Genomic DNA, 89,556 nt, shown 5'->3' with positions numbered 1-89,556 from the left:
CAGCAAGAGTAGTACAAAAAGTTGGTCAAGAAGAGAACCCAGCAAACTTTTTATTAATGCATGCAATGGGACCAAATGTTGCAGGAGTAATAGGTTCAGCAGTTGCAGCAGGAGTATTATTAAATATATTTGGATAAAATATAATTATTTAAATTAAAGGAGATATAAATTATGATAGGTATTTGTGGAAATGAAAAAAGTTCTGATGTTTTAGTTACTGTGGATTTAGACTGTAAGGGAATTCAAGTTGAGATAGAATCTAAATTAAAAAAAATGTTTGGAAAATTAATGGATAAATCTGTAAGAGAGGTTTTAGAAGAAGAAAATATAAAGAATGCGAAGATAAAAGTTCAAGATTTTGGAGCTCTAGATTTTGTAATAAAAGCTAGAACTAGAACTGCTTTGCATAGAGCACAAGAATTAAAAGGAGATGATAAGTAATGGGTAAGATTACAAAACAACCAAAGAGATCAAGAAGAACTATGTTATTTTCTCCAGCAAACAATCCTAAAATGTTAACAATGGCTCATCTTTATGGTTCAGATTGTGTAATTTTTGATTTAGAAGATGCAATTAAATATTCAGAAAAAGATGCAGCTAGAGATTTATTCGCAGAGGCTCTAAAAACTATAGATTATGGAGAAACTGAAATATTTGCTAGGATAAACCCACTATATACAGAATTTGGAGAAAAAGATGTACGAGTTTTAGTTCCTGCAGGTCTTAGAAATATGAGACTTGCTATGACAGATACTCCAGAACAAATAAAAGAATTAGATATTTTGTTAACCGAAGTAGAAAAAGAACATGGAATAAAAGTAGGATCATGTAAAATTCAAGCTTCATTAGAAACCCCAACAGCAATAAAAAACGCTTATGAAATAGCAAAAGCTTCAGATAGAGTGGTTACAATGTCATTTGGAGCAGAAGACTTTACAAGAACATTAGGAGCAGAAAGAACTAAAGAAGGAAAAGAGATATTTGTAGCAAGAAGTATGGTAGTTATGGCAGCAGCTATGGCAGGAATAGATGCTATAGATACTGTTTGGGCACATCTTGCAGATATAGAAGGATTTAAAGAGGAAGTCAAGAGTTCTATAAATATGGGGTTTTCGGGTAAATCTTGTATACATCCATCTCAAATAAAAATAATTCATAATATTTTTACACCAACAGAAGAAGAAATAGCCAAATCTTTAGTAATTGTTAAAGCTGCGGAAGAAGCAGATATAGAAAATGGTGGCGTAATTCAAGTGAATGGGAAAATGATAGATATACCAGTTATTTCAAAAGCTCAGAAAGTTGTAAGACTTGCAAAAGCATCAGGAGTTATTAAATAAGGGAGATGAATAAAGTGGAAATTATAAAAAATAAAGTAAATAGAGAATTACCTAAATATATAGAAGGATATGGGGAAGTTAAACCTTACAAAGGACCTTTTTCAGTGCAACCTCAAGGAAAAAAATATGCTGTAAATAAAGGATTTTATAAGCCAGGAACTCAAAAATTAGTTAACAATTTAAAAGAAGCAATAGAAAACTGTAATCTTAAAGATGGAATGACAATTTCTTTTCATCATCATTTAAGAAATGGTGATTATGTTTTAAATATGGTTTTGGATGAAATAAATAAATTAGGAATAAAGAATATAAATTTAGTGGCATCATCTTTAACCAAGGCTCATGAACCAATAATAAAGCATATAAAATCAGGAGTTATCACAGGAATAAATACTTCTGGTTTAAGAGGAACAATAGCAAAAGAGATCTCAAAAAATAATATTTTAGGAAAACCTGTTATATTTAGGACTCATGGTGGAAGAGCAAGAGCAATTGAAGCTGGAGAAATTAAAATAGATATTGCTTTTGTCGCAGCTCCAACATGTGATAATTTAGGAAATATGAATGGTTATGAAGGAAAATCAGCATTTGGATCTATGGGTTATCCAATGGTAGATGTGAAATTTGCAGATAAAGTTGTAGCAATAACAGATAATTTGGTACCTTTTCCGTTAAAAAATATATCAATATCAATGACGGATATTGATTATATAGTTGAAGTTGAAGAGATTGGAAATCCAGAACAAATAGCTACAGGAGCAACTAGAATAACAAAAAATCCACAAGAATTGTTAATAGCAGAAAAAGCATCAGAAGTTTTAATAGCATCAGGAGTTATAAAAAATGGATTTTCTTTTCAGGCTGGATCGGGAGGTTCATCTCTTGCAGTATGTAGATTTTTAAAAGAGTATATGAAAAAGAATGAGATAAAAGGATCTTTTGCTTCAGGAGGAGCAACAGGATATTTAGTTGAATTTTTAGAGGAAGGCTATTTTGAAGCATTATTTGATACTCAAAGTTTTGATACATCAGTGATAGAATCTTTAGGAAAAAATTCTAATCATATAGAAATGTCAGCTTCAATGTATGCTAATCCTCATAATAAAGCTTGTATAGCTCATCAATTAGATATTATGATATTGTCAGCAACAGAGATAGATATAGACTTTAATATTAACTCATTAACAGGTTCAACAGGAATGATAATGGGTGCTCAAGGTGGTGCTCCAGATACAGCAGCAGGATCAAAATTAACAGTTGTAGTTGCTCCTTCCATGAGAAAAAGAATACCAATAGTGACAGACAAAGTAACTACAGTAGTTACTCCAGGAGAGACAGTAGATGTTTTAGTAACAGAAAGAGGAATTTGTGTAAATCCAAGAAGAAAAGATATTCAAGAAATTTTAAATAGTTCTGGAATAAAAACAAAAAAAATAAAAGAGTTGAAAGAAGAAATAGAACAATTAACAGGAAAACCTGAAAGTACACAATATTTAGATGAAATAGTTGGTATTGTAGAATATAGAGATGGAACAGTTATAGATATAATAAAACAAGTAAAGGAATAAAATGAATAAAAACCTCCATTATAAATTTTGGAGGTTTTTTTATTTTAATATTTAAGACTTAAAAGCAAATTATCTTTTATTATTTCACAAGAGTTATTAAATTTTATTAATTCTTCTTCATTTAGAGGTAGTTCAATAATATTCACAACTCCATCTTTTCCAATAATAGTCGGAACACTAGCATAAACATTTTTTTGTCCATATTCACCATTTAGTAAAGTAGAAACCATACAAACTTTTCTTTCATTGGCAAAGATAGTTTTAGCAATTTCTACACAAGAAGTGCCTATACCAAATTCAGTAGAACCTTTTCCTTTTAGAACTATCCATCCTCCAAGTTTAGCTTCGCTAGCGATTTCTTCTAAATTAAGATGTCCATAAATTTTAGGGTGTTCTTTCATTAAATCATATAAATTTTTTCCAAAAATAGAGGCACAAGACCAAGGAACCATTTGACTTTCTCCATGCTCCCCCATGACATAGGCATATATAGATTTTTGATCAATATTTAATTTTCTAGCTAGAACTTTTCTTAATCTAGCAGAATCAAGAGTAGTGCTTGTTGAAATTATTTTTTGAGAAGGATAATTTAATTTTTTCTGTAAATAATGAGTTATAACATCTGCAGGGTTTGAAATATTAATGATAATTCCATTAAATTTAGAATCGTGAATTCCTTTAATAATGGGTTTAATACATTCGATAGTATCTTTTAAGGTATCCATTCTAGTCTGATTCATATTTGGCAAAGGGCCAGCGGATATAACAATTATTTCAGCGTCATCTATATCGGAATAATTTCCTGATTTTATGTTTATATGATGAGGTAAATAAACTATAGCATCTTCAGTATCTTCAGCTTGAGCAATAGCTTTATTTTTGTTAATATCAATATAAATTAATTCTTCACATGCTCCTTGTGTTGCAAAAGAGAATCCTACATGAGAACCTACATGACCAGCTCCAATAATTACTACTTTTCTTAATTTTATATTCATAAATGCTCCTTTTATTATAAGTTTAGTTAAAATTTAGTTCTCTTATGATACCATTTTTTAATATAATTTAAAAGCTAACAATAAAAAAAATTTATTGTTCTATTGAGAGGATTTTAATTAAGAAATTTTGGAGTTTAATAGATGGTGAAAAATTCAAAATATGTTCGGTAGAATATTCATTAAGGAAATAAATACTTGATTTTTATTCCTTTAAGGAATATACTAATTACCGAAACACACATACGTTAATATAAGTTTAAGGGTTGCCTTAAACTTATGAGGAAGGTGAGATGATGAAAAAAAAATTTAAGAAGATAGGAATAATTATCTTAATGATTTTAATTTTAGGATGTGGGAAAGAAGTAAAAAGTAATGAAAATTCAAGAGAAAAAATAAGTATAGTTGTTACTACAACTATGTTAGGAGACTTAGCTAAAGAAATAGGAGGAAATAAAATTAATTTAAAAGTACTTATGAATCCAGGGGTAAGTCCACATTCTTACCAACCTAAATTAAGTGATACCAAAAATATAATGGAAGGAGATTTGTTAATTATTAATGGACTTTATTTAGAAGGTAAAATGGAACAATGTCTTAAAAATTTAGATAGGAATAAGATTCTAGTAGTTGGAGATAAAATAGATAAGAAAGATCTAATATTAATGGAAAGCGGTGAATATGATCCTCATATATTTTTAAGTATAAAGTTATGGAAAAATGCAGCTAATATTTTAGAAAAAAGATTTATTCAGATAGATAAAACAAATAAAAAATATTATGAGCAATCAAAAGATAAATATATAGAGAAGTTAAATGAGTTAGATAAATATGCTAAAGAACAATTAGATAAGGTAGAGAATTCAAAAAAAATATTAGTTACTTCTCATAGAGCTTTTAACTATTTTGCAAAAGATTATTGTTTTAAAACAAATTATGTAAAAGGAATTTCTTCTGAAAGTGAAGTAGGGGTAAGTAAAATTAATAAATTGATATTATATTTAAAAGAAAATAAAATAAGAACTATATTTTTGGAAAACTCTACTTCTCAAAACATATTAGATATAATTATTGAAGGAAGTAAAAAAAATAATTGGAATGTAGAAATAGGTGGAAAATTATATGTTGGTTCTTTAGGAGATAAAGAAAGTGGAGCAGATACATATATAAAATATTATAAAAAAAATATAGATACTATTGTTAAAGGATTAATTTAAGGAGGCTTAATGAAATCAGCTATTAGTATAAAAAATTTAACAATTTCATATGATGAAAAAAAAATATTATCCAATATTAATATAAATATTCCAAAAGGAAAATTAATAGGAATTATCGGCCCAAATGGAGGTGGAAAATCAACTTTTATAAAAGGTATACTTGATATAGTAAAAAATAGTTCAGGTGATATAAAATTTCAAGGAGAATATTATAAAGAATATTTAAAAAAGATAGCTTATATTCCTCAAAGGGATACAGTAGATTGGGATTTTCCTACTACAGTTTTAGATGTGGTAATAATGGGATCTTATGGAAGGCTAGGTTTATTTAAAAGACCTAAAAAGAAAGAAAAAGAAATGGCTATTTTAATGTTAAAAAAAGTTGGTATGGAAAAATATTTAAATAGACAGATTTCTCAATTATCAGGGGGAGAGAAACAAAGAGTTTTTATAGCGAGAGCTCTTATGCAAAAAGCTGAAATTTATTTTATGGATGAACCTTTTCAGGGGGTTGATATAAAAACAGAAAAAGCTATTATAAAAATTTTAAAGACTTTAAAAGAAAAAAACAAAACTGTTTTAGTGGTTCATCATAATTTAGAAACAGTTAAAGAATATTTTGATTATTTAGTTATGATTAATAGAAAGATAATAGCTAAAGGAGAAATAGCAGATGTTTTTAATAAAGAAAATATAAAGAAGACTTTTTATAGAGATTATTAATAGGAGAAAAAATGGGAAAATTAATTTTGAATAATTATGTATTAATTGTAATTATGATAGGAACTACTTTAATAGGAATTATTTCAGGAATTCTTGGAAGCATAATAACTTTAAGAAAAGAAGCTTTAATAGGAAACGCTTTAGCTCATGCTAGTTTTCCAGGAGTAATGCTTTCTTTTATGATTATAAAAACTAAAAATATAGAATTATTATTGATTGGAGCAGGTTTTTTTTCAATTATTTCCTTAGTAATAATAAAAATTATAAAAAAATATTCAAAAATAAAGTATGATTCAGCTTTAGCTCTAGTCTTATCTGGTTTTTTTGGTTTAGGTCAAGTTTTATTATCTATAATTCAAAATACAGGAAATTCAAATCAAGCAGGTTTGGAAAAATTTATTTTTGGAGAAGTAGCAACTATTTTGTCTTCAGATATACAAATTATTTCAATTATTTCAATTACTATTATATTAATAGTAGTTTTATTTAGAAAAGAAATTAAATTATTTATATTTGATAAAGAATTTTATAAAAGTTTAGGTTTTTCATGTGAATTTTTAGATAACTTAATAATACTTTTAACAGTAATAGTGATAATGATGGGGATTAGATTTGTAGGTGTGATATTAATGACATCAATATTAATAGCTCCAGGAATAGCTGCCAGGCAATGGAGCAATTCTTTTTATAAAAATTTAGTTTTATCTGGTTTATTTGGAGGGTTAGCAGGATTTGTTGGAACTTTTATAAGTTTTAAAAATTCAGATTTATCTATAGGACCAATAATTGTTGTTGTAGTAAGTTTGATTGCAATAATTTCTATATTTTTAAAGAAGGTGAAATAAAATGAATTTTGAAATTTTAATGATATTAATAATAACTTCTTTTTCTTGTTCTTTAATAGGTGTATTTATTTCTTTAAGAAAAATGGCGATGCTTATGGATGCGATAAGTCATACAGCTTTAATAGGAGTTGTTTTAGCTTATTTAATTATTAGAGATATAAATTCTCCTTTTCTTATTATAGGAGCTTCAGCTGTTTGTGTATTGACAGTTTATTTAATTGAAGTTTTATCTGATAAAAAGATAGAAAAAGGAGCTGCAACGGGATTAATTTTTCCTCTTCTATTTAGTTTAGGGGTACTTATAATAGATAGAAAATTAAAAAATTCTCAGATAAGTATTAATTCAGCTTTATTTGGGAAACTAGAGTTTATTATTTTTAAAAGATTAACTATAAATAATATAGATTTAGGACCTTTGGCGTTATATATAATGTTAGTTATTGCAGTTGTTATAGCAGTATTTATAATAATTTTTTATAAAGAATTAAAAGTAATTTCTTTTGATATTATTTTTGCTAAAACTTCAGGTGTTTCAGTTTTATTAGTTCATTATTTATTTATAAGTTTAATTTCATTAACTGCAGTGTCTGCATTTAACATTGTTGGGGTTATTTTAGTTATTAGTTTAATAATTGGACCAAGTATAACAAGTTTATTATTTACAAAAAATTTAAAAAAGACGATTATCTTTTCAATTTTTATAGGATTAATTAACAGTTTAGTAGGCTATGGAATAGCTTTTAAGTATGATATAATAATATCAGGCGCAGTGGCTAGTGTGAATATGATAGTGTTTTTATTAGCTTTATTGTTTATAGGGGGAATTAATGAATATAACAGAAGAAAATTATCTTAGGATAATATATGAATTATCTAATGAAAATAAAAAAGAATATGTTAAAATTAGTGATATAGCTTCTAAAATGAAATATACTGTTCAAAGTGTTTTAGAAATGGTGAAAAAATTGGCTGATAATTTTTTTGTGGAGTATGTTCCTTATAAAGGAGTAAAATTAACAGAGAATGGAAAAGAAAAATCAATAAGATTAGTTAGAGTACATCATATTTGGGAGGTCTTTTTATCTGAATATTTAAAATTAGATTGGTCACAGGTTCATATGGAGGCTGAAAAACTTCAACATGTTAGTAGTGATATAGTTACAGATAAATTATATAATTTTTTAGGGAAACCTAAATTTTGTTGCCATGGAAGTCCAATACCAAATGAAAAAGGTGAAGTAGAAAATTTTTCAAATAATTCTATTTTAAAATTAAAAGAGGGAGATAAATTTAAATTAAAAAGAGTCTTAGACAATATAAAATTGTTAAATTATTTAAAAGATAATGGAATTAAGCTATATGATAAATTTGAGATAGTTAAGGTAGATAATTTTAATGAAATAATAATACTTAAAGATAAAATAGGAAAAGAAATATACATGAATTTTTCAAATGCAAAAATGTTGTTTTATTAACAAAAAAAAGAGCTTAGTCATCTAAGCTCTTTTTTAATATTTATTTAAGTGTCATTCCATTTTTAACTTCTGAAATTTTATCAGGTGTTAAATATTTTAAAATTTCAAATCCAAGTTCTTGTGAATAACCAGAACCACTAGCAGTTAATAAATTTTTATCTAAGACGATAGGTTTATTAATTATATTACAAAATTCTCTAACAAGGTCATAGCAACCAAAGTGCAGAGTAATATTTCTGTTATCAATCATTCTTCTTCTAGCTAAAGATGAAGGAGCTCCACAAATAGCAGCAACTAGTTTATTATTATCCAAATAATATTTAGTTAATTTCATAGCATCATCTGATTTATAAAGATTTTCATATCCAGAATATCCTCCAGGTAAAAAGATTCCATCTGCATCTTTGTAATCTTTAAATAATTCGTCTGCTTTTACCATAACTCCTTGTGCTGAATTAACATCAAGAGTCTTATTGATAGATAATGTAACTACTTTTATTCCAGCTCTTCTCATAATATCAATAGGAGCCATAGCTTCTAAAATTTCAAATCCTTCAGCTAACAAAACATACACTTTTTTCATTTGAATACCTCCATTCATTTGAATATAAATATTTAATTTTGATTTTCTTGATCTATTTTCATTTGGATATAATCATCATAATCCATTAATTTATCAATGATAGTTCCGTCTGGTAAAATTTCAATAATTCTATTAGCTACAGTTTGTATAAATTCATGGTCATGAGCTGAGAAAAGTACAGTTCCGTTAAATTTAGTAAGAGCTTTATTAAGAGATGTAATAGATTCAAGATCTAAATGGTCTGTAGGATTATCAAATAATAAAGCATTAGCTCCAGACATCATCATTTTTGATAACATACATCTAACTTTTTCTCCTCCCGATAAAACAGCTGCTTTCTTTTGAGTTTCCTCTCCAGTAAATAACATTCTTCCTAAAAATCCTCTAACAAATGAATCATGTTGATCAGGAGAATAAGGTCTTAACCAATCAACTAAGTTTTCATTAGCTCCTTCAAAAAATTCAGAATTATCTTTTGGCATATAAGCTGGAGTGACAGTAACTCCCCAAGTAATAGTACCTGAATCAGGTTCAATATCTCCTGCTAAAACAGAAAGAAGAGTTGTTTTTAGAATATCATTATCACAAATAAAAATAACTTTATCTTTAGTGTTTATTGTAAATGATAAGTTTTCAAATATTTTAACCCCATTTATAGATTTAGAAATATTTTCAACTTTTAGCATATTATTTCCAGCTTCTCTGTTAGATTTAAATTCAATAAATGGATATTTTCTATTTGAAACTTGCATATCTTCAAGTTGTAGTTTTTCAAGTTGTTTTTTTCTTGAAGTTGCTTGTTTTGATTTGGCAGCATTGGCACTGAATCTAGCTATAAATTCTTGTAATTCTTGTCTTTTTTGTTCTAATTTTTTGTTTTTATTAGAAATAAGACCAAGCATTAGTTGACTTGATTCATACCAGAAATCATAGTTTCCTACGAACATTTTAATTTTACCATAATCAATATCAGCTATATGAGTACAAACTTTATTTAAAAAATGTCTGTCATGTGATACGACAATTACAGTAGTATCATTTAAATTCATAAGAAAATTTTCTAACCATGCAACAGCTTTGATATCAAGTCCATTTGTAGGCTCATCAAGTAATAGAACATCAGGATTTCCAAATAGAGCTTGAGCAAGTAATATTTTTACTTTCATTCCTTCGTCTAATTCTTTCATTAGTAAATCATGGTATTTAGCTTTGATACCAAGACCAGTAAGTAGCATGGCAGCTTCAGGTTCAGCATCCCATCCATTTAATTCTGCAAATTCTCCTTCAAGATCGGCAGCTCTCATACCGTCTTCATCTGTGAATTCTTCCTTTGCATAAATAGCATTTTTTTCTTCTATTATATTCCAAAGTTTTTTATGTCCCATAAGAACGACATCTAAAACTTTAGCTTCTTCAAAAGCGAAGTGATTTTGAGAAAGAACAGCCATTCTTTTATTTTTATCTAAAATAACGTCTCCCTCAGTTGGTGATATTTCACCAGATAATATTTTAACAAAAGTAGATTTACCAGCACCATTAGCACCAATAAGTCCGTAACAATTTCCAGGTGTAAATTTGATGTTTACATCTTCAAAAAGTTTTTTATCTGGAAATCTCATAGTAAGATTGCTTGTTGAAATCATTAATTAATATTCCTCCTAATAGTTTTATTATATTCAGGGTATTATATCACAAATTTTAGTAAATTAAAACTTTGAAAGCTAATAATAAATAATATATTAAAAAAATCTTGATGTTGTATAAATATAATGTTATTATATACCTTGTTAAAAAATAAATTAGATTTGAGATAAGGAAAAAAATGAAAAATATATTGACGCCATTAAAAATAAAAAATATAGAAGTGAAAAATAGAATTATTCTTCCCCCTTTAGTTAGATTTTCAATGATTGGAACTGATGGAAAAGTTACAGAAAAACTTTTAAATTGGTATGAGGATATTGCTAGAGATAAAGTAGGCATGATTATTGTTGAAGCTACTTGTGTGGCAGAAGATGGTAAATTAAGGGATAATCAACTTGGAATATGGAATGATAGTTTTATTGAAGGGTTGAAAAAAGTATCGGCTATTGGTAAAAAATATAAAGTTCCAATGTTAATACAAATTCACCATGCTGGCTTTAAGAAAGATTTTTCTTTAGTTCCAGAAATAATTTTAGATGAAATTTTAGAAAAATTTATAGTTGCTTTTAGAAGAGCAAAGGAAGCAGGGTTTGATGGAATAGAAATTCATGGAGCTCATACTTATTTGTTAAGTCAATTAAATTCAAGAATATATAATACAAGAATTGATAAATATGGTGGAAGTTTTGAAAAAAGAATGTATTTTAATAAGAACTTAATAGAAAGAACTAGAGAATTATTTGATGAAGATTTTATTTTAGGATATAGAATGGGAGGGAATGAACCTTCTCTTGAAGATGGCATACAAATAGCAAAATATCTTGAAAATTTAGGAATAGATTTAATTCATGTTTCTACAGGGATTCCTGAAGAAAGATTTAGGCAAAAAGCAAAGATAGATAATTTCCCAGAAGAGTTTCCATTAGATTGGGTTATTTATATGGGTGTTCAGATAAGAAAAAATATAAATATTCCTGTTATAGGGGTAAGAAATATAAAAAAAGAAGAACAAGTTAGTTATTTAATAGAAAATGATTTGCTTGATTTGGTTGCTGTTGGAAGGGCTATGATTTTTACCAAAAGATGGATGCATAAAGCAATGATTTCTTATAAAAAAAGAAATGAATTAAAATAAAAGAGGTGTAAGTATGATACCTAGAAGTATTGATATATTTTGTGAAATTATTGACAATTATGGAGATATAGGAGTTGTATATAGATTATCTAAAGAATTAAAAAGAGTTTATCCTCAAGTTAGGATAAGAATAATTTTAAACAAATTAGAGGAGTTGTTAAAAGTTAATCCAAAAACAAAAGACAAGGATTATCAAGAGGTAGGTAACCTTATATATATTAAAGAAAATTTTTTAAAAAAAAATTTAAAAAAGTATGGAGTTTCTGATATAATAATAGAGGCTTTTGGTTGTAATATCTTAAAAGATTATATAGATATAGCTAAAGAAAAGTCAAAACTTTGGATAAATCTTGAATATCTTTCAGGCGAAAAATGGATTGAAGGTTTTCATTTGCAAGAATCATTAATAGATTCTAAGAATTTAAAAAAGATTTTTTATATGCCAGGCTTTACTAATAAAAGTGGTGGAATTATATTAGATGAAACTTTTATAAAAAGAAAAGAATATGGTGAAATACATAAAGATAAAATATTAGAAAAATATTTGCCAAAAATATTTTTTGATAAAAAGCTAGTGGGGACTATTTTTTCTTATGAAAAAAATTTTAAAAATTTATTAATAGAGTTAAATAGGATGGAAAAAGATACAGTTTTATTACTTATGGGTGAAAAAACACAAAAAAGTATTCTTAAAGTTTTAGATGAAAATCTTTTAGAAAATTTTGGAAATTTTATGAAATATGGTAAAATAATTCTAAAGAATATGGAATTTTTATCTCAAGAGGAATATGAAGAGATTATTTCTGCCTCAGATTTTAATTTTACAAGAGGAGAAGATTCTATAGTTAGAGCTTTGATATTAGGGAAACCTTTTTTATGGCACATATATTTACAAGAAGATCAAGTCCACATGGATAAATTAAATGCTTTTATAGCAAGATTAGAAGAAAGTATTTTACTATCTCATGAAGAAAAAAATATTTTTGAAAAATATAAAAAACTCTTAAGAGACTATAATGATAGAAATGAGAATTCTTTAAAGTTAGGAAATGAAAACTATTCAGCTTTATTCCATAATTTTTCTACTATAGAAAAAATTTGTAAAAAGTATAGTACTTTTTTAACTAAAGAATGTAATTTAGTAGAAAAATTAAAAACATATATAAAAGGATTTTAAAGGGGGACAATTAATGAAAGTAGCACAAGAATTAAGACAAGGGTCTACAATAAGAATAGGTAAAGATCCATTCATCGTATTAAAAGCTGAGTATAATAAATCAGGAAGAAATGCAGCGGTTATGAAATTAAAAATGAAAAACTTATTAGCTGGAAATATAGTGGATACAGCTATAAAAGCTGATGAAAAAATGGATGATATAAGACTAGAAAGAGTTAATGCTGTATATTCTTATTCTGATGGAACTAACTATATTTTCTCTAATCCAGAAACTTGGGATCAAATTGAATTATCTGCAGAAGATTTAGGAGATGCAATTAATTATTTAGAAGAAGAAATGGAAGTTCAAATTCAATATTATGAAGAAACTCCAGTAAGTGTAGAGTTACCTACATTTGTTGAAAGACAAATAGAATATACTGAACCAGGATTAAGAGGAGATACTACAGGAAAAGCTCTTAAACCAGCAAAATTAGCAACAGGATTTGAAATTCAAGTACCTTTATTTGTTGAACAAGGGGAATGGATAAAAATAGACACAAGAAATCATTCTTATGTTGAAAGAATAAAAAAATAATAAAAAAAAAGTGGCTTAAGCCACTTTTTTTTTATTATTTTTTACTTGTTTATTGTTTTTTTAATCGAATTAAGGTACAATAAAACTAAGGGAAAAAGATAGTTAGGAGGAAAAAATGAAACAAAAATTTGTTTTTTTTATGACCGTATATATATTATTATTTTCTTTTATACAAGGAAAATCTGTAAAAGAAGGACAAGTTGAAATAGAGGTAGAACTAGAAATTATAAAAGATTTAAGTGTCGAAGTTACCCCTATGCACTTTGGGGATTGTATGCCTGGAGCAACTAATATAGAAGCAACAAGTAATATCGAAATTGAAGGGGAAGCAGGAAGATGGGTGTTAGTTAAATTTTTTGATAGAAATAATATTTCTAATGAAGGATATATAGAATTAATAAATCAAGCTGATAATTCTAAAAAACAAAGAGTTAATTTAAGATTGCAAAGTTCAAATGATGGATATTTATATATAAATAATGGAGAAGTAAGAGATAATATAATAGGAAGTATTGATAGAGTAGTTGATAATCCAGGATATTATGAAGGTTTTGCTGTGGTAAAAGTAAGGTATAATTAATAATTACATAAAAATGGAGGATATATGAAGAAAATAATATTAGGTTTAATGATGTGTTTATTTAGTTTTTCCTTTGGTGAGGATGCAATAAAAGTAAATATACCTTTAAAAACTACTGATATGTATCTTTATAAGAATTTAGAAATAGGTAAATACGAGGGAGTATATACTTATTTTTTAGATGGAATTTCAGATAAAGTTATTTATAAAGTAGACGATAGTTTTTATAATAATCACAGTAGAGTTAGTAAAGAAAGTTCAGTTATTGTTAGAACTTTTGAAGATAAAAATGATAATGAACATTATTATATTGAAACTCCAATTAGGTATACAGTTGCAGTTTTAACGAGAAAGGATTCCTTTGTAAAAACAATGGATGATTTAAATAATTTAAATGTTGGATATATAAAAGGGAGTCAAGGTTTAAAAGAAATTAAAACTAGATTTAAAAATATAAATTTCATAGAAAATTCAGTTAAAAATAGAGAAAAGGGATTAGAAGCTCTTGATAAAGGAGAGATAGAAGCTTTAATAATTAAAGATTGGCTTAATTATTATGATGATAATAAAATTACAAGAATTATTGATAAGATTAACTATAAAGAATGTATAGCTATTGATAAAGATAAAGAAAATGTTTATAACAAAATAAAATTAAAAATTGATAATTTAAAAAATGAAGAAATAGAAAAAATAATTAGTACTGAAAGAACAAAATATTATAAGTATATTTTAAAAGATACACCAAATTATTCAATAGTAAAAAATAAATTTAATGAAATAAAAGTAAAATTACCAGAAGATAAATATATGATACCTTTCTATTATTCTTATAAAAAGAGTTATAAAGGAATAACTATAAAAGTTATTAAAGAGATAGAAAGAGTACTTGAGATACCCCTTGTTTTTAGTGAGAATAATGGAGATATAAAGCCTATTCTTGTTAGAAATAGCAAAAATTTAAAAAGTTATATATTTACTAAACCTTATTATGAAAGTAAAATTACTATAGCCAATAGAAGTAGAGATGGTTTTATAGAAAATATAGCTGATTTAGATAACAAAAAAATAATAGTTAGAAAAGATACGAATATTAGAGAATATATAGAAAGTAGAGTTAAAAATCCTGAAATAATAGAAGTTGCTACATATCAAGAAGGATTAGAAAGACTTCTTGATAAAAAAGGAGAGTGTTTAGTAGGTTACTTTGGTTCTATAAATGGGATTATTTCTAATAATTTTATAGAAGATAAAGTTAAAATAGCTGGAATTTTAAATGACACTTTAAATGTAAGTGTAGCTATCGACAAAGATCAGCCAGAATTATCTCAATTAGTAAGAATGATTGTAGAAAGTTTTGATGTAGATAAAACTATTTATGATGATTCTTTAACAAAAAATATTTTAGTTGCTAGAAATTATAAATTAATGGCTAAAATAGGTATACCTGTATTAATATTTATAATAATCTTAATAATAGTTTTAATTATTTCAGAAAGAAATAGAAAAAGAGCCGAAGAATTAAGTTATATGCTAGTAAAGACTTTAGAGATGGCAAATAAACTAAATGATGAAGATACGGGGGAACATACTAAAAGACTAGGCCTTTATTCAGAAGTTTTAGCAAGGGATATAGGAAAATTTACAAAAGAAGAAATAGACGAGATAAGAAAATATGCAACGGTGCATGATATTGGGAAAGTTACTATTCCTGCTGATGTCTTAAAAAAACCAGGGAAATTAACATCAGAAGAATTTAATATAGTAAAAGGGCATGTTAATTCAGGTTTTGAAATAGTTAAAAATTTAAAACTAGGAAAAATAGCAGAGAATATAGTTAGATTTCATCATGAAAAATGGAATGGAAAAGGTTATCCTCTTAAATTAAAAGGAAATGATATTCCTTTAGAAGCAGCTTTGGTAGGTGTTGCTGATATGTATGATGCTTTGAGACAGGAAAAAGCATACAAGAAAAGTTTGACTCATAGTGAAGCAGTGGAAATAATAAAATCAGAATCAGGTAAAAGTTTTTCTTCTGAAATAGTGGAATGCTTTGTTAAAAACCATAAGTTATTTGAAAAAATTTATGAAGAAAATAAAGAAGCAGTTGATTTGGCTGAGGAATTTTATTCTGCTATAAAATAATAATTTATTAAAAGAAGAGGTGAAATTTTGAAGAAATATTTATTATTCATAGTATTTCTTATATCAAACATAATATCTTTAGGAGAAGACTCTAATATAGAAAGCATTTTTATGGAGGAAGTTAGAAACGAAAATGAAGTAAAGAATGAACTTAATATTATTCAAAGTATTAAGATTCAAACTTTAGATCCTATAAAAATGAGAGATCAATATTCAGAAAGAGCAGTAAAGTTAATTTATGATACGTTATTTAATATAGAAGATGGTAAAGTAGTTCCTTATTTAGTTAAAGATTATAAATGGAAGGATGAAAGGACTCTATTTATAGAATTAAAGGAGGGGGTATTATTTCACAATGGAGAGGAGCTATCTTCAACTGACGTTAAATTTACTTTTGAAAGATTTTCTGAAAAAGGAGCTTTAAAAGATACTTTTGAGGAAATAAGAAATATAAAAATCATAGACAGTAAAAAGCTAATAATGAAATTAGAAGAAGAAGACACTATGTTTTTAGAAAAGTTAACATATGTATCTGGTTCTATAGTAAAGAAAACCAAAAAAGGAATTACAGGAAGTGGGAGATTCTATCCTATTGTTTTTAATAATGGACAAGTTGTTTTAAAAAGATATTTTAAATATTTTAAAGGGAAATCTATAGTAAAAAAAATAAGATTTACTCATGAAATTAATGATAAGAAAAAAATGACTTCTTTATTTGATGAAGGAAGTGATGTAGCTTTTGATGTAAGTGAAAATGCATATAACGAGGCAAGGGAAGAAGGTATAATTCCAGATGATGTTTTAGTTAGAAAGAATAATTTGATGGAAAGTGCTGTTATTAGGTTTGGAAATAAAAATAAAGATATCTATACAAGAAAAAATAGAAAATTGATTGAAAAAATTATAAATAGAGAAGAAATTTCAAAATTAGTAACAGGGACAAAAGACAATATGGCAGAAACATATTTTCCAAAAAGTTTATTTAAAGCATCTTTATCTAAAACAGAAAATAATTTTAATAAAAAATTAATAAAATCTGAAATAAAGAAAAGTAATATAAAAAATGAAATAAACTTAATGATATTAAATAATATGTTAGATATGGCAAAAATTATAAAAGAACAATTTAAGTTATATGGAATTAAAGTAAATATATTGCCTCATAATATAGATTCTTATTCTATGAAAATTAAAAATGGAGATTATGATGTAGCCCTTTATAATATGGTTTATAAGGATGATTATATTTTATTAAATATCAGAAATATTTTGTTAAATGATATAAAAGATATAGATTTATATAATGCTATTGATCCATTTTTAAAAATTGCTATGGAAGAAAAGGATAAATCAAAAAGAGATAAGATTTTTGATAAAATAGTTCAACTTATATATAAGGAATTATCATATATTCCAATAATTCATGAAAAATTATTAGTGGTAGGTTATAATAGACTGGATAAAATATACGATATTGATAAAAAGGTGGATAGATAATTATGAAAAAAACTGTAGTTTTAATATTCTCTTTATTAATATATACATTAACTTATTCTCAGAAATTTTGGGGGAATGATTACGATAGGATACTTTCAGCAACTACAGAAATTGGCGTAATGGAAGATGTCATAACAGGAGCTTCAAGAAGAAAATTAAAGGAAAATGAAGCAATAGAAATAGAACTAAAGCAAAAATGGAAAAATAAAATAAAAAATATAAGAATAGAATCATTACCTGATAGAGATCATGTAGATTTTTTAAATATACCAGTTGGTAAAATTTATGATTTTAGGTATTATGTTAATGGAAGAGAAGTAAATGTAGGTGATGTTATAGAATTTCCAGATAATTCAAATAAACTAAAAATTAAAATTTTAGGAACTTATTCAGGTTATGAGTGGGCATATCCTCCAGGAAATGGAGGTAATAGAACTTATACAGATTGGATAGGAAGAATGAGATTAAAATATGATGTCCCTTTTTATAATCAAAAAAATAAAACAATTGATATTGCATATTTATATTACCAAACTAATGTTATTCCAAAAGTGAATGTTAATGTTAGTGGCAAAATGGATTTTGGCCAAGTTATAGCAGGGCAGTCTTCTAGAGCAGATGTAGATGTAGATGTTTATTTTTATAATGATAGAAGCACTTACGAAATGCCAGAATTTACATATATTGAAAATTCAAATGGAAATAGATTACAGGTAAATTTAACAGATGAATTATATAATTATAGTACGTGGGATTCTCATAGTAAAATTAGAGTAATAGGGGAAGTCCAAACTCATAAAAATACTCCTGTAGGTAAATACAAGGGAAGTTTTTATGTTAAGTTTAGATTTAAATAAAATAGTCTTATTTTAAATGGGAGAGAATATGGGAAGATTGAATAAAAATTTAAATAGAATAAAAATGATAGTTATTTTTACTATAATTTTTAATGTTTCCTATTCTTTTACAGGAGACTATAAAAATTATGAAGAAGCTTATGTGGAAATTAGAGCAAGAAGAAAAATGGATGATTTTTTTATGGTGAAGTATGATTACGAAAATGATAGAGTTTACGTAGGAATAAAATCTTTGTTTTATTTTTTAGAGCTTTATAATGTGGAAGTGAATACTAAAACAGGTTTAGTTTCAGGTGAAATAGCAGGTAAAAATTTTAAAACAACTTTTTCTAAAAAAGAGTATTTTGTAGATAATGAAGATATATTTGTAGGTATAGAAAAACTAAAAAAACTAAATATAAAAGATCCAACATATAATTCTTCAGAACTTAGTATAACATTAAATCCTTTGTTTGAATTACCAATAGAAGAAAGAGAAAAAAGCAAAATAAATAGAATGAGATTTGATCAATCACAAGAAGAGACAGAAGTAAATATCGATTATTTATCTAAGGGAAAACTTTTTACACCAGGTCTTTTAAAATTAAATTATTATAAAAATGATATTGAAAAAAATGAAGACAATTTTGATTTTGAATATGCTAATCAATTGTTGTATGGAGATTTTTATGTAAAGCAAGATATAACACCAAAAAAAGAATTAGATATATATAGATTGACTTATCATAATGTTTTTAAAAAGAAAAGTTTAATATTAGGAAATTTTAATATGGAACTTCCAGGGTTTGTAGATGTAAGCGGTGATTTAAGAGGTGTATATTTTGGTGATGATAATACTTATATGACTAAATCAGATGAAGATGGTTATATAAAGATTAAAGGTAAGGCTAAAAATGCTGATATTATAGAGCTTTATCAAGGACAGGCTTTAGTTGATTATCTAAGACCTAATAAAGAAGAATTTGAATTTAAGATAAAAGATAGGGCATCTAGAGGGGAATATAATTTAAAGATATACTATAGAGATGGTAAAATAGAAAATAGAAAAGTTTATATAGCAGGAGATAGAAGGCTATTAAATGAGGGGAAAATTGATTACACAGTTCAAATAGGAAGAACAGAAAAACAAAAAGATGATCAAAAGTATGCAGAAGTTAGATATGGTTTAAATGATTCACTTACTGCTGGAATAGGGGCGTATGATTTAAAATCTTCAGGCAGTAAAAAATATAGGATATTAAAGAATAATTTAATATTTAAAACAGGTCAAGGAAGAGATAAAACAATAACCAATTTTACAAATTATTATGAAAATAAAACTAAAAGTGATAGTTATGAATTGACTATTAATCATAATATTGATGACGTTAATTTAAGATTTGAAAACGAGAAATATGGAAAATCAATAAAAGATCAAGAAAATATATCGGATTATTACCGTATATCAGCAAATAAAGATTTTAATAATAATTCTGTAGAAATTGGTTACACATTAAAAAATAATGAAGAATCTAGAAAAGAACATGAATATTTTTTAGATGTTGAGAATAGAAGATTTTATCAAACGACATTTGGAATAAGATTAAAAAAAGTAGAAAATGATGAAGGTTCCTTTATGGTTTATAGTCCAGAAGTTAGTTATCACGGAGTAAAAAATGTAAGTTTTATATTGAAAGCAGAATTTAAGGCTAAAGATTTTACAAAAGATTTAGAGTCAGATTATAGTTTTAGAGCTTATACAAGAAAATTACAGATACCTAAAACTGAATTATTTTATGATGTTAGTTTATCAGCAAATTATTCTGATGAAGAAAAATTTTATAGTTCTCTTGATTTCACATTGTATTTTGATGATCATGTTAGTGTGGAAACACCTATTTATATAGATGATAAAGGAAGTAGAAAAGTAGGATTGAAGCTTGATAAAATTATAGATTTGTCAGATATAAGAAGAGACGTTAAAAATGTAGATATTGATAAATCTTGGGTATTTGGAAAAGTTTATTTAGATTCAAATAGTAATGAAAAATATGATGAAGGAGAACGTTTGTTAGAGAAAGTTGGTGTATCTTTAGATGGGGATACAATTTTTACAAATGAAAAAGGAAAATATTTTATAGATGGAGTATTACCTAATAAAATTCATGAACTTTCTTTAAATAGAAGAACAATTGATCCAATGTTAAAAAGTGTAAGAGATAAAGTAACAATTGTAACAAAAGCTTCTGAAGGTGTTAAGATAGATATTCCAATAGCTCCGGTTTCTATGGTCAGTGGAAATCTTTGGATGGGAGAAAAAATAAATGATAGAAAATTTATGCGTATTATAAGTATGACCAATATTTCTTTATTAAAAGATGGGAAAACATATAAAGAAATAGATCCAGAATATGATGGCTTATTTTTCTTTGAAGATGTAGTTCCAGGAGAATATATAATTAAATTTAATTATTTAGGTGATGAAAGAATTAAATTTACTCAAGAAGAAATACCAGTGATAGTTAAATTAGAAAGTGATGAGGAGGGAGGATATTTTGAAGGCTTAGATACAATAATAGAAGTAGATGATAGTGACGAAGAAAATCAATCAGAAGTAACAGAAGATAAAGAAGAAACAGAAGATATAACAAATATATTAAATAACTTTTAAAGGAGAGAATTAAATTGAAAAAATTATTTATTTTATTTAGTCTAATGTTAGTTTTTTCTTTTGAAATTTTCTCAAGAGAAAGAATAGAAAACATAGATAAAAAATTATTGAAAAGCGGGATAGTTTATATAAAAAATGAAAAATCTCCTTATACAGGAACATTAAAGGGGAAAAATATAGTAGAAATATATAAAAGTGGAATAAAAGATGGCTATTTTAAAGGTATAGTTAAAATAGATAAAGAAGCTTTTTTATATGAAGGAAGATATGTTCAGGGAATAAAACATGGAGTTTGGTATTTGAAATATAAAACAGGGATAACTAAAGCTATTATGAAATATAATTATGATAGACCTCATGGACATTGGTCATATTTTTATCCGAATAAAGCAATAGCAGGATATGAAAATTTAAAAGATGGGTTGCTTGCAGGAAAAGTAGTTCAATATAATAAAGATGGAAGTTTGAAGGCTACAGTGAATTATAAAAATGGACTTCTAGAAAAGGAAGGAACTTTTTTCTATAATAGTGGAAATTTAAAAGCTGAAACTAATTTTAGATTAGGAAAGGTAAATGGACCTATTAGGATATATTCAGATGGTGGAACATTATTATTAGATGGAAATTATATAAATAACAGGAGAGAAGGTAAATGGATGATGTTTTATAGAAATGGAGATTTAAAAACAACTATAGAATATAAAAAAGGTTTGAAAGATGGAGAATTAGTTATTTATGATAAATCTGGAATGATATTGGATGTAGCTAAATTTGAAAATGGATTAGAGTTAGGAACAGGTGAAACTAAAGTTCCAAGGCTTAGAGATAATATAGTAGGAATGTTTAAGAAATTTAATAGGGATTTAAAGTATGAACAATATAATAAAATATTAACAGAAATGGAGTGATGTGTATGAAAAAAATGATAATGTTATTTGCAGGAATGTTGATGTCTATTCAACTTTTAGCGTTTAACTTTAGTGTAGCCCCAACAAGATTTGAGGTTAGTCTAGACAAAATAGCAACTAATGAAGTAATACTTATGAATAATACTGCAGAACCTATGAGAGTTTCAACTTTTTTAGAGGCTCCAGAGGGATATGGAAAATATAATTTAAATAAGAATATTAAACTATATCCTAAAATGGTTTCAATCAAACCAGGTGGAAGACAAATTGTTAGATTTAGAGTTAAGCCTAGTCCTAATATGGAACCAGGTGAATATAAGAGTTATATTGTTTTTAAAGAGAAAGAAGGAGAAATTAAGAAGGTTGAAACTAATATAGAAGAAAGTACAGGCATCGGTGTTCAGCTTAAAATGTTAGCTGAAATTGGTATTAGTATTTATGGTACTTATGGCGAACAAATAGTAAAAGGGAGTTTAAGTAATTTTACTGTAAAATTAGCTGATGAAGATAATGTCATTATGGGATGTGATTTAGTTTCAAAAGGAAATGCTAGTTTAAAATTATCTAGGAAATTAGAAATATTAAATAATGCAGGTAAAGTTGAAAAAGTTTATGATACTGAGTTTGGAAGAAGTGCAAGAAATGGAAAAAACAGAATAGATAATTCAATGACTGTAGATAATATTAAGGGAAAAACTATAAGAGTAACAATAACTGATCAACTAAATAGAATTTTATATCAAGGAAAACATACTTTATAAAAAAAGAAGAGACTAGTCTCTTCTTTTTTTATAACCATGTAATATTAGATTTTTTCCTAGGTACAGTTCTTAAATATTTTACATCTGGATATCCAATAACCATACAATTTATTATTTTTTCATTTTTATTTAAATTTAGAAATTTTCTGATTTGATCATTATTTTTACAAGCTAATATAAAAAATCCACTATATAGAGATCCTAAACCTAAAGAATTACACATAAGTTCCATATTGGTTGATGCGAGACCAGCATTTAATTCGTTAGGAGAGGTTATGATTATAATATTTTTAGAGAAAAAGAAAAGATTATCTTGCTTATTGGGATTTCTCTGGAATATTCTATACATAAGTTTCCAAGTTTTAGCATACTTTATATCTAATTCATTTTTTGGATTTTTTAAAATTTCTTTAGCTAAATCATTTAATGATTCTAATACTAATTTTTTTAGTTCATTTATTTTTTCTTGAATAATAATATAAGAAACATCTTGAGAATTACTTGCTGTGGGAGTATATCTTCCTGCTTCAATTATTTTTATTAATTTTTCATTTTCTACTTTTTTATCTTTAAATTTTCTAATTGTTCTTCTAAATTTTATAAAATTTAATAAATTTTCAGGTTTAATATTAAAAGAAACTTTATCATAATCAATAACTTCATTCATATCATATTCATCTGTGTAAATAGCATTAGTTGGACAAATAGCTATACAATGTCCACACTTTATACAATCATTATTTTTAATAAAAGCTTTCTCTTCAACAAAAATGATATCTTTTACAAAGCAGTCATCTATACAAAGGGCACATCCAATACATTTTTTATTATCTATTTTAAACATTTAATCCTCCTAAACTAATCAAAAAATATAATTACTACATTATATAATTATATAGTATTTAAAAAGAAAAGTCCAAATGAAAAATAAATAGAATAAAAACTTTTATTGAAATAAATTTAGTTTATGATAAACTATTACTAATGTGATTTAGTAAGGAGAGGATATATGATATTAATAATAGATAATTATGATTCATTTACATATAATTTAGTTCAGTATTTGGAGATATTAAATAAACAGATAATGGTAAAAAGAAATGATGAAATAAGTTTAGAAGAAATACAAAATCTAAATCCTGAAGGGATACTGTTATCTCCAGGTCCAGGGAATCCCAAATCAGCAGGAATAACTTTAAAAGTAATTAATAAATTTAAAGGAAAAATTCCGATTATAGGTATTTGTTTAGGGCATCAGTCAATAGCAGAAGCATTTGGAGGAAAAATAGTAAAAGGAAAAGAGCCAGTTCATGGAAAAATTTCTAAAGTTAATCATGATGGATTGGGAGTTTTTAAACATTTAAAATCTCCTCTAAATGTAACTAGATACCATTCTTTAGTAGTTGAAGAATCTTCCTTACCAAAGGATTTTATAATAACAGCGAAAACAGAAGATAATGTCATTATGGGAATAAAGCATAAAAAATATTTAATAGAAGGAATTCAATTTCATCCAGAAGCTTTGCTAACAGAATATGGATTAGAAATGTTAAATAATTTTTTTGAGGGGGAATAATATTTTGAATATAAGAGAATATAAATTAAAAAGTGATGTCAAAGAAATTTTTAATAATTTTTTACAAGATGAGCTTCCGGTTCTTTTAGAGAGTCAAAAATTAGATAAAAATTTAGGAAGATATTCAATAATAGCAAGTAATCCATTTTTTAGAATTAGAAGTAAAGGGACTAAAGTTGAAATATATAAAGATAAAAAATGGCAAATTGAAAAGAAAGGCCCATTAGATACTTTGGTAGAATATATGGAAAAATATAAGATAGAAGAGGGGAAAAAAATGCCATTTATCGGTGGAGCAATTGGATATTTTGCATATGATTTTTATGGTGAAGTTGAAAAATTAGATATTAATCAAGAGGATGATTTAAATATTTATGATATGTATTTTAGTTATTATAATGAAGTTATTTTAATAGATAATAAAGAAGAAAAAATCTATTTAATTTCTCATGAATTTTTAGAAAATGTTGAGGAAAGAATTAAAAAGATAGAAGATAAAATATTAAATCCTTCTGAAATAAAGGATAGTTTTTATAATACAGATGTAAAAATACAAAATGAAATATCAAAAGATAAGTATCTAGATGCTATTTCATGTGTGAAAAACAATATAGAAAATGGAAATGTTTATCAAATAAACTTTACTCAAAGATTTAACTGTAATTTAAATAAGTCTCCATTTACTTTGTATAATAGGCTTTCTAAAACAAATAAATCTCCATTTGCTGCTTATTTAGATTATAAAGATTATCAGATAGTATCATCTTCTCCAGAAAGATTTGTCAGAGTTAGGGGAGATAATATAGATACAAGGCCTATAAAAGGAACTATTGCTAGAGGACAAAATAAAACAGAAGATATAAAAAATAGAAAAATTCTTGAAAATAGTGAAAAAGATCAAGCTGAATTATTAATGATTATAGATTTAGAAAGAAATGATATAGGAAAAATTTGTGAAAGTGGAAGTGTAAAAGTTGAAGAACTTTTTCATATAGAAGAATATGCTACAGTTTTTCAGCAAGTTGCGAATGTTTCAGGAAAATTAAGGTCAGGTTTTTCTATTAAAGAAATTATCAAGGGAACTTTTCCAGGAGGATCTATTACAGGAGCTCCCAAGATAAGTGCTATGAAACTTATAGGTGAACTAGAAGAAAAAACAAGAAATATATATACTGGGAATATAGGTTATATAAGTTTTAATAAAAATATGGATTTTAATATAGCCATAAGAAGTATATTATGTAAGAAATCTAAAGCTTATTATCAAGTAGGGGGAGGAATAATTTGGGATTCTGATAGTGAATTAGAATATGAAGAAAGTCTTTTAAAAGGAAAAGCACTTAAAGAAGCATTAATTTGGAGGGGAAATAATGAAAATTAATGAAGGTTTATTATATGGATATGGACTATTTGAAACTATAAAAGTTATAAATAATGAACCTATTTATTTGTTGGAACATTTTGATAGGATGAAGAATTCCAGTAAGGAATTAGATATAAATCTGTATATAGATTTTGAAGAATTTCAGGAAAAAATAAGAAAAGAAATAAATAAATTTCCTAATGAAAATTTTGCTTTAAGAGTAAGTGTTTTAAAAGATAATAATATGAGCAGTATGATTTTTTCTATACGAGAAATAAACTATACCCAAAAGATGTATAAGGATGGATTTAAATTAACTTTTTCTGATATATTGAAAAATGAAACTTCTAAAATAGTATATCATAAAACCTTGAATTATTTAGAAAATCTTAGAGAGTTAAAGAGAGTTAAAGAAAATGGATATAATGAAGTTATATTTTTAAATACAAAAGGTCAAATAGGAGAATGCTCTACAAGCAATATATTTGTAGTGAAAAATAAAAAAATATATACTCCAAAATTAGAAAGTGGGATTTTAAACGGAATTATTAGACAAAAAATAATTGATTCTCTCAAAAAATTAGGGATAGAAGTTTACGAAGAAAATATGGATAAAGAATTTTTATTAACTGGAGATGAAATATTTATAACTAATTCTCTTATGGGGATAATGCCTATTAGTAAAATAAACAACTTAAATTATAAGATGCAATTTACAAATGAATTAAAAAAGACCTTAACTTTTTAAAGTTAAGGTCTTTTAATTTGTTTTAAAAAGTTGGAATTATAGATCCTTGATATTTTTTTAGAATGAAATCTTTTGATTTTTGACTTCTAAGAGCGTTAACTAATTCTAAAACAGTTTCATTTTGTTCATCTCCTTGTCTAACAGCAACAACATTAACATAAGGAGAATTTTTATCTTCTCTAAGCAGTGCATCTTTAACTGGAGATAAGCCTCCTTGAATAGCATAATTGCTATTTATAACAGCAAAGTCAACGTCATCTAAAACACGAGGAAGTTGAGGTGCTTCTAAAGATTTAAATTTTAATTTTTTAGGGTTTTTAATAATATCAAATTCTGTGGCAAAAAGATTAGTAGGATCAGCTAAAGTAATAATTCCCTTGTTATGTAAAAGGATTAATGCTCTTCCTCCATTAGATGGATCATTAGGTATAGCAATAGTGTCTTTTTTATTAAGTTCGTCTAAAGATTTATGTTTCTTGGAATAAAGAGCTATTGGACCGATTAAAACATCTCCAACTTGAGAAAGTTTTAAATTTCTTTCTCTTTTAAATTTTTCTAAATAAGGTATATGTTGGAAAAAATTAGCATCTAGATCTTTATTAGCAAGAGCAAGATTAGGAGTAACATATTCATTAAACTCAACTATTTTAAGATCAATTCCTTTTTCTTTAAGTAAAGGTTTAATATTTTCTAATACCTCAGCATGTGGTACAGGACTAGCTCCTACTTTTAAGACAATATTTGCAAATAAAAGCTGAGAACTAAGAATAGTTAATATTAGTAGTGATAATATTTTTTTCATAAAAAGTTCCTCCTATCTTAGAATGCAGTAACAACAGCACCATTATATTTTTTCTCAATAAATTTTTTAACTTTTTCACTTTGTAAAGCAGCCATTAATTTTTTTATTTCAGGTTTGTTTAAATCATCATTTCTAACAGCAACAATATTAGCATATGGAGAATCTTTTCCTTCAAGTAATAAAGCATCTTTCTCAGGGGATAAACCAGTTTCAATAACAAAATTAGTATTTATAACAGCAAAGTCAACATCATCTAAAACACGAGGAAGTTGGGCAGCTTCTAAAGATTTAAATCTTAATTTTTTAGGGTTTTTAGCAATATTAAATTCAGTAGCGTAAAGATTAGTAGGATCAGCTAAAGTAATAATTCCCTTGTTATGTAAAAGGATTAATGCTCTTCCTCCATTAGATGGATCATTAGGTATAGCAATAGTGTCTTTTTTATTAAGTTCGTCTAAAGATTTATGTTTCTTAGAATAAAGTCCAAGAGGTTCTACGTGAACATTTCCAGCTGATGTAAGTTTTAAGTTTCTTTCCTTTTTAAATTTTTCTAAATAAGGAACATGTTGAAAAAAGTTAGCATCTAAATCTTTATCTGCAAGAGCTAAATTAGGAGTAACATAATCAGTGAATTCAACTATTTTAAGATCGATTCCTTCTTTAGCTAAATCAGGTTTAATTGCTTGTAATATTTCAGCATGTGGTACAGGGGTAGCTCCAACTTTTAATATGGTATTTCCAAAAGCTAATTGGCTTAAAAGTAATAAGTTGATACCTGTTAATAATAATGTTTTAAATGTTTTTTTCATAATAAATCCTCTCCTTTATATATATTTAATTATCTATTTTTCTTTGTTCTATAAACAAGATAGTTACCTAAACTTTGTATTAATTGAACCAAAATTATTATAACAATAACAGCATAAATCATAATGTCAACCTTGAATCTTTGATATCCAAATCTAATAGCTAAGTCTCCAAGACCTCCAGCACCTATAGTTCCAGCCATTGCAGAGTATCCAATAAGACTGATTATAGTTACAGTAATTCCGTGTATAAGATGAGGAAGTGTTTCAGGTATCATTACTTTAAAGATTATAGTTAAATTATTAGCTCCCATACTAGAACTAGCTTCAATTAAACCTTTATCAATTTCATTTAGAGCACCTTCAACTATTCTAGCTACAAAAGGTGCAGCAGATATTGAAAGAGGTACTATAGCAGCATTAACTCCAATGGTTGTTCCTACAATTATTCTAGATAGTGGAAATAAACAAATCATAAGAATAATAAATGGAAAAGATCTAAGAGTATTAATAATAAATTCTAAAATTTGATTTAATTTTTGTTTTTCCCAGATATTTCCTTCCTTTGTTATAACAAGTAAGATACCAATAGGAAAACCAATAACTAAAGAAAATAAAGTTGAAAATAAAACCATATATAAAGTTTCTAATGTAGAATTAAAAATCATATTAAAGACCATTATATATCACCTCCACAATAACTCCTTCTTCTGTTAACCAAGGAATAATTAATTTTTGTTCTTCAAAATCTCCAGAAAGTTCTACATATAAATGACCAACTCTCATTGTAGAAAGACTTTCAATTGATCCGCCTATTATACTAAAATCCACATTAAATTTTTTAATTGCTCTTGAAATAATAGGATCTTTTGAAATAGATCCAAGAAAATTTAATTTAATTAACATTTTTCCTTTAGTTTTCATTAAATCAGCAGTAGACTCTTCATTATTTGGAAGATAAGATATAAGTTCTTTTGTAGTTTCAGTCTTAGGATTTGAAAATATATGATGAACTCCCCCAGTTTCTACTATTTCTCCATGAGACATTACAGCAACTTTATTACAGATATCTCTTATAACCTCCATTTGGTGAGTAATCATAACTACAGTAAGACCTAGTTTATTTTGGATATTTCTTATTAACTGTAGAATTGATTTAGTTGTTTTAGGGTCTAAAGCAGAAGTTGCTTCATCTGATAATAGTATTTCAGGATTGTTAGCAAGAGCCCTAGCTATAGCTACTCTTTGTTTTTGTCCACCACTAAGTTGACTGGGGTAAGACTTACTTTTGTCAGAAAGTTCAACAAGTTCTAATAGTTCACTAACTCTTGATTTGATTTTAGATTTTTCCCATTTAGCTATTTCTAAAGAAAAAGCGACATTTTCTTCAACAGTTCTAGAAGATAAAAGATTAAAATGTTGAAAAATCATTCCAATTTTTTTTCTTTTTTCAAGAAGTTCTTTTTTATTTAAAGAAGTTATATTAGTTCCATCAATAATTATTTCACCGCTTGTAGGCTCTTCTAATCTATTTAAAAGTCTAATTAAAGATGATTTTCCAGCTCCACTTAAACCAATAACACCAAATATGTCTCCTTTTTTAATGTGTAAATTAACATTTTTAACAGCAGCGAAATTATTGGGATAAGTTTTATTAATGTTTTGTATACGTATCATGTAGTGCTCCTTTCTTTTGTTGCAAAATATATAAAAAAATCTCTAAAACTATATACATCAAGTTTTAGAGATTTGGTTCAACGATTTTGGGTCATCGCCATCTGTCTGGAATTAGCACCACACTATACAAGCAGGTTGCTGAAACTTCAAAGGGCCAGTCCCTCAGTTTCTCTTGATGGATATTTATTTGAAATAATAATATACTAATTTTCTTATTTTGTCAAATGTTTTTTTATTTTTTTCTTTTAAAGATATCTTTGAAAGAACGTTTATTTGCATTTTTCATTTCTTTTTGTTCTCTATGATAATTAGACCAGTTTGGATCAGCTTTCATATTTTTTCTAACTTTATTCATATATTTATAAGTTGAAACCATAGATTTAAATTTATAAATAATACTAGATTTAATTCCTACGATAGTATCTATAAAACCAATAAAAAATCCTTTAATATTTAATAAAATAATCTTGAACTTATTTAGTTTATATATATGAGAACAACTTGGGCATTTATATTTTGCTACTTGATTTCTAACCCTCATTTTTTTCTTACATTTAGGACACTTTATAATTATTTTTTCCATTTTAATCCTCCAATAGTTATTTTAATTCATGTCCATATTATAGTCTTTATTCTGTATATAGTCCAGTTATAAAATTCAAAAATAAAAAAATATTGACTTTTAGTTGAAAAATATGTACAATAAATGTAAATTAAATTTTAGATTAGAAGGAGAGACTCGTGAAAAAATTAGTGATAGCAGTAGAATTCCAAAACCCCATGGTTCCATAATTAGGATTTGTGTGTATGATTTTAAATCATAGGTATAAATCCATTTTAAGCTGAAAATTTGGATTTGTATCTAATGTGGAATTGAGCTAAACTAAAGAAAGTCTTTCTTTATATGATAAAGCCATTTAACTGCATTTAGATGCATTAAATGGTTTTTTTATTTAAGTTTAAAAAATATTAATATAAAGGAGTTGAATTATGAAATTAATTAAAGTCCCCGGGAGCTTACAAATAAGTAGGTAAAGAAATTAAAATTTATTGTGAGTTTAATAAAAGGACGGAGGAAAAGAAATGATGACAATGGAGACAATGATAACATTTGTAGTGTATTTAATATTTTTAGTAGGAGTAGGAATTTATTTTTATAAGAAAACAGAAAGTGCAGAAGATTATTTAATTGGTGGAAGAGGTATGGGGTCTTGGGTAACAGCTCTTTCGGCTCAGGCAAGTGATATGAGTGGATGGTTATTGATGGGATTACCTGGGGCTGTTTATTCATCTGGAATGTCACAAATATGGGTTGTAGTTGGTCTTGCTGTGGGAACTTATCTCAATTGGAGATATGTAGCTCCTAAATTGAGAGTACAAACAGAAGAAACAAAGACAATGACATTACCTAATTTTTTAAGTGAAAAATTAGGAGATAAAACAGGAACAATAAGAATATTTTCTGCAGCAATAGTATTATTTTTCTTTACTGTTTATTCTGCATCAGGACTTGTTGCTTCTGGAAAATTATTTGAAAGTATTTTAGGAATAGATTATAAAGTAGCAGTATTGATAGGAGTAGGAACAATAGTTTTTTATACTTTTATGGGAGGATATTTAGCTTGTTGTTGGACAGACTTTTTTCAAGGAAGCTTAATGTTTTTAGCGATATTAGTAGTACCAGGACTTGCTTATGTAAAAGGTGGAGGAATGGCAGAAATACAAATGGCAGCTCAAGCAAAAGAAATATCTTTAAGTGTATTTAAATCTGGAAATATAGGAACTTTAGCAATAATTTCTTCTCTTGCTTGGGGGCTTGGATATTTTGGACAGCCACATATATTATCAAGATTTATGAGTGTTAAAGGGTTAAAAGAATTAGCTCAAGCTAGAAAAATAGCAATGGTATGGGTAATTATTTCATTAATGGGAGCTATGGCAATAGGAATAACAGGTATAGCTGTATTTAAGGATATTGCTGAGATAGGTGGAGATTCTGAAAGAGTGTTTATATATATGATTACAAAACTTTTTAATCCTTGGGTAGGAGGAATATTACTTGCAGCAATACTTTCAGCAATAATGTCAACTATTGATTCTCAGTTATTAGTATCTTCTTCTACTTTATCTGAAGATTTTTATAAATTTATAAAGAAAAATGCAACTGAAAAAGAAATAATGTGGACTGGAAGATTTGGAATAATAATAATATCTGCAATAGCTACAGTAATGGCTATGAATCCATCTACAAAAATACTAGCTATGGTTTCCTATGCTTGGGGAGGATTCGGAGGAGTATTCGGTCCTGCAATTATTGCAACTCTTTATGTAAAAGGTTTAAATTGGAGAAGTGTATTTTCTGGAATGTTAATAGGAACTATAACTCTTATTTTATGGAAAACTATTGGTTATGGAGCATATTTATATGAAATAGTTCCAGCTTTTGCTATAAATGCTATTGTGATTACCATAACTGAAAAATATTTATTTGGTGTAAAAAAAGATAGTAAAGTAACTTGTAATTAAAAAAATATTGACAGAAAAGGTTTAATTGTGGTATTCTCTATCTAAGTAAATGAAAATGAAGGAGAGATATTTTTTTAAATATTGATTCGTTAATTAATTAACAGACTAACATTAAAAATGCTAGTCTGTTCTTTTTATGCTTATATTATTTTTTAATTAATTTTAAATCCACTGGAATAAATTTAGGAGTTGTTTCTCCTTTTATTATTTTATTTGATGTTTCTATTCCTTTTGCTCCAATTAATTTAGGTTGTTGAGCTATAGTAGCAGCTAATTTTCCTTCTTCAACTGATTTAACAGCATCAGCAGTTGCATCAAATCCTACAACTAATATATTTTTATTTCCAATAGCTTTTAAAGCTCCTAGAGCCATTTCATCGTTGTGAGCAAAAACACCATCTATTTCAGGTTGAGCTTGGATCATATTTTCCATTACATTAAGCCCCTTTGTTCTATCAAAATCAGCTGCTTGTCTTGCAACTACATTTAAATTATCATTAGCGATTTCATTAAATCCTTTTCCTCTATCTCTTGCAGCAGTTGTTCCAGGTATACCTTCTAATTCAATAATTTTAGAATTTTTACCTAATTTGTTTAGAATAAATTCTCCAGCCATTTTTCCTCCAGCAACATTATCAGATGCGATGTGAGTTACTACTTCGCCTCTATTTGCTCCTCTATCTAAAGTAATAACAGGAACTTTAGATCTGTTAGCATTTTTTACAGCTCTGTATACTGCATCTGAATCTGTGGGATTAATTAATATTACATCAACTCCTCTTACAATTAAATCTTCTACATTTGATAATTCTTTAGCGGGATCATTTTGGGAATCTAAAACTATAAGTTCCATATCTAGTTGTTTTGCTTTATCTTGAGCACCTTCTTTTAAATCTACAAAGAAAGGATTATTTAAAGTTGATACTACTAATCCTACCTTTCCTTTAGCAAAAGCCACTGTTGAAATCATTCCAATACAAAATCCTACAATTAATAATTTTAATACTTTTTTCATTATTCTTCTCCTTTTTATTTATTTGTTTTTTTATCAATTAATACTGCAGCTAAGATAACAATTGCTTTTATCATCATTTGGTAATATGATGATACATCTAAAAGGTTTAAAGCATTTCCAAGAACCCCAATAATTAAAGCTCCAGTTATAGTTCCAGAGATGCTTCCAATTCCTCCAGAAAGTGAAGTTCCACCTAAAACTACAGCAGCAATAGCATCTAATTCATATCCTGTTCCTGCTGTAGGTTGTGCAGATCCTAATCTAGATGTGATAATAATTCCAGCTAAGGCGGATAAACCTCCACTTATAGCATATACTTTAACTTTTAATCTATCAACATTAATTCCAGAAAGTTTAGTAGCTTCTTCGTTTCCACCTACTGCAAAAACATATCTACCAAATCTGGTATTTTTTAAAATATAATGGCATACAGCAAATACAAAAATCATTATATATATAGGAACAGGGATTCCTAAAATATATCCTCCACCAATAGTATCAAATAAAAGAGCATTATCTCTAAATCCCATAGAAATTGGTTTTCCATCTGTAAAAACTAAAGTAGCACCTCTTAATAAAGTCATAGCTACTAAAGTTGTTATAAAGGCTTGAAGTTTTCCATAACTGATAAAACTTCCACTAATTGCTCCAAGAATGGTTCCTAAAATAAGAGTTACTGTCAAAACAATATAACCATTTACTCCATTAGTAAGCATACTAGCAGATACAGCACCACAAAGAGCTAAAATGGATCCAACTGAAAGGTCTATTCCTCCAGTTAATATAACAAAAGTCATTCCAGTTGCTATTATTGCATTTATAGATGTTTGTCTTAATATATTTAAAAAGTTAGCTATTGATAAAAATCTTGGATTTAATATTGAGACAATTATTGAAAATATAACTAAACCAACTAAAGGTTTATTTTCTAAAAATTTATTTTCTTTTTTTATTGATAAGTCATTTGATATTGTATTAGTTTTCATTATTCTTCTCCTTTATAAAGCCTATAGCACATTTCATTATTTTTTCTTGGGTAGCTTCATTTTTATTAAAAATTCCTGTGATAGTTTTATTATACATAACCATTATTCTATCACTAAGCCCTAGTATTTCTGGCATTTCGGAAGAAATTATAATAATACTCATACCTTGTTTTTTAAACTCATTTATAAGATTATAAATTTCTTTTTTAGCTCCTACGTCAACTCCTCTTGTAGGTTCATCTAAAATTAATATTTTAGGATTGGTCATAAGAGCTTTTCCTATAGCTACTTTTTGTTGATTTCCTCCACTTAAATTTTTTATCAATTGGTCCATTGTAGGAGTTTTTATATTAAATTTTGATATAAAATTTTTCACTGATTTTTTTTCTTTATTTGGTTCAATTTTTTTATAAAAATTTTCAAATTTTGATAGTGAAGATAAACTCATATTTTTTTTCACAGAAAGCCCGACAATTAATCCATCTCCCTTTCTATCTTCTGAAACATAAGCAATTTTATTTTCTAAAGCTTGTTGGGGAGAATTAATTTCTACTTTATTTCCTTCAATATAAATTTGTCCATTTGTTTTTTTAAAACATCCATAAATAGTTTTTGCTAATTCAGTTCTTCCAGCACCCATAAGTCCAGCTATTCCTAATATTTCACCTTTTCTAACAAAAAAATTAATATCTTTTGTAACTTCTCCATTAAGATTTTCTACTTTTAAAGAAATATCACCAAACTTAGTATCTATTCTAGGAAATTGATCTTCTAATTTTCGACCTATCATTTTTTCGATAATAATATCTTCTGTTGTATTTTTTACAATAAGTTCATCTATAAATTTTCCATCTCTCATAATAGTAGCAAAGTCACATATTTCAAATATTTCTTTTAACCTGTGAGAAATGTAGACGATACTTTTATTTTCAGCTACCAATTCATTTATTACTTTAAATAAACTTTTTGTTTCAGTATCAGTAAGAGCATCGGTAGGTTCATCCATAACTATTATTTTAGCATTTTGAGAAAGAGCTTTTGCTATTTCTACCATTTGTTTTTCTCCGATACTTAAATTTCCAACTAATTCTTTAGAGGAATATTTTAAATTTAATTTTTTTAAGATTATATCTGCTTCATTGAACATTATATTCCAATCTATTTTAAAATTTTTAGTTAACTCTCTTCCTAAAAAAATATTTTCAGCAATAGACAGATTATCTATTAAATTTAATTCTTGATGAATTATAGCTATTCCAGCATTTTGAGACTCTTTTGGTCCATTGAATTCAACTTTTTTTCCGTTATATTTAATTATTCCAGCATCTTTTTTATATATTCCAGTCATTATTTTCATTATAGTTGATTTTCCAGCTCCATTTTCACCAAGTAGAGCCATTACCTTTCCTTCATATATACTTAAATTAGCATTATCTAATGCTCTTACTCCTGGAAAATTTTTAATTATTCCAGACATTTCTAATATTTTTTTCATATTGTTTTCTCCTTAGAAAGTTACCCCTGATTTTAAAATAATATTAGCATAAGGTGTGCATTCTCCTGTTCTAATTACAGCTTTACTTTCTTTTGTAATTTTTTTTAGTTCTTCATGAGACACTTTTGAAATAGTTATTTTTCCACATTTTTTTTCTAATAAGTTTAATATTTTAGTGTATAAATCTATACTTATTTCTTCTGTTTCTTTAGCAATAATAACTTCTTCTATTTGTAATTCCTCTAAAATCACTTCTAAGGTTTCTAAAAAGCTAGGAATTCCTTTTTCTAAAGCTAAGTCTATTCTATTTACTTTACCTGGAATAGGTAGCCCAGCATCCCCTATTGTTATGTGATCTGTATGTCCCATTTTAGAGATTACAGAACTAATTTCACTGTTTAATAATCTGCCTTTTTTCATAGTTTATCTCCTTTAAATATTTATATTATTTTTTAAATTTATAATCAATAACTTCATTCCATGTAGGAAGAGAACTTTGAGCTCCTTTTTTAGTTACTGTGATAGCTCCTACTTGAGCTCCAAATTCCATGGCCTCTTTTATTTCTTTATCTTCTGATAACATTCTTATAACTCCTCCAATGAAGGAATCGCCAGCTGCAGTTGGATCAATAGCATTTACTTTGTGAATCCCAACACTAAAAGTTTTGTCTGTTCCTACAAATATTGATCCTTTTTTACCTAATGTAACTATAAGATTTTTAACACCCTTGTTTAGAAGTTTTTTACAAGCTATTAAAATTTCTTCTTTAGAAGTAGTAGGCATTTCACTTAAAAGTTCTAATTCAGTTTCATTAGGAATTAAAAAATCAACATTTTTGATTATATCTTTAGAAAGTTTTTTAGCTGGAGCAGGATTAAGAATAGTAATTTTATTATTTTCTTTTGCTTTTTTTAAGATATATTTAACTATTTCTATAGGAATTTCCAATTGAAGAAGAATTATATCTGCTTCTTTTATTAAATTTATATTATTATCAATATCTGTTTTATTTATTTCAAAGTTTGCTCCAGGAACAACAATTATAGTATTATCAGCATTTTCATCTACTACTATTGTAGCAATACCAGTATTAGTTTCAACTTTTTTTATGTGCTTAGTTTGGATATTATTCTTTTCTAATTCATTTATTAATATTTGTCCATGAGAATCCTTACCTACGCAACCAAACATAGTTACATTTCCACCTAATTTTGCAATGGAAACTGCTTGATTTCCTCCTTTTCCCCCTGGAATTTGAAAGAAACTTTTTCCAATAATTGTTTCTCCTAATTTAGGGTGTCTTTTAGCCATGGTAACTAAATCCATATTAAGACTTCCAATTACTAATATTTTTTTCATAATTTTATATGGCAAATAATTTGTCATATCCTCCTTTTCATTAATTTTGTAACCGTTTACATTTAAAATTAAAAAAATTATTTTTTTATTTTTCCAGGTATTTTGATAATTTTTCTAGAATTATCACCATTTAATTTATCTTTTAATATATTTACTGCTTTTTCTCCAACAGCTTTTACATTAAATTCAAGATAATCTATTTTAATACCAAAAATTTCAGCCATTTCTACCTCATCAAAACTAAATATTAAAATATGTTCAGGTATTTTTATGTTATTTTCTATAAGTCCTTTTATTACTCCAAGTGTCATCATATTATTAGCTATAAATAAAGCTTTTGGAAGATTATTTTTTTTTATAATTTCGGTTATTATTTTATAACCTGAATCTATTTTATAATCTCCATAATAAACTTTTTTTTCTAAATTTTCTTCATCCATGGCCATATTATAACCTTCTAATCTTTTAGTTGCAGTGGTTGTTCTAGTAGGGCCTGAAATCATAGCAATATTTTTTGTTTTATTCATTAAATATTTAGTTGCATTGTAGGCTCCTTTTCTATTTTCTAAATAAACTTTAGAAAAATTATCTCCTTCAACTTCTCTATCTATAAGAACATAAGGAATGTTAAATTCATCTAATCTATTAAAATGTTCATAACTAGAAAATTTATCTTTTGCTATAGGAACTATTATAACTCCTTTAACTCTTTGCTCTATTAAAGTTTCAATTACTCTTTTTTCTTTTTTTAAACTACTATAGCTATTTAAAAGGATAATATTTAAATTTTCTTTTTCGATTTTTTCATAAATTCCTTTTATAATTTTTCCAAAAAAGGGATTATCTAAATCAGGAATAACTACTCCGATAGTGTTGTTTTCTTTTTTAGCTAAATTTTGGGCTGTTATATTAGGCTTGTAATTTTTAGCTTTAATAATTTCTAAAATGTTTTTTCTTGTTTCTTCTTTTACTGAAGAAGAATTATTTATTACTCTTGATACAGTAGCCGTGGATACACCAGCTAGTCGTGCGATATCTTTTATTTTCATATTACTCTCCTTATCATGTAACCGCTTACATCATTATACATTTATAACTTTTGTTTGTCAAATGATTTTTAAGCTTTATTTTCGAACGTTTTTTTAAAAAAATATTATTTTTTTTAAGATATAGTTTAACATTTTTTAATTAATGTAGTAAAATAAGATGACTATATAAATGTGAGGAGTTATTAATGATACAGATATTTGGAGTTAAAAATTGTAATGATACAAAAAAAGCTATAAGATTTTTCAAGGATAGAAAAATTGATATTCAATTTATTAATCTCAAAGAAAAAGGAATTTCAAAAGGAGAGTTGAAAAGCATAGTACGAATTTTTGATATTGGAGATCTCTTAGATAGAGAAGGAAAAGAATTTAAAAAACGTAATTTAGAATATTATGTTTTTGATACTTTGGAATTATTAATGGATTCACCTACTCTTTTTAAGACTCCAATTTTAAGAGAAAAAAATAAAGTGACTATAGGGTATAAGCCAGAAATATGGAAGGAATGGATAAAATAGGCAAAATATGAAATGTTAACCATCGGAATAAAAAATGTTTACAATTTTTTGAATAGATTGTATAATTTCTTCTGTAACATAACTTTGAATTATATTACAAAAATTATAAAGTTAAAAGGGAGAATGGAAAATGAATTTAGAAAAGTATATTGATGGCGAAGTAACAAAAGAAATAGCAATGGAGTTAGTTAATTTAAAAGGAAGTGAACTTTTAGAATTATTTAAAGTTGCTAATATGACAAGAGAAAAATATTGTGGTGATAAAATAGAAACTTGTACAATAACAAATGCAAAGTCTGGAAAATGTTCAGAAGATTGTAAATTTTGTGCTCAATCTGAGAAGTATAATACTTGTATAACCACTTATCCTATGAAGGATATTGCAACTTTAGAAGAAGAATGTAAAGTTGCAATAGAACATAATAGCGATAGATTCTCAATAGTTACAAGTGGAAGAGGAATTAATCAAGGAACAAAAGACTATGAAACAGTAGCTAAATTTGCAGAAGATATGACAAAGGATGGTAAAATTGAAATTTGTTGCTCAATAGGTCTTTTATCAGAAGAAGAGCTTAGATATTTAAAAGGAAAAGGGATTAATAGATTTCATTCAAATTTACAGACATCTATAAAATCATATAAAGATATAGTTGCAACTACTCATAATGTGGAAGATAGAATTGAAACTATAAAAAATGCTCAAAAAGCAGGAATGAAAATTTGTTGTGGCGGAATATTAGGAATGGGTGAAACATGGGAAGATAGAATGGATATGGCTTTTACTTTTAAAGAATTAAATGTAGATGCAGTTCCAATGAATATTTTGAATCCAATTCCAGGAACTCCTCATGGGAATAGAGAAATATTATCAGTGGATGAAATATTAAAAACAATAGCTATATATAGATTAATATTAAAAGATAAGGGAATAAAAGTAATAGCAGGAAGAGAAAGTATTCTAAAAGATTTTATGGGAAATGCATTTTTAGCAGGAGCTAATGGAATGATGATTGGTGGATATCTTACAATAAATGGAAGAAGTATTGAAGATGATTTTAAATTTATAGAAAATTTAAAAAAATTATGGGCTAAATAAAAATAATTAAATAATAGAAAAAAGCGGTGAAATTTCACCGCTTTTTTTAATTCCCTTCTATATATATTTTTAATCTGTTAACAACTTCTTCCAAGATAGGGAGATCGTAGATAGAAGATATTCTAAAATAATTTTCTACACCAAAAGCAATCCCTGGCACAAGGGCAACCTTTGATTTTTTTAGTAAATCAATAGCAAAATCATAAGAATTTAGCTTTGAAATATTAGAATAGTTAACAAAAATATAGAAAGCTCCTTTAGGTTTAACTGGTTCAAGTCCCAATTTTTTTAGCTCGTCATATAGATAAAGAGCTCTTTTTTTATAGATATCTTTAAACTCACTTCTATCATCAAATCTTTCTAGAGCAACTTCTCCTGCAAGAATTGAAACTGCCATAGGTGAACTTAATGTATAAAGTGTTGTGTTTAAAAAGTTTTTTCGATATTTAACAGGGAAAATAGTATAACCAATTCTCCATCCAGTCATAGAATGAGATTTTGAAAATCCATTTATAATAATAAGCTGTTCTTTTATATTTTCAAAAGAACCGAAAGAATAAAATTCTTCAAAAGCAAGTTCACTATAAATTTCATCTGAAATTATAAATAAATCTTTTCCTGCTAAAAAATTTGCAAGATTTTTCATTTCTTCATATCCCATAACATTTCCTGTAGGATTACAAGGGTTACAAAATAAGATAGCTTTTGTTTTATCAGTTATATATTTCTCTAAAATTTCAGGAGTTAATACAAAATCATATTTAGAAATATCAATATAAACAGGTTTTGCATAACAAAGTTCTATCATAGGAGGATATCCTGCATAAAATGGAGAAAGAACAATTACTTCATCTTCTGGATTAAGAATAGTTCTAAAACAAGAAGATATAGCCTCAGATGCTCCTACATTTACAATAATATTATCAGTTTGATAATTTGTATTATATTTTTTATTATAATGTTTAGCGATAAGAGAACGAATTCTTTCTCCACCTCCAGTTGGTGGATAACTAAGTTTTATATCCTTAGCTCTTTCAAATGCTTCTAATACAATTTCCTTAGGTGTCTCTAAATCTGGTTCCCCTACAGTTAAATCAATAACATCTGAATAGTTTGTTGCTTCTTCTTTTAATGCTCTGATTAAAGAGTATTGTAAATTACTAACTACTTTGTTTACTTCCATTTATGCCTCCTTATCTTTAAGACTATTTTCTTAAGTCATCAACAAGTTGAGTTTTTCCTAAAGTTTTTTCATCAACTGTTTTTATAATTTTTGCTGGATTACCTCCAACAACAGCTCCCGCAGGAACATCTTGTAAAACTATAGAACCAGCTCCAACAACAGCTCCTTTTCCAATTCTAATTCCTTCTATAACTACAGAATTAGCACCAATTAAGACATTATCTTCAACTATTACTGGAGTTGCAGAAGAAGGTTCGATAACCCCGGCTAGAACAGTTCCAGCTCCAATGTGACAGTTTTTACCGACTGTAGCTCTTCCACCAAGGATTGCTCCCATATCTATCATGGTATTTTCTCCGATTATAGATCCAATATTTATAACAGCTCCCATCATTATAACTGCATTATCTCCAATAGTAACTTTATCTCTAATAACAGCTCCAGGTTCTATTCTTGCATTTATATTTCTAAGGTCAAGAGTAGGAACTCCAGAATTTCTTCTATCATTTTCAATATGAAAATCAGTTATAGTTTCTTTGTAATTTTCTAATATTTTAGATATTTCATCAGATTCTCCTATTAATATATAAGAACCTTCTCCTTTAAAAACTTTTGCAGTTGTTTTTAAATTTTCTAAATTACCATTAATATAAGCCTTCACAGGTGTACTTTTTGTTGAGTTTTTTATAAATGCTATTATTTCTTCAGCAGTATTTAATCCGTTCATTATTGTCCTCCGTTTAAATTTAATTATTAAAATATATCTTTCATAGAATAAAGCCCAGCAGGTTTGTCAGATAAAAATTTAGCAGCTGTTATAGCCCCTTCTGCAAATATTTTTTTAGACATTGCAGTATGTTTTATTTCAATGATTTCATCATTTCCACAGAATAAAACAGAATGTTCTCCAACAATAGTTCCGCCTCTAACAACATGTACTCCGATCTCATTTTCTTCTCTTTTTTTAATTCCTTCTCTTCCATATTGTTCTTTCATTTTTTCTTTGCAGCCTTCTTCAATAACTTCTAAAATAGTTTTAGCAGTTCCACTTGGAGAATCAACTTTTTTATTATGATGTTTTTCAATAACTTCAATATCGTATTTATCATATAATATTGGAACTATTTTTTTAAGAACATCTTGCATAAGATTAACTCCTAATGACATATTCGATGATAGAAGAATAGGTATTTCTTTTGAAAAATCTTTTAATTTATTCAAAGTGTTATCATCATATCCGGTAGTTGCAACAACTAAAGGAATTTTATTTTCTCTAGCATATTCAAGTAGAGAATTTAATCTAGAAAAATGAGAAAAATCGATTATAACATCTCCTTTTTCATTTGTTAATTCATCTGCAAAGCCACTAACATTTAAATTTTCTTCTTCTTTTAATAGGTCAGAAACTACTTTTCCCATAGCTCCTGTTCCGTGTATAATTATATCCATTTGTCAACTCCATGTTTATTTAATATAGTATGTAAAGTTTTTTTGTTTTCTTCAAACATTTCTCCAAGAGGTAATCTACAAGGTCCAACATTATAACCTAAAAAATTCATAGCATTTTTTATAGGAATAGGATTTGTTTCTATAAATAAAGCATTTACTAAATCATTATAATCTAATTGTAATCTCATTGCTTTATTAATGTCAGAATTTAAAAATGAAATAACCATTTTATGTGTTATTTTAGGTATTATATTAGCTGAAACAGAAATAACTCCTTTAGCTCCAAGTGATAATAAGGGAACAACCATATCATCATTACCAGAATAGATAGTAAGAGAAGGAATAACTCTAGCTATTTCAGCAGCATAAGAAATATTTCCACTAGCTTCTTTAATTGCTATAATATTATCAAATTTAGAAAGTTTTTCTAAAAGAGGTATTGATAAATTAACTCCTGTTCTAGAAGGAACATTATAAAGAATGATAGGACAATTAACGGCTTCAGCAATAGCTTTATAGTGATTATATATTCCATTTTCATTACCTTTATTATAATAAGGAGTAACAATTAATAATCCATCTACTCCAAGTTTTGTAGCCGCAACGCTAAATTCTATAGCATGTCTTGTGTCGTTTGAACCAGTTCCTGCAATTACAGGAATTCTATTATTAATAACTTCAACAGTAAATTTAATTACTTTCAAACTTTCTTCATCTGTCATAGTAGCAGATTCTCCAGTTGTTCCATTGATGATTATAGCATCTGTTTCATTTTCAATATGAAATTCTAAAAGTTCTTTAAGTTTAGGATAATTTACCTCCATTGAATTTGTAAATGGTGTGATTATTGCAACTCCTGATCCTGTAAATAAGGTCATATTTTTTCCTCCTATTTATTTATATTTTTAAATAATTCTGCAATTTGAACAGCATTAGTAGCTGCTCCTTTTCTAATGTTATCTCCTACAACCCAAAAGTTAATGCTTTTAGGAGCACTAAAATCTCTTCTAACTCTTCCTACAAGAATTTCATCATGTCCAGTTGCATTAGTGGCTAATGGATATTCATTATTTTCAGGATTATCCACTAAAATCATTCCTGGATATTTAGAAAAAATATCTCTTACTTCATCTAAATCAAAATCAGTTTCAAGTTCTGCAGTGATAGAAACAGAATGAGAATTAACAACGGGAACTCTAACACATGTTGCAGTTATTGGAAGATTAGGTAATTCTAATATTTTTCTAGTTTCATTTACCATCTTCATCTCTTCTTTAGTGTAACCGTTATCCAAAAATATGTCAATATGCGGAAGACAGTTATTAACTATAGGATGAGGATAATTTTGAGGCTTTTCTCCTTTTAATCCATTAGTTAAGTCTAAAACACCTTTTTGTCCTGAACCAGAAACAGCTTGATAAGTATTAAAAATTACTCTCTTTAATCCATATTTATTAGCTAATGCTTTAAGAGGAAGCATACATTGAATAGTAGAACAATTAGGGTTAGCTATAATTTTATGATTATTAAAAGCAGCATTACTATTAACTTCAGGAACAATCAAAGGAACAGAGTCATTCATCCTCCAAGCAGAAGAATTGTCTATCACAAGGCATCCTTTTTCAGCAGCTATAGGAGCGAATTTTTTACTAGTATCTCCTCCAGCAGAAAATAAAGCGATATCTATTCCACGATCAAAACTATGTTCAGTTAATTCTTCAACTATATATTCAGAACCTTTAAAGCTAATTTTTTTACCTGCACTTCTTTTAGATGCAAATAAATATAATTCTGTTATTTCTAAATTTCTTTCTTCTAAAACTTTTAAAAAAGTACTCCCTACTAACCCAGTAGCACCAACAATAGCAACTTTCATTTTAAATCCTCCTAGTTTATTTATAAATTAAATTCTTCAGCAACGGCTTTAACAGCAGTTTCAACTAACTCTCTATCAATACTACATGAAACACTTATTTCAGAAGTAGTTACTTGATAGAAATTTACATTAGCTTTGCTTAAAGATGAAAAGAATCTTCCAGCTATACCAGAGTTATTAATCATTCCAACTCCAACAATAGAAATCATTCCTAAATTGTCATTATAATCAACTTCAGCTTCTGGAATAGTTTCTTTTACTTTTTCAATAACTTGTTCTAATAAATATTTTTCATCAGATTTACAACTAAATGAAAGATCAACATGACAGTCTTTAGTCATATTTTGTGTAATCATATTTATATTTAATCCTCCAGCATCAACAATTGAAAATATTTTAGAAATTTTTTCAGGTGAATAACCAATATTTAATATTCTTGTAATAATAATTTCTTTTGTAATACTAATTCCTGTAACTAATTTTTCTTCTAATGCATTAATTGTATTCATGATATAAGTTCCTCCAGATTCACTTAAAGATTTCCCGACAAATATAGGCACATTATATTTTTTACCTATTTCCACAGCTCTAGTTTCCATAACTCCAGCTCCCAAATTAGACATTTCCATCATTTCTTCATATGATAATTGTTCTATAAACTTAGCTTTTGGGTGTAGTCTAGGATCAACACTGTATATTCCATCTACATCAGTATAAATTCTGCATTCGCATTTTAAAGCTGCAGCTAATGCAACAGCACTAGTGTCAGAACCTCCTCTTCCAAGAGTTGTTATATCTCCATGTTCATTGATTCCTTGAAAACCAGCAACGATTACTACTTTTCCTTCATTAAGATATGCCTTTATTCTATCTGTATTAATACTTTTAATTTTACTTTTTGTGTGCACTCCACTAGTTAAAATATTTGCTTGAGATCCTGTTAAGGAAATAGCTTTTGTTCCCATGGAATTAATAGCCATTGAAATAAGGGAAACAGTTTGTTGCTCTCCTGTTGATAGAAGAGAATCTAATTCTCTTTGATTAGGAGTTTCAGAAATATCTTTAGCTAATGAAATTAATTTATTTGTAGTTTTTCCCATTGCAGAAGCAACTATAACTATTTCATCATATTTAGTTTTCTTTAATTTTATTATATACTCAGCAATAGCTTTTATTTTGTCAATTGTGGCAACACTAGAACCTCCGTATTTTAGTACTACTCTCATTTGTAAATCTCCTTTGTTTTAAAAATTTAATTAAATAAAAAAGACCAACAGATTACAAACTGTTGGTCTAGTAATTTATACTAATGACGCATACTAAAGTCTAGTAAGACACAACAGAAAGCACAACATTGAATAATCAATGACAGTAACACAACTTTTAATTATGTCCCCAATATAAACTTACCTAAGGTTCATACTTCGGCAATTTTCCCTTTCACTATATTTCAAAATTTTAGGTAAACTCTATATAGCTACTAATGTCAATTGCTCCTCAATCTGATTCTTATTTAATTAAGGTGTATTATACACTTATAACAGGCAAAATAAAAATATATTTTATAAATGAATAGTATTGATATAATATATTTTATTTAATTGCTATTTTTGATTAAACTTGTTTTAATTAGATAAAGAAAAAAATTAGGAGGAGAAATATGAAAAAAAAAATATTAAATTCAGCAAATAAGATAGGAAATTTTGTTATTGATGTTAGAAGGGAATTACACAAGTACCCAGAATTAGGTTTTTCTCTTCCCAAAACAACTGAAATAATTTGTAAAATATTAGATAATTTAAAAATAGATTATCAAAAAAATATAGGTGAAAGTGGTATTGTTGCAAACATAGAAGGGAAAGATAAAAATATAACTTTAGCTTTTAGAGCAGATATGGATGCATTACCAATAATTGAAGAAACTGAATTTGAATTTAAATCAGAACATTATGGGAAAATGCATGCATGTGGGCATGATGCTCATATGAGTATTTTACTTGGGGTGGCAAAAGTTATTTCAGAAAATAAAGAAGAGCTTCCATGCAATGTTAGATTAATATTTCAACCAGCAGAAGAAACAACAGGAGGAGCAGTTCCAATGATAGAAGAAGGGGTTCTTAAAAATGTGAATGGAATATTTGGGTTACATGTTGATCCTTCTATAAATGCAGGAAAGATAGCAATTAAGTATGGAGCTATGAATGCAGCTTCAACAGGGATAAAAATAAAAATTAAAGGGAAAAGTTGTCATGGAGCTTATCCAAGTACTGGAATTGATGCAATAGTTATAGCAGCTCAAGTAATAACTGCTCTTCAAACAATAGTTAGTAGAAATATAGATTCAAGAGAATCGTTGGTTTTAAGTTTTGGGAAAATTATAGGTGGAGAAACTGAAAATGTAATAACAGGGGATGTTTTATTAGAAGGAACTATTAGGACTCTTTCTAATAGTTTGAGAGATTCTATAAAACCAAAAATAAAAAATATGGTTGAAATGATTTGTGAAGGAATGGGAGCTATAGGAGAAGTAGAATATAGAGACAGTTATATGGCTCTTATAAATAAAGATGAATTTGTAGATTTAATAAAATTAAGTGGAAATGAAATTTTAGGATTTGAAAATGTTAAAGAAAAGAAAGTTCCAGAAATGGTAGTTGAAGATTTTGCATATTATTTGGATAAAGTTCCAGGTGCTTTTTTCAATCTTGGAGTAGGGAAAAAAGGAGAGGAAAATAAACCTTTACATAATGGTTTATTTTCGATTGAGGAGTCATCATTAAGCTTAGGAGTTAAAGTTCAAATTATGAATTTATTAAAAGCTTATGATTATTTAAAAAATATATAAATAAAAAGGAAATGTATTACATTTCCTTTTTATTTTGCTTTTATAATTTTTAAATTTTTATCTAATAAATATTTTAATCTTAATTTTCCATTTTTAAGAATAATAACTTCGGCATATTTTGCATTTTGGAAGAGATATCTTTGTCCTTCTTGAAAGAAAAAAGAATTGGCTCCAATATCTAGAGTGCTATAAGTTTTAATGAAATAGATTAATTTTTCATTGGTAGATAAAGGAGTTAAAGAATTTTGAATATCCATGTAGTGTCCTATGTTTTGTTCGTCTATATAAATTTTAATATATCCTTTTTTTAAGTTTTTAAGGTCTTTATAACTATCATTTATTATTTGATAATCAAGATTCATATAATCTCCTTGAATTAAAGATCTTGGGTCAACAGGACTAAGTTTTAAATAAAAAGAATATTTTTTTAAGTTAGTTTCTTCTTTAGACACAGAATATCCAAAAGTAATTAATAATAAAAAAATGTTTGAAAGAACAAGTATTTTTTTCATTATTTAACCTCCAATTTTAATTTGTTAAGAAGATAATATCCTAGAAATAATAAGGCGCTACTTTCCAAAAGCATATATGATTTTTTAATTAATGTTATATCTAAATTATAATAATAACTTATAATTTGACCTCCTAGAAAAAGAATTGAAATTATTAACATTTTTTTTTCTTCTTTGAAAATATAAAACAATGTAAACATTATTCCTAAATTAATAAATTCTAAATTAGTAAGACTACCATTTAAAATAAAAAATTCAATTAAAAGAATAATTAACCCTATTGAAATTAAAAGATTAATATTTTTTTTATGAAAAATTTTATAAAAAATAATTAAAGATATTCCCATAATTAAGAGATCAATTATATAAATACCAATATGAATTTTATTATTTAAATAAATTGAAAAAATAGATATCATAGCTGATATTTCAGTACCTCTAAGTATTCTTTTTAATTTATTATTTAAAAAGTTATTGTAAAGTAAAGATATTAATAAAATAATTAAAGGAATAATAACAAAGATACTTTCAAATTTATAAGGAATAATATTAGAAAAATAAAGTCCAAAAATTAAAGTAGGAACAGAAAGAAAATCTAAAGCCATAGATTTTCTTACAATCCAAAAAGTTCCATAAATTATCCAAATAATTAAAATTCCAATTAATTTATTAGAAGTAATTGTTTCCATAATTCCTAAAAATATTAAAATAAGTCCAGAAATAAAAGTAATTATTTCAATAGTTTCTTTTTTAAATTTTAAATATTTAGGTGAAAAGCTAGCTATAAAAACAAGAAAAATTCCTCCCAAGTAAAAGCCTAATTCTTTAAGTCCTAATAGAGAACTTAAGCCTAAGAAAAATAAAATAGTAAGAATTATTAAAAATGTTTTAAAAAATCCTATAAAACTTTGTGTAAAAAAAGAATTTTTATATTTTTTTGAAATTATTATTAAACTAATAAGAAATAGACAAATAATAAAGAATATTCCCAAAATAGCAGTCTCAAGAGAATAGAAGTTGAAACCTATAACATTATTAATAACAAAAGAACTTATGACAAAAGTAATAGAAGTTATTTGAAATATTTTTATTTCTGGTTTATCTAGAGTTTTTTTATTTAAGAAAAAAAATGAAATCATAACAATTATAAAAATAATTCCAAGAATGGATTTGTCATAAAATTTAATTCTAGATGAAACTAAAGAAGAACAAAAACCAAGTGTTAAAAAAATAATTGATGAAAAGGATATTAAATTGTAAAAATATCTTTTAATAGGTGAAGACATTTTTTTTGATAATATTATATATATAAAAAAACAAAAGAAAAGAAATATTCCTCCAGAAAATAGAACTAGTATAGAATCATCATAGAAAAAGTCAATATATTTCATAATTGAAATTGTAAATATAGTAATATTTAAAATCCAAAGAGGGTAAAATTTTTCTATTATTGAAAATAAAATAATAAAAAATCCCCAATTACGAAATAAAATATAAGAATCTGCTCCTGTTTGGTAGATTTGTCCAAATACAGCAAAAAGAGATCCTATAAAAAAAGAAGATGAAAATAAGCAAAGCTGACGATATTTTTTATTTTTTTGAAAAAATAGCCAACCGATAATTCCAAGTAATATTAAAAATAAGGGTAACGATAATTTTTCATAATTTCCCATATAATTCCAATTATAAGCAAAGAAAAAACTTGTTCCAGTAAGTAAAAATAATATAGCAAAAGATAAAAATAAGTTTTTTAATTTAAGAAACATAGAGGCCTCCAAATTTTATTAAATATTATAGTATTAAAATTATTTTGATTATATCATAAAAATAAATTTTTAATAACTAAAAATTTATTTTAAAACTAGAAATACAATAGTAATTTTAAAGAAAGTTTTGTATAATAAAATAGATAAATTGTATTTTTTGTGAAAATATAAAAATTTTAATCAAAGGAGACATGAATGAAAAATATAAAAAAAGTATTATTTTTTATATGGGTATTAGTTTTTCAAATAAGTATAATCTGTAACGCTTTGGCTAAAGAAAATAATGATCAGTTGATTAAAATTGGGTATATGGAATTTAGTGATTTTAATAAAATTGATAAAGAAGGAAATGCAAGTGGTTATGCCTATGAGTATATAAAAAAACTGGAAAAAAAGGGAAATATAAAAATAAAATTAATTTCAGGATCTTGGGATGGGATAGTAAAAAGTTTAGAAAATGGTAATCTTGATTTAATAATGTTAGGTCATATAACAGAGAAAAGAAAAAAGAAGTATGATTTTTCAAGATATAGTATGGGATATTCTAAAGGAATAGTTTATACAGAGCCAAAAAATGAAATTTATTATCAAGATTATAAAAATTTTAATAATAAAAAGATCGGATATTCTTGTGATCCTTTAGGGGAAAGATTTTTAGAATATGCAAAAGAAAATAATTTTAAATGTGAATTGATTAGATTTTCTTCAAGATTTAAAGCTGAAGAAGCATTGCAGAAACAAAAAATAGATATGATAGCTTCTGAAATAATGGAATATTCATCAACATTGAGAGCGGTAGATTATTTTGATTTATCACCTCTTTATGTTATGGGGTTAAAAGGTAGTGGTAAAATAGAACTATTTAATAAAGCTCAAAGAAAATTATATGAAGATAATCCTTTATTTAATACAAGTCTTATAAAAAAATATTATTCAAAAATTTATAATGAAAAAACACAACTTACAAGAGAAGAAAAAGAGTTTTTAAAAATTAAACCAGAGTATACCGTAGCAGTATTACCAAATCGATTTTTTTTATCACATTATGACAATAAAACTAAAAGATATGAAGGTATTCAAGCGGATATAATAAGAGCAATATCTAAAAAATCAGGGATAAAGTTAAAGATAAAAGGCACTAAGAATGGAGAAAATTTATTAACAAGTATTGAAAATAAGAGTACAGATATGTCTATAGGGCTTCAAAAAACAGAAAAGCTATTGTCTAATGAACAATTAGTTTTTGCTAAAAAATTAATTAAAATGCAATGGTCTTTTGTATATGAAAAAGATAGAAAAATAAATTTTAATAGAAAACAGATAATAGGTATTCCAAAAAATTTTTTATCAGTACGTGAATTTATAAAAAAAACTAAGCCAAATTGGATAATAAGAGATTTTAAAACTATAGAAGAGTGTTTTAGAGAAATTCAAAGAGGAGATATTAGTTGTACCGTTGTTAGTAATCTTGACGCACAATATTATTTACAAAATCCAAGATTTAAAGATTTAAAAATATATCCTATGCCTGTGATGGATAATTCTATGAATTTAGTTATATCATCTGATGTAAATCCTTTAGTGAAAAGGATATTGGACAAAACAATAATAAGCATGGATGAATCTATTTTTAAATCAATTGTAACTAAAAATGTAATGGAAGTTCATTATAAAATGGATTTTTCAACATGGCTTTATGCTTATAGATATGATTTGATGTTATCTTTTATTACGATATTAATATTACTTTATGGATTTCTAGTTCATTCTATGAGAATGCATAAAAAAAATAAAGAATTAGATAAAGCTAATTTAGCAAAAACTAACTTTTTAGCTAGAATGAGTCATGATATGAGAACTCCTTTAAGTGCAGTAATAGGTTTGTCTAACTTTGGAATAGATGAAACTAAAGATATAAAAACTAAAAAATATTTTAGACAAATTAAAGAAAGTTCAGAATATTTATTAGAACTTTTAACAGATGTTTTGGATCTTCAAAGATTAGAATCAGAGAATATATTTTTAAAAAATAAAGTTCAAAAAATAGGTGGAGTTTCTAATAAAGTTCAAACAATAATTAGAACTAAAGCTTTAGAAAAAAATATAGATTTTCAAATAGATACAGAAGAAATAGATAGAGAATATTATTCTAAATTTGATTCTAAAAGAGTAGAACAGGTATTGATAAATTTATTAAATAATGCGATAAAATATACTCCTTCAGGAGGAAAAGTTATATGGAAAACTAGATTTTTTGTTGAAAATAAAAGACTAACAATTATTGATGAAATATCTGATAATGGAATAGGAATATCTAAAGATTTTCAAAAAATAATGTTTAATGCATTTTCTAGAGAAAAAAATAAAGATACTTCAGAAACTGATGGAGTAGGGTTAGGACTTTCGATTTGTAAGAGGATTGTAGATGCTATGGGAGCGAAAATCTATTGTAAAAGTAAAGTGGGAGAAGGGACAACTTTTAAAATTATAGCTACTTTTGATTTGATAGATAAAAAAAGAATTAAAGGAAAAAAAGAGGAAAATTATCATAGAATAGATTTTGATAAATTTAAAGGTAAAAAAATATTAATATGTGAAGATATTGAAATAAATGCTAAGATTGTAATGAAAATATTAGAAAATCATAATTTTGATTATGCTTGGGTAAAAAATGGTAGGGAGGCTGTAGAAATAACAAGGGAAAATATATTCCATGCAATTTTAATGGATATAAGAATGCCTATAATGGATGGATTAGAAGCGACAAGTAAAATAAGAAATTTTAATAAAAAGGTTCCTATTATAGCATTATCTGCTAATGCTTATGATGAAGATATGGAAAAATCTTTCAAAGTAGGGATGAATAGTCATATAGGTAAACCTATAAATATAAAGGAGCTTATTATAGCTTTACATAAATTAATATAAGAATTTAATTTCATAAATATTAAGATTAAAGAAAGAGAATTAGTTTTTTCTCTTTCTTTATTTTTATTGACAAATAAAAATAAAGATGGTATACATATAGAAACACCCCCGTGCAGGGGGGGTAGAGGAGGATGTTTATAAAATGAATGAAGAAAGAAAAAAAGCATTACAAACTTTGAAAATAGCTAGAGGACAGGTTGAAGCTGCAATTAAGATGATAGAGGATAATAGATATTGTATTGATATTTCTAATCAGATTTTAGCTTCCCAATCTCTTTTAAAAAAAGCAGATATATTAATAATTAAGCAACATATGAAACATTGTGTAAAAGAATCATTTAAGAACAATAATGAAGATGAAAAAATAGATGAGGTTATAAAACTTTTAACCAAAATGATGGGAAAATAAAAGGAAGGGATTACTATGATGAAAAAAATATTGAAAATTCAAGGAATGACATGTGCTGCTTGTGCAAAAACTGTTGAGAGAGTTAGTTTAAAATTAGATGGGGTTACTAAAGCAAGTGTTAATTTAACTACAGAGGAACTAAGTATTAGTTATAATGAAGGATTAGTTTCAGAGAAAGAAATAAAAAAAGTTATTGAAAATGCAGGTTACACAGCTTTAAGTAAGGAAGAATTTCCTTCTTTTGAAGAGAGGAATAAAGAAAAACAAAGTGAAATTAAATTGCTTTGGAAAAGATTTTTAGCAGCAGCTATATTTACAGTACCTCTTTTATATATATCTATGGGACATATGTTCGGTTTAGCTTTACCCAATTTTTTAAACCCAATGATAAATCCAGTTAATTTTACATTATCTCAATTAATATTGACATTACCTGTTGTAATATTTGGATATAGATTTTATACAGTAGGAATAAGGACTTTAATTAAAGGAAATCCTAATATGGATTCATTGATAGCAATAGGAACTGGAGCAGCTTTTCTTTATGGAGTATATGCAGCATATCAAGTTATGATTGGAAATATAATTTATGCAAAAAATTTATACTTTGAATCAGCTGCAGTTATTATAACTTTAATATCTTTAGGAAAATATTTAGAAGCAGTTTCGAAAGGTAAAACTTCAGAAGCAATAAAGAAATTAATAGATTTAGCTCCTAAAATAGCAACGATTATTAGGGAGGAAAAAGAAGTTACTATTCCTATAGAAGAAGTCCAAGTTGGAGATATAATAATAGTAAAACCTGGAGAAAAGATTCCAGTAGATGGAAAAATTATAAGTGGAAATACTTCTGTTGATGAGTCTATGATTACAGGAGAAAGTATTCCGGTTGAAAAAAATATTGGGGATAATATAGTAGGTGCAAGTATTAATAAAAATGGATTTATAAAATATAGAGCAATAAAAATAGGAGAAGATACTACTCTTGCTCAAATAATAAAATTAGTCGAAAATGCTCAAGGTTCAAAAGCTCCTATAGCTAATTTAGCAGATGTTATAGCGGGATATTTTGTACCAACGGTCATAGGGTTAGCCCTTTTATCAAGTTTAGCTTGGTATTTTATAGGAGGGGAAACAGTTAAGTTTTCTTTAACTATTTTTATATCAGTATTAGTTATAGCTTGCCCTTGTGCTTTAGGACTAGCAACTCCAACAGCTATAATGGTAGGGACGGGGAAAGGTGCAGAAAATGGAGTTTTAATAAAAAGTGGAGTAGCTTTAGAAAAAACTCATGAAGTTGAGATGGTAATTTTTGATAAAACAGGAACAATTACAGAAGGAAAACCTAGATTAACAGATATAATTAATTTAGGGAATTTAGAAGAAAATAAATTATTACAATTAATAGCATCAGCTGAAAAAGGATCAGAACATCCTCTAGGAGAAGCTATTGTTAATGAAGCTATAGAAAGAGGAATAGAATTAAAAAAAGTGTCTTCTTTTGAAGCGATTCCAGGACATGGTATTGAAGTAAAAATAGAAGGTAAAAAGATATTAGCTGGAAATCTAAAACTTATGAAAGATAAGAAAATTAAATTAAAAGATTTAAAAGAGGCGTCAGATAGATTAGCTATGGAAGGTAAAACTCCAATGTATATAGCTGTTGATAATGAAATTGCAGGAATAGTAGCAGTGGCAGATACAGTTAAAAAAAATAGTAGAAGAGCTATTGAAAAATTACATGAAATGGGAATTAAAGTAGCGATGATAACAGGAGATAATAAGAAAACAGCAGAAGCCATAGGTAAGCAAGTAAATATAGATACAATTCTTGCTGAAGTTCTTCCGGAAGATAAATCAAAAGCAGTTAAAAAATTCCAAGGATATAATACAAAAGTTGCAATGGTAGGAGATGGAATAAATGATGCTCCAGCTTTAGCACAAGCAGATATAGGAATAGCAGTTGGGAGTGGAACAGATGTTGCTATTGAATCAGCAGATATTGTTCTTATGAAAAATGATTTAAGAGATGTTCCTACAGCTATTTTATTGAGCAAAAGTACTATAAAAAATATTAAACAAAATTTATTTTGGGCTTTTGCTTATAATACATTAGGTCTTCCTGTTGCTATGGGAGTTTTACATTTGTTTGGTGGGCCTTTGCTAAATCCAATGATAGCAGGAACGGCTATGAGTTTTAGCTCTGTATCTGTTGTAACTAATGCTCTTAGATTAAAAAGATTTAAAATAGAGGAGGATATTATGAGAAAAGAAGTTTTAATAGAAGGGATGAGTTGTATGCATTGTGTAAAGCATGTGACAGATGCTTTAAATGAAGTTTCAGGAGTAACAGATGTTAAAGTTGATTTAGAAACAAAAATAGCAGTTTTTAACGTTTTAGATAACATTAATGATGAAATTATAAAAAATACTATTGAATCAGCAGGGTATAAAGTTATTAAAATAAGTTAATAAAAATAAATTAAGGGGAAAATATTTTCCCCTTAATTAAATAGTAAAGATATATGAGTTTGTTTGAGAAAAAATCCATAACACCTTGACACATATTATTATTCAAAATATCTATTAAATTTCCTTTTTTTTAATTTGCTTTTAATTAAAAAAATAAAAAAAAGCTTTACAAATTAAGAATTACGGGCTATAACCATAGTAGTGTTTTAGATAAAAAATAAGGAGGAGAGGTATGACAAAAAAGGAATTTATAGCAGATATTGCTGAAAATGGAGCAATAGCAAAAAAAGATGCGGAAAAAGTGGTAAATTTATTTTTAGATACAGTTTCAGATAACCTAGAAAAAGGAAATTCAGTTAGTTTTGTTGGTTGGGGTAAATGGGAAGTAGTAAAAAGAGAAGCAAGAGAAGTCAGAAATCCTCAAACAGGTAAAAAAATGAAAATAAAAGCAAAAAAAGTTGTTAAATTTAGAGTGGGAAAAACTTTAGAAGATAAAGTTGCTAAATCAAAAGCTAAAATAAAATAAAAAAGATGAAAATAGAGTGAAATTAATTCACTCTATTTTTTTATTTATAAATTTAAGCGTTGAGTAAAACAATGTAATAATTTAAATATCCTGCAAAGCTTAACCAAATTATATATGGTAACTGTAAAACCCCTGCAAATTTATTTAGTTTAAAAAAATTGAATGTCATCCATATTACGCTTAGTAATAAGAACATATGTAAATAAAATCCTGGAATAATTAAATTGAATTTAAAAAATACAAATGGCCAAGCAAAGTTGGCTATTAATTGGATAAAAAAACTAGTTACTGCAAATTTATTTCTTCTTTTTTCAAGAATTAAATAAAATCCTATTCCCATAAAAGTATAAAGAAAAGTCCAGACCAATGGAAAAACAAAAGAAGGTGGAGCAAACTCAGGAAGAACAAGTTTCTCATATAATTCAACTGAATTTTGATTGAAAAATCCAGAAACCCCTCCAGATATAGCAGGGATTAAAAGACAAAAAAGAAACTTAGGTAAATTGAATTTTTTCATAAAAAGCCCCCTTAAATTAAAGTAATATAATTATATATATATTATACCCTAAAAAAATAAAATTACAAAATTATCTGTTTTAGCTACTTTATGAATTTAAATTTTTTAAAATATTTGATATAGCAATAGATGCAACTCCTTCTAATGCAGCATTTATTTTATTATAATCTTTAATATATTCATCTATTTCATAATGTTTGGTCTTTGAATTAAAAGTAGTAATGTTTTCAATGTCCTTAAAGACAATTTCATTATTATTGTCACTTATTTTAGCTTCAATAACCATTATAGGTTTTAGTTTTTTCGAAAGTCCTTGTCTTTGTCCGAAACCGTATAGTCTAACAATAAATTTTATTTCAAATTCTGAATTATCAGAATTATTTATTCCTGCTTTTTTTAATTCTTTGTTTGCTGATTTTAAAACAATATTTTCTATATTAATATTATTTTCTATCATAACTTTAATAAATTTTTCTTTTTTATTATCCATGCTATTTGCTAAAAAATCTCCAAGAAGACTATTTAATCCACCTTTTACACTACTTTGCATATCACTAAAAAACATATTATCTTTAATTATTACTGTTTTAGACAATTTTAATGACCTTGATTGTTTAAAGCTATTTAATTTTCTATTAGCAGGAGAACAACTGAATAGTGTTAAAGTTAATATTAATAATATAAAATTCTTTTTCATTTTATTTGCTCCTTTTTATAAGTTTAATAATTTTTTATTTTAAAAGTGATTATGATTATTTTAACACTGCAACTATATTTTAGTCAAAAAAAGTTATATTTAAAGTGAACTAATGTATAAACTTTTTTTAAAGAGAGATTATTTTTTTTCAGCTATAAAAGTTGATATTAAAATTAAACTTCCTCCACATAGTTGAAAGATATTGATAGGTTCTTTTAGATAAAATATAGATATAAAAACTGCAAATATAGGAGTTATGTAACTTAAGATTGCAACGCTTTGTCCAGGTATATTTTTAATGCAAGAAAAATAAATAAAAAAAGCAAATCCTGTATGTATAACTCCGATAACAATTAAATTTATTGATGAGATTATATCTAATCCTTTAAAATTAAAGTTTTCAAATATTAATAGATAAAATAGTAATATAATAATTGCAGAAAAAAATTGACCTAAAGTTTGTTCTAGAGAAAAAATATCTTCTAGAGATTTATTAATAATAATTACAACAGAATAACAAATAGCGGTTAGGAGGCCGTAGCAAATCCCTAAAGTGTGATTATATATAATGCTACTACTAGAATCATTGCTATTGTAAAAAATTAAAATCATACCAAATATAGAAATTAGAATACAAATTATTTTTTTTATGTCAGGTTCTTCTTTCAAGAATAAAATAGATAAAAAAAGCATAAAGATAGGAGCACAATAACAAGCAATAGTTGCTATTGAAAGAGTTGTATATTTATATGCTTGAAATAAAAAAAGCCAATTTAATCCTAGTAAAAAGCCTGAAGAAATTATTTTTCTTTTGTTATATATAATTTGTGTTAGAAAAATTTTTTTATTTTTGATTAAAGCTATAAAAACTAAAAATATAAATCCAATTATTGCTCTTATAAATGCTATTTTTCCAGAATCTAAATGTATTTTTTTTACAAAAACTCCAACAGTTGAAAATAATATGAGAATAAAAATAAATTTTAATTTATTCATGAAATCTCCTTTATAAAAAAGATAAGAAAAAATCTCGAGTTTCCTCGAGATATTAATCTATTCTTGAATTAGTTTAATGTAATAAGGGGTTCTTCTTGAAGAAATTAACTTTTCTTGATTGAACCACCATTTATTTTGCAAAGTTTCAAAAGTGAATATTAAAGTTTCTTCATCTTTATTAGAAGCAATAATAGGTTGATCAAGTCCATATAAAGGATCTAGTGTATAAAGACTACTTCTTCCTTTATAATTTTTCTTTGTTCCTACAAAGTTAGAAATAATAGTGTAAGCTTGAGAACTTAAAGCGGTAGAATCCCATAAAGTCATAGCTCCTTTAGGATATTTTTTAGCTGAAACGATTTTATTTATTTCCATATTGCTTCCGTATTGACCATACCAGGCTGAAGGGATAGCTATTATATCTGCTCTATTAATTGCTAAAACTCCTGATGCTTCGGGATACATGACATCTTCTCCAATTAAAATACCTACTTTTCCTAATTTTTCTGATTTGAAAACTGATAATTGATTTCCTTTAGTAGCCCATCTTTCATCTGTTTTACTTAAATGAGTTTTTTGATATGCACCGATTTTATTACCACTTTCATTAATGAAAATAGCACTGTTATATAACTTATCGTCTTGATTTTCTATTAATCCAAAAATTATACAAATATTATTTTCTTTAGCTAAATTAGAAAAATAATTGAAGGAATTATCATTTGCTTTTTCTGAAAGTTTTTTTATTTCTTCCAATTTCAAATTATCTGTTGGTCCGATTAAAGATAATTCAGGTAAAACAATAAGATTTATATTGTCATTTTTCTTTTTAGCTTTTTTGATTAGGTTAGAAACTTTTATTTTATTATATTCTTTATCTCCTACTTTAGGTTCATATTGTAAAGAAGCTGCTATAACTTTATTTGAATTTATATTTTTAGTGTAATCCCAAGGAGAAAGATAAAGCATTAAATCTTTATATAATTCAGGACGTCTTTTTTCTAGAGCTAATCTATTTTTATTATTATATTTTTTAGGGTCAATAGTTGCATAAATTATAGTAGATTCATCAATATCTTCTTCCTTTGTCATTAAGATAGGAGCTTCATTTAATTTTTTACCTTCTGGTGTCCAAATAGCACTTCCTCCTATCATATGAAACCCATTTTCTGTGTTTGATCTGTTAGCACTAACTACATAAAACCCATTTTGTTCTGCTCTTGCAGGTAAAGCAGAAATTGCTTGGGCTGATGAATTGGTAGGGAAAGCAAGAATATTAGCTCCTTGAATTCCTGCAAGGCGAGCACTTTCAAAATACGCGGAATCCATACAAATATTGATAGCTATTTTCCCTAAATTAGTTTCATAAACAGGAACTCCTAAATCTCCCCAAGCAGCCCAATGTTCTTCGCTTTCCCATTGGTGAGTTTTTCTATATTTTCCAATATATCCATTTGGTCCAACTAAGGCGGCAGAGTTATAATATAAATCTGTTGTTTTATCTATTTCTGGCATCCCAAAAATAATATAAGCATTGTATTTTTCGGTTAGCTTAGAAAATTTATCTGTGGTTTTACCAGGAAGAGAATCTACGAATGGTTTGATAGTAGATCTATTCTTATAGTAATAACCAGTTGTTGCCATTTCAGGAGCTACTACAAGTTTAGCTCCATTTTTAAAAGCTGTTTCAGTAACTTTTAATAAAGCATTTACATTTTTATCGAGTTCATTTAGTTGAGGGTTAAATTGAATGCTGGCCACTTTAAATGAGTTTTTAATTTTTTTATTATTTTCTTTTTTCTTGAAGCATCCAGAAAAAATAGATAGAAGAGTACATAAGATAAGTAAACTGAAAATTTTATTTTTTTTAATCTTAAAGTAGGTCATATAAATTCTCCTTTTATAGTTTTTAATTAACAATAAAGATGGATTTATATCCATCTTTATTGAGAGTATATATTTTTAAATTTGATTAATCATTAACTGCTGTAATTATTTCTGCTTCTCCTTCTCTTAATTGATTCATTGGCATTTTATAAGAACCATATTTAAATTTGCAAGTTAATAGCATTATAACTCCAATGGTAACAAGAACAGCTCCAACTGGGATTACACCCAAAGATACAGCAAAGACAGGAACCATAGTAACTATAAATAATTCAACTATAGATTGAAGAGTATATGCAGTTCCAAAATCACTTAATGTTCCACTTTTCATTTCAGGATCTACGATTCTTAAAAGAGTAACTCCAACTGCAACTACTCCAGTAATATATCCAAAAATAAATATAGATCTTTCAAACCAGAAGTTTCTAAATAATCTTCTACCTACAAAGAAAACTAAAATACATGGCCAAGCAATACCAACTGCAACAAGAACAAGGATAGGACCAATAAATTCTAATACAACTGATAATTTTATAGTAGCGATACCAAAAGCAACTAAATAATCAGTAACTCCACTGCCTGTTCTATCAATTATTCTTTTATCTACATATGTTCCATAACCAGTTTTATTTAAAATAGCTTGAATAAAAACTCCAACAATCATAGTAACACACATTAAAGGAACTTCTACTTTAGGAAAATAAGGTTTATATCCATAATAAATAGCATAACCTATTCCAGTAGTCATAAGTATTAAACCAATATGCCAAGCTAAAGGATCCATGGCCATAGGATGAACTGTTTCATCTCCCATTGTTTGTCTTTTTTCTAAAGGGATCATTCCTGTTTTACATTCTTGAGGTAAAGCACCTATACTTTTAACTAATCTTGTAGCGCCTTTTCTAGTAGCGTAGTTAATACAAATTATTCCACCAAAAATTCCACTTAAAAGACCTAAAGTAGCAAAAGTTTGACCTATTACAACTCCATCATTTCTACCAAGTAAGGTGTTAATAGTTCCTCCTATAGCAGCTGCATATCCGTGTCCGCCCATAAATCCTGCAGGAAGAAGAACTGCTATTTCAGAAAAGACATTTGGAAATAAGAAAATTACCAATGCACCACCTACTAAACAAGCTAATCCAAAACATAATATTTCACTAGACATATTTATTAAGAATGTGTCGCCTACTTTATGTACTGTTTCTTTTAAGCTAAACTTTTCTTGCTTACCTAAAAATATACCAGCAAATAAAACACAAACTAATAAATAAGGATAAGATCCTGTTTTACCACTGAATGGTAAAATGTTTAAAAATTGTGGACCTCCAAATAATCCTAGGAAACCGGCTACTAATGAAGAAGGAATATAATAATTTTGTAAAAATTTTATTTTACTTCTCATGATTTGTGCAATAAATAAAAGACCTGACATAATACTGAAATCTAACAACATTGAATACGGCGTGAAATTCATTTTTACCCCCTTGTTTTGTATAGTATAAACATCAAAAATATTAGATCTTAATATTATAGACAGAAGGAATATCAATATCTAATATCTTGATAAAGCTAGAATTTCTAGCTTTATCAAGGTGATTTTATTTATTTTAATTATTTAAGAAATTTAGCGAAGAAATTATCTAGATTATTCATTAATTCTAAGAATTTAGGATCTTCATCAAACATCCATTCATTATGTTTTCCTTCAACAAAGTATAACTCTTTAGGTTCATTTGCAATTTTATATGCTTCATCAGCTTCTATTCTGTCATGAAGTTCATTGTATTTTCCATGTCCTACAAATATTCCACATTTAAGTCTTTTTAAAGCATCTTCTACATTAAATCTAAAGAAAGAATCTGCTATTGCTGTTGACATTGCTGTAGGGAATGATTCTCCAGCATCACCATCGGCTATTTTATCTACTCCACCATTTATTTTTTTAAGAGTGTTATCTACATAGAAATCTCCAGATTCAGTAATATTAGGATAAGCAACATAAGGATGTCTCATAACTAAGTCACCAGTAGTAGCTCTAGTCATTTTATCTTCTTCTAACATTTCAAGTGCTCTATGATATTTATCATTTCCCATACCCATTCTCATCCAACGATCACCATCTACAAAAGAGTTAAGTGTAGCAACTACTTTAACAGTTGGTTCACGTCTAGCACATTCTATACAAACAGCACCTCCAACTCCCCAACCGATTAATCCTATTTTATCTTTGTCAATTTCAGGTTGAGCTTTAGCAAAGTTGATAGCTGCACAAATATCTTCAACTTCTCTTTCTAATGTAGTGTATTTCGCTATTCCTTCAGTTGGTTTAAATCCTCTATAATCAAACCCTATACAAATGTAACCTTTTTTTACTAAGTTTCTTGAGAATAGTTCAGGGTAAACTACTTTTATTCCTGTCCATCCTGAGTTAGCGATAACTACTGGTCTTTTTTCTCCTTCTTTGTAATCATCTGGATAATAGATAGATCCTAAAACTTTGTCACCTTCACTGTAAAAAACTACGTCTTTTTGTTTCATTTACATCACTCCTTGTTTGAATTATTTTCATTTTTATATTTGGTTTCTTTTGATACATCTATTAAATCACAGCTAAAAGAATTTGTCAAACCTTTTTTTGATAAAAAAGTTTTTAAAAACTTTTTTATGCTTCTTTCTTTTCTTTTTTTGGGCAGTTACCTTGGGAAAATTTATAAAATAAATTTTAGAATATTTATTTATTTTATAGATTATGTTATGATAATTTTAGATAAAGGTTTAATTAAAAAAATTCCTTTTTATATTTGATTTCTTTTGATGATAAAAAATATAAAAAGGAGATTAATTATGAAAGAAAAAAATAAGGATATTATAAAAAGATTATTAGAAGGAGCCTATGATCTTCATACTCATACAGAACCTTCTGCTTTTAATCGAGCTTTGGATGATTTTGATTTAGTTAAAGAAGCAAATGAATTTAAGATGGCAGGAGTTTTAATAAAGAGTCATTATGAACCTACTCAGTCAAGAGCAGCTTTAGTGAATTTAAAGAGTAACTTAAAAACAAAAGCTTACGGGGGAATAGTTTTAAATTGGCCAAATGGAGGATTAAATCCTTACGCAGTAGAAAATGCTTTGAAAACTGGAGCAGTTATAGTATGGATGCCCACAAGGGATTCTGAAAATTGTTTAAAGTATGGGGATATGCCTGGAGATTTTTTTAAAAGACCAGGAATTTCAGTATTAGAAAAAAAAGGAAAATTAAAACAAGAAGTTTATGAGATATTTAAAATAATGAAAAAATATAATGGATATTTAGCAACAGGACACTTAAGTGTCGAAGAATCTATTTTATTATGTGAAGAAGGAAGAAAATTAGGAGTTAATATGATTCTTACTCATCCTGAATGGCAAAGAACGATGATTGATGGAGAAACTCAAAAATATTTATCTAGTTTAGGAGTTTTAATAGAAAAGAATTGGTTAAATATTGCAGAACAATCAGTAACAGCAAAGGAAATGGCAAATAATATTAGAAGTGCAGGATTTGAAAATGTATATCTTTCAACAGATAGAGGTCAAAATGGTTTTGAAACACCAGTTTATGGAATGATGAAATTTATAGAAGTTTTACTTGAAGAAGGATTTACAGAAGAAGAAATTAGAACAATGGTTCAAGAAGTTCCTAAATTAATTGTAAATAGAATATCAAAATAAAAAGTCGCTATTAAGCGACTTTTTTTATGCTTTAGATTCCCAAATGAATAAATCTAATTTATCTAAATCTTTTTCTAATTTTTCAATATTTTTAGTTGATTCAGGAATTGTTTGTTTAGCAAGTTCAGCAACTAATGTTTCAACAATTACCAAAGCTGGTAAATTTCCAAGAGGACTATGGACCGAATTTGTATCAATAACTATATCTGCAAATTTAGCGATTGGATTTAAAGTTGTATTTGTAACTAATATGATTGGTATTTTTCTTTTGTGACAAATTTCAGCTAATTTAACAGTTTTTTTAGTACATGGCCAAATAGAAAAAACAACTAAAGTTTCATTTTTTTCAATTCTTAGAGCTCGATCATAAAGATAACTGTCATCAGTACTGAGTTGTCTTACTTTAGGATAAAATCTATTGACAGAAGCTTCCATATATAAACTTACAGGTCTAGAAGATCTAAGTCCTAGCAGATTAATCCATTTAGAATTAATCATTAATTTTATAGAATTGTTTATTTCTTCAATATTCTTAGGGGTTATAAAATTTTCTATTGTGTGAATGGTTTCATAACAAGTGGTAGTTAGAGGATCAGATTCTTCTCCTTTAACAATATGTTTAAAATTTTCTTTTATACTTCCATAAGAAGACATGGTATTTTTTAGCGAATATTCTAAAAAAGCATTTTTAAAATCATTATAAGATTCAAATTTAAGTAATTTCATAAATCTCATTACTGTTGTGGTAGCAACTCCTGCAGCTTCGGCAACTTCAGATGCAGTCATCATTCCAATTTCTTTGTAATTTAGAACAATATAGTCACATAATAACTTTTGTTTTTTGGGTACGACATCTTTAATTTCCATAATCTTTTCTATTATATCCATGGTTATTTAAACATAAATTAATTATGTTATCCTCCTTTGTTATAAAATATTAAACTAATTAAAGCCATTATAACATTGTAATAATATTTTAGTCAAAAAAAGTTAAAATAAAATTATAAAAATAAATATTAGTTGATAACTTATAGCACGTATAGTATAATTTTTATTAGATGGTATAATTTTAGTATTACTAGGAGGAAAAATGATAAATAAAAATTCTTCAGTTCCTTTGTATATACAGCTTGAAATCTTAATAAAAGATTATATAAAAACTAAAGAGATAAATCAAGGAGAAATAATTCCCTCTGAGAATGAATTATCTAAAAAATATAAAATAAGTAGGATGACCGTAAAAAAAGCATTAGATAATTTAGAAATAAAGGGAATTGTAGAAAGAAAAAAAGGAATAGGAACGTTTGTAAAATTTGAAGAAAAAAAGATAGAACTACCATTAAATAAAATAAATGGATTTAGTGAGAAAGTTATATCTATGGGATTAACTCCTGAAAATGAAGTTTTAAAATTTGAAGAAAAACATCCAGAGTATAAAATTTCAAAGGCGTTAGATATTCAAGGTAAAGAAAAGGTTTGGTATATGGAACGACTTAGAAAAGTTGAAGGGGTAGCAGCAGTTTTTGAAAAAAGTTATATAAGAAAAAAAATATTGCCAAATTTAAAAAAGAAAGATTTATATAAATCTAAATTTAATTACATAGAATTAAAAGGTTTGGAAATAGAAAAAAGTGAAAGGGAAATAATTGCAAAAATTCCTGAAGATGATATTGCAAATATTTTAGAGCTAAAAAGGAACGAACCAGTATTAGTAGCTGAATCTGTAACATATTTAAAAAATGGAGAAATTTTAGAATATTCTGAAATTTTTTACAATCAAAGAAAGTATAAATTTAAGTTGATAGCAAGAACATAGAGACCTCTTAGAGAACACTAAGAGGTTTTTTTATACTCTAAAATCAAAAAAATAGTTGACAAAAAATAATAAATGTTATATCATCCTTGTATAGACAACTATACAAATAATAAAAAAGAGGTGGGACATGAAGAAAAGAGTAGGGGACTTTTTACAAAAACTAGGAAAATCTCTAATGATGCCAATATCGATAATAGCAGCAGCAGGAATTTTTCTAGGATTAGCAGCAGCTTTACAAAATCCACATATTGTTGGAAATTTTGCGAATATTAAAATGATACAAATTGTAATAGGATTTATAAGAAAAGTATCAGGAAGTTTATTTGGAAATCTTCCAATATTATTTGCAATATCTGTAGCAATTGGGCTTGCTAAAGATGAAAAACCAACAGCAGCTTTTTCTGCAGTAATAGGTTTTATAGTTATGAATGTTGGAATTAATTATGCACTTAAAATATCAGGAATAACTCCTGGAACTGTTAATGTACAGGCACTTGTAAATTCTGGAATGGGAAAAGAAGCGGCAATTATGTATAATTCTCAATTCGGATATGAATTAGGAATATTTACTTATAGAACAAATGTATTTGGAGCAATTATATCAGCAATTATAACAAGTAAATTACATAATAAATATTATACTGTAAAATTACCAGATGCTTTAAATTTTTTCGGTGGGAAAAGATTTGTACCAATTATAACAGTAATAGTAATGTCAGTAGTAGGAGTTGTAATGGCAAATGTTTGGCCATTTATAGGAAAAGGAATAATAGGAGTTGGGACAATAATTCAAAAGACAGGAATAATAGGAACTTTTATATTTGGTTTTACAGAAAGAATATTGATACCAACAGGACTTCATCATATATTAAATCAAACAGTTAGATTTACTCCAATAGGAGGAGTTTATAATATGGGAGGACATCAATTTGTAGGAGCATTATCTATATTCAATGGAGCATTAGCAAATCCAGGAATGATACCAGATGAAATTGTAAAAAATGCAACTAGATTTTTATGTCAAGGAAAGATACCTGTTATGATGTTTGGACTTCCAGCTGCTGCAATGGCAATGCTAAGTTGTGCTAAGGATGAAAGTTCTAGAAAAAGAGCTAAAGGGCTTTTAATAGCAGGAGCATTAGCAAGTTTTGCAACAGGAATTACAGAACCATTAGAATTTGCGTTTATATTTATATCTCCAATATTATTTTTATTTCATGCAGTGTTATTTGGGTTATCATTTATGCTTATGAATTTATTTGGAGTAATGATAGGAAATGTTCAGGGAGGAGTAATTGATTTTCTAGTATTTGGTGTTTTAAGAGGGATGGATACTAATTGGATTTATACTCTGCTTTTAGGATTAATATATATCCCTGTTTATTATTTTGGCTTTAAATTTATAATAAATAAATATGATTTAGCAACTCCAGGAAGAGAAGAAGAAACTTTAAAAGAAAAAGAAGAAGAAATAAATATAAATGTAACTAGTGAAATAGAAAGTGAAATAATAGTTGGACTAGGTGGAAAAGAAAATATAAAAAATGTAGATAATTGTTTTACAAGACTTAGAGTTGATTTAGAAGATATTTCAAAAGTAGATGAAATATTACTTAAAAAAACAGGTGCAGCAGGAATTTTTAAAATGGAAAATCATGTTCAAGTAATATATGGACCAAAAGTAGAAAAAATAGCTTTAGATGTAAAAAGACTATTAATAAAATAATATAAAAATTAATAAATATTTAGGAGGCATTAAAATGGATAATAAAAAATTTACAGTTGCTATAGCAGGTGGAGGAAGTACTTGGACACCAGGATTATTAAAATCTTTATGTAAAAGAAAGGATACATTTCCATTAAAAAGAGTAGTATTATATGATAACAATGAAGACAGACAAAGAACTATTGGAGAATTTGCAAAAATTTTATTTAAAGAAGAGTATCAAGGGGTAGAGTTTGAATATACAACATCTCCTGAGGTTGCTTTTAAAGATGTCGATTTTGTATTCTGTCAAATTAGAACAGGTGGATATAAAATGAGGGAATTAGATGAAAAAATTCCATTAAGTCTTGGAGCAATAGGTCAAGAAACTTGTGGGGCAGGTGGTTTTGCTTATGGAATGAGATCAATTAGAGACATGATAGAACTTGTAAATTTTATAAGAAAACAATCTCCAAATGCATGGATATTAAATTATACTAATCCAGCAGCAATTGTTGCAGTAGCTTTAGAAAAACAATTTCCTAATGATAAAAAAATATTAAATATTTGTGATCAACCTATAAATTTATTAAGATCTTACGGAAGATTACTTGAGATGAATTCTAGAGAATTTGAACCTGTATATTTTGGATTAAATCATTTTGGATGGTTTACTCATTTATATGATAAAACAGGAAAAGATTTAATACCTAGAATAAAAGAAATAACTTTAGAAAGAGGGTTTATACCAGCTGATGCTGAGCAAAGAGATCAGTCTTGGTTAGATACTTATGCAATGGTAAGAGATATGGTTGTTGATTTCCCAGATTATTTACCTAATACTTATTTACAATACTATTATTATCCAAATTATAAGTGTAATAAATTAGATCCGAAATACACTAGAGCTAATGAAGTTATGGATGGAAGAGAAAAGAGAGTTTTTGAAGAATGTAGAGAAATAATAGAAAGAGGATCTATGGGGGACACTAATGTTGTTCATAATGATGCTCATGCAGATATGATTGTAGAAATAGGAGAATCAATTGCATTTAATGAAAATAGAATATATATAGTAATAGTTAAAAATAATGGTTTAATTTCAAATGTAGATGATAATGCAATGGTTGAAGTTGCAGCTACATTAGGATTTAATGGTCCAAGACCATTTGGAGTTGGAAAAGTAGGAACATTCTATAAAGGATTAATCGAACAGCAAAACGCATATGAACAATTAACTTCTGAAGCTTGGTTTGAAGGATCTTATGGTAAAGCATTGCAAGCACTAACAATAAACAGAACTATTGTAGATGCAAAAAAAGCAAGAAAAATATTAGACGCATTAATAGAAGCAAATAAAGATTACTGGCCAAAACTAAAATAGAAAATAAAAAAACCTTCAATTTATTTTGAAGGTTTTTTTATTTAAATATTTTTATATTGAAGGAGTTCTTCAGGAATTTGATTTTCTAATTTTAAAAATATTTTATGATTAAATTTAAATTTATTTTTATCTTTGGTGGGATGAGTAATTACTGAAGATATTTCATCAACATGAATTTTTCCTAAATTAAAGTAAGAGGTATTACTGTATCCTAGATGAGGAAATTTAGCACAAATTAATAAATCATATCCATTTTTAATTAAATTTATTTTTTCTTTAGCTTTTTCTTCAGTTGAAGATTCTTGGGTCATATAAACTATTCTTTTGAAATTATCGATATAATTATCATGAAAAGTTTCTTTGGCACTTACATTTATAATGCAATAAAATCTTTTTTGGATGTGGTCAATTCTTTCTCCTATGGAATTCATGTAACAATCATTTGCATTGGAGTTAAAAAGAAATTCTCCTTTGTTTACTAGTTCAAATGGTTTCATTTTGTAGTTTGGGCGATTTGATAATTCATTAAATAATTCGATATGTTCTAGAAAAAGTAAATAAGCATTTCTTTTTTTTAATTCATAAATTATTTCATCAGTAAGGGAAAGAGTTTTATTATATTTAAAAATATCAACAAAATTATTTCCTTTTTTAAAATAATCACTATTAATAGCAGTTTTTTTACCATTTGTTTTTTTAGGAATTAAAGTTTTTATAAGAGTTTCATTAGAAGTTTTATTTCCTTTTAAAAGAGAAACATATTCTTTTAAAATTTTTTGATTATAACCTCTAAATGTAAATTGAGTAATAAGACCAAAAAATTTTTCAAGAAATTTATCATTTTTAGAGATATTGTATTTTTTCACATAATAATCTATAAAAGGCTCATAAAAATTTTTACAAAGCAATTGTAAAAGATTTAATTCTTTAAAGTTAGGGTTTTTATATAGTTCGACAAGTGAAGGAATAATTTTAAATCTAAATAATTCATTTCTAAATTTTTCTTTTAGCTTTGATTCCACTTTAAAATTATTCGAAATAGATTTAATAATATTTTCCATAGCTTTTTCTTCAATATGAACATTTATAAAAGGAGATACTGTTTGGAATTTTTTATTAGCCTCTTTAAAAAGAATTCTTTTATCAGCAGTTGTATTTCCAGTTAAAACTTCAGCAATAGAGTAATTATTGTTGGAATTTCCAATAATATCAAAGACAGTAACGTATTTATGTGGATCTTGTGTTTTTCGAAGTCCTCTTCCTAATTGTTGTAAATATATAATAGATGATGTTGTATTTCTAAGCATGAATATAACATTTATTTCAGGGATATCAATTCCTTCATTAAATTGGTTAACTACACATATTAAATTAAGGTTATTGTTATCATTTTTAAGATTTTGTATATGAACTTCTGTTTCTTCTCTTGAAGAATGTTCGCTTGTAATCGCGATACTTTTAATTTTTAAATTATTTAATTCAGTAGATAATTTTTTAGCTTCTGAGATATTAGAACAAAAAACAATTCCTTTTAATTTTTTACCAAAATGTCCTTTTTCATTTAATTGAAATTTCATAAAATTAGCTAGCTCATAATAATTAAATTTTTCATTTGCATCTAGTAATTTATTTTGGAGATTTAATCCGTAATAAGTAAAAGGACATACTAATTGATGATTCATTGCATCAAGCAATCTAATTTCATAAGGTATTGTATATTCGAAAATCTTAAATAAAAATTTAGGATCCTTTGTTCTTTCTGGTGTAGCTGTAATTCCAAGTGTAAATTTAGGAGTAAAGTATTTAATGAGAGAATGATAATGAGTTTTTTCTCCAATTTTATGAGCTTCATCATATATTATATAGTCGAAATAATCATTAGGATATTTTTTATAAAGATGATTATATGCTGTTTTATCAGTTGTGAAAATAAATTGACTACTTTTTATTTCGTTTGTATTTGAAGAATTTAATTCAATTAATTTGTTATCAGGAAAAACTTTTTTATAGGTTTCATAAGCTGATGAAAGAATTAAACGGTTGTGAACTAAAAATAAAACTTTTTTAGATTTTGTCTGTTTCACATCAAATGCAGAAAGATAAGTTTTACCAGTACCAGTTGCTGCGATAATTAATCCTTTATTAGAATATTCACGATAGTTTTCTAATTCAGATAATGCTTTTCTTTGCATATAGTTAGGTATAATTTTGTTTTTTAAATAAAGCGTAGAAATTTGTTTGTCTAGTTTCTTTTTTTCATAAAATATTTTAGAATATTCTTCTATAAATTCTTTTTTTATAAATTTTGAACAAGGATCATTCCAAAGATTATTAAAAATATTATGATGCTCTTCAATAAGCGAACCATTATTTTCAGTATTTATTTCAACAATCATTTCATGAGCTAGTCCAAAAGCTCGAGCAGAAATATTAGAACTTCCCACAAGAATTCGACTTTGATTCTTTTTTTCGCCAAAAAAAGTTTTTAAATGAAAGCCTTTACTATCAGAAGTAGGAGAATAAATTTTAGTTTGAAGAGGTAATTCTAAAAGCTTTTTTAAAGATAGGGGATCACTTACCATTCCTTCTGTGGTAACAAGAATTCTACTACTTTTATCAAATTTTTCTAATTCTTTATAAATAAGAGAAAGTCCTGACCATACAATATAGCTAACAGCTATATCAATTCTTTTTGAGGAATACAATAAATCTAAAATTTTATCTTTTATATTTTTAGTTTCAGTATTTATTATAAAGCTTGGGTTGTAAATAAAAGAATCTATTGATTTGTTAAATAAGGATTTTTCAACAGCTTGTTTATTAATTAGACTTTCTACAATTGGGATATCAGCTTCTGCCCAATCTAAATTTTTTAATTCTTTTAATGGCAACCATTTATAATCTAAATGCTCTTTTAATTTTAGACTTATAGAATTAAGTTCACATAGATATGAGTGCATGGTTATAGAAAAAGTATCGTAGTTATGATTTATAGTTTTAAATAAAGGTCCAATTTTAACATTTAAATTTAACTCTTCTAAAAGTTCCCTTTTTAATGCATTTTTTTGACTTTCTCCAGGTTTTATTTTTCCACCTGGAAATTCCCATTTTTTAGCTAAAGGTCCTGAAGCTTTTCTTTGGGCACAAAAATATTTGTTTTTGTATTTTAATATTGCTGCAACAACTTCTATATTTTTCATAGTATTCTCCTAAATTTAATACAAGGTTATTAAAAATTATAAATATATTATACAATATTTTTTTATAAAATACTTTTATTATATTGTTATAATAAGCATTAAAAAAGGCTCCTTATAATTTTATAAGGAGCACTTTTTTTAAAATTCTTTTCCGCCTGTTATTTTTATATCTTGATCATTTTCAATAATTCCTCTAATGGCAGCTTCTAGTCCTTTAACTATTAGATTAAGATCCATAGAAGGAGTATTAGGTTTATCTAAAACTTGTTTTGGAATATAAGGAACATGTATAAATCCTCCTTTTTTAGTTACAGAATATTTATCTATATTGTATAATAATCCATACATAAGATGGTTACATACAAAAGTTCCAGCAGAATTAGATATAGAAGCAGGAATATTTTCATTTTTTATATATTCTACAATAGCTTTAATAGGAAGAGAGGAGAAATAGGCATTATCTCCATATTCATATATTTTACTATCAATAGGTTGATTTCCTTTATTGTCTTTAATTCTCGCATCATTTAAATTAATAGCTATTCTTTCTACAGTGATATCAAATCTTCCTCCTGCTTGTCCAATGCAAAGAACAATTTCAGGTTTATATTTTTCAATTCCATCTAAAAGGACTTTTATGGACTCGTTAAAAATTGTTGGAATTTGTAACTTAAAAATTTCAGCTTCATTGATTCTTGAAGGAAGTAATTTAACTCCTTCCCAAGCAGGATTAATAGATTCTTTTTCAAAAGGATCAAATCCAGTAACTAATATTTTCATAACTGCCTCCTTTAATAAAAAATAAATATAATCATCAATTTAATTATACCTTAAAAATTTAAATAAACAAAAAGTCGCATAATTGCGACTTTTTAAAATGTTAAAATATATTTTTTTTGTGGTCTGCCTCTAGGGATTTTTTTAATAATATGTTGAGCGAGATTATTGCTTTCTAATTTTAATAAAATTCTTGCAGCAGTTCTTTCAGTTGTACTTAAGTAGTTAGCTAAATCTTTTATTGATAAAGCTTTATTTGCTTTAAATACTTCAATTAATCCAAGAGCTCTTTTCCCTGTTATATTAATTTCTTTTAATTTTTCAAAAATTAGTAAGTTATCTTCTTCATCTGCAATAAAAGTTTTTAGAGTAGTTATTTTGTTTTCTTCAACTAAACATAAAACATTTCCATCAGAGTCTATATTTTTTTGATAAGATTTTTCAGCATAAATCCTAGCTAAATTTATACTAGATCCACCTCCAAAACCGATATTAATATCAAAAGAAGATAAATTTTTTAAAAGTTTTTCTATGTTATAACTATAGAAATCTTTTTTTAAAGTAAGTATTTCAAATTCTTTCTTTTTTGGTTCACTAATAATTCCATTAAAATTATTAGCTAAAATTTTTCTAACTTCTGTAATGTTTTTCTTCACTAAAATTTTAATTAATATTATTTCTTTTTTTTCTGAATTTTTTGCTTTTAAATCAATTATAACTGAATTTACAATATTTCTGATTGTGTTTTTAGATGGGAATAAAAATATATAAGGCATATTGATTTCTTCTAAAAATTTAAGCATATTACTTATTCTTGTTATAACTAAATTTACTTTTTTCCCCTGCTGAAGTTTTAAATAGTTTTTCTTTAAAATATCATATAATTCTACACTGCTGTAGTCAAGAGGACAAAAAATAGGTTCTTTTTCATTAGTAAAAGTATCTTCTAACCATTCTTTTTTATCTGAAGATGATATGAAATCAATGTATACTTTCGAAAAATCGATATTAGGATTGCTTTTTAATACATCAAATAAACACCGATATAATTCATATTTATCTATTTCAATATAGTAGACAGGCGTTATTAATTTAGCATTAGTGGTTATAATTTCATATCCTATGGGGCCACTTGTTATAACAGCGTCATATTTATGAGCAACTTCTATATAAATATTTTTAAGTTGTTGCAAGTCATCATAAACTATATATTCTATTTTTTGTTCAATACCAATTAAAGCTTCTTTAACATAATTTTTTGAATTTTCAGGAGTCAATATAAGTAATTTTAGCATTCTATACCTCCTCAATATTTTTAATAAACGTTTTACTAAATTATATACTAAAAAAAGAAAATAGTCTACTGAATAAGTTTTAATTATTAGTATAAAATCATATCTTTTTTTAAAACGAAAAATAAAAACATTGACAAATAAGACTTAGTAATATATAATCGTAGCATTAAAAACAAGATGTCTTTAAAAATGTCTTAAAAGATCAAAAAGTACAGGGAGGTTATAATTATGGGAGTAACACTGAAAAAGAAGCATAGTTTTTTAGATTGGGTAGAAAAGACAGGGAATAGAATTCCTCATCCTTTTATATTGTTTAGCATTTTAACACTTAGTGTAATTATTATTTCAGCTATTTGCAATGTAATTGGATTAGAAATATTAGATCCAGTTAGTGGAAAAATGATAGGAATTAAGAATTTACTTTCAAGTGAAGGAATTCTTTTTATTTTGAAAAATTTAATTAAAAACTTTACTGGATTTGCACCACTTGGTTTAGTTTTAGTTATGACTTTAGGTATTGGACTTGCTGAAAAAGTTGGCTTTGTATCTTCTCTTATGAGAAATACCATCTTAAATAGTTCTCCTAAAATTATAACTTTTATGATTATGATGATAGGAATTTGTGGAAATATAGCGTCAGATGCTGCCATAGTTGTAATTCCAGTGATATCAGCATTTATATTTTTATCTTTAAATAAGCATCCATTAGCAGGGATTGCAATAGGTTATGCTGCAACAACAGCTGGTTTTAGTGCTAACTTAATAATTGCTGGAACAGATGCCTTATTATCAGGAATTTCAACAGAAGCAGTTCATATAGTTAATCCTAATATGTCTGTATCAGTAGTTTCTAACTGGTATTTTATGATAGTTTCTACTTTTTTATTAGCGATTGTAGGTACTTTTGTTTCTGAAAAAATTATTGAGCCAAGATTAGGAGAATATAAAGGAAGTAAAAAAATAGAACAAGAAGAAGTAAGTCCTTTAGAAAAGAAAGGATTAAGAGTTGCAGGAATATTATCTCTTGCTTATATAGTTCTTATAGGAATAGCAGTTTATCCTAAAAATAGTTTTTTTAGAAATCCAGTAACTCATTCTTTATTAAGATCACCATTTTTAAAATCAATCATACCATTACTTTTAGTGTTATTTTTGATTTGTGGTATTTCTTATGGTGTTATTGTTGGGAAAATTAAATCATCTGGAGATGTTCCAAGATATATGGGATTAGCTATAAAAGATATGTCTTCTTATATAGTTTTAGTATTTATGATTGGTCAATTTATAGCATTTTTTAAATGGAGCAATATGGGATATGTTATTGCTGTTGCAGGAGCAAATTTTTTAAAAAGTATGAATATTAGTGGAGTTCCTTTATTTATAGCTTTTATTCTTTTATCAGCATTTATAAATTTGTTTATAGGAAGTGGATCTGCAAAGTGGGCATTATTAGCTCCTATATTTATTCCGATGTTTTATTTCTTAGGATATAATCCAGCATTAACACAAGTTTTGTATAGAGTTGGAGATTCTACAACAAATATTATATCGCCATTATTTCCTTATATGCCTATAATATTAGCTTTAGCTCAAGAATATGATGAAGAATCAGGAATGGGAACTATGATATCTTTAATGCTTCCTTATTCAATAGGAATGTTAATTATGTGGGTTATTTTAGCCATTGTTTGGTTTAGTTTAAATATTCCATTAGGACCAGGAGTAACAATGTTTATTTAGGAGGGAATTATGAAATTTTCTGAAATAGAAGAAGTGATAGATAGTTATATTGAAGAAGTAATTTGTTTTAGAAGAGATTTACATGAATATCCTGAGCTTGGAGGGAAAGAAAAAAGAACTCCTTTGAAAGTTTTGGAAGCCTTAAGAAGGTTACCTTTAGAAATAAAAGAAAATGTTGGAGCGAACGGTATCGTAGCCAATTTATTTGGAAATGAAAAAACCGGAAATAAGAAAACTATACTTATTAGGGGAGATATGGATGCGTTGCCTATTCAAGAAGAAAATAATTTGACTTTTATTTCAAAAAATAAGGGAGTTATGCATGCTTGTGGCCATGATATGCATACTTCAATGGTACTTGGAACGGCAATGGTTCTTTCAAAATTTAAAGACAAATTAAAAGGTAATGTTAAATTTATGTTTCAACCTGCAGAAGAATGCTCTCCAACTGGAGGAAGTAGAGGGATGATGGATGCAGGGCTGTTAATAAATCCTAGTGTTGATGAAGCTTATGCTTTGCACGTATATAATAGTCCTGTGGGAAGTATTTCTTTTAGACCTGGAGTCGCAAATGCAAAATCAGATGCAATTCAGATTCATATAAAGGGAAAAAGTAGTCATGGATCTATGCCATCTCAAGGTAGAGATGCTATTGTAACAGCAGCTAATATTATTATGGCAATTCAAACTATAGTTAGTAGAAATTTAGAGTCAGGAGAAAATGCAGTTGTTACAATTGGAAAAATGTCAGGTGGAAATAGGTATAATGTGATAGCTGATTATGTTATACTAGAAGGGACAGTAAGAGTTTTTAGTGATGAATCAGCATTAATTATAAAAAAGAGATTACACAAACTTGTTAATGATATTTGTTCTGCTTATGGATGTGAGGGTAAATTAATTTATAAAGATGGGTATGATTTTATGTATAATGATTTAGAACTTTCAAAAGAGGTTATAAATTCACTTACTCCATTAATAGGAAGGGAAAATATTGAAATACAAAAGACTCCTTCTCCAGGAGGAGAAGATTTTTCTTTTATAACTAAAAAAGTTCCTTCTGTATTTATGTGGATTGGAACAGAGTCAAACATTAATGAAGGAAAATGCATTCTTCATAATCCTAATTTTATAGCTGACGAGGCTACTTTAAAAGAAGGAATAAAAATTTTTACTAAAATAATATTAGATAGATTTAAAAATTTAGAAGATTAGAGGAGAATTTATATGGATGATTTTTATATTAAAGTAAGAAGTGATTTGCATAAAATTCCAGAAATTGCATTTAGTGAACACAAAACAGCTGCATATATTAGAAATTTTTTAGATGAATTAAATATTGAATATATTGAAATAGGAACTAGTACCCTTGCTGTTTTTAAAGGAAAAAAAGATATTTGGGTAGGGTTTAGAGGAGATATAGATGCTCTTCCAATTACAGAATTAGGAGATAAAGAATATAAGTCTCAGTATAAGGGAATGATGCATGCTTGTGGTCATGATGGACATACTACAAATTTACTTTATACAGCAAAATGGTTACAAGAACAAATTAAGAATGGAAAAACTTTGAATAAATCAATAATGTTAATATTTCAAGCAGCAGAAGAAGGAAGAGGAGGAGCTCAAGTAGTAGCTCAGTCAGAATTCTTTCAGTCTAAAAAATTTGAAGGATTATTTGCATTACACGTTGCTCCTGATATAGATCAAGGGAAAATTGGTTGTATTTGTGGACCAATATCTTTTCAGAATATAAATTTCGATATAAGAATTATAGGAAAGGGAACTCATGGAGCTCAGCCTCATAAGGGGATAGATTCAATATATATTGGAGCTAAATTAATAGAAGCTTATCAATTATTAGTTGCAAGAGAAATAGATCCAATAGAGCCAATGGTTTTAACAATTGGAAGTTTTAAAGCAGGAGAAGTTAGAAATGTTATTCCTGAAAAAGTTGAAATTTTAGGAACAATTAGATTTGCTAATACAGGATTAATAGATTTTTTAGAAAAAAGAGTTAAAGAAATAAATGCTGGTTTTGAAAAAGCTTATGGAATAAAAATAGAGATGATGTTTAAGGCTTTTTATCCACCTGTAATTAATGAAAAAAAATTCTTTGATATTTTAAAAGAAATAATTCCAAAAGAAAAATTTGTAGATAATTCTAGATTAACAGGTTCAGAAGATTTTTCTTTCTATCTTCAAGAGGGGAATAAGGGATTATTATTTTTATTAGGAATAAAGACAGAAAAATTTAATTCTGCTTTACATACACCAACATTTGATATGGATCCAAGAGCTTTGAAATTAGGTTTTAAAATATTTAAAGAAATAATGTTAAAGTTAGAGGTCTTTAAGTAAAAAGAGAGACAAGATACTTAAGTATCTTGTTTTTTTTGTGAAAAAAATAAGGAATGGTGGTATAATTTTTATGTGATATATTAAGGAGGTATTTTATGAAAAAGATAATTTATGTATATATTTTAAATGCTATGGCAGATTGGGAATTAGGTTATGTTATGTCAGCTGTAAGTATGGAGATAAATGATGAATATTGTATAAAAACTGTGGCATGTAATAAGAATACTATTACTACTTTGGGAGGATTTAAAATTATTCCAGATTGTTCAGTAGAAGAAATTGATGAAAGTAATATGAAAGCTCTTCTTATTCCTGGTGGAGATACTTGGGGAAATCCAGAGCACGAAGAGATACTATCAAGGGTTAGAGGGTATTTAGAAAAAGGTATTTTAGTTGGTGCTATTTGTGGCGCAACTCTTTCTTTAGCTAATTTAGGAATATTGAATGAATATTTACATACAAGCAATTCTAAAGAATATTTAAAACTTTTTTCAAAAAAATATACAGGAGAAGAACTTTATAAAGATAAATTAGCCGTAAGAGACAGAAATTTAGTTACAGGAAGTTCAGCTGGTTCTCTATTGTGGGCAAAAGAAATTTTACAATATTTAAATGTTTTTTCAAATGAAATAATAGAAGCTTGGTATAATTATTATTTAACAGGAGATCCTAAGTACTATTTAGAAATGTTAGCTCTATCAAATAATTAAAAAAGGGACACCTGCTATTACTAAATCTTGGAGTGAAAGAGTAATAGCAGGTGTTTAACGTAAAAGTGAAGTTATCTAAATTGAGGAAGATAATCAATATTCTTCCGAATGATCTCATCTAAAAGATCTTTTGCTACACTACTTTCAACTAAAGGATGAATTAGCATAGCTTGAAGTGCGCTACCATAATCTCCATGAACACCAGCTTCAACAACTAAAGTTTCATATTCGTTTACAACTTGAATTAAACCTTTAACTTTAGATGGAAGAGGGGAACAAGTAAATGGATGAGCACCAGCCTTATCAACATAACAAGTTCTTTCAATTGCTGATTCATTAGGTAAGCAACTGACAGTACCGTTGTTTTTTATATTTACATAATGAATTGTTCCTTTATCATTATAAATTGCATTTATCAAATCGCAAGCAGCTTCAGAATAATATTGTCCTCCTCTTTCTTCTAACTGCTTAGGTTTTTCTTTTAATTCAGGATTTTTATATAGTTCAAATAATTCTTTTTCAACTTTTTTTACTACTTCTCCTCTAGTACCAATTGTTTTAGCACTTTCCATTTCTTCTTTTAACATAATATTAGTTAAATAATAATATCTATGATAAGGGCAAGGAATCATATGAAGAGATTCTAATAACTCTTTTCCCCAATTAATATCAGGAATATTTTTAGCAGAATATCCTTTACCAGAAATTAAAGCTTTAATAACATCGTCTATTCTACTTTCTCCATTTGAAATAACATCTTTTGCCCAAACTAAATGATTCAAACCTACTAAATCCATTTTTATTTTATCCATAGGAGTTTCAAGAGCTTCACTACAGAGTCTTTCCATTAAAATAGGAACATTGCAAAGTCCAATACATTTTACATTAGTGTATTTATTTACAGTTTCAGTTATAATTCCACTTGGATTTGTAAAGTTAATAAGCCAAGCTTTAGGAGATAATTCTTCAATATCTTTACAGATATCAAGGATTATAGGAATAGTTCGAAGAGCTTTTGCAAGTCCTCCTGCTCCAGTGGTTTCTTGTCCAATGCAATTATATTTTAAAGGTATTTTTTCATCTCTAATTCTAGCATCAAGTAATCCAACTCTAAACTGGGTTGTAACAAAGTCAGCACCTTTAATGGCTTTTTTTCTATTTAGAGTTAAGTGAATATTTATATTTATATTAGCTTTTTCAATCATTCTTTTAGCTAAATTACCAACTATATTTAATTTTTCTTTTCCTTCTTCAATATCAACTAAATATAAATCTTTAATTGGAAGTTCTTTATATCTATTTATAAATCCTTCAATAATTTCAGGGGTATAGCTACTACCTCCTCCTATTATTGCAATTTTTAATTCTTTTTTCATAATATCACCTCATGATTATTTAAGTTCAGGGAAATATCCTTTGTTAGCAACAATTAAAGCATCTAAAACTTCCTTAGCTTTAGAAACAGAAGGAACAGTTTTATTTAATGAAAGAGCTTTTAATGCTTTATCGTAAGATCCTTCTAAAGCTGCTTCTACAGTTAATTTTTCATAGGTATTTTGGTTAATCATAAGTGCTCTATAAAATTGAGGTATTTTTCTATAAGTATTTACGCATGCTCCTTTTGCATCAATAGTACCAAAAGTTTCAATAACAATATCGTCGTCCATATTTGTAAATGCTTTATTATTAACGACATTTACCATAAATCTTTTAGGAGTATCAGTTGCAATTGCAACTGCTTGATCAACAATAAAATCTCCATGAGCATCTAAATTATGGTCAAATCCTTTAATAGTTCCAGCTTTAATAACTTTATAGCATTCTTCAAATACTTTTTTTCTTCTACCATCCATAACTTCGTTGGCTCTAGTATAATCAGCATGTTCTTTTTCTTTTTCAGCCATAGAATCAGGGAAATAATAATATTGTAAATAAGTTAAAGGAATATATTCAGGGAACATCTTAACTCCTTTAGCAATATTTTCAAATGTTTTAATCCAACTTTCATCAAGATGTCCAAAATCAACTAATTTTAATTTATATCCAGATAAAAGAATATCTCTTAATTTAGGAAGAAGTTCTTCTCCTTCTTTATTTTTAATAGAAGTGAACCAACCAAAATGATTTAAACCAAAGTATTCGAAAATTAAATCTTCTTCTTTGTATCCAAGGGTAGCAGCCATTGTCATTTGCTGAACTATAGGCATATCACATATAAATAAAGATTTAGATTCAGGAACTTCTCTTCTGATAGCTTCAGCTAAAATAGGAAGAGGATTAGAATAATTTATTATCCAAGCATCTTTAGCATATTTTATAGCATCTTTAGTTATTTCAATCATAGGTTTAATGCTTCTCATAGCAAAAGCAAAACCTCCAGGACCACAAGTTTCTTGTCCTACTAGTCCACAATTTATAGATACTTTTTCATCTTGTTCTCTCATTTCAAGACCACCAGTTCTAATTTGAGTAAAAATAAAGTCAACTCCTTTAAAAGCTTTTTTTCTAGAAGTTGTCCATTTTACATCTGCTGGAAATTTCTCATCTCTAAATAATATTTCTAAATATTCACCCATAACATCTAATTTTTCTTCATCAATATCTTGTAATATAATTTCTTTAATAGGCATTTTATCATATGCATTCATAATACTTCTAACAATTCCAGGAGTATAACTGCTGGCACCCCCAACTATAGCAATTGAATATTTTTTCATATTTTTTCCTCCTTACAAACTTTTAAATGGATGGGTGGTGTATACCACTCTTGTAAGTAAAATATATCATAGTTTTAAAAAAATTTCAAATATTTTTTTATTTAAAAAAAAATTATTGATAAATTTCACAAGCTGTGTTATAGTAACTACTACAGTAGTTAACAAAAAATATTGGAGGGAATATGGAAAGTTTAAAAAAATGTAATTTTCGTGATGCTATAACAGATGGGACACCAATAGTTATAGGATTTATACCTATTGCAATGGCATTTGGAATTTTATGTAAGTCAGCAAATCTAAGTTTAGCTGAAAGCGTGAGTTTTTCATTGTTTGTTTTTGCAGGAGCTAGTCAGTTTATAGCTGTAAATTTATTAATAGCAGGAGCTAGTATGGGGGAAATATTATTAACAACTTTACTTGTTAATATGAGGCATGTATTGTTTTCAGCATCTATTTCTCCCAAAATTAGTTTAGAAATGAAAAACAAGATACCGTTTATAGCTTTTGGCCTAACAGATGAAACATTTTCAGTAGCTTCTTTAAAAAATAAAGAGTTAACAAGTAAATATATGTTAGTTTTAGAAGGGATGGCTTATTCTTCTTTTATAATAGGAACTTTTTTAGGATATGTATTAGGAGGAATTTTACCAAAAATAGTACAAACTAGTATGGGGATAGCTTTATATTCATTATTTGTAGCTATATTAATTCCAGCTTTAAAAAAATCGAATAAAATATTAATTTTAGTTTTATTATCAGGGATTATGAATACTGTTTTAACTAAAGTAATTCATCTTGCTCAAGGTTGGAGTATAGTAGTGACTATATTATTTGTTTCATTTTTAGGCTTAGTTATTTCTTCATCAAAGGAGGAGATAAATGAATAAGATATATGTTTTGATTTTAGGAATGTTTGTGGTAACATATTTACCTAGGCTATTACCTTTTTTATTGGTCTCAGGAAAAAGATTACCAAAACAATTAGAAGAATTTTTAGGGTATATTCCTTATACAGCTTTAGGTGCTCTTATTGTTCCTGGTTTTTTAGATGCTATACCAAATCATGAAATAGTTTCAATAGCAGGAATAATTATAGCTTGTGTACTTTCTTTTATAAAAGATGGAATTGTTATTCCTGTGCTCGGGTCAATAGGAATTTGTATGCTATTATTAAGTCTAGGATTATAATTATAGGAGAATGATTTATGGACGAAAATTTAAAATTATTAGAAGATATGAAAAAATTAGGTTTAAATCAATATGAGGCAAAAGCTTATACAAAGTTGTTGGAAAATTTTCCTTTGAATGGATATAGCTTGAGTAAAACTTCAGGAGTTCCTAGATCTAAAATATATGAAGTTTTAGATAATTTGCTAAAAAAGCAATTAGTATTTAGTAAAAAAATAGAATCAGGGCTAGTTTATTTCCCTTTAGAGCCAAAATTATTCATAAGTAAAATAAAAAAAAATTATGAGTCTGTATTAAAAAATGTAGAAGAAAAAACAAATGAACTTTATTTGAAAAATATAGTTCACTATGATACTAAAATTCTTTCTGGTAGAAAAGAAATATTTAGTTTTCTAAATTTAATAATTGGATTAGCTGAAGAAAGGATAGACGTTTCAATTTGGGATGAAGAATTTTTACAATTATCAGATAGTTTAATAGAAGCAGAAAAAAGAGGGATTATTGTAAAGGGAATTTATTTTGGATATAATAATAAATTAAAAAATGTATTGACTCATAGAAGGCTTAAAACTTATCTTAGTGAAAAAGAAGAGAGAAATATTGTTGTGATTATTGATAGAAAAGAAGCTATTACTGGGATAGTTTCAAGGGGAGAGGCTAGTCAAGTTTCTTGGACAAATGATCCAGGAATTATAGATATAACAAGTGACTATATAGTTCATGATTTAATGGTGAATTCATATTCAAACTCTTTATCAGAAAAGCAAAGGAAAGAATACGAAGACGCTATGGATGAAGTAAGAAAAGAATATTTCGAATAAAATAGGGGGAGAGAATGGATAAATTAAAAGTAATGGGGGCGATGCTAACCTTTTCAACCATAGGAATATTTATAAAAAATATAGATTTATCTTCAAGTGAGATTGCTTTTTCAAGAGGGATAATAGGGAGTGTTTTTTTATTGATAACGAGTTATATATTAAAGACAAATGTATCAGTAACATCAATAAAGGGAAATTTAAAATTATTAGTTTTTTCAGGAATTGCAATGGGATTAAATTGGATGTTTTTATTTGAAGCTTACAAATATACTACAATTTCAATAGCTACAATTTCTTATTATTTTGCGCCTATTTTTGTAATGATTGCATCTCCTTTGCTTCTTAAGGAAAAAATTAGTTTAAAAAAAGTTATATGTATATGTTTAGCTATGATTGGGATGTTGATGATTGTAGGGACTAATAAATCTTCAAGTGGAAATGTGGAATATAATCATCTTTTAGGAATATTTTATGGGATTTTAGCAGCTGTTTTTTATGCAAGTGTAATTATTTCAAATAAGTTTATTATAAATATTTCCCCTGGAGATAGAACAATAGTTCAGTTGTTTGTAGCTGCAATTATGCTAATCCCTTATATATTATTAACAACTGGATTTAATTTTGGGTCACTTCATGGAATATCTTTATATAGTTTATTATTTTTAGGAATAATTCATACAGGATTAGCATATACTATTTATTTTTCAGCAATAAAAAATTTAAAAGGGCAAACTTTAGCAATATTAAGTTATATAGATCCTATATTTGCAGTTTTAATTTCAACTTTATTTTTAAAAGAAAGTTTAGGAATTTTTCAAATTATAGGAGCAGTATTAATATTAGGATCAACTTTTATAAGTGAAATAAATGACAAATAAAGGAAACCCTTTATTTTTAGGTATTTCTATGATAAAATTAGATATAAATATACTTGGAGGAAAGTTAATGTCGTTAAAGTTAAAGAGAGGTTTTTTAGATTTTTTTATTTTATTTTTTGTTAGTATTGTTTCAGTTGGAGGAATGTTATTTTTTAGAAATTCAAATATGGAAACTTTGGTTTACTCTGTAGGAGCAGGAATATCTTTTATTGGATTTATAGGGTATGTGATAGTTTTAATGAAATTAGATTTTAAATCTAAAAATTTAGTATTTTATTCTCTGGCAGGAATTGCTTTATTTTTATCAACTTTAGGATTATGTGTAGTTTTAGTTGAAAATAAACCTATTATTGAAATGTTAATATCGAAGATTGTGTATGTATTTGTTATTGGTGCTATGATAATACTTGGGAGTAAGGTTCCTTCTAAGAAAAATATTAATATTTTAGCTATAATTTCAAGTGCTTTTGTTTTGAGCAGTTTCGCAGCTCAAAGAATTTTGAAGGAGAATAATGCGGCTGAGTTTATAATGTTAGGAATAGCAGTTATTTGTATTTTTGCAACTGACATAGCTATAATTATGAAAAGTTATATTAATGGAGAAAAATAATTATGAGATTTTTAAGTTTTTTATCTAATTATAGAACTCCCTTTGGAGATACTTTTTGGAATTTAATTACTAGACTAGGAGAAGGGACAACTATAATAATTATATTGTGTATTATTTATTGGTGTGTTAATAAAAAGCTAGGAAAAATATTAGGGTACATATTTTTTATGTCATCTTTTTTAGTTCAAGGAATAAAGTTAGGTTTTGGAACAGCTAGACCTTGGGTAATTGATCCTAGTTTTAAAGCGGTTGATTTTGCTTTGAAAAAAGCTACAGGCTATTCCTTTCCAAGTGGACATGTTCAAAGTTCAACTTCTATATTTGCTGGATTAGCTTTTTATTTTAGAAGTAGATTTTTAAAAATAGTATTAATTTTAGTACCATTGCTGGTTTGTTTTTCAAGAATGTATTTAGGGGTTCATACTCCAAAAGATGTAATTTTTGCTTTTGCTTTGACAGCTGCCATTGCCTTTGTAACTATAAAGTATACAAAGAAATATAGTAGATACCAAAGAATAGAGTTAATGATGATATCTGTTTTTTTAGGAATAATATTATTGGGTTATACTTTTATTCTGTATAGTAAGAAAACAGTAGAGGTTAAATATTTGATAGATTCTTCTAAAGTTATAGGGGCTGGATTTGGATTTGTTTTAGGAAATTATTTAGAAGGTAATTTTGTTAAATTCAGAGTTAGAACTATAAGGATATGGGAACAAGGGTTTAAAATATTGCTTGGATTAATAGGAGTGGGATTATTAGATAAATCATTTAAATTATTTAGTGATTTATTAGGTTTTGATGCTTTAATTATTTATGGATTAAAATATTTTATTTTAATGATTTGGATAATATGTTTATGGCCTATGATTTTCAAAAGAATTTTAAAATAAAAAAAAGACAGAGATTAATCTCTGTCTTTTTTTATTTGCCTATTTATTTTTAATACAAAGATCTTTAAACATTGGTAATGTTAAGCACCAATCACAAAAAGCACCCCAATCTTCTTTTAATTTATGATGCCTTCTTTGATTATAAATACTTTTTAATTGAAGATAATTAGTTGTTACTCTCATAGTTTGCTCTAAACCAAGAGGAGCATTTGAAATAATTTTCATAAATACTTTATATTTATCATATGTGTTTTCTTTGATAGTTATTTCATTTTTATCTTCAGGGAAAGAATTATAGATATCTACCCATTTTTGAAGATTTTCAATAACAACGTCATCAACATATTTATTACAAGTTTTATTTAAATCCATTCTTGTAATTCTATGCATTTTTGAAGTTGAACTTACAATATCTGCAAAATGATATCTTTGGAATTGTGGAGTCCAGTAATTAGGATAAGTAATATCAAATTGTACTGTAATTCCTTTTAAGAAACAATCATGTCCACTTCCAGGGATAGCATTACCTAAATGTTTTATTCTCTTAATTTCTTTTTCAGATAGTTCATCAATATCGTCATAACATGGGATTTCTCCGCTAATCATAGGGTATCCGCTAGCTTTTGCGCTTTCTTCTAAACCATAAACGTTTACATTAAATATTTTTAGCATTGGTTATGTACCTCCTTAAAATATGCTTCTTTTCATTATAAAATATAAATTAAAAACAGTCAAATAAAAATATTCAATATTAGTATTAGAAAGTATTAAAAAGTTATGGTATAATAGATGAAGGTTATGAATTATAATGCGTTTAGAAATAAAAATTTTATAATTTTGTTATGAAATAAAAGATTTAAGGGGGAAATATAAAGAATGAAAAATAATAGAGTGTGTGAAATATTGGGAATAAAATATCCTATAATTCAAGGAGCTATGGCTTGGATAGCTGATGGAACTTTAGCTGGAGGAGTATCTAAAGCAGGAGGACTAGGGATTATTGCTGGTGGTGGAATGCCTTTAGATATTTTAAGAAAAGAAATAAAGACAGCAAAAGAAATAGCAGGAGATAAACCTTTTGGTGTAAATTTAATGTTAATGATGGAAAATGTAGAAAAGCAAATAGATATATGTATCGAAGAAGGTGTGAAAGTTGTAACAACTGGAGCTGGAAATCCTGGAGTATATATGGAAAAATTAAAAGCAGCAAATATAAAAGTAATCCCAGTAGTTGCTTCAGTAGCTCTTGCTAAAAGAATGGCAAGAATTGGAGCAGATGCAGTTATTGCAGAAGGACTTGAAGCAGGGGGACATATTGGAGAAATAACTACAATGGCTCTGACTCCTCAGGTAGTTGAGGCAGTAGAGATTCCTGTTATATTAGCTGGTGGAATTGGTGGAGGGAAACAATTCTTAGCAGCATATGCTCTTGGAGCAGAAGGGGTACAAGTAGGAACTAAATTTTTAGTAGCTGAAGAGTGTAATGTTCATGATAATTACAAACAAGCAATTATAAAAGCTAAAGATAGATCGACAGTTGCAACAGGAACTTTTACAGGTCATCCAGTTAGAGTAATTGAAAATAAATTAGCTAAAGAAATGTTGAGTTTAGAAAAAGCAGGAGCTCCTATAGAAGAAATGGAAAAATTAGGTGTTGGAAGATTAAAACTTGCAGCAGTTGATGGAGATGTTAAAGAAGGAAGTGTTATGGCTGGTCAAGTAGCATCTATGGTTAAAAAAAGAGAAACAGCTTTAGATATAATTTTAGGTTTAATGAATGATTTAGAAATTGAAAAAGAAAGATTAATGAATTATTTAGGATAAAAAGTACTAAAAATTAAATAAAAAACATAAAAAAGAAATAATTTTATATTATTTCTTTTTTTGTTGTTGTTGAAATTAAAATGTTGAAATAACAAAACTTAAATATGATAATTAAATGGTTGAATAACACATTTAAAAAGTATTTTTGGGTATACATTGTTTAAATTTGTTTTTATAAATAGTATTTTTGCCAAGAAAAGTTGAAAAAAACGTAAAAATATATTATAATTCTGTTATGTGTACATAAAATAACTAGGAGGGTGAAAAATGAAACAGAAAAAGGGTATGTTTAACAGATTTCTTGACGGAGTCGAAGTTGTAGGTAATAAATTACCTCATCCAATGACAATTTTTGTTATGTTATCATTAATTGTTGTAGTTGTATCGGCTATTTGTGCTAAAGCAGGAGTTTCAGTAGATTATACTGGAATAAATAGAAAAACTTTTGAAATAGGTGCAATTCATTTAAAAGCAAAATCATTGCTTAGTCCAGAAGGAATAAGATATGCATTTAATAGTATGACTAAAAACTTTACAAGTTTTGCTCCTTTAGGAACAGTATTAGTTGCAATTATAGGGGTTGGAGTAGCAGATGGAAGTGGATTAATACACGCTTGTTTAAGAAAGTTAGTTTTATCGACTTCACCAAAGCTATTAACAGCAGTTTTAGTTTTTGCAGGGATAATGTCAAATATAGCTTCTGATGCAGGATATGTAGTTTTAGTTCCACTTGGAGCTGTAATATTTATGTCAGTTGGAAGACATCCATTAGCAGGAATTGCTGCAGCATTTGCAGGAGTTTCAGGAGGATTCTCAGCTAACTTATTAATAGGAACTCTTGATCCACTATTAGGAGGGATATCAACAGAGGCTGCTAGAATATTTATTCCGGATTATGTAGTTTTACCAACAGCGAACTGGTACTTCATGGTAGTTTCAACTTTCTTAATTACTTTTATAGGTACTTATATTACAGAAAAAATTGTTGAACCAAGACTTGGGGAATATAAAGGAGCGCATAAGGAAGAATTAGGAGAAGTTGGAGATTTAGAGAAAAAAGGATTAAAACATGCAGGAATATCTTTAGTAATTTATTTAATAATTGTTTTAGCATTAACAGTTCCACAAAATGCAATATTTAGAGAAAATGGTAGTATTGTTAATTTTATGAGAAATGGTTTATTACCTGGAATTATGTTCTTCTTCATGATACCTGGATATTTTTATGGTAGAGCAGTTGGAACAATAAAATCAGATAAAGATCTAGTTAAATTAATAGGAAAAGCATTGAGTGGAATGGGTGGATATATGGCCTTAGTATTTGCTGCTGCTCAATTTATAAAATATTTTTCTTATACAAACTTAGGAACAATAGTTGCAGTTAAAGGGGCAGATGTTCTTGAAGCAATAGGATTTACAGGTTTCCCATTAATTGTAGGTTTTGTAATAGTTTCAGCTTTCTTGAATTTATTTATGGGTTCTGCATCAGCTAAATGGGCTATTATGGCACCTGTATTTATTCCAATGTTTATGAAATTAGGATTTACTCCTGAATTTACTCAAGCAATGTACAGAATAGGAGATTCGTCAACTAATATAATTTCTCCTTTAATGTCATATTTTGCATTTATAGTTGCTTATGCTCAAAAATATGATGAAGATAGTGGAATAGGAACTTTAATATCAACAATGTTACCTTATTCTTTATGTTTCTTATTTGCTTGGTTAGCATTATTAATGATTTGGTATTTCGCAGGATTACCAATTGGACCTGGAGTATCAACTACTATGCAAATGGTATTATAAGAATATAATAAGGAGAGTAGAATAAATGGATATACAAAATGAAGTTTTAAAATACAAAGATGAAGTAATAAAATCATTACAAGAATCTATTAGAATAAAAAGTGTGGAAGAAGAATCAAAACCAGGAATGCCATTTGGTGAAGGACCTGCAAAGGCGTTGAATCATTTTTTAGAAGTTGCAAAAAAATTAGGATTTGAAACAGAAAATTTTGATAATTACGTTGGTCATATTGAGTTTGGTCAAGGAGAAGAATCTATAGGAATATTAGGTCATGTAGATGTTGTTCCTGAAGGGACTGGTTGGGATTACCCTGCTTATTCAGGCGAGATTGTAAATAATAAAATGTATGGAAGAGG

Annotated in this window: 83 protein-coding genes and 2 riboswitches (1 of these 85 running past the window's edge); of the genes, 47 read left to right on the top strand and 36 right to left on the bottom strand. The window is 26.8% G+C overall.

Features of this window, described 5'->3' with window-relative positions; genetic code table 11:
* The 4 genes from Q7K47_05215 to citF form a co-directional block, all read left to right on the top strand.
* Nucleotides 1-137: sodium ion-translocating decarboxylase subunit beta (locus Q7K47_05215; GenBank protein MDP0506617.1), on the top strand; the 137-nt coding region annotated here is incomplete at its 5' end.
* Nucleotides 138-171: 34 nt separating this feature from the next.
* Nucleotides 172-441: a citrate lyase acyl carrier protein gene (gene citD / locus Q7K47_05210; protein MDP0506616.1), complete on the top strand. Its 270-nt coding sequence runs from the start codon at nt 172-174 to the stop codon at nt 439-441.
* Complete coding sequence (locus Q7K47_05205; GenBank protein ID MDP0506615.1) at nt 441-1,340, top strand: CoA ester lyase; 900 nt, start codon at nt 441-443, stop codon at nt 1,338-1,340. The genes citD and Q7K47_05205 overlap by 1 nt, the downstream gene beginning before the upstream one ends.
* Nucleotides 1,341-1,354: 14 nt before the next feature.
* The gene (gene citF / locus Q7K47_05200; GenBank protein MDP0506614.1) at nt 1,355-2,908 is read left to right on the top strand and encodes a citrate lyase subunit alpha; all 1,554 of its coding nucleotides are present in this window, start codon (nt 1,355-1,357) and stop codon (nt 2,906-2,908) included.
* 44 nt (nt 2,909-2,952) lie between these two features.
* Here the strand turns inward: citF and Q7K47_05195 are convergent, their stop codons facing one another.
* Nucleotides 2,953-3,906, bottom strand: coding sequence for an L-lactate dehydrogenase (locus Q7K47_05195; GenBank protein MDP0506613.1), 954 nt, complete (start codon nt 3,904-3,906; stop codon nt 2,953-2,955).
* Nucleotides 3,907-4,196: 290 nt separating this feature from the next.
* Between Q7K47_05195 and Q7K47_05190 the strand changes: the two genes are divergently transcribed.
* The 5 genes from Q7K47_05190 to Q7K47_05170 are packed head-to-tail and all read left to right on the top strand — an operon-like array spanning nt 4,197 to nt 8,163.
* On the top strand, nt 4,197-5,120 hold the full coding sequence (locus tag Q7K47_05190; protein ID MDP0506612.1) for a zinc ABC transporter substrate-binding protein: 924 nt from the start codon (nt 4,197-4,199) through the stop codon (nt 5,118-5,120).
* A 9-nt stretch (nt 5,121-5,129) separates the two neighbouring features.
* Nucleotides 5,130-5,843: a metal ABC transporter ATP-binding protein gene (locus Q7K47_05185; GenBank protein MDP0506611.1), complete on the top strand. Its 714-nt coding sequence runs from the start codon at nt 5,130-5,132 to the stop codon at nt 5,841-5,843.
* An 11-nt stretch (nt 5,844-5,854) separates the two neighbouring features.
* Nucleotides 5,855-6,688, top strand: a complete 834-nt coding sequence (locus Q7K47_05180; protein MDP0506610.1) for a metal ABC transporter permease — start codon at nt 5,855-5,857, stop codon at nt 6,686-6,688.
* Nucleotide 6,689: 1 nt separating this feature from the next.
* Complete coding sequence (locus Q7K47_05175) at nt 6,690-7,544, top strand: metal ABC transporter permease (protein MDP0506609.1); 855 nt, start codon at nt 6,690-6,692, stop codon at nt 7,542-7,544.
* Nucleotides 7,516-8,163 (top strand): metal-dependent transcriptional regulator, encoded by a 648-nt coding sequence (locus tag Q7K47_05170; GenBank protein ID MDP0506608.1) that lies wholly within the window; start codon nt 7,516-7,518, stop codon nt 8,161-8,163. The genes Q7K47_05175 and Q7K47_05170 overlap by 29 nt, the downstream gene beginning before the upstream one ends.
* Nucleotides 8,164-8,203: 40 nt before the next feature.
* Here the strand turns inward: Q7K47_05170 and Q7K47_05165 are convergent, their stop codons facing one another.
* Nucleotides 8,204-8,746 (bottom strand): DJ-1/PfpI family protein, encoded by a 543-nt coding sequence (locus Q7K47_05165; GenBank protein MDP0506607.1) that lies wholly within the window; start codon nt 8,744-8,746, stop codon nt 8,204-8,206.
* Between the two features lie 32 nt (nt 8,747-8,778).
* Nucleotides 8,779-10,389 carry an ATP-binding cassette domain-containing protein gene (locus tag Q7K47_05160; GenBank protein MDP0506606.1) on the bottom strand — a complete coding sequence of 537 codons (1,611 nt, stop codon included), beginning with the start codon at nt 10,387-10,389 and terminating at the stop codon, nt 8,779-8,781.
* 179 nt (nt 10,390-10,568) lie between these two features.
* Here Q7K47_05160 and Q7K47_05155 point away from each other — a divergent pair, with 179 nt between their 5' ends.
* From Q7K47_05155 to Q7K47_05110, 10 genes are all read left to right on the top strand, one after another.
* Nucleotides 10,569-11,525: an NADH:flavin oxidoreductase gene (locus tag Q7K47_05155; protein ID MDP0506605.1), complete on the top strand. Its 957-nt coding sequence runs from the start codon at nt 10,569-10,571 to the stop codon at nt 11,523-11,525.
* A 13-nt stretch (nt 11,526-11,538) separates the two neighbouring features.
* Entirely contained in the window at nt 11,539-12,702 is a 1,164-nt protein-coding gene (gene earP, locus Q7K47_05150; GenBank protein ID MDP0506604.1) for an elongation factor P maturation arginine rhamnosyltransferase EarP, read from the top strand.
* 13 nt (nt 12,703-12,715) lie between these two features.
* The gene (gene efp, locus Q7K47_05145) at nt 12,716-13,279 is read left to right on the top strand and encodes an elongation factor P (protein MDP0506603.1); all 564 of its coding nucleotides are present in this window, start codon (nt 12,716-12,718) and stop codon (nt 13,277-13,279) included.
* Between the two features lie 115 nt (nt 13,280-13,394).
* Nucleotides 13,395-13,859 (top strand): hypothetical protein, encoded by a 465-nt coding sequence (locus Q7K47_05140; protein MDP0506602.1) that lies wholly within the window; start codon nt 13,395-13,397, stop codon nt 13,857-13,859.
* A gap of 24 nt (nt 13,860-13,883) precedes the next feature.
* Complete coding sequence (locus Q7K47_05135) at nt 13,884-16,004, top strand: transporter substrate-binding domain-containing protein (protein MDP0506601.1); 2,121 nt, start codon at nt 13,884-13,886, stop codon at nt 16,002-16,004.
* A 27-nt stretch (nt 16,005-16,031) separates the two neighbouring features.
* Complete coding sequence (locus tag Q7K47_05130; protein ID MDP0506600.1) at nt 16,032-17,501, top strand: ABC transporter substrate-binding protein; 1,470 nt, start codon at nt 16,032-16,034, stop codon at nt 17,499-17,501.
* Between the two features lie 2 nt (nt 17,502-17,503).
* Entirely contained in the window at nt 17,504-18,358 is an 855-nt protein-coding gene (locus tag Q7K47_05125) for a hypothetical protein (protein MDP0506599.1), read from the top strand.
* 28 nt (nt 18,359-18,386) lie between these two features.
* Nucleotides 18,387-21,008, top strand: a complete 2,622-nt coding sequence (locus Q7K47_05120) for a hypothetical protein (GenBank protein MDP0506598.1) — start codon at nt 18,387-18,389, stop codon at nt 21,006-21,008.
* 14 nt (nt 21,009-21,022) lie between these two features.
* Entirely contained in the window at nt 21,023-21,916 is an 894-nt protein-coding gene (locus Q7K47_05115) for a toxin-antitoxin system YwqK family antitoxin (GenBank protein ID MDP0506597.1), read from the top strand.
* Between the two features lie 5 nt (nt 21,917-21,921).
* Complete coding sequence (locus Q7K47_05110) at nt 21,922-22,677, top strand: molecular chaperone (protein ID MDP0506596.1); 756 nt, start codon at nt 21,922-21,924, stop codon at nt 22,675-22,677.
* Between the two features lie 28 nt (nt 22,678-22,705).
* On the opposite strand, the gene Q7K47_05105 is transcribed toward Q7K47_05110, so the two are convergent.
* The gene (locus Q7K47_05105; GenBank protein MDP0506595.1) at nt 22,706-23,521 is read right to left on the bottom strand and encodes a nitroreductase family protein; all 816 of its coding nucleotides are present in this window, start codon (nt 23,519-23,521) and stop codon (nt 22,706-22,708) included.
* A 165-nt stretch (nt 23,522-23,686) separates the two neighbouring features.
* Between Q7K47_05105 and Q7K47_05100 the strand changes: the two genes are divergently transcribed.
* From Q7K47_05100 to Q7K47_05090, 3 genes are read left to right on the top strand one after another with little or no spacing between them, the layout of a single operon-like run.
* Complete coding sequence (locus tag Q7K47_05100) at nt 23,687-24,253, top strand: aminodeoxychorismate/anthranilate synthase component II (protein MDP0506594.1); 567 nt, start codon at nt 23,687-23,689, stop codon at nt 24,251-24,253.
* A 4-nt stretch (nt 24,254-24,257) separates the two neighbouring features.
* The gene (gene pabB / locus Q7K47_05095; protein ID MDP0506593.1) at nt 24,258-25,634 is read left to right on the top strand and encodes an aminodeoxychorismate synthase component I; all 1,377 of its coding nucleotides are present in this window, start codon (nt 24,258-24,260) and stop codon (nt 25,632-25,634) included.
* Entirely contained in the window at nt 25,624-26,364 is a 741-nt protein-coding gene (locus tag Q7K47_05090; protein MDP0506592.1) for an aminotransferase class IV, read from the top strand. The genes pabB and Q7K47_05090 overlap by 11 nt, the downstream gene beginning before the upstream one ends.
* Before the next feature lie 22 nt (nt 26,365-26,386).
* Here the strand turns inward: Q7K47_05090 and Q7K47_05085 are convergent, their stop codons facing one another.
* From Q7K47_05085 to Q7K47_05065, 5 genes are all read right to left on the bottom strand, one after another.
* Entirely contained in the window at nt 26,387-27,166 is a 780-nt protein-coding gene (locus tag Q7K47_05085) for a MetQ/NlpA family ABC transporter substrate-binding protein (protein MDP0506591.1), read from the bottom strand.
* Nucleotides 27,167-27,183: 17 nt separating this feature from the next.
* On the bottom strand, nt 27,184-27,975 hold the full coding sequence (locus Q7K47_05080; protein MDP0506590.1) for a MetQ/NlpA family ABC transporter substrate-binding protein: 792 nt from the start codon (nt 27,973-27,975) through the stop codon (nt 27,184-27,186).
* 29 nt (nt 27,976-28,004) lie between these two features.
* The gene (locus tag Q7K47_05075) at nt 28,005-28,652 is read right to left on the bottom strand and encodes a methionine ABC transporter permease (GenBank protein ID MDP0506589.1); all 648 of its coding nucleotides are present in this window, start codon (nt 28,650-28,652) and stop codon (nt 28,005-28,007) included.
* Nucleotides 28,642-29,649 (bottom strand): ATP-binding cassette domain-containing protein, encoded by a 1,008-nt coding sequence (locus Q7K47_05070; GenBank protein ID MDP0506588.1) that lies wholly within the window; start codon nt 29,647-29,649, stop codon nt 28,642-28,644. The genes Q7K47_05075 and Q7K47_05070 overlap by 11 nt, the downstream gene beginning before the upstream one ends.
* 94 nt (nt 29,650-29,743) lie before the next feature.
* A riboswitch (SAM riboswitch) is annotated at nt 29,744-29,831 on the bottom strand.
* A 50-nt stretch (nt 29,832-29,881) separates the two neighbouring features.
* On the bottom strand, nt 29,882-30,232 hold the full coding sequence (locus Q7K47_05065) for a hypothetical protein (GenBank protein ID MDP0506587.1): 351 nt from the start codon (nt 30,230-30,232) through the stop codon (nt 29,882-29,884).
* A 500-nt stretch (nt 30,233-30,732) separates the two neighbouring features.
* Between Q7K47_05065 and putP the strand changes: the two genes are divergently transcribed.
* The gene (gene putP, locus Q7K47_05060) at nt 30,733-32,175 is read left to right on the top strand and encodes a sodium/proline symporter PutP (protein ID MDP0506586.1); all 1,443 of its coding nucleotides are present in this window, start codon (nt 30,733-30,735) and stop codon (nt 32,173-32,175) included.
* A 145-nt stretch (nt 32,176-32,320) separates the two neighbouring features.
* Here the strand turns inward: putP and rbsB are convergent, their stop codons facing one another.
* Genes rbsB through Q7K47_05030 form a run of 6 tightly spaced genes read right to left on the bottom strand, consistent with a single transcriptional unit; the run spans nt 32,321 to nt 38,080 of the window.
* Nucleotides 32,321-33,190: a ribose ABC transporter substrate-binding protein RbsB gene (rbsB, locus tag Q7K47_05055; protein MDP0506585.1), complete on the bottom strand. Its 870-nt coding sequence runs from the start codon at nt 33,188-33,190 to the stop codon at nt 32,321-32,323.
* A 14-nt stretch (nt 33,191-33,204) separates the two neighbouring features.
* On the bottom strand, nt 33,205-34,176 hold the full coding sequence (gene rbsC, locus Q7K47_05050) for a ribose ABC transporter permease (GenBank protein ID MDP0506584.1): 972 nt from the start codon (nt 34,174-34,176) through the stop codon (nt 33,205-33,207).
* Nucleotides 34,166-35,671 (bottom strand): ribose ABC transporter ATP-binding protein RbsA, encoded by a 1,506-nt coding sequence (gene rbsA, locus Q7K47_05045; GenBank protein MDP0506583.1) that lies wholly within the window; start codon nt 35,669-35,671, stop codon nt 34,166-34,168. The genes rbsC and rbsA overlap by 11 nt, the downstream gene beginning before the upstream one ends.
* 12 nt (nt 35,672-35,683) lie before the next feature.
* Nucleotides 35,684-36,091: a D-ribose pyranase gene (rbsD, locus tag Q7K47_05040; protein MDP0506582.1), complete on the bottom strand. Its 408-nt coding sequence runs from the start codon at nt 36,089-36,091 to the stop codon at nt 35,684-35,686.
* 25 nt (nt 36,092-36,116) lie between these two features.
* A complete protein-coding gene (gene rbsK, locus Q7K47_05035; protein ID MDP0506581.1) occupies nt 36,117-37,058 on the bottom strand; it encodes a ribokinase in 942 nt (313 codons plus the stop codon).
* Nucleotides 37,059-37,108: 50 nt separating this feature from the next.
* A complete protein-coding gene (locus Q7K47_05030; protein MDP0506580.1) occupies nt 37,109-38,080 on the bottom strand; it encodes a LacI family DNA-binding transcriptional regulator in 972 nt (323 codons plus the stop codon).
* Nucleotides 38,081-38,265: 185 nt separating this feature from the next.
* Between Q7K47_05030 and Q7K47_05025 the strand changes: the two genes are divergently transcribed.
* Nucleotides 38,266-38,598 carry an arsenate reductase family protein gene (locus Q7K47_05025; protein ID MDP0506579.1) on the top strand — a complete coding sequence of 111 codons (333 nt, stop codon included), beginning with the start codon at nt 38,266-38,268 and terminating at the stop codon, nt 38,596-38,598.
* 130 nt (nt 38,599-38,728) lie between these two features.
* Complete coding sequence (gene bioB, locus Q7K47_05020; GenBank protein ID MDP0506578.1) at nt 38,729-39,694, top strand: biotin synthase BioB; 966 nt, start codon at nt 38,729-38,731, stop codon at nt 39,692-39,694.
* Between the two features lie 46 nt (nt 39,695-39,740).
* On the opposite strand, the gene Q7K47_05015 is transcribed toward bioB, so the two are convergent.
* Genes Q7K47_05015 through Q7K47_04990 form a run of 6 tightly spaced genes read right to left on the bottom strand, consistent with a single transcriptional unit; the run spans nt 39,741 to nt 45,428 of the window.
* Nucleotides 39,741-40,877 (bottom strand): aminotransferase class I/II-fold pyridoxal phosphate-dependent enzyme, encoded by a 1,137-nt coding sequence (locus Q7K47_05015; GenBank protein ID MDP0506577.1) that lies wholly within the window; start codon nt 40,875-40,877, stop codon nt 39,741-39,743.
* 22 nt (nt 40,878-40,899) lie between these two features.
* On the bottom strand, nt 40,900-41,604 hold the full coding sequence (dapD, locus tag Q7K47_05010; protein MDP0506576.1) for a 2,3,4,5-tetrahydropyridine-2,6-dicarboxylate N-acetyltransferase: 705 nt from the start codon (nt 41,602-41,604) through the stop codon (nt 40,900-40,902).
* Between the two features lie 26 nt (nt 41,605-41,630).
* The gene (dapB, locus tag Q7K47_05005) at nt 41,631-42,326 is read right to left on the bottom strand and encodes a 4-hydroxy-tetrahydrodipicolinate reductase (protein MDP0506575.1); all 696 of its coding nucleotides are present in this window, start codon (nt 42,324-42,326) and stop codon (nt 41,631-41,633) included.
* A complete protein-coding gene (gene dapA, locus Q7K47_05000) occupies nt 42,317-43,204 on the bottom strand; it encodes a 4-hydroxy-tetrahydrodipicolinate synthase (GenBank protein ID MDP0506574.1) in 888 nt (295 codons plus the stop codon). The genes dapB and dapA overlap by 10 nt, the downstream gene beginning before the upstream one ends.
* Before the next feature lie 11 nt (nt 43,205-43,215).
* Nucleotides 43,216-44,202, bottom strand: coding sequence for an aspartate-semialdehyde dehydrogenase (locus Q7K47_04995; GenBank protein ID MDP0506573.1), 987 nt, complete (start codon nt 44,200-44,202; stop codon nt 43,216-43,218).
* A gap of 20 nt (nt 44,203-44,222) precedes the next feature.
* Nucleotides 44,223-45,428 carry an aspartate kinase gene (locus Q7K47_04990; GenBank protein MDP0506572.1) on the bottom strand — a complete coding sequence of 402 codons (1,206 nt, stop codon included), beginning with the start codon at nt 45,426-45,428 and terminating at the stop codon, nt 44,223-44,225.
* A gap of 110 nt (nt 45,429-45,538) precedes the next feature.
* A riboswitch (Lysine riboswitch) is annotated at nt 45,539-45,711 on the bottom strand.
* A gap of 151 nt (nt 45,712-45,862) precedes the next feature.
* Here Q7K47_04990 and Q7K47_04985 point away from each other — a divergent pair.
* A complete protein-coding gene (locus tag Q7K47_04985) occupies nt 45,863-47,047 on the top strand; it encodes a M20 family metallopeptidase (GenBank protein MDP0506571.1) in 1,185 nt (394 codons plus the stop codon).
* 29 nt (nt 47,048-47,076) lie between these two features.
* Here the strand turns inward: Q7K47_04985 and Q7K47_04980 are convergent, their stop codons facing one another.
* Nucleotides 47,077-47,559 carry a GDYXXLXY domain-containing protein gene (locus tag Q7K47_04980; protein ID MDP0506570.1) on the bottom strand — a complete coding sequence of 161 codons (483 nt, stop codon included), beginning with the start codon at nt 47,557-47,559 and terminating at the stop codon, nt 47,077-47,079.
* A complete protein-coding gene (locus Q7K47_04975; GenBank protein MDP0506569.1) occupies nt 47,559-49,325 on the bottom strand; it encodes a DUF4401 domain-containing protein in 1,767 nt (588 codons plus the stop codon). Before Q7K47_04975 ends, Q7K47_04980 begins: the two co-directional genes overlap by 1 nt.
* A 195-nt stretch (nt 49,326-49,520) precedes the next feature.
* Here Q7K47_04975 and Q7K47_04970 point away from each other — a divergent pair, with 195 nt between their 5' ends.
* From Q7K47_04970 to Q7K47_04955, 4 genes are all read left to right on the top strand, one after another.
* The gene (locus tag Q7K47_04970) at nt 49,521-52,253 is read left to right on the top strand and encodes a transporter substrate-binding domain-containing protein (protein ID MDP0506568.1); all 2,733 of its coding nucleotides are present in this window, start codon (nt 49,521-49,523) and stop codon (nt 52,251-52,253) included.
* 142 nt (nt 52,254-52,395) lie between these two features.
* Complete coding sequence (locus Q7K47_04965; protein MDP0506567.1) at nt 52,396-52,662, top strand: metal-sensing transcriptional repressor; 267 nt, start codon at nt 52,396-52,398, stop codon at nt 52,660-52,662.
* 15 nt (nt 52,663-52,677) lie between these two features.
* The gene (locus Q7K47_04960; GenBank protein MDP0506566.1) at nt 52,678-55,134 is read left to right on the top strand and encodes a heavy metal translocating P-type ATPase; all 2,457 of its coding nucleotides are present in this window, start codon (nt 52,678-52,680) and stop codon (nt 55,132-55,134) included.
* Nucleotides 55,135-55,366: 232 nt separating this feature from the next.
* Nucleotides 55,367-55,660, top strand: a complete 294-nt coding sequence (locus Q7K47_04955) for an HU family DNA-binding protein (GenBank protein MDP0506565.1) — start codon at nt 55,367-55,369, stop codon at nt 55,658-55,660.
* A gap of 52 nt (nt 55,661-55,712) precedes the next feature.
* On the opposite strand, the gene Q7K47_04950 is transcribed toward Q7K47_04955, so the two are convergent.
* The 6 genes from Q7K47_04950 to Q7K47_04925 all read right to left on the bottom strand — a co-directional run bounded on the left by Q7K47_04950 (nt 55,713) and on the right by Q7K47_04925 (nt 62,298).
* Nucleotides 55,713-56,177, bottom strand: a complete 465-nt coding sequence (locus Q7K47_04950) for a TspO/MBR family protein (GenBank protein MDP0506564.1) — start codon at nt 56,175-56,177, stop codon at nt 55,713-55,715.
* Nucleotides 56,178-56,265: 88 nt separating this feature from the next.
* Complete coding sequence (locus tag Q7K47_04945) at nt 56,266-56,874, bottom strand: hypothetical protein (GenBank protein ID MDP0506563.1); 609 nt, start codon at nt 56,872-56,874, stop codon at nt 56,266-56,268.
* 138 nt (nt 56,875-57,012) lie between these two features.
* Complete coding sequence (locus Q7K47_04940) at nt 57,013-57,870, bottom strand: DMT family transporter (GenBank protein MDP0506562.1); 858 nt, start codon at nt 57,868-57,870, stop codon at nt 57,013-57,015.
* A gap of 57 nt (nt 57,871-57,927) precedes the next feature.
* Nucleotides 57,928-59,757, bottom strand: coding sequence for a nitrilase-related carbon-nitrogen hydrolase (locus Q7K47_04935; protein MDP0506561.1), 1,830 nt, complete (start codon nt 59,755-59,757; stop codon nt 57,928-57,930).
* A gap of 85 nt (nt 59,758-59,842) precedes the next feature.
* Nucleotides 59,843-61,234, bottom strand: coding sequence for a sodium/glutamate symporter (locus tag Q7K47_04930; GenBank protein ID MDP0506560.1), 1,392 nt, complete (start codon nt 61,232-61,234; stop codon nt 59,843-59,845).
* 137 nt (nt 61,235-61,371) lie between these two features.
* On the bottom strand, nt 61,372-62,298 hold the full coding sequence (locus Q7K47_04925) for an alpha/beta fold hydrolase (GenBank protein MDP0506559.1): 927 nt from the start codon (nt 62,296-62,298) through the stop codon (nt 61,372-61,374).
* A gap of 306 nt (nt 62,299-62,604) precedes the next feature.
* Here Q7K47_04925 and Q7K47_04920 point away from each other — a divergent pair, with 306 nt between their 5' ends.
* On the top strand, nt 62,605-63,474 hold the full coding sequence (locus Q7K47_04920; protein MDP0506558.1) for a DUF6282 family protein: 870 nt from the start codon (nt 62,605-62,607) through the stop codon (nt 63,472-63,474).
* Between the two features lie 24 nt (nt 63,475-63,498).
* On the opposite strand, the gene Q7K47_04915 is transcribed toward Q7K47_04920, so the two are convergent.
* Nucleotides 63,499-64,362, bottom strand: coding sequence for a MurR/RpiR family transcriptional regulator (locus Q7K47_04915; protein ID MDP0506557.1), 864 nt, complete (start codon nt 64,360-64,362; stop codon nt 63,499-63,501).
* Between the two features lie 202 nt (nt 64,363-64,564).
* Here Q7K47_04915 and Q7K47_04910 point away from each other — a divergent pair, with 202 nt between their 5' ends.
* The 3 genes from Q7K47_04910 (at nt 64,565) to Q7K47_04900 (ending at nt 68,379) form a co-directional block, all read left to right on the top strand.
* Entirely contained in the window at nt 64,565-65,290 is a 726-nt protein-coding gene (locus tag Q7K47_04910; GenBank protein MDP0506556.1) for a GntR family transcriptional regulator, read from the top strand.
* Between the two features lie 127 nt (nt 65,291-65,417).
* Nucleotides 65,418-67,016: a PTS transporter subunit EIIC gene (locus Q7K47_04905; protein MDP0506555.1), complete on the top strand. Its 1,599-nt coding sequence runs from the start codon at nt 65,418-65,420 to the stop codon at nt 67,014-67,016.
* A 34-nt stretch (nt 67,017-67,050) separates the two neighbouring features.
* Complete coding sequence (locus Q7K47_04900) at nt 67,051-68,379, top strand: 6-phospho-alpha-glucosidase (protein MDP0506554.1); 1,329 nt, start codon at nt 67,051-67,053, stop codon at nt 68,377-68,379.
* A 41-nt stretch (nt 68,380-68,420) separates the two neighbouring features.
* On the opposite strand, the gene Q7K47_04895 is transcribed toward Q7K47_04900, so the two are convergent.
* The 3 genes from Q7K47_04895 to Q7K47_04885 all read right to left on the bottom strand — a co-directional run bounded on the left by Q7K47_04895 (nt 68,421) and on the right by Q7K47_04885 (nt 73,651).
* A complete protein-coding gene (locus Q7K47_04895; protein MDP0506553.1) occupies nt 68,421-71,579 on the bottom strand; it encodes a DEAD/DEAH box helicase family protein in 3,159 nt (1,052 codons plus the stop codon).
* A gap of 138 nt (nt 71,580-71,717) precedes the next feature.
* Entirely contained in the window at nt 71,718-72,359 is a 642-nt protein-coding gene (pcp, locus tag Q7K47_04890) for a pyroglutamyl-peptidase I (GenBank protein MDP0506552.1), read from the bottom strand.
* Between the two features lie 92 nt (nt 72,360-72,451).
* Nucleotides 72,452-73,651: a hypothetical protein gene (locus Q7K47_04885; GenBank protein ID MDP0506551.1), complete on the bottom strand. Its 1,200-nt coding sequence runs from the start codon at nt 73,649-73,651 to the stop codon at nt 72,452-72,454.
* 228 nt (nt 73,652-73,879) lie between these two features.
* On the opposite strand from Q7K47_04885, the gene Q7K47_04880 reads away from it, so the two are divergent.
* The 4 genes from Q7K47_04880 (at nt 73,880) to Q7K47_04865 (ending at nt 78,462) form a co-directional block, all read left to right on the top strand.
* Nucleotides 73,880-75,391 (top strand): AbgT family transporter, encoded by a 1,512-nt coding sequence (locus Q7K47_04880; protein MDP0506550.1) that lies wholly within the window; start codon nt 73,880-73,882, stop codon nt 75,389-75,391.
* A 9-nt stretch (nt 75,392-75,400) separates the two neighbouring features.
* Nucleotides 75,401-76,606, top strand: a complete 1,206-nt coding sequence (locus tag Q7K47_04875; protein MDP0506549.1) for an amidohydrolase — start codon at nt 75,401-75,403, stop codon at nt 76,604-76,606.
* Nucleotides 76,607-76,618: 12 nt separating this feature from the next.
* On the top strand, nt 76,619-77,752 hold the full coding sequence (locus tag Q7K47_04870; protein MDP0506548.1) for a M20 family metallopeptidase: 1,134 nt from the start codon (nt 76,619-76,621) through the stop codon (nt 77,750-77,752).
* Nucleotides 77,753-77,847: 95 nt separating this feature from the next.
* Entirely contained in the window at nt 77,848-78,462 is a 615-nt protein-coding gene (locus tag Q7K47_04865; protein MDP0506547.1) for a DJ-1/PfpI family protein, read from the top strand.
* Nucleotides 78,463-78,533: 71 nt separating this feature from the next.
* On the opposite strand, the gene Q7K47_04860 is transcribed toward Q7K47_04865, so the two are convergent.
* Nucleotides 78,534-79,838 carry a 6-phospho-beta-glucosidase gene (locus Q7K47_04860; GenBank protein MDP0506546.1) on the bottom strand — a complete coding sequence of 435 codons (1,305 nt, stop codon included), beginning with the start codon at nt 79,836-79,838 and terminating at the stop codon, nt 78,534-78,536.
* Between the two features lie 15 nt (nt 79,839-79,853).
* Complete coding sequence (locus tag Q7K47_04855; protein MDP0506545.1) at nt 79,854-81,179, bottom strand: 6-phospho-alpha-glucosidase; 1,326 nt, start codon at nt 81,177-81,179, stop codon at nt 79,854-79,856.
* Between the two features lie 182 nt (nt 81,180-81,361).
* On the opposite strand from Q7K47_04855, the gene Q7K47_04850 reads away from it, so the two are divergent.
* The 6 genes from Q7K47_04850 (at nt 81,362) to Q7K47_04825 (ending at nt 85,569) form a co-directional block, all read left to right on the top strand.
* A complete protein-coding gene (locus Q7K47_04850) occupies nt 81,362-82,066 on the top strand; it encodes an AzlC family ABC transporter permease (GenBank protein ID MDP0506544.1) in 705 nt (234 codons plus the stop codon).
* Nucleotides 82,059-82,367, top strand: coding sequence for an AzlD domain-containing protein (locus tag Q7K47_04845; GenBank protein ID MDP0506543.1), 309 nt, complete (start codon nt 82,059-82,061; stop codon nt 82,365-82,367). The genes Q7K47_04850 and Q7K47_04845 overlap by 8 nt, the downstream gene beginning before the upstream one ends.
* 17 nt (nt 82,368-82,384) lie before the next feature.
* Nucleotides 82,385-83,188 carry a helix-turn-helix domain-containing protein gene (locus Q7K47_04840; GenBank protein MDP0506542.1) on the top strand — a complete coding sequence of 268 codons (804 nt, stop codon included), beginning with the start codon at nt 82,385-82,387 and terminating at the stop codon, nt 83,186-83,188.
* A gap of 14 nt (nt 83,189-83,202) precedes the next feature.
* Nucleotides 83,203-84,066, top strand: a complete 864-nt coding sequence (locus tag Q7K47_04835) for a DMT family transporter (protein ID MDP0506541.1) — start codon at nt 83,203-83,205, stop codon at nt 84,064-84,066.
* A 67-nt stretch (nt 84,067-84,133) separates the two neighbouring features.
* Complete coding sequence (locus tag Q7K47_04830) at nt 84,134-84,676, top strand: hypothetical protein (protein MDP0506540.1); 543 nt, start codon at nt 84,134-84,136, stop codon at nt 84,674-84,676.
* Nucleotides 84,677-84,678: 2 nt separating this feature from the next.
* Entirely contained in the window at nt 84,679-85,569 is an 891-nt protein-coding gene (locus Q7K47_04825) for a phosphatase PAP2 family protein (GenBank protein MDP0506539.1), read from the top strand.
* A gap of 39 nt (nt 85,570-85,608) precedes the next feature.
* Here the strand turns inward: Q7K47_04825 and Q7K47_04820 are convergent, their stop codons facing one another.
* Nucleotides 85,609-86,241: a hypothetical protein gene (locus tag Q7K47_04820; protein MDP0506538.1), complete on the bottom strand. Its 633-nt coding sequence runs from the start codon at nt 86,239-86,241 to the stop codon at nt 85,609-85,611.
* Nucleotides 86,242-86,445: 204 nt separating this feature from the next.
* Here Q7K47_04820 and Q7K47_04815 point away from each other — a divergent pair, with 204 nt between their 5' ends.
* From Q7K47_04815 to pepV, 3 genes are all read left to right on the top strand, one after another.
* The gene (locus tag Q7K47_04815; protein ID MDP0506537.1) at nt 86,446-87,393 is read left to right on the top strand and encodes a nitronate monooxygenase; all 948 of its coding nucleotides are present in this window, start codon (nt 86,446-86,448) and stop codon (nt 87,391-87,393) included.
* 267 nt (nt 87,394-87,660) lie between these two features.
* Nucleotides 87,661-89,199, top strand: coding sequence for an AbgT family transporter (locus Q7K47_04810; GenBank protein ID MDP0506536.1), 1,539 nt, complete (start codon nt 87,661-87,663; stop codon nt 89,197-89,199).
* 25 nt (nt 89,200-89,224) lie between these two features.
* A protein-coding gene (gene pepV / locus Q7K47_04805) for a dipeptidase PepV (GenBank protein ID MDP0506535.1) crosses the window boundary here: on the top strand, nt 89,225-89,556 show its 5' end (the start). It continues 1,054 nt past the right edge of the window; 332 of the gene's 1,386 nt are visible here — the first part of the coding sequence; its start codon is at nt 89,225-89,227; its stop codon lies off the right edge, out of view.

The organism is Fusobacterium sp. JB019 (assembly GCA_030673965.1).
Classification (GTDB): domain Bacteria; phylum Fusobacteriota; class Fusobacteriia; order Fusobacteriales; family Fusobacteriaceae; genus Fusobacterium_B.
The sequence above is the reverse complement of the archived record's forward strand: the minus strand, read 5'-3'. Positions and strand labels throughout refer to the sequence as shown.

What these genes read in the sequence shown, in the direction of transcription:
- citD (MDP0506616.1), top strand. Translation starts at nt 172, where the DNA reads ATGATAGGTATTTGTGGAAATGAAAAAAGTTCTGATGTTTTAGTTACT.
- Q7K47_05205 (MDP0506615.1), top strand. Translation starts at nt 441, where the DNA reads ATGGGTAAGATTACAAAACAACCAAAGAGATCAAGAAGAACTATGTTA.
- Q7K47_05195 (MDP0506613.1), bottom strand. Translation starts at nt 3,906, where the DNA reads ATGAATATAAAATTAAGAAAAGTAGTAATTATTGGAGCTGGTCATGTA.
- Q7K47_05190 (MDP0506612.1), top strand. Translation starts at nt 4,197, where the DNA reads ATGATGAAAAAAAAATTTAAGAAGATAGGAATAATTATCTTAATGATT.
- Q7K47_05185 (MDP0506611.1), top strand. Translation starts at nt 5,130, where the DNA reads ATGAAATCAGCTATTAGTATAAAAAATTTAACAATTTCATATGATGAA.
- Q7K47_05180 (MDP0506610.1), top strand. Translation starts at nt 5,855, where the DNA reads ATGGGAAAATTAATTTTGAATAATTATGTATTAATTGTAATTATGATA.
- Q7K47_05175 (MDP0506609.1), top strand. Translation starts at nt 6,690, where the DNA reads ATGAATTTTGAAATTTTAATGATATTAATAATAACTTCTTTTTCTTGT.
- Q7K47_05170 (MDP0506608.1), top strand. Translation starts at nt 7,516, where the DNA reads ATGAATATAACAGAAGAAAATTATCTTAGGATAATATATGAATTATCT.
- Q7K47_05165 (MDP0506607.1), bottom strand. Translation starts at nt 8,746, where the DNA reads ATGAAAAAAGTGTATGTTTTGTTAGCTGAAGGATTTGAAATTTTAGAA.
- Q7K47_05160 (MDP0506606.1), bottom strand. Translation starts at nt 10,389, where the DNA reads ATGATTTCAACAAGCAATCTTACTATGAGATTTCCAGATAAAAAACTT.
- Q7K47_05155 (MDP0506605.1), top strand. Translation starts at nt 10,569, where the DNA reads ATGAAAAATATATTGACGCCATTAAAAATAAAAAATATAGAAGTGAAA.
- earP (MDP0506604.1), top strand. Translation starts at nt 11,539, where the DNA reads ATGATACCTAGAAGTATTGATATATTTTGTGAAATTATTGACAATTAT.
- efp (MDP0506603.1), top strand. Translation starts at nt 12,716, where the DNA reads ATGAAAGTAGCACAAGAATTAAGACAAGGGTCTACAATAAGAATAGGT.
- Q7K47_05140 (MDP0506602.1), top strand. Translation starts at nt 13,395, where the DNA reads ATGAAACAAAAATTTGTTTTTTTTATGACCGTATATATATTATTATTT.
- Q7K47_05135 (MDP0506601.1), top strand. Translation starts at nt 13,884, where the DNA reads ATGAAGAAAATAATATTAGGTTTAATGATGTGTTTATTTAGTTTTTCC.
- Q7K47_05125 (MDP0506599.1), top strand. Translation starts at nt 17,504, where the DNA reads ATGAAAAAAACTGTAGTTTTAATATTCTCTTTATTAATATATACATTA.
- Q7K47_05120 (MDP0506598.1), top strand. Translation starts at nt 18,387, where the DNA reads ATGGGAAGATTGAATAAAAATTTAAATAGAATAAAAATGATAGTTATT.
- Q7K47_05110 (MDP0506596.1), top strand. Translation starts at nt 21,922, where the DNA reads ATGAAAAAAATGATAATGTTATTTGCAGGAATGTTGATGTCTATTCAA.
- Q7K47_05105 (MDP0506595.1), bottom strand. Translation starts at nt 23,521, where the DNA reads ATGTTTAAAATAGATAATAAAAAATGTATTGGATGTGCCCTTTGTATA.
- Q7K47_05100 (MDP0506594.1), top strand. Translation starts at nt 23,687, where the DNA reads ATGATATTAATAATAGATAATTATGATTCATTTACATATAATTTAGTT.
- Q7K47_05090 (MDP0506592.1), top strand. Translation starts at nt 25,624, where the DNA reads ATGAAAATTAATGAAGGTTTATTATATGGATATGGACTATTTGAAACT.
- Q7K47_05085 (MDP0506591.1), bottom strand. Translation starts at nt 27,166, where the DNA reads ATGAAAAAAATATTATCACTACTAATATTAACTATTCTTAGTTCTCAG.
- Q7K47_05080 (MDP0506590.1), bottom strand. Translation starts at nt 27,975, where the DNA reads ATGAAAAAAACATTTAAAACATTATTATTAACAGGTATCAACTTATTA.
- Q7K47_05075 (MDP0506589.1), bottom strand. Translation starts at nt 28,652, where the DNA reads ATGGTCTTTAATATGATTTTTAATTCTACATTAGAAACTTTATATATG.
- Q7K47_05070 (MDP0506588.1), bottom strand. Translation starts at nt 29,649, where the DNA reads ATGATACGTATACAAAACATTAATAAAACTTATCCCAATAATTTCGCT.
- Q7K47_05065 (MDP0506587.1), bottom strand. Translation starts at nt 30,232, where the DNA reads ATGGAAAAAATAATTATAAAGTGTCCTAAATGTAAGAAAAAAATGAGG.
- putP (MDP0506586.1), top strand. Translation starts at nt 30,733, where the DNA reads ATGATGACAATGGAGACAATGATAACATTTGTAGTGTATTTAATATTT.
- rbsB (MDP0506585.1), bottom strand. Translation starts at nt 33,190, where the DNA reads ATGAAAAAAGTATTAAAATTATTAATTGTAGGATTTTGTATTGGAATG.
- rbsC (MDP0506584.1), bottom strand. Translation starts at nt 34,176, where the DNA reads ATGAAAACTAATACAATATCAAATGACTTATCAATAAAAAAAGAAAAT.
- rbsA (MDP0506583.1), bottom strand. Translation starts at nt 35,671, where the DNA reads ATGAAAAAAATATTAGAAATGTCTGGAATAATTAAAAATTTTCCAGGA.
- rbsD (MDP0506582.1), bottom strand. Translation starts at nt 36,091, where the DNA reads ATGAAAAAAGGCAGATTATTAAACAGTGAAATTAGTTCTGTAATCTCT.
- rbsK (MDP0506581.1), bottom strand. Translation starts at nt 37,058, where the DNA reads ATGACAAATTATTTGCCATATAAAATTATGAAAAAAATATTAGTAATT.
- Q7K47_05030 (MDP0506580.1), bottom strand. Translation starts at nt 38,080, where the DNA reads ATGAAAATAAAAGATATCGCACGACTAGCTGGTGTATCCACGGCTACT.
- Q7K47_05025 (MDP0506579.1), top strand. Translation starts at nt 38,266, where the DNA reads ATGATACAGATATTTGGAGTTAAAAATTGTAATGATACAAAAAAAGCT.
- bioB (MDP0506578.1), top strand. Translation starts at nt 38,729, where the DNA reads ATGAATTTAGAAAAGTATATTGATGGCGAAGTAACAAAAGAAATAGCA.
- Q7K47_05015 (MDP0506577.1), bottom strand. Translation starts at nt 40,877, where the DNA reads ATGGAAGTAAACAAAGTAGTTAGTAATTTACAATACTCTTTAATCAGA.
- dapD (MDP0506576.1), bottom strand. Translation starts at nt 41,604, where the DNA reads ATGAACGGATTAAATACTGCTGAAGAAATAATAGCATTTATAAAAAAC.
- dapB (MDP0506575.1), bottom strand. Translation starts at nt 42,326, where the DNA reads ATGGATATAATTATACACGGAACAGGAGCTATGGGAAAAGTAGTTTCT.
- dapA (MDP0506574.1), bottom strand. Translation starts at nt 43,204, where the DNA reads ATGACCTTATTTACAGGATCAGGAGTTGCAATAATCACACCATTTACA.
- Q7K47_04995 (MDP0506573.1), bottom strand. Translation starts at nt 44,202, where the DNA reads ATGAAAGTTGCTATTGTTGGTGCTACTGGGTTAGTAGGGAGTACTTTT.
- Q7K47_04990 (MDP0506572.1), bottom strand. Translation starts at nt 45,428, where the DNA reads ATGAGAGTAGTACTAAAATACGGAGGTTCTAGTGTTGCCACAATTGAC.
- Q7K47_04985 (MDP0506571.1), top strand. Translation starts at nt 45,863, where the DNA reads ATGAAAAAAAAAATATTAAATTCAGCAAATAAGATAGGAAATTTTGTT.
- Q7K47_04980 (MDP0506570.1), bottom strand. Translation starts at nt 47,559, where the DNA reads ATGAAAAAAATACTTGTTCTTTCAAACATTTTTTTATTATTAATTACT.
- Q7K47_04975 (MDP0506569.1), bottom strand. Translation starts at nt 49,325, where the DNA reads ATGTTTCTTAAATTAAAAAACTTATTTTTATCTTTTGCTATATTATTT.
- Q7K47_04970 (MDP0506568.1), top strand. Translation starts at nt 49,521, where the DNA reads ATGAAAAATATAAAAAAAGTATTATTTTTTATATGGGTATTAGTTTTT.
- Q7K47_04965 (MDP0506567.1), top strand. Translation starts at nt 52,396, where the DNA reads ATGAATGAAGAAAGAAAAAAAGCATTACAAACTTTGAAAATAGCTAGA.
- Q7K47_04960 (MDP0506566.1), top strand. Translation starts at nt 52,678, where the DNA reads ATGATGAAAAAAATATTGAAAATTCAAGGAATGACATGTGCTGCTTGT.
- Q7K47_04955 (MDP0506565.1), top strand. Translation starts at nt 55,367, where the DNA reads ATGACAAAAAAGGAATTTATAGCAGATATTGCTGAAAATGGAGCAATA.
- Q7K47_04950 (MDP0506564.1), bottom strand. Translation starts at nt 56,177, where the DNA reads ATGAAAAAATTCAATTTACCTAAGTTTCTTTTTTGTCTTTTAATCCCT.
- Q7K47_04945 (MDP0506563.1), bottom strand. Translation starts at nt 56,874, where the DNA reads ATGAAAAAGAATTTTATATTATTAATATTAACTTTAACACTATTCAGT.
- Q7K47_04940 (MDP0506562.1), bottom strand. Translation starts at nt 57,870, where the DNA reads ATGAATAAATTAAAATTTATTTTTATTCTCATATTATTTTCAACTGTT.
- Q7K47_04935 (MDP0506561.1), bottom strand. Translation starts at nt 59,757, where the DNA reads ATGACCTACTTTAAGATTAAAAAAAATAAAATTTTCAGTTTACTTATC.
- Q7K47_04930 (MDP0506560.1), bottom strand. Translation starts at nt 61,234, where the DNA reads ATGAATTTCACGCCGTATTCAATGTTGTTAGATTTCAGTATTATGTCA.
- Q7K47_04925 (MDP0506559.1), bottom strand. Translation starts at nt 62,298, where the DNA reads ATGAAACAAAAAGACGTAGTTTTTTACAGTGAAGGTGACAAAGTTTTA.
- Q7K47_04920 (MDP0506558.1), top strand. Translation starts at nt 62,605, where the DNA reads ATGAAAGAAAAAAATAAGGATATTATAAAAAGATTATTAGAAGGAGCC.
- Q7K47_04915 (MDP0506557.1), bottom strand. Translation starts at nt 64,362, where the DNA reads ATGGATATAATAGAAAAGATTATGGAAATTAAAGATGTCGTACCCAAA.
- Q7K47_04910 (MDP0506556.1), top strand. Translation starts at nt 64,565, where the DNA reads ATGATAAATAAAAATTCTTCAGTTCCTTTGTATATACAGCTTGAAATC.
- Q7K47_04905 (MDP0506555.1), top strand. Translation starts at nt 65,418, where the DNA reads ATGAAGAAAAGAGTAGGGGACTTTTTACAAAAACTAGGAAAATCTCTA.
- Q7K47_04900 (MDP0506554.1), top strand. Translation starts at nt 67,051, where the DNA reads ATGGATAATAAAAAATTTACAGTTGCTATAGCAGGTGGAGGAAGTACT.
- Q7K47_04895 (MDP0506553.1), bottom strand. Translation starts at nt 71,579, where the DNA reads ATGAAAAATATAGAAGTTGTTGCAGCAATATTAAAATACAAAAACAAA.
- pcp (MDP0506552.1), bottom strand. Translation starts at nt 72,359, where the DNA reads ATGAAAATATTAGTTACTGGATTTGATCCTTTTGAAAAAGAATCTATT.
- Q7K47_04885 (MDP0506551.1), bottom strand. Translation starts at nt 73,651, where the DNA reads ATGCTAAAATTACTTATATTGACTCCTGAAAATTCAAAAAATTATGTT.
- Q7K47_04880 (MDP0506550.1), top strand. Translation starts at nt 73,880, where the DNA reads ATGGGAGTAACACTGAAAAAGAAGCATAGTTTTTTAGATTGGGTAGAA.
- Q7K47_04875 (MDP0506549.1), top strand. Translation starts at nt 75,401, where the DNA reads ATGAAATTTTCTGAAATAGAAGAAGTGATAGATAGTTATATTGAAGAA.
- Q7K47_04870 (MDP0506548.1), top strand. Translation starts at nt 76,619, where the DNA reads ATGGATGATTTTTATATTAAAGTAAGAAGTGATTTGCATAAAATTCCA.
- Q7K47_04865 (MDP0506547.1), top strand. Translation starts at nt 77,848, where the DNA reads ATGAAAAAGATAATTTATGTATATATTTTAAATGCTATGGCAGATTGG.
- Q7K47_04860 (MDP0506546.1), bottom strand. Translation starts at nt 79,838, where the DNA reads ATGAAAAAAGAATTAAAAATTGCAATAATAGGAGGAGGTAGTAGCTAT.
- Q7K47_04855 (MDP0506545.1), bottom strand. Translation starts at nt 81,179, where the DNA reads ATGAAAAAATATTCAATTGCTATAGTTGGGGGTGCCAGCAGTTATACT.
- Q7K47_04850 (MDP0506544.1), top strand. Translation starts at nt 81,362, where the DNA reads ATGGAAAGTTTAAAAAAATGTAATTTTCGTGATGCTATAACAGATGGG.
- Q7K47_04845 (MDP0506543.1), top strand. Translation starts at nt 82,059, where the DNA reads ATGAATAAGATATATGTTTTGATTTTAGGAATGTTTGTGGTAACATAT.
- Q7K47_04840 (MDP0506542.1), top strand. Translation starts at nt 82,385, where the DNA reads ATGGACGAAAATTTAAAATTATTAGAAGATATGAAAAAATTAGGTTTA.
- Q7K47_04835 (MDP0506541.1), top strand. Translation starts at nt 83,203, where the DNA reads ATGGATAAATTAAAAGTAATGGGGGCGATGCTAACCTTTTCAACCATA.
- Q7K47_04830 (MDP0506540.1), top strand. Translation starts at nt 84,134, where the DNA reads ATGTCGTTAAAGTTAAAGAGAGGTTTTTTAGATTTTTTTATTTTATTT.
- Q7K47_04825 (MDP0506539.1), top strand. Translation starts at nt 84,679, where the DNA reads ATGAGATTTTTAAGTTTTTTATCTAATTATAGAACTCCCTTTGGAGAT.
- Q7K47_04820 (MDP0506538.1), bottom strand. Translation starts at nt 86,241, where the DNA reads ATGCTAAAAATATTTAATGTAAACGTTTATGGTTTAGAAGAAAGCGCA.
- Q7K47_04815 (MDP0506537.1), top strand. Translation starts at nt 86,446, where the DNA reads ATGAAAAATAATAGAGTGTGTGAAATATTGGGAATAAAATATCCTATA.
- Q7K47_04810 (MDP0506536.1), top strand. Translation starts at nt 87,661, where the DNA reads ATGAAACAGAAAAAGGGTATGTTTAACAGATTTCTTGACGGAGTCGAA.